This is a genomic window from Serpentinimonas sp. SSL01 (assembly GCF_056323735.1).
This window is the reverse complement of the sequence record NZ_CM150487.1, coordinates 2,297,153-2,412,495: the sequence shown is the minus strand read 5'-3', so window position 1 is coordinate 2,412,495 and position 115,343 is coordinate 2,297,153. Positions and strand designations below refer to the sequence as shown.

At 68.1% G+C, this 115,343-nt stretch carries 84 protein-coding genes and 4 pseudogenes (1 of these 88 cut by a window edge); 62 read left to right on the top strand and 26 right to left on the bottom strand.

Annotated elements, in window-relative coordinates; translation table 11 throughout:
- Positions 1–147 precede the first annotated feature (147 nt).
- Both ACVMK0_RS11275 and holA read left to right on the top strand, forming a co-directional pair.
- On the top strand, positions 148–2,295 hold the full coding sequence (locus ACVMK0_RS11275; RefSeq protein WP_476463840.1) for a CHASE2 domain-containing protein: 2,148 nt from the start codon (positions 148–150) through the stop codon (positions 2,293–2,295).
- Between the two features lie 36 nt (positions 2,296–2,331).
- Positions 2,332–3,387 (top strand): DNA polymerase III subunit delta, encoded by a 1,056-nt coding sequence (gene holA, locus ACVMK0_RS11270; protein ID WP_476463839.1) that lies wholly within the window; start codon positions 2,332–2,334, stop codon positions 3,385–3,387.
- 48 nt (positions 3,388–3,435) lie between these two features.
- Here holA and ACVMK0_RS11265 read toward each other — a convergent pair whose 3' ends face one another.
- Entirely contained in the window at positions 3,436–4,407 is a 972-nt protein-coding gene (locus ACVMK0_RS11265) for an AraC-like ligand-binding domain-containing protein (RefSeq protein WP_476464697.1), read from the bottom strand.
- Positions 4,408–4,606: 199 nt separating this feature from the next.
- Here ACVMK0_RS11265 and ACVMK0_RS11260 point away from each other — a divergent pair, with 199 nt between their 5' ends.
- From ACVMK0_RS11260 to ACVMK0_RS11230, 7 genes are all read left to right on the top strand, one after another.
- A complete protein-coding gene (locus ACVMK0_RS11260) occupies positions 4,607–5,800 on the top strand; it encodes an amino acid ABC transporter substrate-binding protein (RefSeq protein ID WP_476463838.1) in 1,194 nt (397 codons plus the stop codon).
- Between the two features lie 92 nt (positions 5,801–5,892).
- A complete protein-coding gene (locus tag ACVMK0_RS11255; RefSeq protein ID WP_476463837.1) occupies positions 5,893–6,783 on the top strand; it encodes a branched-chain amino acid ABC transporter permease in 891 nt (296 codons plus the stop codon).
- Positions 6,780–7,808, top strand: a complete 1,029-nt coding sequence (locus ACVMK0_RS11250; RefSeq protein WP_045537110.1) for a branched-chain amino acid ABC transporter permease — start codon at positions 6,780–6,782, stop codon at positions 7,806–7,808. Before ACVMK0_RS11255 ends, ACVMK0_RS11250 begins: the two co-directional genes overlap by 4 nt.
- Positions 7,801–8,598 (top strand): ABC transporter ATP-binding protein, encoded by a 798-nt coding sequence (locus ACVMK0_RS11245; protein ID WP_045537108.1) that lies wholly within the window; start codon positions 7,801–7,803, stop codon positions 8,596–8,598. Before ACVMK0_RS11250 ends, ACVMK0_RS11245 begins: the two co-directional genes overlap by 8 nt.
- Entirely contained in the window at positions 8,595–9,413 is an 819-nt protein-coding gene (locus tag ACVMK0_RS11240; protein ID WP_250960351.1) for an ABC transporter ATP-binding protein, read from the top strand. Before ACVMK0_RS11245 ends, ACVMK0_RS11240 begins: the two co-directional genes overlap by 4 nt.
- Positions 9,414–9,454: 41 nt before the next feature.
- Complete coding sequence (locus ACVMK0_RS11235) at positions 9,455–10,909, top strand: aldehyde dehydrogenase (protein ID WP_045537104.1); 1,455 nt, start codon at positions 9,455–9,457, stop codon at positions 10,907–10,909.
- An 88-nt stretch (positions 10,910–10,997) separates the two neighbouring features.
- Complete coding sequence (locus ACVMK0_RS11230; RefSeq protein WP_476463836.1) at positions 10,998–11,984, top strand: Bug family tripartite tricarboxylate transporter substrate binding protein; 987 nt, start codon at positions 10,998–11,000, stop codon at positions 11,982–11,984.
- Positions 11,985–12,045: 61 nt separating this feature from the next.
- Here the strand turns inward: ACVMK0_RS11230 and ACVMK0_RS11225 are convergent, their stop codons facing one another.
- A complete protein-coding gene (locus ACVMK0_RS11225) occupies positions 12,046–12,345 on the bottom strand; it encodes a 4a-hydroxytetrahydrobiopterin dehydratase (RefSeq protein WP_045537100.1) in 300 nt (99 codons plus the stop codon).
- 27 nt (positions 12,346–12,372) lie between these two features.
- The gene (gene glnE / locus ACVMK0_RS11220) at positions 12,373–15,225 is read right to left on the bottom strand and encodes a bifunctional [glutamate--ammonia ligase]-adenylyl-L-tyrosine phosphorylase/[glutamate--ammonia-ligase] adenylyltransferase (RefSeq protein ID WP_476463835.1); all 2,853 of its coding nucleotides are present in this window, start codon (positions 15,223–15,225) and stop codon (positions 12,373–12,375) included.
- Between the two features lie 8 nt (positions 15,226–15,233).
- Between glnE and ACVMK0_RS11215 the strand changes: the two genes are divergently transcribed.
- The 11 genes from ACVMK0_RS11215 to ACVMK0_RS11165 all read left to right on the top strand — a co-directional run bounded on the left by ACVMK0_RS11215 (position 15,234) and on the right by ACVMK0_RS11165 (position 31,387).
- Entirely contained in the window at positions 15,234–19,400 is a 4,167-nt protein-coding gene (locus ACVMK0_RS11215) for a YhdP family protein (protein WP_476463834.1), read from the top strand.
- A 12-nt stretch (positions 19,401–19,412) separates the two neighbouring features.
- Positions 19,413–20,240 carry a carbon-nitrogen hydrolase family protein gene (locus ACVMK0_RS11210; protein ID WP_476463833.1) on the top strand — a complete coding sequence of 276 codons (828 nt, stop codon included), beginning with the start codon at positions 19,413–19,415 and terminating at the stop codon, positions 20,238–20,240.
- Positions 20,228–22,333, top strand: coding sequence for a two-component system sensor histidine kinase NtrB (locus ACVMK0_RS11205; protein ID WP_231851211.1), 2,106 nt, complete (start codon positions 20,228–20,230; stop codon positions 22,331–22,333). Before ACVMK0_RS11210 ends, ACVMK0_RS11205 begins: the two co-directional genes overlap by 13 nt.
- 48 nt (positions 22,334–22,381) lie before the next feature.
- A complete protein-coding gene (locus tag ACVMK0_RS11200; protein WP_045537096.1) occupies positions 22,382–23,014 on the top strand; it encodes a response regulator transcription factor in 633 nt (210 codons plus the stop codon).
- Positions 23,015–23,062: 48 nt separating this feature from the next.
- The gene (gene mltA, locus ACVMK0_RS11195) at positions 23,063–24,418 is read left to right on the top strand and encodes a murein transglycosylase A (RefSeq protein WP_231851210.1); all 1,356 of its coding nucleotides are present in this window, start codon (positions 23,063–23,065) and stop codon (positions 24,416–24,418) included.
- Positions 24,415–25,539 (top strand): 6-phosphofructokinase, encoded by a 1,125-nt coding sequence (locus tag ACVMK0_RS11190; protein ID WP_476463832.1) that lies wholly within the window; start codon positions 24,415–24,417, stop codon positions 25,537–25,539. The genes mltA and ACVMK0_RS11190 overlap by 4 nt, the downstream gene beginning before the upstream one ends.
- Before the next feature lie 112 nt (positions 25,540–25,651).
- The gene (locus ACVMK0_RS11185) at positions 25,652–27,229 is read left to right on the top strand and encodes an ABC transporter substrate-binding protein (protein WP_476463831.1); all 1,578 of its coding nucleotides are present in this window, start codon (positions 25,652–25,654) and stop codon (positions 27,227–27,229) included.
- A 149-nt stretch (positions 27,230–27,378) separates the two neighbouring features.
- Positions 27,379–28,359, top strand: coding sequence for an ABC transporter permease (locus tag ACVMK0_RS11180; RefSeq protein WP_250960343.1), 981 nt, complete (start codon positions 27,379–27,381; stop codon positions 28,357–28,359).
- 22 nt (positions 28,360–28,381) lie between these two features.
- Positions 28,382–29,293: an ABC transporter permease gene (locus ACVMK0_RS11175; RefSeq protein ID WP_045537090.1), complete on the top strand. Its 912-nt coding sequence runs from the start codon at positions 28,382–28,384 to the stop codon at positions 29,291–29,293.
- A 13-nt stretch (positions 29,294–29,306) separates the two neighbouring features.
- A complete protein-coding gene (locus ACVMK0_RS11170) occupies positions 29,307–30,299 on the top strand; it encodes an ABC transporter ATP-binding protein (RefSeq protein ID WP_045537088.1) in 993 nt (330 codons plus the stop codon).
- Positions 30,296–31,387, top strand: a complete 1,092-nt coding sequence (locus tag ACVMK0_RS11165; protein WP_082027377.1) for an ABC transporter ATP-binding protein — start codon at positions 30,296–30,298, stop codon at positions 31,385–31,387. The genes ACVMK0_RS11170 and ACVMK0_RS11165 overlap by 4 nt, the downstream gene beginning before the upstream one ends.
- Before the next feature lie 23 nt (positions 31,388–31,410).
- On the opposite strand, the gene ACVMK0_RS11160 is transcribed toward ACVMK0_RS11165, so the two are convergent.
- The 3 genes from ACVMK0_RS11160 to tsaB are packed head-to-tail and all read right to left on the bottom strand — an operon-like array spanning position 31,411 to position 33,970.
- Complete coding sequence (locus tag ACVMK0_RS11160) at positions 31,411–32,385, bottom strand: uracil-DNA glycosylase (RefSeq protein WP_197539305.1); 975 nt, start codon at positions 32,383–32,385, stop codon at positions 31,411–31,413.
- Positions 32,382–32,951 carry a GNAT family N-acetyltransferase gene (locus ACVMK0_RS11155; protein WP_476463830.1) on the bottom strand — a complete coding sequence of 190 codons (570 nt, stop codon included), beginning with the start codon at positions 32,949–32,951 and terminating at the stop codon, positions 32,382–32,384. The genes ACVMK0_RS11160 and ACVMK0_RS11155 overlap by 4 nt, the downstream gene beginning before the upstream one ends.
- A complete protein-coding gene (tsaB, locus tag ACVMK0_RS11150) occupies positions 32,948–33,970 on the bottom strand; it encodes a tRNA (adenosine(37)-N6)-threonylcarbamoyltransferase complex dimerization subunit type 1 TsaB (protein ID WP_052468519.1) in 1,023 nt (340 codons plus the stop codon). Before tsaB ends, ACVMK0_RS11155 begins: the two co-directional genes overlap by 4 nt.
- 152 nt (positions 33,971–34,122) lie before the next feature.
- On the opposite strand from tsaB, the gene dacB reads away from it, so the two are divergent.
- The gene (dacB, locus tag ACVMK0_RS11145; protein ID WP_476463829.1) at positions 34,123–35,721 is read left to right on the top strand and encodes a D-alanyl-D-alanine carboxypeptidase/D-alanyl-D-alanine endopeptidase; all 1,599 of its coding nucleotides are present in this window, start codon (positions 34,123–34,125) and stop codon (positions 35,719–35,721) included.
- Positions 35,722–35,739: 18 nt separating this feature from the next.
- Here dacB and ACVMK0_RS11140 read toward each other — a convergent pair whose 3' ends face one another.
- Positions 35,740–36,453: a fumarylacetoacetate hydrolase family protein gene (locus ACVMK0_RS11140; RefSeq protein WP_045537084.1), complete on the bottom strand. Its 714-nt coding sequence runs from the start codon at positions 36,451–36,453 to the stop codon at positions 35,740–35,742.
- Positions 36,454–36,606: 153 nt separating this feature from the next.
- Between ACVMK0_RS11140 and ACVMK0_RS11135 the strand changes: the two genes are divergently transcribed.
- From ACVMK0_RS11135 to ACVMK0_RS11120, 4 genes are read left to right on the top strand one after another with little or no spacing between them, the layout of a single operon-like run.
- A complete protein-coding gene (locus tag ACVMK0_RS11135) occupies positions 36,607–37,977 on the top strand; it encodes a glutamate-5-semialdehyde dehydrogenase (RefSeq protein WP_045537083.1) in 1,371 nt (456 codons plus the stop codon).
- A 6-nt stretch (positions 37,978–37,983) separates the two neighbouring features.
- Positions 37,984–39,330: a coiled-coil domain-containing protein gene (locus ACVMK0_RS11130; RefSeq protein WP_476463828.1), complete on the top strand. Its 1,347-nt coding sequence runs from the start codon at positions 37,984–37,986 to the stop codon at positions 39,328–39,330.
- Between the two features lie 36 nt (positions 39,331–39,366).
- Entirely contained in the window at positions 39,367–40,569 is a 1,203-nt protein-coding gene (gene mnmA, locus ACVMK0_RS11125) for a tRNA 2-thiouridine(34) synthase MnmA (RefSeq protein ID WP_476463827.1), read from the top strand.
- Positions 40,538–42,358: a patatin-like phospholipase family protein gene (locus ACVMK0_RS11120; protein ID WP_476463826.1), complete on the top strand. Its 1,821-nt coding sequence runs from the start codon at positions 40,538–40,540 to the stop codon at positions 42,356–42,358. The genes mnmA and ACVMK0_RS11120 overlap by 32 nt, the downstream gene beginning before the upstream one ends.
- Positions 42,359–42,453: 95 nt before the next feature.
- Here ACVMK0_RS11120 and ACVMK0_RS11115 read toward each other — a convergent pair whose 3' ends face one another.
- Complete coding sequence (locus ACVMK0_RS11115; RefSeq protein ID WP_476463825.1) at positions 42,454–54,423, bottom strand: retention module-containing protein; 11,970 nt, start codon at positions 54,421–54,423, stop codon at positions 42,454–42,456.
- Between the two features lie 239 nt (positions 54,424–54,662).
- Between ACVMK0_RS11115 and ACVMK0_RS11110 the strand changes: the two are divergent.
- From ACVMK0_RS11110 to ACVMK0_RS11090, 5 genes and pseudogenes are all read left to right on the top strand, one after another.
- Positions 54,663–55,133, top strand: a pseudogene (locus ACVMK0_RS11110) (MCP four helix bundle domain-containing protein); the annotation flags it as partial.
- A 27-nt stretch (positions 55,134–55,160) separates the two neighbouring features.
- Positions 55,161–56,243, top strand: a complete 1,083-nt coding sequence (locus ACVMK0_RS11105) for a methyl-accepting chemotaxis protein (protein WP_476464696.1) — start codon at positions 55,161–55,163, stop codon at positions 56,241–56,243.
- 66 nt (positions 56,244–56,309) lie between these two features.
- Complete coding sequence (locus tag ACVMK0_RS11100; protein ID WP_476463824.1) at positions 56,310–57,212, top strand: phosphoribosylaminoimidazolesuccinocarboxamide synthase; 903 nt, start codon at positions 56,310–56,312, stop codon at positions 57,210–57,212.
- A gap of 80 nt (positions 57,213–57,292) precedes the next feature.
- A complete protein-coding gene (locus ACVMK0_RS11095) occupies positions 57,293–57,850 on the top strand; it encodes a copper chaperone PCu(A)C (protein ID WP_476463823.1) in 558 nt (185 codons plus the stop codon).
- Between the two features lie 2 nt (positions 57,851–57,852).
- Positions 57,853–57,942, top strand: a pseudogene (locus ACVMK0_RS11090) (helix-turn-helix domain-containing protein); the annotation flags it as partial.
- Here the strand turns inward: ACVMK0_RS11090 and trxA are convergent.
- On the bottom strand, positions 57,943–58,884 hold the full coding sequence (gene trxA, locus ACVMK0_RS11085; RefSeq protein WP_476463822.1) for a thioredoxin: 942 nt from the start codon (positions 58,882–58,884) through the stop codon (positions 57,943–57,945).
- Positions 58,885–59,117: 233 nt separating this feature from the next.
- Between trxA and purE the strand changes: the two genes are divergently transcribed.
- The 3 genes from purE (at position 59,118) to ACVMK0_RS11070 (ending at position 62,061) form a co-directional block, all read left to right on the top strand.
- Positions 59,118–59,621 carry a 5-(carboxyamino)imidazole ribonucleotide mutase gene (gene purE, locus ACVMK0_RS11080; RefSeq protein WP_250960329.1) on the top strand — a complete coding sequence of 168 codons (504 nt, stop codon included), beginning with the start codon at positions 59,118–59,120 and terminating at the stop codon, positions 59,619–59,621.
- Between the two features lie 185 nt (positions 59,622–59,806).
- Positions 59,807–61,018, top strand: coding sequence for a 5-(carboxyamino)imidazole ribonucleotide synthase (locus ACVMK0_RS11075; RefSeq protein ID WP_476463821.1), 1,212 nt, complete (start codon positions 59,807–59,809; stop codon positions 61,016–61,018).
- Entirely contained in the window at positions 61,015–62,061 is a 1,047-nt protein-coding gene (locus ACVMK0_RS11070) for an L-threonylcarbamoyladenylate synthase (RefSeq protein WP_476464695.1), read from the top strand. Before ACVMK0_RS11075 ends, ACVMK0_RS11070 begins: the two co-directional genes overlap by 4 nt.
- Before the next feature lie 63 nt (positions 62,062–62,124).
- Here ACVMK0_RS11070 and ACVMK0_RS11065 read toward each other — a convergent pair whose 3' ends face one another.
- Positions 62,125–63,132 carry an anti-sigma factor family protein gene (locus ACVMK0_RS11065; RefSeq protein WP_476463820.1) on the bottom strand — a complete coding sequence of 336 codons (1,008 nt, stop codon included), beginning with the start codon at positions 63,130–63,132 and terminating at the stop codon, positions 62,125–62,127.
- A 34-nt stretch (positions 63,133–63,166) separates the two neighbouring features.
- Positions 63,167–63,667, bottom strand: a complete 501-nt coding sequence (locus ACVMK0_RS11060; RefSeq protein WP_476463819.1) for an RNA polymerase sigma factor — start codon at positions 63,665–63,667, stop codon at positions 63,167–63,169.
- A 185-nt stretch (positions 63,668–63,852) separates the two neighbouring features.
- Between ACVMK0_RS11060 and ACVMK0_RS11055 the strand changes: the two genes are divergently transcribed.
- The 3 genes from ACVMK0_RS11055 (at position 63,853) to ACVMK0_RS11045 (ending at position 68,457) form a co-directional block, all read left to right on the top strand.
- Entirely contained in the window at positions 63,853–65,223 is a 1,371-nt protein-coding gene (locus ACVMK0_RS11055; RefSeq protein ID WP_476463818.1) for a S8 family serine peptidase, read from the top strand.
- Positions 65,224–65,431: 208 nt separating this feature from the next.
- Complete coding sequence (locus ACVMK0_RS11050) at positions 65,432–65,962, top strand: hypothetical protein (protein ID WP_476463817.1); 531 nt, start codon at positions 65,432–65,434, stop codon at positions 65,960–65,962.
- A 29-nt stretch (positions 65,963–65,991) separates the two neighbouring features.
- Entirely contained in the window at positions 65,992–68,457 is a 2,466-nt protein-coding gene (locus ACVMK0_RS11045; protein WP_476463816.1) for a putative bifunctional diguanylate cyclase/phosphodiesterase, read from the top strand.
- A gap of 4 nt (positions 68,458–68,461) precedes the next feature.
- On the opposite strand, the gene ACVMK0_RS11040 is transcribed toward ACVMK0_RS11045, so the two are convergent.
- The 10 genes from ACVMK0_RS11040 to ACVMK0_RS10995 all read right to left on the bottom strand — a co-directional run bounded on the left by ACVMK0_RS11040 (position 68,462) and on the right by ACVMK0_RS10995 (position 78,692).
- The gene (locus ACVMK0_RS11040) at positions 68,462–68,752 is read right to left on the bottom strand and encodes a SemiSWEET transporter (RefSeq protein ID WP_476464694.1); all 291 of its coding nucleotides are present in this window, start codon (positions 68,750–68,752) and stop codon (positions 68,462–68,464) included.
- 2 nt (positions 68,753–68,754) lie between these two features.
- Entirely contained in the window at positions 68,755–70,257 is a 1,503-nt protein-coding gene (locus ACVMK0_RS11035; protein WP_476463815.1) for a bifunctional enoyl-CoA hydratase/phosphate acetyltransferase, read from the bottom strand.
- A 39-nt stretch (positions 70,258–70,296) separates the two neighbouring features.
- Entirely contained in the window at positions 70,297–71,922 is a 1,626-nt protein-coding gene (locus ACVMK0_RS11030) for a PEP/pyruvate-binding domain-containing protein (RefSeq protein ID WP_476463814.1), read from the bottom strand.
- The gene (locus ACVMK0_RS11025; RefSeq protein ID WP_476463813.1) at positions 71,919–73,874 is read right to left on the bottom strand and encodes a DUF47 domain-containing protein; all 1,956 of its coding nucleotides are present in this window, start codon (positions 73,872–73,874) and stop codon (positions 71,919–71,921) included. Before ACVMK0_RS11025 ends, ACVMK0_RS11030 begins: the two co-directional genes overlap by 4 nt.
- A gap of 96 nt (positions 73,875–73,970) precedes the next feature.
- Entirely contained in the window at positions 73,971–74,729 is a 759-nt protein-coding gene (gene fabI, locus ACVMK0_RS11020; protein WP_476464693.1) for an enoyl-ACP reductase FabI, read from the bottom strand.
- A 96-nt stretch (positions 74,730–74,825) separates the two neighbouring features.
- Positions 74,826–76,052 carry an acetate/propionate family kinase gene (locus ACVMK0_RS11015; protein ID WP_476463812.1) on the bottom strand — a complete coding sequence of 409 codons (1,227 nt, stop codon included), beginning with the start codon at positions 76,050–76,052 and terminating at the stop codon, positions 74,826–74,828.
- A 101-nt stretch (positions 76,053–76,153) separates the two neighbouring features.
- Positions 76,154–76,417 carry a cell division topological specificity factor MinE gene (gene minE / locus ACVMK0_RS11010; protein WP_045537054.1) on the bottom strand — a complete coding sequence of 88 codons (264 nt, stop codon included), beginning with the start codon at positions 76,415–76,417 and terminating at the stop codon, positions 76,154–76,156.
- A gap of 5 nt (positions 76,418–76,422) precedes the next feature.
- A complete protein-coding gene (gene minD, locus ACVMK0_RS11005; protein ID WP_045537052.1) occupies positions 76,423–77,235 on the bottom strand; it encodes a septum site-determining protein MinD in 813 nt (270 codons plus the stop codon).
- A 27-nt stretch (positions 77,236–77,262) separates the two neighbouring features.
- Entirely contained in the window at positions 77,263–78,003 is a 741-nt protein-coding gene (gene minC, locus ACVMK0_RS11000) for a septum site-determining protein MinC (RefSeq protein ID WP_476463811.1), read from the bottom strand.
- A gap of 461 nt (positions 78,004–78,464) precedes the next feature.
- Positions 78,465–78,692, bottom strand: coding sequence for a heavy-metal-associated domain-containing protein (locus ACVMK0_RS10995; RefSeq protein WP_476463810.1), 228 nt, complete (start codon positions 78,690–78,692; stop codon positions 78,465–78,467).
- A gap of 104 nt (positions 78,693–78,796) precedes the next feature.
- Between ACVMK0_RS10995 and ACVMK0_RS10990 the strand changes: the two genes are divergently transcribed.
- The 13 genes from ACVMK0_RS10990 (at position 78,797) to ACVMK0_RS10930 (ending at position 95,432) form a co-directional block, all read left to right on the top strand.
- Positions 78,797–81,205, top strand: coding sequence for a heavy metal translocating P-type ATPase (locus ACVMK0_RS10990; protein ID WP_476464692.1), 2,409 nt, complete (start codon positions 78,797–78,799; stop codon positions 81,203–81,205).
- 64 nt (positions 81,206–81,269) lie between these two features.
- A complete protein-coding gene (locus ACVMK0_RS10985) occupies positions 81,270–82,565 on the top strand; it encodes a YbfB/YjiJ family MFS transporter (RefSeq protein WP_476463809.1) in 1,296 nt (431 codons plus the stop codon).
- A gap of 25 nt (positions 82,566–82,590) precedes the next feature.
- The gene (gene speB / locus ACVMK0_RS10980) at positions 82,591–83,532 is read left to right on the top strand and encodes an agmatinase (RefSeq protein WP_476463808.1); all 942 of its coding nucleotides are present in this window, start codon (positions 82,591–82,593) and stop codon (positions 83,530–83,532) included.
- A gap of 12 nt (positions 83,533–83,544) precedes the next feature.
- A complete protein-coding gene (locus ACVMK0_RS10975) occupies positions 83,545–84,864 on the top strand; it encodes an NAD(P)/FAD-dependent oxidoreductase (protein WP_476463807.1) in 1,320 nt (439 codons plus the stop codon).
- Positions 84,865–84,911: 47 nt separating this feature from the next.
- A complete protein-coding gene (locus ACVMK0_RS10970; protein ID WP_476463806.1) occupies positions 84,912–85,760 on the top strand; it encodes a gamma-glutamyl-gamma-aminobutyrate hydrolase family protein in 849 nt (282 codons plus the stop codon).
- 1 nt (position 85,761) lies between these two features.
- Positions 85,762–87,129 carry a glutamine synthetase family protein gene (locus ACVMK0_RS10965; RefSeq protein WP_045537039.1) on the top strand — a complete coding sequence of 456 codons (1,368 nt, stop codon included), beginning with the start codon at positions 85,762–85,764 and terminating at the stop codon, positions 87,127–87,129.
- Between the two features lie 76 nt (positions 87,130–87,205).
- Positions 87,206–88,600 carry an aspartate aminotransferase family protein gene (locus ACVMK0_RS10960; RefSeq protein WP_476463805.1) on the top strand — a complete coding sequence of 465 codons (1,395 nt, stop codon included), beginning with the start codon at positions 87,206–87,208 and terminating at the stop codon, positions 88,598–88,600.
- A gap of 135 nt (positions 88,601–88,735) precedes the next feature.
- The gene (locus ACVMK0_RS10955; protein ID WP_476463804.1) at positions 88,736–89,866 is read left to right on the top strand and encodes an extracellular solute-binding protein; all 1,131 of its coding nucleotides are present in this window, start codon (positions 88,736–88,738) and stop codon (positions 89,864–89,866) included.
- A gap of 156 nt (positions 89,867–90,022) precedes the next feature.
- Entirely contained in the window at positions 90,023–91,126 is a 1,104-nt protein-coding gene (locus ACVMK0_RS10950; protein WP_476464691.1) for an ABC transporter ATP-binding protein, read from the top strand.
- 59 nt (positions 91,127–91,185) lie between these two features.
- Positions 91,186–92,082, top strand: a complete 897-nt coding sequence (locus ACVMK0_RS10945) for an ABC transporter permease (RefSeq protein WP_476464690.1) — start codon at positions 91,186–91,188, stop codon at positions 92,080–92,082.
- Between the two features lie 19 nt (positions 92,083–92,101).
- Positions 92,102–92,944, top strand: coding sequence for an ABC transporter permease (locus ACVMK0_RS10940; RefSeq protein WP_045537030.1), 843 nt, complete (start codon positions 92,102–92,104; stop codon positions 92,942–92,944).
- A 15-nt stretch (positions 92,945–92,959) separates the two neighbouring features.
- On the top strand, positions 92,960–94,444 hold the full coding sequence (locus ACVMK0_RS10935) for an aldehyde dehydrogenase (RefSeq protein WP_476463803.1): 1,485 nt from the start codon (positions 92,960–92,962) through the stop codon (positions 94,442–94,444).
- Positions 94,445–94,538: 94 nt separating this feature from the next.
- On the top strand, positions 94,539–95,432 hold the full coding sequence (locus ACVMK0_RS10930) for a lysophospholipid acyltransferase family protein (protein ID WP_476463802.1): 894 nt from the start codon (positions 94,539–94,541) through the stop codon (positions 95,430–95,432).
- A gap of 450 nt (positions 95,433–95,882) precedes the next feature.
- On the opposite strand, the pseudogene ACVMK0_RS10925 reads toward ACVMK0_RS10930, so the two are convergent.
- Positions 95,883–96,263 (bottom strand): annotated as a pseudogene (locus tag ACVMK0_RS10925) (NYN domain-containing protein); the annotation flags it as partial.
- Positions 96,264–96,593: 330 nt separating this feature from the next.
- On the opposite strand from ACVMK0_RS10925, the gene mnmG reads away from it, so the two are divergent.
- From mnmG to ACVMK0_RS10910, 3 genes are all read left to right on the top strand, one after another.
- Complete coding sequence (gene mnmG, locus ACVMK0_RS10920; protein ID WP_476464689.1) at positions 96,594–98,597, top strand: tRNA uridine-5-carboxymethylaminomethyl(34) synthesis enzyme MnmG; 2,004 nt, start codon at positions 96,594–96,596, stop codon at positions 98,595–98,597.
- Positions 98,594–99,256, top strand: coding sequence for a 16S rRNA (guanine(527)-N(7))-methyltransferase RsmG (rsmG, locus tag ACVMK0_RS10915; protein ID WP_476463801.1), 663 nt, complete (start codon positions 98,594–98,596; stop codon positions 99,254–99,256). Before mnmG ends, rsmG begins: the two co-directional genes overlap by 4 nt.
- Before the next feature lie 278 nt (positions 99,257–99,534).
- On the top strand, positions 99,535–100,044 hold the full coding sequence (locus ACVMK0_RS10910; RefSeq protein WP_476464688.1) for a mechanosensitive ion channel family protein: 510 nt from the start codon (positions 99,535–99,537) through the stop codon (positions 100,042–100,044).
- 119 nt (positions 100,045–100,163) lie between these two features.
- On the opposite strand, the pseudogene ACVMK0_RS10905 reads toward ACVMK0_RS10910, so the two are convergent.
- Positions 100,164–100,747 (bottom strand): annotated as a pseudogene (locus ACVMK0_RS10905) (IS630 family transposase); the annotation flags it as partial.
- Positions 100,748–100,962: 215 nt separating this feature from the next.
- Here ACVMK0_RS10905 and ACVMK0_RS10900 point away from each other — a divergent pair.
- Positions 100,963–101,736 (top strand): ParA family protein, encoded by a 774-nt coding sequence (locus ACVMK0_RS10900; RefSeq protein WP_045537003.1) that lies wholly within the window; start codon positions 100,963–100,965, stop codon positions 101,734–101,736.
- Positions 101,737–101,784: 48 nt separating this feature from the next.
- Positions 101,785–102,765, top strand: a complete 981-nt coding sequence (locus tag ACVMK0_RS10895; protein ID WP_250960298.1) for a ParB/RepB/Spo0J family partition protein — start codon at positions 101,785–101,787, stop codon at positions 102,763–102,765.
- Positions 102,766–102,867: 102 nt separating this feature from the next.
- On the opposite strand, the gene ACVMK0_RS10890 is transcribed toward ACVMK0_RS10895, so the two are convergent.
- Positions 102,868–106,044 carry a putative bifunctional diguanylate cyclase/phosphodiesterase gene (locus ACVMK0_RS10890; RefSeq protein ID WP_476463800.1) on the bottom strand — a complete coding sequence of 1,059 codons (3,177 nt, stop codon included), beginning with the start codon at positions 106,042–106,044 and terminating at the stop codon, positions 102,868–102,870.
- Positions 106,041–107,456, bottom strand: coding sequence for an FAD-binding oxidoreductase (locus ACVMK0_RS10885; RefSeq protein ID WP_476463799.1), 1,416 nt, complete (start codon positions 107,454–107,456; stop codon positions 106,041–106,043). Before ACVMK0_RS10885 ends, ACVMK0_RS10890 begins: the two co-directional genes overlap by 4 nt.
- 106 nt (positions 107,457–107,562) lie before the next feature.
- Here ACVMK0_RS10885 and ACVMK0_RS10880 point away from each other — a divergent pair, with 106 nt between their 5' ends.
- The 8 genes from ACVMK0_RS10880 to ACVMK0_RS10845 all read left to right on the top strand — a co-directional run bounded on the left by ACVMK0_RS10880 (position 107,563) and on the right by ACVMK0_RS10845 (position 114,458).
- Positions 107,563–108,141 (top strand): cob(I)yrinic acid a,c-diamide adenosyltransferase, encoded by a 579-nt coding sequence (locus tag ACVMK0_RS10880; RefSeq protein WP_045536997.1) that lies wholly within the window; start codon positions 107,563–107,565, stop codon positions 108,139–108,141.
- A gap of 198 nt (positions 108,142–108,339) precedes the next feature.
- Positions 108,340–108,702 (top strand): flagellar transcriptional regulator FlhD, encoded by a 363-nt coding sequence (gene flhD / locus ACVMK0_RS10875; RefSeq protein WP_045536995.1) that lies wholly within the window; start codon positions 108,340–108,342, stop codon positions 108,700–108,702.
- A 43-nt stretch (positions 108,703–108,745) separates the two neighbouring features.
- The gene (flhC, locus tag ACVMK0_RS10870; protein ID WP_045536993.1) at positions 108,746–109,288 is read left to right on the top strand and encodes a flagellar transcriptional regulator FlhC; all 543 of its coding nucleotides are present in this window, start codon (positions 108,746–108,748) and stop codon (positions 109,286–109,288) included.
- A gap of 135 nt (positions 109,289–109,423) precedes the next feature.
- Entirely contained in the window at positions 109,424–110,455 is a 1,032-nt protein-coding gene (locus ACVMK0_RS10865; protein WP_052468508.1) for a sulfate ABC transporter substrate-binding protein, read from the top strand.
- Positions 110,456–110,575: 120 nt separating this feature from the next.
- On the top strand, positions 110,576–111,592 hold the full coding sequence (locus tag ACVMK0_RS10860; RefSeq protein WP_045538062.1) for a sulfate ABC transporter substrate-binding protein: 1,017 nt from the start codon (positions 110,576–110,578) through the stop codon (positions 111,590–111,592).
- Positions 111,593–112,471, top strand: coding sequence for a sulfate ABC transporter permease subunit CysT (cysT, locus tag ACVMK0_RS10855; RefSeq protein WP_045536991.1), 879 nt, complete (start codon positions 111,593–111,595; stop codon positions 112,469–112,471).
- Positions 112,468–113,373 carry a sulfate ABC transporter permease subunit CysW gene (gene cysW, locus ACVMK0_RS10850; RefSeq protein ID WP_250960296.1) on the top strand — a complete coding sequence of 302 codons (906 nt, stop codon included), beginning with the start codon at positions 112,468–112,470 and terminating at the stop codon, positions 113,371–113,373. Before cysT ends, cysW begins: the two co-directional genes overlap by 4 nt.
- Complete coding sequence (locus tag ACVMK0_RS10845; protein ID WP_045536987.1) at positions 113,370–114,458, top strand: sulfate/molybdate ABC transporter ATP-binding protein; 1,089 nt, start codon at positions 113,370–113,372, stop codon at positions 114,456–114,458. The genes cysW and ACVMK0_RS10845 overlap by 4 nt, the downstream gene beginning before the upstream one ends.
- Before the next feature lie 81 nt (positions 114,459–114,539).
- On the opposite strand, the gene ACVMK0_RS10840 is transcribed toward ACVMK0_RS10845, so the two are convergent.
- A protein-coding gene (locus ACVMK0_RS10840; protein ID WP_476463798.1) for a LysR family transcriptional regulator crosses the window boundary here: on the bottom strand, positions 114,540–115,343 show its 3' portion. The gene runs 81 nt beyond the window's last position; 804 of the gene's 885 nt are visible here — the last part of the coding sequence; its start codon lies beyond the right edge, outside the window; it ends in the stop codon at positions 114,540–114,542.

The following is a 115,343-nucleotide window of genomic DNA, read 5'->3' as shown; positions in this document are numbered from 1 at the left end:
GTGCTTGCAAACGGCGCTCAGAGCCAAAGCCAGCACCCACACAAAAAAACAATCCGTACACAGAACCAGCTCATTGCTTAGAATGATACATGAACGCCGGCGCTTGCGCAGGATTTCCCCTGTCACCCTATAGTGCCCCACCGCATCATGAAACACCTCTACCAGCGCGCCATGGCTTTTTGGTTGTCGCTGCTGGGGCTGGCCTTGGGCCTGCTGCTGCTGGTGAGCGATCCGCTGCTGCTGCAAACCCTGCGCTATCAGGTGTTCGACCAGTACCAGCGTTGGTCGCCCCGGGTCTATGCGCCGCAGCCGGTGCGCATCATCGACATCGACGAAGCCAGCCTGCAGCGGCTGGGGCAATGGCCTTGGCCGCGCACCCAAGTGGCTGAAATGGTGCAGCGGCTGCACGCGGCCGAGGTGGCCGCGATCGGCTTTGACGTCTTGTTCATCGAGCCCGACCGCACCTCGCCGCAGGCGCTGGCCCCCCTTTGGCCGTTGGCGCCGCAAACCCGCCAAGCCTTGCTGCAACTGCCCGACCACGACGCCGTGCTGGCGCAAAACTTGGCCGATCGCCACGTGGTGCTCGGGTTTTCGCTGCAGCGCGAGCGCGCCGCGCGCCCCAACGAACGCACCCCCGCCGTGACCGCGCGCTTCGTCTGGCTGGGTGGCGGGGCGCAGCCGCAGGCGCTGCACGGCTTTGATTCGGCCCTGGTGGCGCTGGACAAGCTGGAACGACAGGCCGCCGGCAACGGGGCCCTGACCTTCGTCCCCGATGCCGACGGCGTGGTGCGCCGGGTGCCGCTGGTGCTGCGGCTTGGCGATCAGCTCGTGCCTTCTTTGGTCACGGAAACGCTGCGCGTGGGGCTCGACGCCCGCAATGTGATGCTGCGCAGCGCCGAGCAGGGCCGGCCGGCGCTGGAGGAGGTGCGCATCGGCGACCTGACCCTGCCGACCACGGCGACCGGCGAGCTCTGGCTGCACTACACCGAGCCGGTGCCCGAGCGCTACATCCCGGCTTGGAAGCTGCTCAACGGCAGCGCCGATCCGGCGCTGCTGCAAGGCCACCTGGTGCTGGTGGGCAGTTCGGCGCAGGGCCTGATGGACTTGCGCTTCAACTCCTTGGGCCGCATCATGCCCGGCGTCGAAGCCCACGCGCAAGCGCTCGAGCAGGCGCTGGGCGGGCATTTTCTGACGCGCCCGACCTGGGCGCTGGGGCTGGAGGCGCTGCTGCAGGCCTTGGGCACCGTGCTGCTGGTGCTGCTGGCCATCTACGCCCGCGCCTTGTGGGCGGCGGCGGCGGCGGCGCTGCTGATAGGCGCCGCCTTGTGGGGCGGCTGGTGGGCCTTCAGCTCCCAGGGCTTGCTGTTCAACAGCGTGATCCCGGCGCTGGTCTGGAGCGCTGCCTTTGTGGTTGCCAGCCTTGCGCACCACTTTCGCAGCGAGCAGCAGCAGCGCTTCATCAAGCAGGCCTTTGCCCGCTATGTGTCGCCGAACCGGGTCGAATACCTGGTCGAGCACCCGCAGGACCTGAACCTGGGTGGTCAGCGCCAGACCTGCAGCTTCGTGTTTACCGATCTGGCCGGTTTTACCAGCCTGATGGAAAAAACCGACCCCGGCGAGGCGCTCGGTTTGCTCAACCACTACCTCGAGCAGATGATCGAGATTGCCTTCAAGCACCAAGGCACGCTGGACCGGATCGTGGGCGACGCGGTGGCGATCATGTTCTCGGCCCCGGTGCAGCAACCCGATCACCCGCGCCGCGCGCTGCGCTGCGCGCTCGAGATGCACGCCTTTGCCAGCCGCTACGCGAGCGAATTGCAGGCCCGCGGCATCGCCTTTGGCCATACCCGGCTGGGGGTGCACTCGGGCGAGGTGATCGTGGGCAATTTTGGCGGCAAAGCCATTTTTGATTACCGCGCCTTGGGCGACCCGGTCAATACCGCCTCGCGGCTCGAGAGCGCCAACAAGCAACTGGGCACCCGCATCTGCGTCTCGGGCCAGACGCTGGCCGACTGCCCCGACCTGCCGGCACGGCCGATCGGGCGGCTGGTGCTCAAGGGCAAGCGCCAAGATCTGGCGGTGTTCGAGCCGCTGAGCGCCGAGGTGCCCGGCCCCTACGCCCCGCTGGATGAATACCAGGCCGCCTACGCTGCGCTGGCGCAGTCGAGCGCCGAGGCGGAGCCGCTTTTTGCCGCGCTGGCGCAGCGCTACCCAGACGACCCGCTGGTGCGCCTGCACCACCAGCGCCTCAGGCTGGGCGAGAGTGGGGATCGCTTGGTGCTCGAAAGCAAATAAGGCCGTGCACGGCAGCCGCTACACTGCAGCCCTGCCATGCAAAGCTCCCCCACCCAACTGGCCGCGCACTTGCAGCGCGGCCTCAAAGCCCTCTACACCGTGCACGGCGACGAAGCGCTGCTGGTGCAAGAGGCGGCCGACGCCATCCGCGCCGCCGCGCGGGCGCAGGGCTTTGCGGAGCGCAGCGTGTGCACGGTCAGCGGCGCGCACTTCGACTGGAGCGCAGTGCTGGCCGCCGGCCGCAGCCAGAGCCTGTTTGCCGAACGCCAGCTGCTGGAGCTGCGCATCCCTTCGGGCAAACCCGGCAAGGAGGGCGCGGCGGTGCTGCAGCAACTGGCCGCCGCCGCCCCCCATCACCCCGATCTGCTCACCCTGGTGCTGCTGCCCAGGCTGGACGCCACCACCCTCAAAAGCCCCTGGTTTGCCGCGCTCGAGCAACACGGCCTGACGCTGCGCATCGATGCGGTCGAGCGCGCCCAGCTGCCGGCTTGGATCGCGCAGCGGCTGCGCCTGCAGGGGCAACACGTGCCCAGCGGCGAGGCCGGCCAGCTGTGCTTGGGTTTTCTGGCCGACCGGGTCGAGGGCAACCTGCTGGCGGCGCACCAAGAGCTGCAAAAACTCGCGCTGCTCTACCCGGCGGGCGAGCTCGGTTTTGAGCAGATCGAGCGCGCCGTGCTCGACGTGGCGCGCCACGACCCCTTCAAGCTCGCCGAGGCGGTGCTCGATGCCCAACCGCTGCGCGTGCAGCGCCTGCTCGACGGCCTGCAAGCCGACGGCAGCGCCGCCGTGCTGGTGCATTGGGCGCTGGCCGAAGACATCCGGGCGCTGTGGCGCGTGAAAAACGAGCTCGCACTAGGCAAGCCGCTGCCGCTGGCGCTGCGCGAACAGCGCGTCTGGGGCGGGCGCGAAAAGCGCTTCGAGCGCCTGCTACCCCGGCTGGGTCTGGCGCAGCTCGAACGCTGGCTGCTGGATGCGCACACCGTCGATGGCATCGTCAAGGGCCTGCGCCACCCCGACTGGCCCGCCCACCCCTGGCAGGCGCTGGAGCGGCTGGCGCAGCAGGTGGCGCAAGGGTGCGCGCTGGCGCGCTGAGCATTGGGGGCGCGGCACACGGCAGGGTACACCCGTGTCCGCACCGCATCAGTGCGCCAGCTTGGCGTTGCGGCGTTGCAGCTGGCGGTAATCGCTGGGCGACAAACCGGTGTGTTCGCGGAACACCCGGCTAAAGTGTGCGCTCTGGTTGAAGCCCCATGTCAAAGCAATCGAGGTGATGGTGCGCGCATTCAGATCTGGATTGCCCAGGTCGCGCATGCAGGCCTGCAAGCGTCGGCGCAAAATGTACAAGGCCAAGGTGCCCTCCTCCTCGCTGAAGGCATTGTGCAAATGCCGCTTGCTGCAATTGAGCGCCACCGCGATGCGCTCGATGCTCAGCTCTGGGTCGTGCAGATGCAGGCTGATGTAGTGCCGAATCCGATCCCTGAAGGCTTCCATCTGCGTGGTGCCGGTGGAGCGGCCCGCCAGCTCCAGCAAGGACAGCCGCACCAGCTCGACGATTGCCTCGCCGGCCCCGCGAGCCGCCTGCGCCCCCATGACTGGCAGCTCCTGCCAGGTGCTGCGCATGGCCTCCAGCGCCACCCGGGAAATGCCCTTTGAGCCGCCTACGTGGCGCGCCATCAGCGGCTCGAACTTGAGGCCGCGCTCCAGCAAATTCGCCTTGGGCAGCATCACGATCAGGTGCTCGACCTGCTCCGGATTGGCGACTTCGTAGCTGCCCGTGGTGTCGTAAATGGCCCAACCACCCGGGCGCACCCAAGCCTGGCGACCATGCTGCTCGACGGCGGCACTGCCTTGCCACGGCGCCACGATCTTGAGGTAACTGTTTTCGGCCGTGCGCGCCAGCTTGCTGCTGCGCATCACCCGGTGCCGGTTGGCCTCCAACTTGGTCAGCACCACCTCGCCGGCCCGGCTTGACAGCACCCGACCGTCGAAGCTTGCGTCGCCGTACAGATCCGAATCCAGGCCGCCGAAGTGGCCCGAAATCCAGTCTGCCCACGCCAACGGGCGCTCCTTGACCGGGTACAAATCGGTGCTCATCGACTGGGATGGGGTCATCATTGGCTCCAGATTGCGTGTGCGCCAAATTATCGGGCTGGCCCCTTGCTTCAGCCAGCTTTTTTGGGCTAGGGTAATCCCGCTCCTTGCTGCACGCATCGTCAAAACGCCGTGCACCGTGGTGCAAGCGCGCGCGGCAGCAAACTTCTACGATGCCCCCATTCCGCACCCGCATCCGCTTCCGCACCAGGAGACCAGCATGAATCACCCCACCCGCCGCACCGTCGTCCAAGGCAGCGCCGCCGCCTTGGGCACCTTGGCCTTTGCGCCGCCTCTGCTGGCCCAGGGGGCACCGGTGCGCATCGGCTACTCCATGTCGCGCACCGGTCCGTGGACGGTGGGCGCCCAGACCAGCCAGGAGCCCAACTACATTCTGTGGGCCGAGCAGCAAAATGCCGCCGGTGGCCTCAACGTGCAGGGCGTGCGCCGCCGGATCGAGCTGATCGGCGTCGATGACCGCAGCGACATGGAAACCGTGATCCGCACCTACGAGCGGCTGATGGGCAGCGAGCGCGTCGATCTGGTGCTGCCGCCTTGGGGCAGCAGCGCCAACTTTGCCGTCGCCCCGCTGGCCAACCGCCACGGCTACCCCTTCCTGGCCCCGACCGCACTCTCCAGACGCCTGGTCGAGCTGCGCCTGCCCTTTTTCTTTCTGACGCTGCAACAGCCCGCGGCCATGGTGGGTGCGCTGGTCGACATGTTGCGCGCCAACGGCGTGCGCAGCCTAACCTGCATCTACGTCGATGACCTGTTCGGGCTGGAGAACTTTGCCGCCTTGCGCGTGGCCTTGCAGGGCAGCGGCATCGAGATGGTGGACCACCGCAGCTACCCGCTGGGCGTGCGCGATCTGGCGCCGGTGCTGCGCACGATGAAAGGCCGCAACCCGGACGCCTTTGTCGGTTTCACCTACCCGCCGGATACCGTGCTGGCCAGCCGCCAGTCGCGCGAGATCGCCTTCAACCCGCGCTTTTTCTATGCCTCGGTCGGGACCGCGTTTCCGATGTTTCGCGAAGTCATGACCCCGACCGGCGCCGAAGGCGTGATGGGCATGGGCTCGTGGAACCGCCGCAGCAGCCCCGGGGCACAGGCCTATTTTGAGGCCCATGTGGCGCGCCACAACCGCGAGCCCGACCGCTGGGCCAGCGGACACACCTGGGCGGCGCTGGAGATTCTGAGCGCTGCCGTGGCCCGGGTCGGGCTGGATCGGCGGGCCATCCGCGATTTCGTGGCCGGCAACACGCACCGCACCATCGTCGGTGACATCCGCTTCAGCGGCAGTGAAAACGTCGGCACGCCGGGCACGGTGGGGCAGTGGCAACGCGGCGAGTTCGAGGTCGTCTGGCCGCGCGCAGTGGCCACCGCAGCCCTCAACCCGAACAAGCCCGCCTGGTAATTCCACGCCAGCCCTTTACGGCGCGGCCGCCCACCCACGGCCCGCGCCGCACGCAGGCCTGCACCCACGCACCCACGCACCCACGCACTTTCATGTCCCTTTCTACATGGATCGAGCTGATCGTCTCCGGACTCATCACCGGCGGCATCTATGCGCTCATCGCCTTGGGGCTCAACCTCCAGTACGGGCTGATGCGCATCCTCAACATCGCCCACGGCGAGTTTCTGCTGGTCGGCGCCTTCCTGACCTGGATGGTGCACACCAGTTTTGGCCTGTCGCCGCTGCTGATGTTGCCCGTGACTTTTGGCCTGCTGCTGCTGCTGGGCTGGGTGCTGCACAGGCTGTGCTTTAGGCCGCTGACGCAGACTTCGCCCAATCTGGACGTGTTCGAGGCGCGTGGCCTGATGGTCGCCTTCGGGCTGATGTTCTTGGTCAAGAGCTTCGTCACCTACGTCTGGGGTGGCGACATCCGCGGCTACGACTACCTGTCGCAACCGGTGCACCTAGGGTTTGGCCAGTTTGCCGCCAACAAGCTGCTGATCTTCGCGCTGGCGCTGCTGTTTTGCGCCGCCCTGATCGTGCTGCTGCGCCTGACGCTGCTGGGCAAAGGCGTGCGCGCGCTGATGCAGTCGCCGATGGGCGCGCAACTGGTGGGCATCGACACCAAGCGCTTGCACCCGCTGATGTTTGGCATCGGCCTGGGGCTCTCGGGCGTGGCCGGGGTGCTGATCTCGATGGCATACACCATCAGCCCGGACATGGGCCAAGCCTACACCATCACGGCCTTGATCGTCATCGCGCTGGGCGGCTTTGGCAGCATGGGCGGGGCCTTGGTCGGCGGTTTGTTGCTCGGGGTGATCGAGGCCATCGCCATGCATTTCACCAGCCCATCGCTCAAGGCGCTGCTGTCGTATCTGGTTTTCATTGGCGTGCTGGTGTTGCGCCCTGAAGGTTTGTTCACTCGCAAGGGGCGCAAGGCATGAATTCCCGTCAAACGCTGCTGCGCGATGTGCTGATCTTGTTCGCTTTCGCCGGCTGGGCCGTGGCCCTGCCTGGCTTTGCCAGCGATTTCGTGCTCTCGATGGCCCTGACCTGCCTGATGTACGTGGCGCTGTCAACCAGTTGGGCGCTGTTCTGTGGCACCACTCGCTACCTGTCGCTGGCCACGGCGGCCTTCTTCGGCGTCGGTGCCTACACCAGCGCGCTGCTGGTCGAGACTTGGCCCTGGTGGCAGGTGGTGGCGCTGGGAGCGCTGGTCGCGGCGCTGCTGGCGGTGTTCATGGGCGCGCTGGTGCTGCACCTGCGCGGCACCTACTTCGCCATCCTGACCTTTGGCATGACCGAACTCATCCGGCATACCGTCACCTTCTACGAAAGCACGGTCACCGGCACCGTCGGGCGCATGATTCTGGTGGCACCCGACAGCAAGACGGTCTACTACACGGTGCTGCTGCTGGCGGTGGCGGCGGTGGCGACCTCGATCGTGGTGCGCCGCACCCGCTTTGGCCTGGCCATGCAGGGCATCGGCTCCGACGAGCAACGGGCCCAGACCCTGGGCGTGGACACCCGGCTGGTCAAGATCGGTGGCTTTGCCCTGACCGCCGCCTTTGCCGGGGCCGTCGGGGCGGCGATGGCGGTGCGCTGGACCTACATCGACCCGACCACCGTGTTCAACCCCTTCATCGGCTTTCAAACCGTGCTGATCGCGCTCATAGGCGGCGCCATGACGCTGTGGGGGCCGCTGCTGGCAGCGATCCTGTTCAGCATCTTGGCGGAAACCCTGCGCCTGCAGGCGCCCGAGCTGTACATGATGTCGCTGGGCTTGCTGCTGATCCTGTTCGTGCTCTACCTCCCCGGCGGGCTGGCTTCGGTGCGCTGGTTCATGCTGCATGCGGCCTGGAGCGCCCTGCGCGAAGGCTGGCGCGTGCGCCGCTACAGGTGGAGCGGGCAGCAAGCGCGCGACGAAGCGCGCGCGCGCCAACGCGCCCGGGAGCGTCGTCATGTCTGAGCTGCACCCACAAAACCAGCTCCCGCCCTTGCTGGAGGCGAGCGAGATCACGGTGCGTTTTGGCGGCCTGACCGCTGTCGATGGGGTCGATGCGGTGTTTCGCGCCGGCGAACTGGTCGGCATCATCGGCCCCAACGGCGCCGGCAAGACGACCTTTTTCAACGCCATCTCGGGCGTGCTGCGCCCCACCAGCGGCAAGCTGCTGGTGGACGGACACGACCTGATCGGCCGCAACCCGCACCGCTACGCCGCGCACGGCATCGCCCGCACCTTCCAGACCCCGCGCGTGTTTGCCGACATGGCGGTGCGCGACAACGTCGAGTTCGGCTTGAAGTTCGCCGGTCGCCGACCCCGGCCATGGGTCTTCTGGGGCCCTGAGACGCGCGTGCCGTGGGCCTTGCGTACGCCTGAGAGCATCCTGGAGCTGATCGGCTTGGCGCAACTGGGCAACCTGCCCGCAGCAGCCATCACGCCTTCGCAGCAGCGCCTGCTCGAGATCGGCATGGCGCTGGCGACGCGGCCGCGGCTGCTGTTGCTCGACGAGGTTGCCGCCGGGCTGACCGAGGCCGAGCTCGAGAACATGGCGCAACTGATCCGGCGCATCCGCGACGAGCTCGATCTGAGCGTGATCTGGATCGAACACGCCGTCACCACCTTGCTGCGCCACGTCGAGCGCGTGATCGTGCTGCACCAAGGGCGCAAGATCGCCGACGCCAGCCCGGCCGAGGTGGTGCGCAACCCGGACGTGATCGAAGCCTACCTCGGTGACGAGATGGAGAGCACCGCATGATGTGGTACCGCAACACCCCCTTCACCTTGGGCGCGCAAGAGGCCGCCCGGCTGTGGGTTGATGATCTGAGTGCGGGTTATGGCAATTTTCTGGTGCTGCGCAAGCTCTGTTTAGAAGTCAAGCCCGGCCTGACCGTGATCTTGGGGCCCAACGGAGCGGGCAAGTCCACATTGCTCAAAGCCCTCAACGGCCTGATCGGGCGCAGCGGCCATGTCTGGCTCGATGACGCGGAGCTGCCCAGCCAGACGCACGAAATCGTCCGTGCCGGGGTGGCCCTGGTGCCAGAAGGTCGGCAGTTGTTTCCGCAGTTGACGGTGCGCGAGAACCTAGAACTTGGCGGCTGGCTGGTGCCCAAGGGTGAGCGCGCACGGCGCTTGGAACAGGTCTTGATCGACTTTCCCAAGCTCAAGGAGCGCGCCAGCCAACTGGCCGGCACCATGAGCGGCGGCGAGCAGCAGATGGTGGCGGTGGCGCGCGCGCTGATGAGTGCGCCGCGCTTGCTGATGCTCGACGAGCCTTCGCTTGGCCTGGCGCCGCGCATGGTCGATGAGTTGCTGCTCATCGCGCGGCGCATCGCCGACGCCGGCACCACGGTGCTGATGGTCGAGCAGAACGTGAAAAAGGCACTGGCCGTGGCCGACCGCGGCTACGTGATGGAGCGCGGCACCCTGGTCGCCAGCGGCGCCGCCAGGCTGCTGGCGCGATCGAACGTGATCCGCGAGGCCTACCTCGGTGCCGCCGCCTCCGCCACCCCACAGCCCGCAACGGCCGCCAAGGCCGCCCGATCGTCGCTGGCCAGCGAACGATCAACCTAGCCGCACCGCTTTTTTATCGCTGTTCAATCTGGAGCCCCCCTATGTCTGATTTGTCCATGCTGATCAACGGCCTGAAAGTGAGCGCCGAGCGCGGTGCCACCTTCGAGCGCCGCAACCCGCTCGACGGCACCGTGGCCACCCGGGCCCCAGCGGCCTCACCCGCCGACGCCGTGCTGGCCGTGGAGGCTGCCGCTGAAGCCTTCAGGAGCTGGAGCCAGACCGGGCCCAACGAGCGCCGCTCGCTGCTGCTCAAGGCCGCCGACGCCCTGCAAGCCAGAACCCCGGCCTTCATCGAGGCCATGGCGGCCGAGACCGGGGCCACCGGCCCGTGGGGCGGTTTCAACGTCATGTTGGCCGCCGGCATGATCCGCGAAGCCGCCGCGCTGACCACCCAGGTCGCCGGCGAGGTCATCCCCTCGGACGTACCGGGCAGCTTGGCCATGGGCATGCGCCAGCCAGCCGGGGTGGTGCTGGGCATTGCGCCCTGGAACGCGCCCGTCATCCTCGGGGTGCGCGCCATCGCCACCCCGCTGGCTTGCGGCAACACGGTGGTGCTCAAAGGCAGCGAGAACTGCCCGCGCACCCACGCCCTGATCGCCGAAGCCTTCCAAGAGGCCGGCTTTGCCCCCGGAGTCGTCAACTACCTCACCAACGCCCCCGCCGATGCCGCGGCGGTGGTCGATGCCATGATCGCGCATCCGGCGGTGCGCCGCGTCAACTTCACCGGCAGCACCCGAGTCGGCAAGATCATCGCCATCACCTGCGCGCGCCACCTCAAGCCGGTGGTGCTCGAACTCGGCGGCAAGGCGCCCCTGATCGTGCTCGATGACGCCGATATAGAGGACGCCGTCAACGCCGCCGCCTTTGGCTGCTTTGCCAACAGCGGCCAGATCTGCATGAGCACCGAGCGCTTGATCGTCGATCAGAAGGTGGCCGACGAGTTCGTGCGTCGCTTTGCCGACAAGGCCAAGGCGCTGCCGCTGGGCGACCCACGCAAGCCCGAGCCGGTGGTGCTGGGTTCGGTGATCGGCATGCACACCGTGCACCACTGCAACGAGTTGATCGACGACGCGCTGGCCAAAGGCGCCCGGCTGCTCTGCGGCGGCAAGGCCGACAGCACCCTGATGCCAGCCACCTTGCTCGACCACGTGACACCGGCCATGCGCATTTACCACGAGGAGACCTTCGGCCCGGTCAAGTGCATCGTGCGCGTCAAAGACACCCAGCAGGCCGTGGCCTGCGCCAACGACAACGAATACGGCTTGTCGGCCGCCGTCTTTGGCGCCGACCTAGCGCGCGCCTTCAATGTGGCGCGCCAGATCGACACCGGCATCTGCCACGTCAACGGCCCCACGGTGCACGACGAAGCCCAGATGCCCTTTGGCGGCGTCAAGGGCTCGGGCATGGGGCGCTTCGGCGGGCGCGCCGGCATCGCCGAGTTCACCGATTTGCGCTGGATCACGGTGCAAACGCAACCGCGGCACTACCCGTTCTGACCAGCGCCCGCTAGGCCCTCATCCGACACGCGCTGCCTTCGCTTTTTCTTTCACCCATCACACCGGCTTTGACCGCTAGGAGACAAACATGACCCAACCCCCCCGCCTTTCCCGCCGCCACGTGCTCGCCATGGGCGCCGGCCTCGCCTTGAGTGCGCCGCTGCTGCCCGCGCTGGCGCAGTCCTTCCCGACCCGGCCGCTGCGCCTGGTCGTCAACTTCGCACCGGGCAGCACACCCGATATCGTGGCGCGTGCGGTGGGGCGGCAAATTTCACAATCGCTGGGGCAGCCGGTGGTGGTCGAGAACCGCTCCGGCGGCGGCGGCATGATTGGCCTCAACGCCGTGCACACGGCTGCACCCGACGGCTATACGCTGGGGCTGATTGCCGGCAGCACCATGGTCATCGGGCCGCACCTGCTGCGCAAGACCTACGACCCGCTGCGCGAGATGGTGCCGGTGGCGGCGGCGGCGCGCTTCGAGCTGTTCTTGGTCACGCGCGCCGGCCTGCCCTTCGACGACTACGCCGGCTTGATCCGCCACATGCGCGCCAACCCGGGCCGGCTGAATTTTGGCTCACCCGGCAATGGCAGCTCGCCGCACATCGCCGCCGAGATGCTGCAGGCAGCCACCCAGACCCAAGCGGTGCACATCCCGTACCGCGGCTCGGCCGACGTCATGCAGGCCTTGCTGGCCGGCACGGTCGATTGGGCGTTTGATCCCGGCGTGGCGTTCCAGCACGTGCACGCCGGTCGCCTGCGCATGTTGGCCGTCACCGGGGAGCGGCGGGTCGAGCAGTTTGCCAACGTCGCCACGCTGCGCGAACTGGGCTTGGCCGATTTTGACGTGGGCACCTCGCATGCCTTTTGGGCTCCGCCCGGCACACCAGCGCCCATCGTCGAGCGCCTCAACCGCGAGATCAACAGCGCCCTAGCCGTGCAGAGCGTGATCGACCCGATCCGCAGCTTTGGCGCCCAACCCACGCCCTTGACGCCGGCCCAGCTTCTGGCGCTGTCGCGCACCGACAGCGAGCGTTACGGCCGGGTGGTGCGCGAGCGCAACATCACGGCGGACTAAAGCGGCGCGTGCACGCAGCGGCTGGCAAGCAGCGATGATGCGCGCTTGAGAGGGCGCCCCCTCAGTCGCCCACGCCGGGCGCCAGCGTGTCCACCCAGAGCGCGAACTCGATGTCGCGCAGGCTCAAGCCCCCCACTTCGTGGGTGGTGAAGGCGATGTCAACCCGGTTGTACACATTGGCCCACTCGGGGTGGTGGTTGCGCTGCTCGGCCGCCAACGCGACCCGGCTCATGAAGCCGAAAGCGGCGTTGAAATCGCTGAACACCAAACACCGCTCCAGCGCGTGGCGCTGCGGGTTGAAGCGCCACAGCGGCAGGCGTTCGATCTGGGCTTGCAGGGCCGCCCCTTCGAGTTTTTTCATGGTCTGCTCTGCTCCTGTGTCTAGGCGCTACCGGGTGGGCAGGGCTGCGGGGCCTACGGGGGCCGTGCAATCGACGGACCCAAACACCTGCGCCCACAGCGCGCGCACCGCCGCGCTGTGCTCGGCCACCAGCGCCGGGTCGATCTGGGTGCTGGCTTCGTCCAGCCGCGCCCGGTGCTGGCGCTGGCGCAGGGCGCGGTAGGCGCGCGCGGCCGCTTGGCCCACGCCGGCGGGCAGCAGCCCGGCGTGCTCGGCGGCGTGCAACAAGGCGATGTTGCCGCTGTTGGCGCACAGCGCCGGGTGCGCGGCGGCGTGCGCCAGCACCAGGTGCTGCACCGCAAACTCGACATCGACCATGCTGCCGGGGCTGTGCTTGATGTCGAACAACCCCGCACGCACCGGATGCGCTTGGCGCAAGCGCTCGCGCATGGCGCAGATTTCGGCCGCCAGTGCGGCGCTCGAGCGCGGCGCCGTCAGCACCGCCAGACGCACGTCCTCGAAGCGCTGCACCAGATCGGGCGGCCCGAGCACGCAGCGCGCGCGCGTGATCGCTTGGTGCTCCCAAGTCCAGGCGGTGTTGCTGCCGCGGTTTTGCTGGTAGTGCGCAAAGGCGTCGAAGCTGGTCACCAGCAGGCCCGAGTTGCCGTTGGGGCGCAGCGCGGTGTCGATCTCGTACAGATCGCCCTCGCCGGTCTTGACGGTGAGCCAGTTGATGAGCTTGCGCACCAAGGTGGCATAGACCTCGCTGGAGCGCTCGTCTGGGTCGTCGTAAACGAACACGATGTCGAGGTCGCTGCCGTAGCCCAGCTCTTTGCCGCCGAGCTTGCCGTAGCCGATGATGGCGCAGCGCGGCTCGTCGCGGTGACGCTGCTTGAGGCGCTGCCAGCACCAGCGGCCGCTCACGCGCAGCACGGCGTCGGCCAAGGCGCTCAGGTCGTCGGCCACCTGCTCGACCGTGAGCACGCCTTCCACGTCGCGCGCCAGCGTGCGAAAGACCTCGGCGTGGTGCGCGCGGCGCAGCAGGTCCAGCAGCGCCTCTTCGTCGTCGTCGCCGCCGGCGGCCAGCGCCTGACGGCGCGCCTCGAGGTCGGCCTCGAACTGCGGCGCCTCGAAGCGCTCTTGGTACAGCTGCTGCCCGGCCAAGTCGTCGATCACACCGGGATGGCGCAACAGGTAGCGCGCCGGCCACTGGGCGGCACCGAGCATGCGCAGCAGCCGCTCGTGCACCGCCGGGCGCTCTTGCAGCAGCGCCAGGTAGCTCTCGCGGCGCAGCAGCGGCTCGATCCAGTCGCACAGGCGCAGCGCCGCGCCCTCGCTCACCCGCCCTTCCTCGAGCCAAGCCCCGGTGCGCTGCAGCAGCCGCAGCAGGCGCTGGCGCGCGCTCTCGCGCAAACCCTGCACGCGCGGCGACTCGACCCACTGCGCCACCCGCAAGCCCAGCCCCGGCGGCAGTTGCGCCAGCACGGTGAGCCAATCGTGGCTCGGCGCCGCCGGCGCGTGGCCGTTGCAGCCTTTGCCGTTGCAGGGCAGCGCACCGGCCCCGAGCAGGGTGTCGAACTCTTGCGCCACCAGTTCGCGCTGGGCGTCGAGCACGCACAAAAAAGCGGCGGTGTCGGCAAAGCCTAGGGTCTGGGCAATCCAACCCAAGTCGTCGTCGCGCGTCGGCAGCAGATGGGTTTGCTGGTCGTCCAGGTACTGGATGCGGTGCTCCACCTTGCGCAGCAGTTCGTAGGCCTGCGCCAGCGCAACCGCCTTGGGCTCGGGCATCAGGCCGGCGCGCACGAGCCGCTTCAGCGCCTCCAGCGTTGCGCGGGTGCGCAGCTCGGGGAACTGGCCAGCGCGCACCACTTGCAGCAGCTGCACCGTGAACTCGATCTCGCGGATGCCGCCGCGCGAGAGCTTGACGTCGTTCAAACGGCCCGGGTTGCCCGCCGCCCGTTTGGCCGCGTGCTCCCGAATCTGCTGGTGCAGGCTGCGCAGCGCATCGAACACGCTGTAGTCGAGGTAGCGCCTGAACACAAAGGGCTGCACCAAGGCGCGCAGCGCCTGCGGGTGGTCGGTGTCCAGCACTTGCTGCGGCGCCACGACGCGGCTTTTGAGCCAGGCAAAGCGCTCCCATTCGCGCCCCTGCACCAGAAAATACTCCTCGAGCGCGTCGAGCGAGAGCGCGGGCGGGCCCGAGTTGCCGTTGGGCCGCAACGCCAGATCGACCCGAAACACCTGGCCGTGCTCGGTGTTGTCGCCTATCAGGCTGTAAATGCGCTTGACCGCCTTGGCAAAATACTCGTGGTTGCTGATGCGCCCGCGCCCGAGCGCGTTGCCGCGCGTTTCGCCGTCTTGGTCGTAGACGTAGATCAGGTCGATGTCACTCGACACGTTGAGCTCGCGCGCCCCCAGCTTGCCCATGCCCACGATCCACAACTCGGCCCGGCGCCACCCGGCCGCAGCCTTTGCATTTGCGGCGGTTGCAGAGGTTGCGGCAAGCGCTTCATCCGGGCACGTGGGCGCGCCATGGACCTCGTCGAGCTCGCTCAAAGCCACCTGCAAAGCGGTGTCGAGCGCGAGTTCGGCCAGATCGGTCATGGCCCCGGTGACCAGTGCCAGCGGGGCCTCGTGCTCCACGTCCAACACCGCGAGCCGCTCGAGCACCAAATGGCGCAGCACGCGCAGGGCCGCAGGCGTGTCCAAGCCCCCCGCTTGCAGCGCCGCCAGCGTCTGGCGCATGGCAGCGGCCGTGGGCGGCCCCGGCGGCAACAGCGCCAGCTCGGCGTGGTAGCGGCGCCGGATGCGTTGCACGAAGCGCGAGTGGGCCGCGGCTTCGAGAGCTTTTGATACAACTTGGTCCGGGCCGCCAGGGCCCAAAGTGGCGCTAACCATCATAATTTGGTGTGCTCGATAAACCCCGCTCCCCCCATCCACCGCGCTGGCTGCACTGGCAGGCCCGGCTGCTGCGTGCGCTGTTGTGGCTGCTGGTGGCGGCGTGGCTGCTGCTGGGGCTCAGTTGGGTGGCGTTGCATCAGCTCATTGTGCCAAGAGTTGACCAATGGCGTCCGGCGCTGGAGCGCATGGCCAGCGAGGCGCTGGGGGTGAAGGTCGAGATCGGGGCCCTGACGGCCAACTCCAGCGGCCCGGTGCCCAGCCTGCAACTGCGCGACGTGGTGCTGCGCGACGCCGCCGGCGCCGAAGCGCTGCGCCTGCCCAGCGTGCGCGCCGCGTTGTCGCTGCCCTCGTTGTGGCGGCTGGGCTTTGATCAGATCGTGGTCGAAGGCGCGGTGCTGGAGTTGCGCCGCAGCACCGATGGGCGCTGGCTGCTGGGCGGCATCGATCTGGGCCACCTCGAACGCACCGGCGACGAAAGCCCGCTGGCCGACTGGTTGCTGGGGCAAACCGAGCTGGCCCTGTTGCAAGGCACATTGCGCTGGCACGACCAGACCCGCCCCACGCTGCCCGTGGCCGAGTTCACGGGCATCGACCTGGTGCTGCGCAACCCCGGGCGCCAGCACCAGTTCCGGCTCGACGCCACCCCGCCCGCGCACTGGGGCCAGCGCCTGAGCGTGCGCGGCGATTTCACCCGCGCGTTCTGGCAACTGCGCCCGAGCCAGTGGCGCTATTGGCGCGGCACCCTTTATGCCGATCTGCCGTGGGTCGATTGGGCGCACATGGGGCGCTACATCGATGCACCCAACTGGCTGGGTTTGCAGGTGCAACAGGGGCAGGGAGCGGCGCGCTTGTGGCTCGATTGGCAGCGCGGCGCGCTGCGCCAGGCCAGCGCCGACCTCGGTTTGCAACGGGTGCAGCTGCAGTGGCCCGAGGTGGCGCAGCCATTCGAGTTGCAAAACCTGCAAACCCGGCTCGAGTTGCAGCACGAGGGGCTGCAAACCACTTTGAGCACCCACGGGCTGGGCTTTCGCACCGCCGACGGGCTGGTGTGGCCGGGCGGCAACGTGCGCCACCTGCACACCCGCAGCAGCGACACGGCACCGGCCGGTTTTGCGCTCCAGGCCGAGCGGCTCGATGCGCAGGTGCTGAGCCAACTGGCGCTGCACCTGCCCCTGCCCGCGCTCGCGCACCAGTGGTTGCGCGACACCGCCCCCAGCGGCTTGGTGGAGCAGATACAGATGCAATGGAGCGCCGCCCAAGCTGCGGGCGCAGGCCAAACCGCAGGCGCCGACCAGACCGGGGCCGCAGCCAGCTGGAGCGCCAGCGGCCGCCTGCGCAACGTCGGGCTGCGCGCTGGGGCTGCTCCGCCGGTGTACCGCCATGCGAAGGGCTGGGACGTGCACACGCCCGGGCGCCCCGGCATCGGCGGCGCCGACCTCGACTTCAACCTCACCTCGAGCGGCGGGCAGGCCGAGCTGCGGCTCGACAACGGGCACCTCGATCTGCCCGGCGTCTTTGCCCAACCCAGGGTGACGCTGCAGCGGCTGCAAGCCGGCCTGAGCTGGCGCGTGGTAGGCGATCAGATCACCGTCGAAGTGCCGCGCCTGCTGCTGCGCAACCCCGACCTCGAAGCCGAGCTGCAGCTGAACTGGCGCAGCGCCGACCCGGCCCTGAGCCCGGCGCGCGCGCGTTTTCCGGGGGTGATCGAGCTCGATGGCCGCATCCTGCGCGCCGACGCGGCGCAGGTGGTGCGCTACCTGCCGCTCAACGTGGGACCGGAGACCAAAGCCTGGCTGCGCAGCGCCATCGTCGCCGGGCGCATCGAGCAAGCGCTGGTGCGGGTGCGCGGCGATCTGAGGAACTTTCCCTATCAGCAGCCGGGCAGCGGCGTGTTCACGCTCGAGGCACCGTTGCATGACGTGCAACTCGACTACGCCCCGGCGCACCTGCTGCCGGCGGGCAGCCCGCCTTGGCCCACCCTGCAGGTGCCACAGGCGCGCCTGCTGATCGAGGGCACGCGCTTGCGCCTGGAACAAGCCAGCGCCCAAGTGCGCCTTTGGCCGCAGTTGCGCATCGTGCAGGCCCAAGCTGAAATCCCCGACTTCATGGCCACCGAGCCGCAACTGCGCGTAAACGGCCAATTGCGCGGCCCGGCCACCGACGCCTTGGCTTTGGTGCGCAGCTCGCCGCTGCGCCAAATGACCGAGGCCGCGCTCGACCAGGCCCAGGCCAGCGGCGCGCTCGAGCTGGGGCTGCAACTCGAGATGCCGCTCAACGACACCAACGCCACCCGCGTGCGCGGGCAGTTGCGTTTTGCGGGCAACGAGCTGCGCATCGGCCCCGAAAGCCCGACCCTGCAGGCGCTGCACGGGGTGCTGAACTTCAGCGAAAGCGGCTTCGACATCCCTGCCGCCAGCGCCCAGATGCTGGGCGGGCCGCTGCGTTTCTCGGGGCGCATGGCCACCGAGCAGGGCCAGTCGGTGCTGCGCTTGCGCGGCACCGGCCAAGCCACGGCGCTGGGCCTGTCCCAAGCCGAGCCGTGGCCTTGGCTGGCCCCGCTGGGGCGTGCCGGCAGCGGCAGCGCCACCTACCAGGCCGAACTGCGCATCGGCCCCGAGGGCACCTCGGTGCAGGTGGACTCCAACCTGCAGGGCCTGGCGCTGCAGCTGCCCGCGCCGCTGAGCAAAAGCGCCGAGGCGGCGCTGCCGCTGCGGCTGCGCATCGAGCCGCTGGCCGGTGCCCCTAGAGGGGCCACACGCGACGAATTGCAGCTCGAACTGGGCAGCAGCCCCACCCCTTGGCTCAGCCTGCACTACCAACGCGAGCACCGTGGCGCGGCCACCCGCGTGCTGCGCGGCAGCGTGGCCGTGCGCAGCGCGCGCCCGGCGCTGCCCGCCTCGGGCGTGCTGGCCGCGCTCGATCTGGGCGATTTCGACGCCGACGCTTGGGCACGCCTCTACGCTGCCCCCCAAGTGACGCCTGCGCCCACCACAGCCGCCGCTCCGGCACCAGCCGCCAGCGCGCTCAGCCTGCAAGACAGCCGCCCCTACTGGCCCACGCAGTGGCGGCTGCAAGCTGCGCGAATCACCCACTCCGGCCGCAGCTGGCACGACCTGAGCTTGAGCGGCAGCTTGGAGCGCGACACCTGGCGCGCAACGGTGGTGGCGCGCGAACTGGCCGGGCAACTCAGCTACCGAGCTGGCGGCCCCCAAGCGGCCGGCTTGGTGCACGCGCGCCTGAGCCGCCTCGACTGGCCGCGCGCCGGCGTCGAGCAGCCAGCCGAAGCGGTGCTGCAGCAGCCCAACGCCATGCCGGCCATCGACTTGGTGATCGAGCGCCTGCGCCTAGACGGGCGCGAGCTCGGGCGGCTGGAGGTGCAGGCCGCGAACCGCTTGGCCACCCAAGGGCCGCAGGCGGGCGTGTCCGAATGGCGCCTGAATGCGCTCACGCTCAACACGCCCGAAGCCACCCTCAAAGCCAGCGGCAACTGGGTCGCGCACGGGCTCGATGCCGCCGCCCGGCGCACCGCCTTGCGCCTTGAACTCGACATCCGCGACGCCGGTGCCTTGCTCACGCGCATGGGCCAGCCGCAGACCATCCGCGGCGGCCAAGGCCGCATCGAGGGCCATTTGGGTTGGCTGGGTTCGCCCTTGAACTTCGACACCCCCAGCCTGAGCGGCGAGCTGCAGCTCGACGTCGGGCGCGGCCAGTTTCTGCGCGCCGAACCCGGGGTAGCCAAGCTGATCGGGGTGCTCAGCCTGCAGGCGCTGCCGCGGCGGCTGATGCTGGATTTTCGCGACGTGTTCAGCGAAGGCTTCGCCTTCGACTTCATCCGCGGCAACGTCTCCATCGCCCAAGGCGTGGCGCGCAGCAACAACCTGCAGATGAAGGGCATCAACGCCGCCGTGCTGCTGGAGGGCAGCGCCGACACCGTGCGCGAAACCCAGGACCTGCGCGTGGTGGTGGTACCCGAGCTCAACGCCGACACCGTCTCGCTGGTGGCCACCCTCATCAACCCGATCACCGGGCTGGGCACCTTTCTGGCCCAGTTTCTGCTGCGCCAGCCGCTGCAGCAAGCGGCCACACGCGAGTTTCACATCACCGGCCCCTGGGCCGACCCCGTGGTCACACCGGTCGTGCGCCAGCCCGCTGCCGCGCGCCCAGACCTCAACTAAGCGAGCCAGAAAATGAAAGTCGCCACCTTGCAAATGGTCTCGGGCAGCCAGCTCCAGGCCAACCTCGATCAAGCCCAGGCCCTGCTGCAGCAAGCGCACGCGGCCGGCGCCGAACTGGCCGTGCTGCCCGAGTATTTTTGCTTCATGGGCCAGCGCGAGACCGACAAACTGGCGCTGGCCGAGGCGCACGGCAGCGGCCCGATCCAAGACTTTCTGGCCGCTGCGGCGCGCCAGTTTGGGTTGTGGATCGTCGGCGGCACGCTGCCGCTGCAAAGCCCGGTGCCGAATCGCGTGGCCAACGCCTGCCTGGTGTTCGACCCCAGCGGCCGGCCGGTGGCGCGCTACGACAAAATCCACCTCTTTTGCTACGACAACGGCCGCGAGCGCTACGACGAAGCGGCGGTGCTGGTGGCCGGCAACACGCCCGTGGCCTTCGAGCTGCCCGACCGCAGCGGCCAGCGCTGGCGCGTGGGCCTGAGCGTGTGCTACGACCTGCGCTTCCCCGAGCTCTACCGGCAGCTGCAGGCCGATTTGCTGCTGGTGCCCGCCGCCTTCACCCACGGCACCGGGCAGGCGCACTGGGAGCTGTTGCTGCGCGCGCGCGCGATCGAAAACCTGGCTTACGTGGCCGCCAGCGCCCAAGGCGGGCAGCACGACAACGGCCGCCAGACTTGGGGCCAAAGCATGGTCATCGACCCCTGGGGCAACGTGCTGGCGCAGCGCGCCAGCGGGCCCGGCGTGGTACTGGCTGATCTTGATTGGGCCCGGCTGCAACAGGTGCGCCAGCAGCTGCCGGCGCTGCAGCACCGGCGCTTTCACACCCCGCCGTGCCAGCCCTGAACCCGGCCCTTAACTCGGCCCTAAACCCTGCCTTGGTGCTGCGCCGGCTGTTGTGGCTGCTGGCCGGCCTGCTGCTGGCGGCCCTGTTTGCGCTGCTGGTGTTTTTGCTGCGCGAATACCAGCACGGTCAGATTCAAGAGGCGCTGGAGCGCGAGGCCGCACGCATGAGCTTGGATGTGCGCAGCGGGCTGGCACGCAGCGTGCAAGACCTGCACGCCCTGCAAAGCGTGGCCCCCAGCCCAGCCTTCTGGCCCAGCGCCGCGGCCGATCTGCTGAGCTCGCAGCGCAAACTGGTGCACCTCGAGTGGCGCGACCCAACCCACAGCGTTTTGGTGGAGCGGCTGTCGCCCTTTTGGCCGACGCTGCACGCGATGCGCCCGCGCCACGACGCCCTCATCGACGTGCGCCAGACCTGCGCGCTGGCGCGCCGCCTCGATGAAGCGGCTTATTCGAGCAGCTACTTCTGGCCACTGCCACAGGGCCGGGGCGTCGAGCTGATGGAGCTCTGCCTGCCCCTAAAGCGCAACGGTCGCCCCGACGGCTACCTGGTGGCCACTTACGCCATGGCGGGGCTGCTGGCCGAGCTCATCCCCACCGAGGCCCAGCGCGGGCGGCGCCTGTCGTGGACCGAAGCCGATGGCACCCGCTTGGTCATGGTCGGTGAGCTGGCCGAGCCGGGGCCAGCCCTGCACCGCGCCAGCCAACTGGTGGCGCTGCCGGGCGCCACGTGGGTGCTGCTGGTCGAACAAAGCGGTGGCACCGAACACCCCGCCGTTGCCGCGCTGCCGCTGGCGGTGGGGGCGCTGGCGCTGGGGTTGCTCACCCTGTTGGCGCTGCTGCTGCGCGACCTGCGCCGGCGCCAGCGCGCCGAAAGCCAATTGGCCGAGGCGCTGGCCTTTAGGCAGGCCATGGAAGATTCGCTCCTGACCGGTCTGCGCGCGCTCGACCTGAACGGTCGCCTGACCTACGTCAACCCGGCTTTTTGCCAGATGGTGGGGCGCAGCGCCGAGCAGCTCTTGGGCACCAGCATTCCGGCCCCCTACTGGCCGACCGAACAGATCGAGGAATACCGCCAGCGCCTGCAAGCGCGGCTGGCGGGCAAAAGCTCGCCACGCGAGGGCTTCGAGTCGGTGTTCATGCGCGCCGACGGCAGCCGCCTGCCGGTGCGCGTGATCGAAGCGCCGCTGGTGGACGCCCAAGGCCGCCAGACCGGCTGGATGAGCGCGATCCTGGACTTGAGCGAACAGCGGCGCAACGAAGAGCTGCTGCGCGCCTCGCAAGAGCGCTTGCAGGCCACGGCGCGGCTGGCCATGGCCGGCGAGATGGCCTCGCTCATCAGCCACGAGCTCAACCAACCCTTGGCCGCCATCGCCAGCTACGCCAGCGGCTCTTTGAACCTGCTGCCCGAGCCGAACAAGCCTGAGGTCAAGCCCGAGGCCAAACCCGAAACCGGCCCCGGAACCGTTCCCGAGCCAAACCCCGAGGCCGAGGCCGAGCCCGAGCCCACCCGCCTCGTGCGCAGCGCCTTGCAGCGCATCAGCGAGCAAGCCGAGCGCGCCGGCAAAGTCATCAAAAGCGTGGCCGACTTGGTGCGCCAGCGCGACCGCGAGCGCGTGGCGGTGTCACCGGCCGACCTGTTTCAAGGCATCTGGCCGCTGTTGCAGCTGCAGGCACGGCAGCAGCACATCGAGCTCGCGCTCGACATCGAACCCGGCTGCCCAGCGGTCTGGTGCCAGCGCACCATGATCGAACAGGTGCTGCTCAACCTGGCGCGCAACGGCATGCAAGCCATGCCAGCGGGCAACCCGCCGGCCAGCTCGGGGCTGCGCCGCCTGCGCCTGAGCGCCGGCCGGGGCCTGCATGGCCGCGGCGAGGGCGTCGAGTTTGCCGTCGCCGACCACGGACTGGGCATCAGCCAGGAGCAGGCCGAGCAGTTGTACACGCCCTTTTTCACCACCAAGCCCGAGGGCATGGGCTTGGGGCTGAGCCTGTGCCGAACCGTGATCGAACAGCACAGCGGCGCGCTGCAATACAGCGCCCAGCAGCCACGGGGCACGGTGTTTCGCTTCACCCTGCCCACGGCACCCGCTTGAGCAGCCAAACCGGCCCGCTTGGCGCACAAGGCCCTATCATCCACCCCCATGAATTACAGCGCCTCCCCGCAAGGCTGCGTCCACATCGTGGACGACGACGCCGCCGTGCGCGAAGCGCTGGGCTGGCTGCTGCGCACGCGCCGCCTGCTCAGCAGCGCCTACCCGAGCGCCGAGGCGTTCTGGGACTGCGCCCAAAGCTGGGCCGAGCCCACCGAGGCGGCCTGCCTGCTGCTGGATTTGCGCCTGCCCGGCCAGAGCGGGCTGGCCTTGTACGAGCGCCTGCCCGCCCTCGTGGGCTGCGCGGCCATGCCGGTGATTTTTCTGAGCGGCCACGCCGACGTCGCCACCGCCGTCGAGGCGGTCAAGCGCGGGGCCTTCGATTTTTGCGAAAAACCGTTTTCCGACAACGCCCTGGTGGACCGCGTCGAGCAGGCGCTGCGGCACTCGGGGCAGTTGCTGGCGCAGCGCCGCGAGGCGCAACGGCGCCAGTCGCTGGTCGGCAGCCTGACCGAACGCGAGCGCGCCGTCATGCGCCTGATCGCCGCTGGCCTGCCCAACAAGTTGGTGGCCGAGCAGTTGCACATCAGCGTGCGCACGGTCGAGGTGCACCGCGCCCACGTGTTCGACAAACTGGGGGTGCGCTCTGCCGTCGATCTGGTGCATCTGCTGCGCGATCTCTGAGGCGCCCCCTTCATCGCCCGCCACCACCCCAATCTCTTCGAGCCATCCGTGTCGCCCCCACCCCTGCTTTTGAACGCCCTGCGGCCCGCCCCGGTTTGGCCCACCCCCTCTTCGCCCACTCTCGCTTGGGCCAGCCGGCCGCAGCGCGCGCACCTGCTTCTGGCCAGCCTGCTGGCCGGCCTGCTGCTGGCCGGCTGCGCCACCCCGCCCCCCGTTGCGGATGCCCCCGCCGCTGCGCCTGCTCCCCTAGAGGCGCCGCCTGCGCCCCGGGTTGCGGTGCCCGAGCCGCCCCCCACACCCGGCGCCCGCCCGGCCAGCGGCTTTGACGAAATCTGGCCCGAGCCCGTGCTCGGCCCCGAGGCCGCCGTCTGGCAATGGGCCGAGTCGCAGCCGCTGCCGGCGCCGCTCGTGCGCGCCAACAGCCGGTGGCAGCCGGTGCGCTGGAGCGAACTGCCCGGCTGGGGCCGCGACGCCCTGCCCCAAGCCTGGAACGCCTGGCTGCGCAGCTGCGAGCGCCCGGCCCCCACCCTGGGCGCCCTGTGCCAGGAGGTGCGCCGCCTGAGCATCGCCAGCGCCAGCGCGCAGCACGAGTGGATGATGCGCCACCTGCAGCCCTTTCGCGTGCAGTCGCTCGAGGGCAACCCGCGCGGCCTGCTCACCGGCTACTACGAGCCGCTGCTGCACGCCAACCGGGTGCGCCAAGGCCCCTACCAGACCCCCTTGCACGCCGTGCCCCCCGGCCTGAGCCGGGATCGGCCCTGGTTCAGCCGCCAGCAGATGGCCACCGACCCGCAGGCGCTGGCGCAGCTGCAGGGGCGCGAAATCGTCTGGCTGGCCGATCCGCTCGATGCGCTGCTGCTGCAAATCCAGGGTTCGGGCCGGGTGCTGGTGCGCGAACCCGACGGCCGCCAGCAACTGGTGCGGCTGGCCTTTGCCGGCCACAACGGGCACCCCTACCGCAGCGTCGGGCGCTGGCTGCTGGACCGCGGCGCCATCCGCGCCGGCACCTGGGAGGCCATCCGCGCCTGGGCCGCCGCCCACCCCGAGCAGATCAACGAGATGCTGTGGAGCAACCCGCGCACGGTGTTTTTTCGCGAAGAAAGCCTGAACGAACTCGAGGCCCAGTTTGGCCCGCGCGGCGCCCAGGGCGTGGCGCTCACGCCGGGGCGCTCGATCGCCGTCGATCCGCGCAGCATCCCCTACGGCACCCCGGTCTGGCTGCACTCCAGCGGCCCCTTCATCGAGCTGCGCCGCCTCGTGCTGGCGCAAGACACCGGGGCCGCCATCGTCGGCGCGGCGCGGGCCGATTTCTTCACCGGCTGGGGCGAGCAGGCGTTCTTTCAGGCCGCCGGCATCAAACAGCCGGTGCACCTGTGGGCGCTGTGGCCGCGCAGCGCCCCATGAGCACCCGCGCCTGCCCGCAGCGCGTGGGCATCCTCACCGGCGGCGGCGACTGCCCGGGCCTCAACGCCGTCATCCGCGCCGTCACCCAGTCGCTGCTGCGCCAGTGCGGCGCCGAGGTGATCGGCATCGAAGACGGCTTTGCCGGCCTGCTGTGCGAGCCCGCGCGCACCCGCCGCCTCGACTGGGACGCGGTGAGCGGCATCTTGCTGCTCGGCGGCACCATTTTGGGCTCCAGCAACCGCGCCAACCCGCTGGCCAGCGCGCAAGCCACGGCGCTGGCGCTGGCCAATGTGCGCCGCCTCGGGCTCGATGCGCTGGTGGTGATCGGCGGCGACGGCAGCATGACGATCGCGCACGGGCTGGCGCAGCAGGGGCTGGCCATCGTCGGGGTGCCCAAAACCATCGACAACGACCTCTACGGCTGCGAGCGCAGCTTTGGTTTTGACACCGCCGTGGCCACCGTGACCGAGGCGCTGGAGCGCATCCAGACCACCGCGCACAGCCACCACCGGGTCATGATCGTCGAGACCATGGGCCGCTGGGCCGGCTGGATCGCGCTCGAATCCGGCTTGGCCGGGGCCGCCGACGCGATCTTGCTGCCCGAGCTCGATTACGACCTGCCCACTCTGGCGCGCCACTGCCAAGCGCGGCTGCAGCGCGAGCGCTACAGCGTGATCTGCATCGGCGAAGGGGCCAAGGCGCAGGGCGGCGCGCCCACGCTGCAAACCAGCCCGGCGCTGCCCGCAGACGGCCACCCCGTGCCGCGCTTGGGCGGGGTGGCGCACCAGTTGAGCGCGCAGCTGCAGCCGCTGCTGGATGCCGAGGTGCGCGCCACCGTGCTCGGCCACGTGCAGCGCGGCGGCAGCCCCACGCCTTTCGACCGCGTGCTCGCCACCCTGTACGGCAACCAAGCGGCGCAGCTGCTGCTGCAGGGCCAGTTTGGCTGCATGGTCACGCTCAGCGGCGGGCAACTGGGCCACATCGCACTGGCCGAGGTAGCCCAGCAGCAGCGCACCGTGCCAGCCGGGCACCCGCTGCTGCAAGCGGCGCAGCAGATCGGGGTCTGCTTGGGGCAGGCGGATCGAGACCGCGCCCACAGACCGCCCTTGGACCACCCCTAGACCCCCCATGAACACGATAATTTGTCGCCAAACTTACAAATTATTTCAAGCCGATGAAAAATCAGGCGGGGCAGGCGGATAATCGAATTTTTAAAAATTTTCGGAGACGTCCATGTTCAAACTGAAACTGCTGGCCCTGTCTGTTGCCTTGGCGCTGGGCGTGGCGAGTGCCGCGCACAGCAAAACCTTCCGCTGGTCCAGCGCCAGCGACATCCCCACCTGGGACATCCACGCACAAAACAACGCCTTGGGCAATGGCGTGCACGCCTCGGTCTATGAGTCGCTGGTCTATTACAACAGCCGCACCTTCCGCATCGAGCCCAAGCTGGCCACCGCCTGGACCCAAGTCAGCCCGAACCAGCTGCGCCTGACGCTGCGCCAAGGCGTGCAGTTCCACGACGGCACGCCCTTCACCGCCGAGGACGCCGTCTTTTCGCTGCAGCGCGCCATGGCGCCGACCTCCAACTTTTCCATCTTCACCCAAGGCATCGAGCGCGTGGTGCGTGTCGATGCGCGCACCATCGACATCTTCACCCGCGGCCCCAATCCGGTGCTGCTCAACCAGCTCACCGAGCTGCGCATCATGAGCCGCGCCTGGGCCGAGCGCAACCGCTCGCTCGAGCCGATGAACATCCGCACCCGCGAAGAAAACTTCGCGCACCGCAACGCCATGGGCACCGGGCCGTTTCGGCTGCGCTCCTGGCAGCCCGATCAGCGCATGGTGCTCGAGCGCAACCCCAACCACTGGGGCGGCGTCACGTCCAACGTGACCGAGATCATCTACACCCCGATCAGCTCCGACGCCACGCGCATGGCGGCCCTGCTCTCGGGCGAGGTGGACTTTGTGCTCGATCCGACGCCGCAAGACCTGCCGCGGGTGCGCGCCAACGCCGCCCTGCGCGTGCTCGACGGGGTCGAGAACCGCACCATCTTTTTGGGCATGGACCAGCACCGGCCCGAACTGGTGGGCAGCGACGTGCGCGGCCGCAACCCGCTGCAAGACCTGCGCGTGCGCCGCGCGCTCTACCAGGCCATCGACATCAACGCCATCCACCGCGTCACCATGCGCGGCTTAAGCCAAAACACCGGCGCGCTGGTGGCGCCGATGGTGGCCGGCTGGACCGAGGGCGTGCACCAGCGCCTGCCTTTCGATCAGGCCGCCGCGCAGCGCCTGCTGGCCGAGGCCGGCTTCCCCAACGGCTTTGAGGTCGATTTCGCCTGCCCCAACAACCGCTACATCAACGACGAGCAGATCTGCCAGGCCATCACCGCCATGTGGGCACGGGTCGGCATTCGGGCCCGGCTGCGCACCCTGCCCCTCACCACCTACTTCCCCATGATCCAGCGCCATGAAGCCAGCATCTACATGCTGGGCTGGGGCGTGCCGACCTTCGACGCGCTCTACAGCCTGCAGTCGCTGGTGCGCACCGTCGGCCCGGGCGGCGACGGCAACTTCAACGCCGGCCGCTTCAGCAACCCACAGCTCGATGCCATCATCGACCGCATCAAGACCGAGACCGACCCGCACATCCGCCCGCGCCTGCTCACGCAGGCGCTGCAGATGCACAACGACCACATCGCCCACATCCCGCTGCACAACCAGATCATCCCGTGGGCCATGCGCGCCAACGTGCAGATCGTGCACCGGCCCGACAACCGCATCGACTGGCGCATTCTCAACGTCAACTAAGCGGCGCGCGCTGCACCCAGACGCGTGCTAGGTGCGCTCTAGGTGCGCATTAAGTGCGCTGCTGCGGCCCCCTGCGGGCTGCAGCAGCGGCGCTTTGTTCATGGCGCACCCAGCGCGCTTTGCCCTGCTGCCGAAAGTCAGGACCCCCTATGCTCGCTTTTATTTTGCGCCGCTTGCTGCAGGCGGTATTGGTCATGGTCACCGTGGCCTTCATCGCCTTCATGCTGTTTCAGTTCGTCGGCGACCCGGTGAGCCAGATTCTGGGCCAGGACGCCACCGCCGAACAAGTGGCCGAGGTGCGCGCCGCACTCGGGCTCGACCGGCCGGTGTGGGTGCAGTTCGGGCACTTCCTGTACAACGCGGTGCAGGGCGAGTTTGGCATGAGCCTGCGCCAAGGCACCCCGGTGGCCACCTTGATCGCCGAGCGCTTCCCGGCCACGCTCGAGCTGGCGCTGGTGGCCGCCGCGCTGGCCTTGCTGGTGGGCATTCCGCTGGGCGTTTACACCGCCTTGCGCCGCGGCAGCGCCTTGTCGCAGGTGTTCATGACGCTGTCGCTGCTGGGGGTTTCGCTGCCCACCTTCCTGATCGGCATCGTGCTGATCTTGATCTTTTCGGTGCAACTGGGCTGGTTTCCCAGCTTTGGCCGCGGCGAAGTGGTGCACCTCGGCGGCTGGACCACCGGGCTGCTGACGCTGCAGGGCTGGCACCACCTCGTGCTGCCGGCGATCACGCTGGCGATCTTTCAGCTCACCCTGATCATGCGCCTGGTGCGCGCCGAAATGCTCGAGGTGCTGCGCACCGACTACATCAAGTTTGCCCGCGCCCGGGGCTTGAGCGACCGCGCGGTGCACTTTGGCCACGCGCTCAAAAACACGCTGGTGCCGGTCATGACCATCACCGGCTTGCAGCTCGGCGGCCTGATCGCCTTTGCCATCATCACCGAAACCGTGTTTCAGTGGCCCGGCATGGGGCTGCTGTTCATTCAGGCCGTGACCTTTGCCGACATCCCGGTCATGGCGGCCTATCTGTGCCTGATTGCGCTGATTTTTGTCGTCATCAACCTGATCGTCGATCTGCTGTACTTCGTCGTCGATCCGCGCCTGCGCGTCGATCACGCCAGCGGACACTGACCCCGGCTTGCACCCTCCCCCTATGAAAACCACCCTCTTCAAGTGGCTCGACAGCGACGTCGGGCACAGTTTTCGCAGCTCGCCGGCGGCGCTGTTTGCGGCTGCGATTGCCCTCGTCTGCGGCCTGGCGGCGCTGTTTGCGCCCTGGGTGGCGCCGCACAACCCCTTTGATCTGGCCACGCTCGATCTGAACAACGCCCGCCTGCCGCCGGCCTGGTACCCCGAGGGGCAGTGGACCTTTCTGCTGGGCACCGACGACCAAGGTCGCGACATCCTGTCGGCGCTGATCTACGGCGCCCGCATCTCGCTCTTTGTCGGCCTGGTCTCGGTGCTGCTGTCGGTGCTGCTGGGGGTGACGCTGGGCCTGCTGGCGGGCTACCTGGGCGGCTGGGTCGATGCCTTGCTGATGCGCCTGTGCGATGTGATGCTCTCGTTCCCGGCGATTTTGATCGCGCTGCTGATCGCCGGCATCGGCCACACCCTGTTCCCCAACGCGCACGAGGCGCTGGCTTTTGGCGTGTTGATCGCCGCCATCACGCTCACCGGCTGGGTGCAGTATGCGCGCACGGTGCGCGGCTCCACCCTGGTCGAGCGGCAAAAGGAATACGTGCAAGCGGCGCGGGTGATCGGCGTTTCGTCGCTGGCCATCATGCGCCGCCACGTGCTGCCCAACGTGCTCGGGCCGGTGCTGGTGCTGGCCACGATTCAGGTGGCCACCGCCATCATCACCGAGGCCACGCTGTCGTTTCTGGGCGTGGGCGCGCCGCCGACATCGCCCTCGCTGGGCACCCTGATCCGCATCGGCAACGACTACCTGTTCTCGGGCGAGTGGTGGATCACCATCTTCCCCGGCCTGGTGCTGGTGCTGATTGCCTTGAGCGTGAACTTGCTGGGCGACTGGTTGCGCGACGCGCTCAACCCGCGCCTGCGCTGAACCGAGGTCTGCCATGAGCCTGTTGCAAGTCCAAAATCTGGTGGTCGAGTTCCCCAGCCGCCACGGCACCCTGCGCGCCCTCGATCAGCTCTCGTTCGAGATCGCGCCCGGCGAAATCTTGGGTGTGGTGGGCGAATCGGGGGCCGGCAAATCGCTCACCGGCGCGGCCATCATCGGCCTGCTCGAGCCCCCCGGGCGCATCGCCAGCGGCCAGATCTGGCTCGAGGGCGAGCGCATCGACAACCTACCGCCGGCGCAAATGCGGCGCGTGCGCGGGCGCCGCATCGGGGCCATTTTTCAAGACCCCCTGACCTCGCTCAACCCGCTGTACTCGATCGGGCGCCAGCTGATCGAAACCATCACCACCCACTTGCCGCTGACGCACGCGCAGGCGCGCCAACGGGCCATCGAGCTGCTGCAAGAAACCGGCATCCCGGCGGCGCAAGAGCGCATCGACCACTACCCGCACCAGTTTTCGGGCGGCATGCGCCAGCGCGTGGTCATCGCCTTGGCGCTGGCGGCCGAGCCCAAGCTCATCGTCGCCGACGAACCCACCACCGCGCTCGACGTCTCGATCCAGGCGCAGATCATCAACCTGCTCAAGTCGGTGTGCAAAAAACACGGCGCCGCCGTGATGCTGATCACGCACGACATGGGCGTGATCGCCGAAACCTGCGACCGCGTGGCCGTGATGTACGCCGGGCGCATCGCCGAAATCGGGCCGGTGCGCGACGTCATCCACGCCGCCGCCCACCCCTACACCCAGGGCCTGATGAGCTGCATCCCCGACATCGAGGTCGAGCGCCAGCACCTGCACCAGATCGACGGCGCCATGCCGCGCCTCAACGCCATCCCTTCGGGCTGCGCCTTCAACCCGCGCTGCCCCCAGGTGTTGGCACGCTGCCACCACGAGCGCCCCGAACTCATGCCCGCCGTCACCACCGAGGCCGCCTGCTGGCTCACCGCCAACGCCGGCGCCACCCCTTCGTTTGAGGCCCAGCCATGAGCGACCGCCCCACCGCCACGGCCGCATTCGGCCGCCCAGAAGCTGCCCCGGGGCTGGCTGGCGGCGCCACCGCTGCAGCCACCCTGGCCGCGCCGGCCGCGCCGCTGGTGCGCGCCGTCGATCTGGCGCGCACCTTTGATGTGTCGGCGCCGTGGCTCAACCGCGTGATCGAACGCAAGCCGCGCCTGTTGCTGCACGCCGTCGATGGCGTGAGCTTCGAGATCGCACGCGGCCAAACGCTGGCGCTGGTGGGCGAATCGGGCTGTGGCAAAAGCACCGTGGCGCGCTTGCTGGTGGGCTTGTACCAGCCCAGCCGCGGCCGCTTCGAGTTTGCCGGCCAGGACGCGCACGCCGCCTACCGCAGCCGCTCTGGGCGCGCCATCCGGCGCCACATCCAGATGATTTTCCAAGACCCCTACGCCAGCCTGAACCCGCGCTGGCGCGTGGCCGACATCGTGGCCGAGCCGCTGCGCGAACACGGCCTGATCAGCGAGCGGGCGGCGCTCGAGGCCCGGGTGGGCGAGCTGCTGCAGTCGGTGGGCCTGAGCCCGCTGGATCGGGTCAAGTTTCCGCACCAGTTTTCGGGCGGACAGCGCCAGCGCATCTCGATTGCGCGCGCGCTGGCCACGCAGCCCGAGTTTCTGGTCTGCGACGAACCGACATCGGCGCTTGATGTGAGCGTGCAGGCGCAGGTGCTCAACATCATGAAAGACCTGCAGCGCCAGCAGGGCCTGACTTACCTGTTCATCAGCCACAACCTGGCGGTGGTGCGCCATGTGAGCGACCACGTGGGCGTGATGTACCTGGGCCGGCTGGTGGAGCTGGCGCCCAAGGCGCTGTTGTTTGCCCAGCCGCGCCACCCCTACACGCGCATGCTGCTCGAGGCCATCCCCAAGCTGCACCACACCGGGCACGCGCGCACGCCGGTGCAAGGCGAGGTGCCCAACCCGCTCAACCCGCCCACGGGCTGCGCCTTTCACCCGCGCTGCCCGGCGGCGAACCGGCGCTGCAGCAGCGAGCGCCCGGTGCTGCAAAGCCTGGATGGGGTGCGGGTGGCCTGCCACGCGGTGGAGGAAGGGCGGCTCTGAAGGGCCGGCTAGGCCGGGCTGGGCTAGGTTGAGGCTGCAGCCTCGAGCGCGTCGGCCGCCAGGCACAAATCGGCCCAGGCGCGCGCCTTGTCGGCTGGGCTGCGCAACAAGTAGGCCGGGTGGTAGGTGACGACCAGCGGCAGCGTCTGCGCACCGATGCGCGCTTGGTAGATGCGGCCGCGCAGCTTGCCCAGCGGCAGGGTGTGGAGCTCGTCGGGGCTCAGGCAGCCGCCCTCGGCCAGCAGAGTCTGGGCGGCAAAGCGCCCGAGTGCGAGCACGATTTTGGGCTGCAGCAGCTCGATCTGGCGCCGCAGATAGGGCGCGCAATGGGCGATTTCGTCGGCGGCCGGGTTGCGGTTCTGCGGGGGCCGGCATTTGATCACGTTGGTGATGTGCACCCGCTGCGTGCGCTGCAGCTGCAGCGCCGCCAACATGCGGTCGAGCAACTGCCCGGCGCGGCCGACAAAGGGCAGGCCCTGGCGGTCTTCTTCTTCGCCCGGCGCCTCGCCCACCAGCAGCCAGTCCGGTCGCCGGTCGCCCATGCCGGGCACGGCGCACTGGCGCTGCGCGCCCAAGGGGCAGCGCTGGCAGCTGCGGATCTGCTGCTCGAGCGCGTCCCAGTCTGGGGCGGGGGCGGGGGGTGTGGTCGCGGGTGCTGCGGCGGGGGCAGGCGCGGGTGCGGGGGCTCGCGCCGAAGGGGCGACGGCAGGGTGCGCAACGGGCACAGCGGCGGGCTCGGCGCGGTGCGCGGGCCGTGCTGGCGCGGTTTGCGGTGCAGGTGCGGGCGCGGCCTCGGTTTGGGCGCCAAACAGCCACCACGGCCGCACGCCCATTTCGGCCAGCATGGCGCTGTGGCGCGGGCTTAAGCGCGGGCGGGCCGGCTCCCGCGCGGCCGCTGCAAGCGCGGCTGCCGCCTCGGCGCTGGCAGGGGCTGCGGCCGGCGCTGGGTCGGTCACCGGATCGGGTGCTCCTGCGGACGCTTCGTAGTGCGCGCTCATGCAGCGGGCTCCAGTTGTGCCGACGTCAGGCGCAGCGGCTGCAGGCAGAGGCGCAGCTCCAGCGCGTCTTCGCGCGCGCCGCCTGCGGCCGGGTAGTAGCCCCGGCGCGTGGCCACGGACTCAAATCCAGCGCGCCGGTAGAGCGCCAGCGCGGGCTGGTTACTGGCACGCACCTCCAGCCACAGCGTCTGTGCGCCCTGGGCTTGAGCCGCAGCCACCAGCCGCTGCAGCAGCAGCCCGCCCCAACCTTGGCGCGCGCGGGCCACGGCCAAGTTGTACAAATGCACCTCGTCGAGCAGCGTCTGCGCCACGAAATAGCCCAGCAGGAGGCGGCCATCGGGCACGCGCAACGCCGGCTGCAGCGCCTCCACGGGCTGCGCCTCCACCGCCGGGGTGCCGCCGTCGCACAGCAACAGCTGCGCCTGGTGCCCGGCGTGCAGCGAGTCGTAAAACAGCTGCTCGCTCCACGGGTGCGCGTGGGCGCGGCGCTCGAGCGCGCACACCGCCTCGAGGTGCTCGGCCTGCATCTGTGCCCATTGCAGGCCCGGCGGCAAGACACCGTTCATGGCTGCCGCTGCCCCGAGAGCTTGAGCGGCAAGCGCTCAGGCTCTGAGTGAACCGTTTGGGCCATTTGCCCTGCTTGGGCAGCTTGGGCAGCTTGCTCTGCTAGGGCCTCGGTCGCGCGCTGCGCCTGCAGGGCGGCACGCTCGGCGGTGGTGAGCGCCACTTGGTCGCGCACATACAGCGGCTGCGCCTCGGCGGCGGGCACCGCCAGCCCTGCCGCCCAATGCCAACCCGCCAGCCGCAGCAGCGCGGCGGCGCTCGGCCATGCCGGCACCTGCGGCACCGCCCGCCACGCCAGCGGCAAGCGCTCGGCGTAGGTGGCCAGCGCGTTGCTCAGCAACCAGGTGGGTTCTGCCTCGGCGCCTTGCAGCCACTCCAGCGGCAGCGCCTCGGGCGCGCACAGGCGCGGGGCGCCCTGCATGCGCCAGCCAGCCAAAGCGCTGGGTGCGCCGGGCCCACCAAGTGCGTCAAATGTGTCGCAAGTGCTGGGCGCACCGGGCGTGCCGGCAAAGTCAGGCACGCTCAGCTGCGTGGCCGGCTGCCAACGCAACTCGGCCACGTAGAGCTCGCCCATGCGCGCATCCAGCGCCGCCACTAGGCGGGTCGGCCGGGGTTGATCGCCCCCCAACCCCAGCGCGCAGCCGGCGTGCCAACCCTCGTCGGCCAGCGCCAGCAAGGTGCCGATCGGCAACACCGGCACTCCCCCGGGGCGCGCCGCCAGCGCCAGCCCCTGCACCACCGCACAGGCCGTGCGCAGGCCCGTGAAGGCCCCTGGCCCTTGGCCAAAGGCGATGGCATCGAGCTCATCCAGCCGCCAACCGACCTCGTCCAGCAAACCCAGCAGACACGGAATCAGCAGCGCCGACGCTTGAGCGCCGCCCTCGCCTTGGTATTGCGCCAGCGGCTGGGCCCCAGCCGCACCCAGCGCCACGCTCAGGCGCTCGGTGCTGGTCTCGATCGCCAGCACGCGCTGCGCCGCGTAAAGCGGGCGCGGGGGCAAAGCGGGGCTGGTCGGGTTCATGGCTCTGGATTATCCTGCCAGATCCGCAACCAGGCGCTGCTAAACTGCCAGCGCGCCCATGCAGCCGGAATCTCGATGCAGGCCCAGCCGGCTCCGGTTGCTTTGGCGCCCTCAAGGCATCAATCAAGGCCTCATCCACGAGATCGTCCCCCATGTTCCTAGCGCACCCCGTTGGCACCCTGCGCCGCCCACCGGCCCCGCGCACCTCGAGCGCCCGGCACACGCTGAGCGCCTTGGCTGCCCATGCCTCCCTCGCCGGTCTGCTGCTGTGCAGCAGCATGGCGTGGGCGGCCTCGGGCCAAACCGCTGCCACGGCCCCGCCCGCAGCAGCCCGCCACACCACCCCCCTGCCGCCCGCCGTCACCAGCGCGCTGCGCGCCGCCGCGCTGCCGCCCGAGGCGCTGGCGCTGTGGATCGCCCCGGCGCAGCCCGATGCCGCGCCGTGGCTGGCGCACCAGCACACCGCGCCTTTCAACCCCGCCTCCACGCTCAAGCTGGTGACCAGTTTTGCAGCCCTCGACCTGCTCGGCCCCGGCCACCTCTGGCGCACCGAGGTCTATAGCAGCGGCGACTTGCGCGAGCGCGTGCTGCACGGCAACCTGTACCTGCGCGGCGGTGGCGACCCGGCGCTGGTGACCGAAAAACTCTGGCTGCTGCTGCGCCGGGTGCAGGCGCTGGGCATCGAGCGCATCGCGGGCGACATCGTGCTCGACCGCAGCGCCTTTGCCGAGCCCGAGATCGACCCCGCCACCTTCAACGACGAACCGCTGCGCGCCTACAACGCCGGCCCAGACGCGCTGCTGGTCAACTTTCGCGCCCAGGTGTTCGCCTTCACACCCGATGTGGTGGCAGGCGTGGCGCGCATCCGCGCCGAACCGCCGCTGGCCGGGGTGCAGGTGCCGGCCACGGTGCCGCTCAGCGCCAGCAGCCCAGCCATCGCCAGCACCGCCAGCCCCCCCCCGGCAGCCAACGCCGCCCCAGCCCAGTGCGGAGACTGGCGCGCCGCCCTGCGCGCCGATTTTTCCCACCCCTTGCAGCCGCGCTTTCACGGCAGCTACCCCGCTGCCTGCGGCGTGCGCCACTGGCCGCTGGCACACCCCGAGCCGCGCCGCATGGCCGAGCGCGCCGTGCACGCCATGTGGCTGGCCAACGGCGGCACGCTCGGGGGCCAGGTGCGCGAAGGCAGCGTGCCCGCGGGCGCCACCGAGCGCCTGGTGTTCGAATCGCCCACGCTGGCCGAGGTGGTGCGCGACGCCAACAAGTTCAGCAACAACGTCATGGCCCAGCACCTGCTGCTCGCGCTCAACCAAGCCGATGGCCCCGCCACCTTTGCGCGCTCACGCCAGCGCCTGCAGCAGTGGTGGTTGCAGCGCTTCGGCCCCGACCTGCCCCTGCCCGAAGTGGGCAACGGCTCGGGCCTGAGCCGCGACGGCCGCGCCAGCGCACTCGCCCTGGGCCGGCTGCTGCAGCAGGCCTATGCCTCACACGCCATGCCCGACCTCGTGGCCTCGCTGCCCGCCAGCGGCCTCGACGGCACACTGCGGCGCAGCCGCATGGGTGCGGGCTTGGCGCACCTGAAAACCGGCAGCCTGCGCGACGTGCAAGCCCTGGCCGGCTACGTGCACCGCGCCGACGGCCAGCGGCTGGTGTTGGTGGCCCTCGTCAACCACCCCAACGCCCACGCCGCCCGCCCGGCGCTCGATGCGCTGGTGCAGTGGGCGGCCAGCGCTGAGCGCCCGGCAAGCCGCTGAAGCCCAGCGCCAAAACCCTCAAACCTGCGGCCCGTCCACCGGCCCAATGGCCACGGCGACTTCACCCACCCCCTCAACCCAGCCGCGCAGCTGGTCACCGGGTTGCACTGGCCCCACACCCTCGGGGGTGCCGGTGTAGATCAGGTCGCCGGGCTGCAGGTGGTAAAAGCGCGACAGGTCAGCGATCAGCTCTGGGATGCTCCAGATCAGCTGCTCGGTGCTGGCCTGCTGCCGCGTCTGGCCGTTCACTTGCAGGCCGATGGCCGATGGCGCCAGCACCTGCCCCGGCAGCGGCAGCAGCTCCGAGCACACGGCGCCGTGCTCCACGTCTTTGCCCAAGTCCCAAGGGCGGCCCAGCTCGCGCGCCGCCTGCTGCAAGTCGCGCCGCGTCATGTCCAGCCCCACGCCGTAGCCGTAGATCAGCGCCGGTGCCTGCTCTGGGGTCACTTCAAAGCCGCCTTGGTGCAGCGCCACCACCAGCTCGACTTCGTAGTGGAAGTTGCGCGTGCCGGGCGGGTAGGGCAGCGTGGCGCCGCTGGGCACCAGCGTGCTGAGCGATTTGGTGAAATAAAACGGCGTTTCGCGGCTTTTGTCCACCGTAAAGCCCATTTCGGCGGCGTGCGCGGCGTAGTTTCGGCCCACGAAAAACAGCCGCTTCACGGGGAAACGCTGCGCCAAGCCGCGTACAGCCAGCGCGGCGACGGGTGGTGGGTCAAAGAGGTAGGTGCTCATGCTGGACAAGGATTGATGGGTGGAGCAAAAAGGGGGCCCAACTCAGATGCTAGCGCATGAGGGCCGACCACGAAGCCCAAACACGCAACCTAGCTGCGCCCCCAAACACGCACCCGCCCAACCAAAGCACGGCACTGATGCGAAAATCCCCCCATGGACGATCACGCTCAAGCCTACACCCCCGAACTCGTGCCCACCTTGGGCCGCCAGGCCCGCGCCGCGGCGGCGCAGATGGCCAGTGCCAGCGCGGCCACCAAGGCGGCGGCGCTGCGCGCTTTGGCTGCTTTGCTGCGCCAGCACGGCGCGCCGCTGCAAGCCGCCAACGCGCTCGACCTCGAGCGCGCGCGCGCTGCCGGGTTGGCCGAGCCGCTGCTGGACCGCTTGCGCCTGAGCGCAGCGGCGCTCGAAACCTGCGCCCAAGGCTGCGAGCAGCTGGCCGCCTTGCCCGACCTCATCGGCGAGATCAGCGGTTTGCGCCAGCAGCCCAGCGGCATCCGCGTGGGCCAGATGCGCGTGCCCATCGGCGTGTTTGGCATGATTTACGAGAGCCGGCCCAACGTCACCATCGAGGCTGCGTCGCTGGCCATCAAGAGCGGCAACGCCTGCATTTTGCGCGGCGGCTCCGAGGCCATCGCCAGCAACCGCGCGCTGGCGGCGCTGGTGCAGCAGGCGCTGGGCGCCGCCGGCCTGCCGCCCGAAGCGGTGCAGCTGGTGCCCTGCACCGACCGCGCCGCCGTGGGCCAGCTGATCGCGCTGCCGCAGTACGTGGACGTGATCATTCCGCGCGGCGGCAAGGGGCTGATCGAGCGCATCAGCGCCGAAGCCAAGGTGCCGGTGATCAAGCACCTAGATGGCAACTGCCACACCTACGTCGATGACCCTTGCGACCTCGAGCTGGCGCTGCGCGTGACCGACAACGCCAAAACCCAAAAATACAGCCCCTGCAACGCCACCGAAAGCCTGCTGGTGGCGCGCGCCGTGGCGGGCGCGTTTTTGCCGCGCATGGGCGCGGTGTTTGCCGCCAAAGGCGTGCAGATGCGCTGCTGCCCCGAGAGCTTGGCCATCTTGCAGCCGGCGCTGGGCCTAGCCACCACCGCCCCATCAGCCGCCGCAAGCCACGACCACGCTGCCCCCGCGTCAAGCGCAAATGGCAACGCGCCCACTCCGCTGCTCGTTCCCGCCACCGAGGCCGACTGGGGCACCGAATACCTCGCAGCCATCATCAGCATCAAGCTGGTGGCGGGGCTGGACGAAGCCATCGCCCACATCAACCGCTATGGCAGCCAGCACACCGACGCCATCCTCACCACCAGTCACGTGCACGCGCAGCGCTTTTTGCGCGAGGTTGACTCCAGCAGCGTGATGGTCAACACCAGCACCCGCTTTGCCGACGGCTTCGAGTACGGACTCGGGGCCGAAATCGGCATCAGCACCGACAAGTTCCACGCCCGCGGCCCGGTCGGGGTCGAGGGCCTGACCTCGCTCAAGTACGTGGTGCTGGGCCAGGGCGAAGTGCGGGGCTAAGCGCGCATGCCACGCTCCAGCCGCAGCGCACCCCGTGCGCCCGCCCCCGACCCGCGCTTTGTCGAGCAGCCCAGCCTGTTTGGCGATGACACCCAGCCCAAGCAGCCGCCCCAGCAGCCGCCCCTAGGCGCCGCAGCGGCCAACGCCACCACCCAGCCCAAAACCTCCCAGCCCAACACCGCCACCTCCCTGCTCGTGCAAGCCCCAGGCCAGCGCCAACGCTCGGCCGCCGGGCAGGCCTTTGAGCGCGAGCGCGCGCGCATCGAGCGCCTGCGGCAGCAGCTGCAAACGCTCGAAGCCGACGGCCAAGCGCACCGCACCCGCTGCGCCCAGCTGCTGGGCCCCTTGCGGCAGCAGCAAAAGCAGCTGCGCCGCGCCATGGTGCTGGCGCTCGACCCGTGGCTCGAGGGCAAACCCAAGGGCCTGAGCGCCAACCAGTTGGACACGCTGCGCCAGATCGTCTGCGCCCAGTCCGAGAGCCTGGCGCTCGAGGGCGAGGCCGACATGGCGGCTCTGCACGACCGGCGCAGCCCCCAGACCCTGGCCGAGCGCCAGCTCGAGCAAGCCAAAGCCATCCACCAAGACTTGCAGCAGGGCCTGGGCGACGCGCTCGAAACCGAGCTGCCCGAGTTCGACCCCGACAACCCCAGCGCCGCGCTGCACGCCGCCCTCGAGCACTTGCAGCAGCAATTCAAGCAGCAGCGAGACGAGCAAGAACAGCTGGCGCAGCAAAAGGCCGCCAAGCGCGCCGCCAAACAAGCGCGCCGCAAACCCAGCGCCGCCGCCGAAATGGCCGCCGCCCACCTGGCCGACGCCGACGCCACCCTGCGCCTGCTCTACCGCCAGCTGGCCAGCGCGCTGCACCCCGACCGCGCCGCCGACGCCGCCGATCAGGCGCACAAACACACGCTCATGAGCGCCGTCAACGCCGCCTACGCCAACCGCGACCTGGTGGCGCTGCTCGAGCTGCAGTGGCGCGCCGAACTGGTGGACCCCGACCACCTCGAGCGCGTGGGCGACGAGCGTCTGCGCAGCCTCACCTTGCTGCTCAAACAGCAGGCCGCCGCGCTCGAGCGCGACCGCCAAGCCTGCCAATGGCGCTTGGCCGAAGAGTTCGACTTGCTGCCCCATGAGGTGTGCAACCTCGCCAGCCTGCGGCGCGCGCTGCAAGACGAGCTCGACGATTTGCAAGCCGAGCTCGAACTCATGCAGCACGATCTGGAGCAGGTGCAGGCGCTGGCCACCCTCAAGCCTTGGCTCACCGAGCAGCGCCGCCTGTTGCGCGCCGCCGAGCGCGAGCAGCAGCAGCGCCGCGCCTTTGCCGACCTCGACGACTTTGACCCCTGGGGCTGACGGCCCCCCTTTTACTAGAGGCTGAGCGCCCCCACCATGAGCAGCAAACCCCGTGTCGTCGTCGGACTGTCGGGCGGTGTCGATTCCGCCGTCAGCGCCTGGCTGCTCAAGCAGCAGGGCCATGAGGTCATCGGCATCTTCATGAAAAACTGGGAGGATGACGACAACAGCGACGACAGCAGCGCCGGCGACAGCGCCCATTGCAGCAGCCGCCAAGACTGGATCGACGCCGCCAGCGTGGCCGACCGCATCGGCATCGAGCTCGAGCACGTCAACTTTGCCGCCGAATACCGCGAGCGCGTGTTTGCCGAGTTTTTGCGCGAGTACCAAGCCGGGCGCACGCCCAACCCCGACGTGCTGTGCAACGCCGAGATCAAGTTCAAGGCCTTTCTGGAGCACGCGCTGCGCCTCGGGGCCGAGCAGATCGCCACCGGCCACTACGCCCGCGTGCGCCTCGACGCCGCCAGCGGCCGCTACCAGCTGCTCAAGGGGCTCGATGGGCTCAAAGACCAGAGCTATTTTTTGCACCGGCTCACGCAGGCGCAGCTGGCACGCACCTGCTTTCCGGTGGGTGCGCTGCGCAAGACCGAGGTGCGCCGCATCGCCGCCGAGATCGGCCTGCCCAACGCGCGCAAAAAAGACAGCACCGGCATCTGCTTCATCGGTGAGCGCCCGTTTCGCGAATTTTTGGGCCGCTACCTGCAGCACCAGCCCGGCCCCATCCGCGCCCCCGACGGGCGCACCATCGGCCAACACGTGGGCCTGAGCTTTTACACCCTGGGCCAGCGCCAGGGGCTGGGCATCGGCGGTCTCAAGCCCAGCCGGTCCGCCCACGGCGGCGGCGAGCACGCGCCCTGGTTCGTGGCGCGCAAAGACTTGGCCCACAACACCCTGTGGGCGGTGCAGGGGCACGAGCACCCGTGGCTGCTGTCAGACGCACTGCAAGCCCAAGACGCCAGCTGGGTGAGCGGCAGCGCCCCGCCACCGGGGCCCTACGGCGCCAAAACGCGCTACCGCCAGGCCGACGCCCGGTGCCGCTTCGAGTCCGGCGCAGAGCCCGCCGCAGAGCCCGGCGCAGAGCCCGGCGCCCATTTCACCCTGCAGTTCGATCAACCCCAATGGGCCGTCACACCCGGGCAAAGCGCCGTGCTGTACGACGGCGAGGTTTGCCTCGGAGGTGGTACTATTAGCACTTTTGGAGGCAAGGATGCAAACGGACTTAAACGAACAGCGCCGTGAGCGCTTGGGGCGGTATCTGCAGGCCCATTTCGGGGCCATGGCACCCGAGGTGCTGCAGGAAGTGTGCGCGCACTTCAGCTGGGTCGAGCTCGAAGCCGGCGCGGTGCTGCTGCAGCAGGGGCAGGTGGCCGACGCCGCCTACCTGAGCCTGAGCGGGCGGCTGCGTGTTTACGTCAACGGTGCCGACGGCACCCAGCGTGCGGTGCGCGAGCTCGGGCGCGGCGAGATCATGGGCGAAATCGGCCTCTACAGCGAGGCCCCGCGCACGGCCACCGTGGTCGCGGTGCGCCACACGGTGCTGGCGCGCCTCGACAAAGCGCGCTTTTACGATCTGGTGCAGCGCCACCCACAGGCCTCGTTTGCGCTCACGCGCCAGATCATCGAGCGCTTGCAGACCCAGAGCACCAGCCGCCCCGAGGCAGCACCCGTGATGCTGTGCCTGCTGCCCATCACCGCCCATGTGCAGGCCGCCACCCTGGCCGCAGACCTGCAGCGCGCCCTAGCCAAACACGGCCGCGTGGCTTGCATCGGCGCCGCCGAGGCCCGCGCCCAAGCGCTGCACAAACACGGCGCGGCCAGCGACGCGGCCTGCGCGCTGGTGCTCGACGAGCTCGAAACCCAGCACGATTTCGTGCTCATGCTGGCCGACAGCGCCGACCAAGGCTGGAGCCGCCTGTGTACGCGCCACGCCGACGAAATCCTGCTGCTGGCCCAGGCCAGCGAACCGGCGCAAATCCACCCGATCGAACAAGCCTGCCTGATCGAATCGCTGCAGCTGGGCGCACCCAACCAAACCCTGCTGCTGCTGCACCCGGCCGAGCTCAAAAGCCCGCTCGGTATGCGGCGCTGGCTCGATCGGCGCCCGGTCAACGGCCACATCAACCTGCGCCCGGCGCTCGAGCGCGATGTGCAGCGGCTGGCGCGCATCCTCAGCCACCAAGCCACCGGGCTGGTGCTGGCCGGCGGCGGCGCGCGCGGGCTGGCGCATCTGGGCATCTGGAAAGAGCTGCAACGCCGCGGCATCGAGATCGACTGCGTGGGCGGCACCAGCATCGGCGCCATCATGGCGGCGCTGATCGCCGCCGACGGCGACGTGGACGCCACCATCAACCTGGCGCGGCGCGCGTTTCGCATCAACCCCACCGGCGACTACAACTGGCTGCCGCTGGTCTCGCTCATCCGCGGGCGCCGGGTGCGGCGTGTGGTCGATGAATCTTTCCAGCAGATCACCGGCGGCCAGGCCGACCTGGTCGATTTGTGGAAGGGTTTTTTCTGCATCGCCAGCAACTACTCGCGTGGCCAAGAGCTGCGGCTGCAGCAAGGCGACCTAAGCCAGGCCCTGCGCGCCAGCTTGGCCATACCCGGTGCGCTGCCGCCCGTGATCCGCGACGGTGAGCTGCTCTGCGACGGCGGCACCTTCAACAACTTCCCGGTCAACGTAATGCGCGAGCAGCGCGGCGTGCGCCGCGTCATCGGCGTCGACCTGAGCCCACGCAGCGCGCGCCGGCTCACCTTCGATGAAATCCCTGGCCCCTGGGCGCTGCTGCTCGACCGCCTGCGCCCACGCGCCAGCCGCCGCTACCGCCTGCCCTCGCTGGTGTCGTACCTGCTCAACGTTTCCATCCTCTACAGCGCCTCGCGCCAAGCCGAATCGCGCCGCCTGTGCGACATCTACCTCAACCCGCCCTTGCTCAAGGTCGGGCTGCTGCAGTGGAACCAGTTCGATGCCATCGTGCGCCAAGGCGAGCAACACGCGCGCGAGGTGCTGGAGCGGGAAGTACCCCTCTAGGCGTTTGAGTTTGTCCTGGCTGCCGCCACAACCCCTTGGCGCTTTTTGGGGGGCTGCTGCGTACACAGCAGCCCCCCAGTGCAGCCCCAAGGCGATCAGTCGATGCGCAGGTGCCCGTCGGTGCGCAGCTTGTTGAGGATATCGGCCTCCGAAGGCGAGCCCGACATGCCAAGCGCTTGCGCCAGTGCCGCCTGGCTGGCAAAGTTGTCGAACACGATGTTTTGCGTGGGCTCGAAGTTCGTGCCGCCATCGTGGTCAACCTGCAACACCAGCTTCGTGCCTTCGGTGCCAAAGCGCAGGTAGCTGCCCAGGTTGCTGGCGTCTTCGCCTTGCAGCAGGTCGCGCAGGTCGAGCGCGTCGCCTTGGGACGGCGTGAAGTCGGTGATCACATCGCGCGCCGGGCTGGTGGTGCTGCCTTGGTCGCCCAAGCGCCACTGGAACACATCGGCCCCGGCGCCGCCGGTGAGGGTGTCGTTGCCACTGCCGCCCAGCAGCAGGTCGTTGCCATCGCCCCCGGTGAGGGTGTCGTTGCCGCCGCCGCCATAAACCACGTCGTTGCCGCCCAAGCCATTCAAGGTGTCGTTGCCGTCGTCACCACCCACCAGTTGGGCCGCGTTGTTGGCCGTCGTGAGGTAGGTGAAGTTGGTCAAATTGACCGTCAGGTTGGCGGTGGCGGTGTCGCCGTCGGGCTGGCTGATGGTGTAGCTGAACACGTCGCGCGCGCCCTCTGGGTTGTCGCGCTGGTTCGGGGTGTAGGTGTAGGCGCCCTGTGCGTTGATGCTCAGCGTGCCGAACTGGCCCACGATAGGGGTGAAACCAGTTGCAGCAACCGGTGTGGTGCCAACCTGTGAAACCAATGCGCCCTCAAGCCCTTGCGTATCATTGGTTAGCACATTGCCAGTAGCTGCGATTCCCAAAACCCATGTTAGCCCGGGAGTCGCAACGTTTTGCGTCGTGATGGTGCGCAATAAGCGCACTGATTCTAGCGTCGCTTCTAGATCTCGTGTTGCTGTTCGGTCTTGGCCTGCAATGCGCAACCCATAATTTCCTGTGGTTGAGACGAAGAACGATGAGTTATCTGTGTCATTCGTGAAAGCTCGAGATTGCAAGACCTCATTTCCAGCCCCAACCAGCTCCACACGCACTAGATCCCCAGGTTCGAAACGGGATAGGTTGACATTGAAACGTATTTCCGCTGGGTTTGCCGGAGTAGCTGCCGCAACGTTAATTTGAATTGGTGTGCTGGTAATGAGACCACCGTCAAACTCTGGATCAATAAATCGAGAACCACTTACAGATTGTTCGATCGGTGTCGCAACCGCAACAGAAACTGGTCGTGTTGATTCGGCGCCGAGCGTCCAGCGTCCCTCTGTGGCCGTTGCGCTGTCATTGACCGCCACAGGATTAGAACCATCTCTCATGGTGACGGTCAGGGTTGAGCTTGAGACGTCTCCGTCCCGGTCACGCACGGTGTAGTTGAAGGAAATGTTGGTATCGTCGCTTACGTTGGCGTTGAGCGCCGGGGTGAAGCGGAAAGTGCCATCAGAACGCCCCACAAAGGTTCCCAGGGCGTTGGTTATCGTGGACTCGCCGGTGGTGGTGTTGATAGCCGCACCGTCCCAAATCACGGCTCCCGCGCCATCGGCACCAAATTGGGGGTTCACGCTGCCGATGATGGGTGCGGCCGCAATCGATTCAACTCTTGCGAACAAGTCAAACGATGTCGATGCATCTTCGTTGGTCCGCACTTCAGTTACCAGCGTACCATTGGCAGCTCGGAAGCCGTCAACCGTTAGCCTAAAAGTCTGCCCGGCCACGGTGAAGTCACGCACCAGCACCCCGCCAGCGATCGAAATGATGTCTCGCGAGGCCAAGGCATCACCAGTGTTGGGGGTTTCGTTGTGATTGAGTGTGATGGTCTGCGAAACGGTTTGCCCGTTCACCAAGAAATTGACCACGAGATTGACCTGCGTGAGACTGGAGCCGGTGTCAATCGTTTGGTTGTTGTGCGTAAAGGTACCCAAGCGGAATGTTCCGCTCACAGGAACACCGGCTGCGCCAACGAATTGGGTGTTATCAACGAAAGCATAGCTCGACCGCCCACCAGTTCCCCATGCAACGACATCATTCAAGGCATCTGTGTCGTTATTGGTGAATCCAAAGTTTGCTGTTGATCCGCCAACTGGGTTAACAAAACCCGCCTGCAAACCAGATACCAGCGCCGGGACGGGCTCTGATACAAATACGGTAAGCGGTGTCGCGCGGGGGGAATCGTCTTCAATGGTCACGCCCAAAGCGCCTGATCCGATTGGATTGACCCCATCTGAAATGCGCAGCCTCACATTAAATGTCACCGCATCTTCTGCGCTGGTGTTGGGGTGCTGGATTGGGCGCAGCAGCTCGACTTGGTAGCCTACGCTGGTGCCGGCGCCGCTGGCCACGGATGGGTTGCCGCCGTTGAGGGTGATGCGCAGCACGGCGTCCGCACCGGCGCTGGCGGTAAGCACGGCGCCATTGGTGCTGAGGCTCCAGGTGACGTTGGTTGCGCCCAAGGTGGCCGGCAAGCCGTCGGTTTGCAAACCCACGGTCAGCGGTGCGCTGCCGTTGCGAACAATGTTCAGGCTGCCGTTGGCGCTGGCGCTGTTGGTGCTGTCTTGTGTGCCGCTCGTGTCTGGAATGCCGTTGGGCAGGCCTTCTTCGGATACGCTGGCAGTCGCTCCACCGATGGTGGGCGCTGTGTCGTTGTCAACGATGGTGGCCATCGCGCTGTCACTCACGACCGTGCTCGAGCTGGTGAGCGTGGCACCTAGGGTGAAGGTCTCGTTGGCTTCGACGAGCGCGTCGCCCACGGTGCTGGTGCGCACCAGCACGCTGCTGCTGCCCGCTGGCAGGCCGATGGCTACGGTGTAGGTTGTCCAAGTAGTGCCGCCGTTCAGGCTGAACTCGAACACCTCGCGGTTGTAGTCGGCCGGGCTGATGGCCGGGTTGACGGCCGTGCCGTCGGCCAGCGTGAGCACCAGCGTCGAGCCGGCGGCGGCGTTGTTGACCAACACCTCGAATACGGCTGGCTGGCCTTCGGGCACGGTGATGTCGCCCGTTGCGGTGCCGGGTGCGCCCACTTGCACTGTGGGTACGTTGCCGGGGTTGACATTGACTGTGAAGTTGGCCGAGACCCAGTCCCCATCGCGGTCGGTGGCGGTGACCTGGAAGCCGAGCGCCAAATCCGGCGGGGTAATGCGGTCGATGACGTTGAAATCCTGAATGCGCACGCTGTCGTTTCTGCCCAGAACAAAGCGCACATCCACACGCGAGAACTCGGCGTCGGATTGGATCAACGCCAACTGGTTTGCCGTGCTCAAGCCCGACAGGGCCAAGGTGCCTGCATCAACCACGGTCGTGCCATCGGCCGCGTAAGCGCGCCATTCGACGGTCACTTGGTCGACGTTGCCCACTCTCACGACAGTGAACGACAAGCCGTCGGCGGGGCTGGACATGCTGGCCCGGAAGCCCTCGTTGTGGTCGAGGTTGCCGTTCTGGATGCCAAAGCCGCGGTTGTTCGGGTTCAGGTCGTCGTCGCCGCTGGCTGTGCCGGGGTTCTGCGGTGTGCCCACTCCGCCTGCGTTGCTAAACAGCAGGCCGTCGAAGGTTACGACTTTGGTCCCTGCGTTGACGGCGATGGTTTCCACCGGCCCACCAGCGCCAAACTGATCGCCGATGGCAATGGTCTGCGTCGGCTGCGGCGTGACGAGGGTGAAGGTGTAGCCGCCGCTGTCGTTCAACACCAAGGTGTAGAACACCGTGGGCGGCGAGCCGCTGCCATCGATGGTGGCGGTGAGGGTCTTGCCGTCGTCCGAGAGGGTCTCGGTGATGCCGGGCTGGTCGGGCCAGTCCGACAAGCGCAGGGCCTGCGCGGTTGCCGGGCCGTCGGCACCGAAGAGCAAGCCGTTGATGTGGCCGGTTTGACTCGTCACCTGGTTGGCCAGCGTCAGGTTGTCCACGCTGGCGATGACGGGCATGTCGTCTTCTATCGTCACGTTCAAGGTTGCGGACGAAGCCGGGTTGACCCCGTCGGTGATGCTCAGGCCTACGGTCAACGAGAGCACGTCTTCTACGCTGTTGGTGGGGTGCTGGATGGGTTGCAGCAGTGTGACCTGGTAGCCCACGGACGTGGCATTCGCCGCCACGGCGGTGTTGCCGTTGTTGAGCGTGATCTGGATGACCGGGACCGGCGTCGTCGTGCCTGAGCTGCCGATAAGCACCGCTGCGTTGGCGCCATGGCTCCAAGTGAGCGCTGTGCCGCCGAGCATGGCGGGCAGGCCAGTGAGCGTCAAGGCCACGGTCAAGGCAGCCGTGCCGTTGCCGCTGAGGGCGATGGTGCCGCTGGCGCTGGCGCTGCTGGTGCTGTCTGCTGGGGTGCCGGTGTTGTCTGCAATGCCGTTGGCCAAGCCTTCTTCGGATACGCTGGCAGCCGCGCCTGCGATGGTGGGCCTTGTGTCGTTGTCGACGATGGTGGCGGTGGCGTTGTTTGCAGCCGAGTTGACCGTGGCACCGGTGGCTGCGGTGATGGTGGCAACCACCGTTTCGTCGTCTTCGTCGAGGATGTCGGGTGTCGGGTCGGCGGTGAAGGTGACGCTGGTCTGGCCGGCCGGGATGGTGACGGTCACGGTGCGGGAGCTGGTCAAGTTCGAGGCCACATAGTCGGTGCCCTCGGTGGCTGTGCCGGCGAGGCCGATGGTGACCACGGTGTCGGTCGTCGATACCCGGTCTTGGCTCACGGTGAAGATGACGTTAGTAGTGCCGTCCTCATCCACTGTGGGCGGACTGGCGCTGATCGAGACCACGGGCGGCGTGCCGTCTTCGAACTTGAATGCGCCACTGATGTCGAGCGTTTCGCTGTCGCGGGCCGTGTCGCCGTCGCCGTCGGTGATGCTGGCGTTGGCGGTCAGCAACACGCTGCCGGGGTTCAAGCCCACCAAGCTGCCACTGGTGGCGTGGTCGATCTCGCTGTGCTGGGTCAGGGTGACTTGGCCTGCGGCCGTGACGCTGATTTCGAACACGGTGTTGGCTGGCTCGACCCCGTTGGCCAAGGTGGCGGTGGAGCCCAGCAATGCGCCACCCGAGCCGAGGAACAGCGTAATGGCCTGGCCGCCGGCAGTGAGGCCGGTAACTGCTTGGCCGATGCCGAGGGCGTAGGTGGTGGCTTGGCTGCCGCCGACGTCGGCGCCCATTTGGCTGGTGACCGTGAACCGGCTGGCGAAGTCGCCGCTGGTGCTGTCACTGTTGGCGCCAAGGGTGTCGGCGTCTTGCGTGGTGAGGACGGGTAACGGCGGAGCGTCGGCAGTCCGGGTGACGTCGATGCTCGGGCCGTCGTCGAGGATGCTGACCAAACGGCCCACATCGACCGTGGCGGTGGCGGTGTCACCGTCGCCGTCGGTGGCGGTCAGGCGCAGGCTGATGACGTTCGGATTGAGGCTGACGCTGTCGTTGGGGTTGGTGGCGTCAGCGTGCACCACGGCGCGCTGCTGATCGAAAGTGACCTCGCCAGTGGTGGCATTGACGCTCATGATGAAGACGGTTGGGCCACCGATTCCAGCCACGCCGAACACTTTTCCTGCGTCGGTGCCGGTGCCGAGCCGGATCACCACGAACGCTTCGCTGAGGGTATCGGTCAGGCCGGTGAGGGCGCCGTTCGTGGCAACCAAGTCGTAGGTCTTGCCGCCGCTCACTGCCGCACCATCGGCACCAAAGCTGACGGTGAAGCGCTGCGCCGCGCCGCTGCCGCTGGCGTTGGCGTCCATGAGGGTTTCATCGACCAGCAAGGGGTTGTTGGCCGACAGGCGGATGTTGTCGAGGTAGGCGCCCAAGGTGTCGCCGTTGAGGTTGTCGGACAAGCCGGCAAAGCTCAGCGTATGCAGGCCGGGGGTGACGACGTTAAAGACCAAGGCGATGCTGGTCCAGCCGGTGCTGCTCACCGTGGACTGGGTGGCGGTTACGCCAGAGGGCGTACTGACGGTGACAACGCCGCTGGCATCGGCGCTGATGGTGACTTGCACGCCGTTGAGGCTGACTGACATGGCGCTGTCGGCGCGGTCGGCCGGGCGCGGCTGGTAGTCGAAGGACATGCCAAAGGTGGTGCCGGGCACGTCGATCCGGGTCGAGAGCACGCTCAGGGTGCTGGGGCTGGCGCTGCCGCCAGCTAGGTTGTGCGCTTCGAGCTCGGCCTTGTTGTTGCCGTCAGAGGGCAGCGCGCCACCGACGTCGCCGCGCTGGATTTCAATGCCGGCTGCGTTGAGCGTCCAGACGATGCCGTCGTTGCCGGTGAGGGTGCGACCGCCTTCGCCAACGACGAACCAGCCGCCTTGGTTGGGTTCGTCGGTGACGAAGCCCTCGAAGGATTCGCGCAGGGCTTGGGTCGGGGAGGTGGTGATGCTCGGCACATCGTCTTTGACCGAGAGGTTAAAGGTGGCCGCGGCCGTGTCACCGTCGCGGTCGGTGGCCACGACCTGGATGGAGCCGAGGTTGAGCACCTGCTCGCCGTTGGCGAGGGCGTGGCGCAGGTTGTCCGACAGGGTGGCGGTAACGGTGACGTTGTCGCTGGTGCCGTGCGCGATGCTCGCCGGGGCGGTCAGGGTGAGGGTGAGGGCAACTTGCGTGGTGTTGACAAAGGTGGCGGTGATGGTTTGGCCATCTGTGCTGCGCGTCCAAACGAGTTCGTCGCCGGTGACAGCGTTGGTGTTGCGCACCAGTTGCGCCAAGCTGTTGGAGAAGGCAAAGCCCAGCAGGTCGTCCGAGCCGGCGGTGAAGCTCACGCTCGCTTGGACTTGTTCGAGGGTGCTGGTCGGGTTGCTGCCGCTGGCGTTGGCATTGCCCAGCGCTTCTTCGTCCAGCGCCAGCGTGATCGAGCCGCCTGCTCTCGGGTCGGTGCCGTCTTTTACCGTAATGCGGTGGCTGTCGGACTGCGTATCGCCATCGGCGTCGGTGACGCGGATGGTGAAGTTGAAGTCAACGCCGCTGGAATTGTTCAGGTTAGGGTTCGGGTCGAAGCTCCAAGTGCCGCCGCTGATGACGGTCAGGGTGCCGATGTTTTGGTTGCCCACCGTCACGGCGATGGGGCTGTCGAGGGCGTGGTCTTGGCTACCTACGCGCACCACGATCGACGAACCCGCTTGGTCGGCACCTACGGCGTTGCTCCAAGTGCCGGTGATTGGGCTGGCAGCATCCTCACGCACCCATGTCGGTCCTTCGATATCCGGGTCACGCGGAATGTCGTCGATGACGGTGATGCTCAAGGCGTTGCTCAGCGTGAGCGCGTCGCCGTCGAAGTCGGTGGCCACGATGGCCGAGGACAGGTCCAAGGTGCGCGAGTTCTCGCCGTTGCCCGAGGCATGGTCGATCGGGGCGCGCAAGGTGAAGGTGTATTGGCCATTGGCTTGCAGCACCAGCGTAAAGACGGAAGTGTTGCCTGCGCTGGCGGTGAGGGTGGTGCCGCTGACGGCGTAGGTGACGGCCACACCACCGGAAGTCAGAGTTGGCAGCCCGCCGGTGAGGGGATTGAGGGTGAATCTGAGGCCCTCGTCGGCACCTGCCTCGACTTGGCCGGAGACGCTGCCACTTTCCACCAAGCCAAGGTTTGGCCACTCTCGGTTGCCGCGCGGCAGCGCTTCTTCTTCTACCACGCCCCCTGCGGGCTTCCAGCCGTCGAGCTTGGGCACGTCGTCGGTCACGTTGAGGGTGAAGCCTCGGCTGAGCGTGAGAGCGTCGCCGTCGGCGTCGGTGGCGCGGATGACGGAGGAGAGGTCGAGCGCCAAGCTGTTCGCGCCCTGGCCGGTTGCGTGGTCGAGCTGGTCGAACAGGCGGAAGGTGTAGTTGCCGTTGGGCTGGAGTTCGAGCGTGAAGACGGTGCGCGCCGCCTGCCCGATGCCTGCCGTTGCGGTGAGCGTGTTGCCGCTGACGGCGTAGCTTAGGTCCACGCCCTTGGAGCTGAGGTCTTGGTTTGCAAGGGCCGTGAAATCGGTGCCCAAGCCAAAGCCGTTGGCACCCCGGCCGTCGGCACCGAAGCTGACCAAGGTGGCCAGCGAGCCGCTGACTTGGGCGGGACCTCGGCTCTGGCCCGGGTCGCCCGTAAAGGAGCCGTCGGCGTTGCCGTCGTTGGGCGAGGTGCCGCTGGACAAGCGCGTGTTGATGTCGTTCTCGGCCACGGTGGCGCTCACTGCGGCACCGGCCACGGCCACCGGCACATCGTCGGTGATCTGGATGCGCACCGGCACACCGCCGGGCACGGCGTCGCCGTCGCCATCGACGGCCTGGAAGGCAAAGCCGTTTTGCAGCAGGCTCACCACGTTCTCGCCCTCGCCGCCGATGAGCAGGTTGTCGAGCAAGGTGACGGTGTAGTTGCCGTTGGCGTTGACCAACAGGCTGACGGCGGCGTCGGTTGCGGCGTCCTCACCTGTGCGCACTTGGCCGTCGGCATCAAAGTAAATGGCGGTCTCGCCATTAAGCGGCACATCGACGGAGTGGGTAACTTCGCCAAGGGTCCAGCTCACGCCGGTGACGCGGCCAAAGCCGTCGGCGCCCCAGTTGACGTTGTCCACGATGCTGCCGTTGACGCTGAGCGGCTCGCGCGGTGCCTCCTCGTCGTTGCCTTGGCTCTCGGTCGCGCCCGAGACGCGCAATGCAAGCAGGTCGTCTTCGTCTAGCCGCACGGTGTCAGTGCCGTTGTTGGCATCGAGCACTGGCACGTCGTCCTCGAAGCGCACGGCGGCGCCGATGTCGATGCGCTGGCTGTCGCTGGCCACATCGCCATCGCGGTCGGTGATGGTGTCGGTGCGGGTCAGGAACAGCACGTTGGCGGGCAGGCTGAGCAGGGCGGCGCTGTTGTTGAAGGCGTTGTTGTCGGTGTCTTCGCCTACGTGGTCGAGTTCGGCGAACTGGGTCAGGGTGACTTGGCCGCTGCTGGCATCAACCGCAAGGATGAAGATGTCGGTCGTGGTGCCATTGCTGCCGATGCGGCCAAACACCACACCGCCCTCCATCGACAAGGTGATGGGCTGGCCGTTGCTGCTCAGGCCGGTGGCGCCGCTGCTGCCGATCGACAGCACGTAGTTGGGCACCACTGTCCCGGCGCCGTCAGCACCGTAGGAGTAGGTGCGGCCAAAGGCACTGGCAAAGCTGGCACTGGCGATGTCGGAAACCGCTGCGCTGGTGTTGCCAGTGACCGTGTCGATCGTCTCGGCGTCCTGCGTGGTGAGCACCGGCAGGTTGGACCGCCAAGCGACGTTGATGTTGACGTCGTTGAAATCGCGGTCGCCACCGCCCAGTAAGTCTTCCCAGTTGAGGTTGCCCGGGCTGGCGTTGTCTTGCACGTAGGCCAAGCCGCCGGGGTTGAGCGCCGCTGCATCGAAGAAGGCGTTGGCCCCGGCTCCGACCAAGGGGGCCGTGCCGCCAACCGGCACCGCCTGCCAGTTGCCGCTGCCGTCTTGCTCGAAGGTGACGGGGGTATTGGGTCCAAGTTCGGGGTTTAGGCGATCGCCGTTGGGAATGATGAAGAAGCCAACCTGATCCGGGGTGTGGCCGGTGATGGTGATTTGGGTTACGGTGAAGTCTTTGACGTTGTCCCAGATCACGACGCCGGTGGTGGGCTTGCCGTTGGCATCTTTGATGTAGTAGCCAAAGCTGTTGTCGAAGCCAGCGTCGGAGCCCTTGAGGGTGACGGTGAGGGTGAATGCACCGCTGAGGTCGATGACGTCGATCACAGGAATGTCGTCGAGCACGTTGACGTTGACCGTGACGCCGCCGGGCACGGCGTCGCCGTCGCCATCAACGGCGCTGACGGTGAAGCCGCCTTGCAGCAGTGCCTGCAGGTCTTCGCCTTGCACGCCGTGCGTTTGCGCCCGGTTGAGGGTGATGGTGTACTCGCCGGTTTCCTGCACCACGAGGGTGTAGTCGGCGTTGCTGATGGTGAAGGTGCCGGCATCGGCGTTGAAGGTGGCGGCGGTGCCGCCCACCATGACGCCGGTGACGCGGCCAAAGCCGTCGGCACCCCAGTTGACGTTGTCCACAATGGTGCCGCTGGCGCTGGCAGAGCCGCTGCCGACCGTCTCGCCCAGGCGGGCGGCGTCGGGGTTGGCTCCGACCAAGCCGTCTTCGTCCAGGGTGACGCTGTCGGTGACGCCCTCTTTGAGGATCGGCCCGTCGTCGGCGATGCTCACCAGAGCACCCACATCGACCGTAGCGGTGGCGGTGTCGCCGTCGCCGTCGGTGGCGGTCAGGCGCAGGTTGATGACGCCCGCCGCAAGGCTGACGCTGTCGTTGGGGTCGTTGGGGTTGCCATGCACCACGGCGCGCTGCTGGTCGAAGCTGACCACGCCGGTGGTGGCATTGACGCTCATGACGAAGACGGTCTGCTCGATGTTGTTTTCAGTCACGACGCCGCGCACGCTGCCGTCGGCATCCACGCTGATCAGCACGGCTTGGTCCGTGGCGGTGTCGATCAGGCCGGTAGGGGTGCCGTTGCTGGCAACCAAGTCGTAGGTCTTGCCGCCGTTGCTCGCTGCCGCACCATCGGCGCCGAAGCTGACGGTGAAGTGCACCGTGCCGGGGCCAGAGCTGCCGTCTTGATCGAACTCGCTTTCATCCACAGCCACGGCTTGGCCTTCGGTGGGCTGATCGGCCACTGTGATCACCGGGATGTCGTCGAGCACATCGACGTTGACGCGCACGCCGCCCACGATCGGGTCGCCGTCGCCATCAACGGCGCTGATGGTGAAGCCGCCTTGCAGCAACGCTTGCAGGTCTTCGCCTTGGATGCCGTGCGTTTGTGCGCGCAGCAGCTCGAATTCGTAGGTTCCGTCAGCGCCCAGCGTGAGGCGGATGGCGGCGCTTTCTGGCGTGCCCAGCGAACCGTTGGCGTTGATGAACAAGGTGGCGCTGGAATTGGGCTGAACCGCCGCGCTGCCGCCGTTCCAGCTCACGCCGGTGACGCGACCAAAGCCGTCGGCGCCCCAGTTGACGTTGTCCACGATGCTGCCGCTGGCGCTGGCTGAGCCGCTGCCAGCCGTCTCGCCCGTGCGAGCGTCGTCGGGGTTGCCGTTAGGGAGGCCGTCTTCGTCAATCTCGATCAAGTCGGCACGCGGCACCAGCCCGCCTTCGCCTTCATCCTGCACGGCCACCGGCACGTCGTCTTGCACATTGAGTTGCAGGTTGATGGTGAGGTAGCCGCCGCTGCCTGCGGTGCCGACGAGGGCGATGGGGCTCAGGGCCAGCAGCTCTTCGAGGGTGCCGGGGGTGGGGTGGTTGAGCGGGCCGACCACGGTGAGGGTGTAGTCGCCGTTGGGCTGCACGGTGAGCAGCACGGAAGGCGGGGTGGTGGCGCCGGGGGGGATGACTTGGCCGTTGGCGTCGAAGGCCAAGGTGCTGCCGCCGGGCGCGATGGCGATGAAGCCCAAACCCGGCACGCTGAAGCTGGTGAGCACGCCGCCCACGCCGGTGAGGAAGTTGCCGCTTCGCGATGCGCTCAGGCCGTCGTCGGTTTCGTCGTTGCCGTCCAGGCCCAGGGCGGATTCTTCTTCGAGTTCGAAGCTCAGGTCGATCGTGACCGGGGCCGGCTCGCCCTCGATCTCGTCGGTGGTGTCGGCGGCGCCGAGGTTGAACTGGAACGCCAGCGGCTCAACCGGCTCGGCCACGCGCAGCAGGCGCACAAAGTCGCTGCCTTCGCCCGCACCGGCGGCCACGGCACCGGCGGCGGCGGGGTCGATTTGTTCGAGCAGGTCTAGGCCTTGCTCCAAAATCTGGACAATCTCGGCCACGGTGGTGGCTTGCACGGCGGCGTCGGCGGCTTGCGGGGTGGCGTCGGTGAGGGCCACGGTTTCATCGACGCGCAGGGCCTGGTTGGGGCCCATGGCCAGGGTCTGGCCGTCGGCGAGCAGCAGCTCGACCCGGGCCCCGTTCTGGGTGCGGATGACGTCGCCGCGCTGCACGACTTCGCCCACTTGCAGGGCGCGGGAGGTGCCATCGGCTTTGACGATGACGGCGTTGCCGGTGACGGCGGTGACGGTGGCTTGGGCCATGGTAGCGCTCCTGTTGGGTATGACGATGGGCGCAGCTTAAGGCTCGAGGCAGGCTTTGCCTATTGGACTTTGGTACAGTTTTGCGGGTTTGGTGCGCAAGGCTAAACACATGCCCGTGCATCGAAGACACGGGGCGGCGGCATAATGCTTTTGAGTTGGTTCGGGCTTGGGTGGTGGGGTCCCACAGCAGCAAGCTCCTACGGCTGCACCGACACCTTTGACCTTACCGAGCTTGAAGCATGAACCTTCGCACCACACCGCAATCGCGCTCGCTGGGCCGCAAACTGGTTTTCACCATCGTTTTGCTTTTTAGCGCCTTGGCCGCCACCTCGACGGCCAGTTGGTTGATCCTGAGCCACCTCGAAAACCAGTCCGAGCGTTTGGCGCAGCGCTTCATGCCCCAAGTCGAGCGCATCTCAGACGCGCAAGTGCTGATGTTTCGCATTTCGCTCGAGGCGCGCCAAGCCATGCTGGTGACCAGCGCCGACGAGGTTCGGGCCAGCCTAGACCGCTTGGGCACCTTCAGGCAACAAAAGCTCGAGCTGCTGCAAGCCTTCGAGACCAACCTAGACGACGACCGCGGGCGCGAAATCTTTGCCCAAATCCGCATGGCCGACGCTGAGTTTTGGCGATTGGCCCAGCAGGTGGCGGGCCAAATTCAGGCCGGCAACGCAGCGGCGGCTTTTACCCTGTTGAACACCGATCTGGTGCCGGCGCGCGACCGGGTGTTGCAGCACATGGCCGAGCAGCGCGCGTGGCAGCAGCAGCTGGTCGATGAGCAACTGGCCGGCACCGACCGCATCGCCTTCAACACCAAGCTGGCGCTGGCCCTAGTCACGGCGCTGGTGTTTGCGGTGGCGGCCTACAACGCCCACACCTTCATGCTCAGCATGCGGGCCTCGTTTGCCCGGGCGCAAAAAGTCACCTTCCGCATCGCCAACGCACGCAACCACCAGGCCGAGCCCCCGGTGCAAGGCGACGAATTCGCTTCGCTCTTTGCCTCGATCGCCGACATGGAGCAGCGCCTCAGCCAAGTGGTGGCGCGCGTGCGCCAGACCTCAACCGGTGTGTCGAGCGCGGCGGCGCAGCTCGACCACACCAGCACCGATCTGCTCGCGGCCACCGATCAGCAGATCAGCGCCATCGAATCGAGCGCCGTTCACGCCCGCAGCATGGCCGCCGCCATCGAGACCAGCGCCAGCAGCGCCGACAACGTGAGCCAGCTGGCCAGCAAGGCGGCCGACATCGCCTCGGAGGGCGGGCAGGCGGTGGGCTCGGTGGTGCAAGAGATGCAGCGCATCGGCGAGGCCTCGAAGCGCATTGCCGAAATCGTGAGCGTGATCGACGGCATTGCGTTCCAGACCAACATTCTGGCGCTCAACGCCGCCGTGGAGGCGGCCCGTGCGGGCGAACAAGGGCGCGGCTTTGCCGTGGTGGCCGGTGAGGTGCGCAGCCTGGCGCAGCGCAGCACGCAGGCGGCGCGCGAAGTCAAGGCGCTGATCGAAACCTCGACCCAGCGCGTGCAGACCGGATCGGCCGCGGCCGAAAACGCCGGCCAGACCATGCAGCGCGTGGTGGATTCGGTGGCCGAGCTCTCGCGCCTGATGGGCTCGATCGCCCAAGCCACGGCGCAGCAGCGCGCCAGCGCACAGCAGCTAGACCAAGCCGTGCAAGCCCTGAACCAGACCGCCAGCATCAGCGCCGCCGTGGTGCAGCGCTCGCAGGCCACGGCCGCCGCTTTGCGCGACCAATCGCAGCGCCTCGACGAAACCATGGGCGCCTTCAACGTCCAAGGCTCGGCTGCGCGGCAGGCGGCCTAGTTTGGGGTTTTGGGGCCTGATTTGGGCACCGCAGCGCCTGCTGCGCTGGCGCTACACTCGCAAACCATGACGCAAACCCTGCACACCTCCACCCTCCAATCCCTGCCGCTGCTGGCGCGCGGCAAGGTGCGCGACAACTACGCCGTGGGCGACGACCGCATCCTGATGCTGGCCTCGGACCGCATCAGCGCCTTTGATGTGGTGATGGAGCAGCCCATCCCCGGCAAGGGCGAACTGCTCACGCGCCTGAGCCTGTTTTGGTTCGAGCACCTGAGCCGCCTGGGGCTGTGCCCCAACCACCTCACCGGCGACGACCCCGAAAGCGTGGTCAGCGCGGCCGAGCGGCCCTTGGTGCGCGGTCGCTCGATGCTGGTGCAGCGCCTGCGCCCGATCCCCGTGGAGGCGGTGGTGCGCGGCTATCTGGCCGGCAGCGGCTGGAAAGAATACCAAAGCAGCGGCCGCGTCTGCGGCGTGGCCCTGCCGCCGGGCTTGGTCAACGCCGCGCAGTTGCCCGAGCCCATTTACACCCCCGCAGCCAAGGCGGCGCAGGGCGAGCACGACGAGAACATCACCTTCGAGCAGACGGTGCAGATGATCGGCCCCGAGCTGGCCGAGCAGATTCGGCGCGTGTCGATCGGGCTGTACCGGGCGGCGGCGGCGCATGCGCTGGGCAAGGGCATCATCATCGCCGACACCAAGTTTGAGTTCGGGCTCGACGCCCAGGGCCAACTGGTGCTGATGGACGAGGTACTCACCCCCGACAGCTCGCGCTACTGGCCGCTGGAGCAGTACCGCCCCGGCGCCAACCCGCCGAGCTTTGACAAGCAGTATCTGCGCGACTGGCTCGAGACGGCGACGGTGGCCGGCCAGCCGTGGAACAAAAGCGCCCCAGCGCCCACGCTGCCGCCCGAAGTGATCGCGCAGACCGCCGCCAAGTACCGCGAAGCGCTGCAGCGGCTGCTGGGCTAGGGCGGCACAGTTAAAGAAGCACCACCATGCCGGGGCGTCGGCTCACGACTGCTCAGATTTTGAAATTCTAGGAGTACGCTATGCGAGCTTTCTTTTTGGCTTTGGCCCTGGCTGGTTTCGCCTTGGCCGGCCCGGCTGCGGCGCAAACCCCGGTGGTGACGGTGAGCGAACCGTGGGTGCGCGCCACCGTGGCGCAGCAGCAGGCCACCGGGGCCTTCATGCGCCTGAGCGCCAGCCAGAACGCGCGGCTGGTGGCGGCCAGCTCACCCGTGGCCGGCCTGACCGAAATCCACGAAATGACCGTGGTCAACGATGTCATGCGCATGCGCGCCATCGCCGGCCTCGATCTGCCGGCGGCGCAAGCGGTCGAGCTGCGGCCCGGCGGCTACCACGTGATGCTGATGCAGCTGCGCCAGCCTCTGAACGCCGGCGAGCGCGTGGCCATCACGCTGGTGTTCGAAGACGCCAACCGCCAGCGCTTCACCCAGACCATCGAGGCGCCGGTGCTGCCGCTCGGGGCAGCAGCTGCAGGCGCGCATGGGCATGGCGGGCCTGGCCACGGCGCGCATGCGGCACCGGGCGGGCACGGGCATGCTCCGGCCGCTCCGGCCGCCCCTGCCACCCCGCAGCGGCCCTAAGCAAGATCGGCTTGTTTGGACTCGATGCGCTGGTGAACATGGCCACAGCGGCCGGGCTGCAAGTCGAGCTGCGGGTGCACGAAGCGGCTTGATCAGTTGAGCGCCATGCTCAGGCGGCGGCGGTAGCGCGCCACCAGTTCGCTCTGCGGGTCGCTGGCTTGCAGCGCCTTGCCGGAGAGCTCGATGCCGCCGGCGCTCTTGCCCGCTTGCGCCGGGTCGGCTTTGGGCGCGGGCGGCGTCATCAGCTCCAGCAGCCCGATGTAGGTTTTGCGCGCCAGCTCGTTGGCCCAGCGGCGGTCGCGCTGGATGATCTCGAGCAGTTCGTCGAGCGCCGCCGGCCATTCGCCCAAGGCGATCAGCAGCCGGCTCTTGGCCATGCGGGCCTCGAAATTGCGCTTGTCGTGCGCGATCAGCTCATCGAAGCGCTCCAGCGGCCACTGGCCGCGCTCGTCGGTGCTGCAAAACAGCAGCGCGTTGAGCCAGTGCGACAACGCCTCGAAGCGCAGTTGCAGCGGAATTTGCGCCAGCGCTGGGGCCAGCGCCAGCTCGGCTTGCTCAAACTGGCCGTGGGCGATCAGGTGGCGCACGCAATCGAAGCGCAGATCGTGGTTGCCGGGCTCCTGTTGCAGGCGCTGCAGCAGCCGCGCCAGCTGTTCTTCGGCGCTCAGGTCGGTGGGCTCGGGCGCTTCGTCTTGCGGCGCGCTGTCGGGCTCGGGCAGGTGCTTGTCGAGGAAGGCGCGCAGCTGGCTCTCGGGCAGCGCCCCGGTGAAACCATCGACCGGCTGGCCGTCGATCAGCAGCACGCAGGTGGGGATGCTGCGGATGCCAAAGGCCGCCGCCAGTTGCTGCTGTTGGTCGGAGTCGATCTTCACCAGCTTGAAGCGGCCCTGGTAGGCGGCTTCAAGCTTTTCCAGCAACGGGCCGAGGGTGCGGCAAGGCCCGCACCAAGGGGCCCAAAAATCCACCAGCACCGGCACCTGCGCAGAGGCGGCGATGACTTCGGACTCGAAATTGGCAAGGGTGACGTCGATCATGGCTGGTGGCGGTGTACCGCGGGACAAAGGGGTTGGAAAAAGAATGGGGGCACTGCAAAGCCCGGCACCTGACATTGTCGCCCAAAGCGGTGGCGGCACGGCCACGCCTTAAAATCAAGCGCTTGCACCGGATGCGCCCTTCAGCGGGCTGCGCCGGCCCCTTTCAACGCCGCACCGCTGGTGCGCCCAATGGACAATCTCGGTTTAAGCCTACAGCTTCAATCGACTATTTTATGAACGCAACCGTGCAGATCGGCGTGGTCATGGGCTCCAGTTCCGACTGGGAGACGATGCGCCACGCCGTCGAGATTTTGCAGCAGCTGGGCGTGGCGCACGAGGCGCGCGTGCTGTCGGCGCACCGCATGCCCGACGACATGTTTGCCTACGCCGAAAGCGCGGCCGGGCGCGGGCTGCAGGCGATCATCGCCGGCGCCGGTGGCGCGGCGCACCTGCCGGGCATGTTGGCAGCCAAAACCACGCTGCCAGTGCTCGGGGTGCCGGTGGCGGGCAAGGCGCTGGGGGGCGTGGATTCGCTGCACAGCATCGTGCAGATGCCCAAAGGCATTCCGGTGGCCACCTTTGCCATCGGCGCCGCCGGGGCCGCCAACGCGGCGCTGTTTGCCACCGCCATGCTGGCCCTGCACGACCCAGCGCTGCTGCAGCGCCTGCAAGCCTTCCGCGCCGCCCAGACCGAGGCCGCGCGCGCCATGACGCTGCCGCCGCAGCCCAGCCCATGAGCGGCCCTGACAGCTCGAGCCGCGTGGACGGCGTTGACAGCCCCGCCAGCCCGGTCAGCGCACCTGTCGCAGCTGGCGTGGGCAGCGCTGTGCGTGGCTGCTCCCAGCCCCAGCCCCAGCCCCAGCCCCAGCCCCAGCCCCAGCCCGCACCCCAGCCGGTCCAGCCACCCCAACCGCCCCAATCATTGCCACCGCCGCTGCTGCCCGGCAGCCTAGGCCACGCTGGCCAGCCCTGCACCTTGGGCGTGCTGGGCGGGGGCCAGCTCGGGCGCATGTTCGTGCAGGCGGCCCAAAAGCTGGGCTACGCCTGCGCGGTGCTGGAGCCCGAGGACCACAGCCCCGCCGCCCAAGCCTGCCCGCAGCACATCCAAACCGATTACGCCGACCCGCTGGGCCTCGAGCAACTGGCGCAGCGCTGCGACGCCATCACCACCGAGTTCGAGAACGTGCCGGCCGAGGCGCTGCGCTGGTTGGCGCAGCGGCGCTTGGTGGCGCCATCCGCCGCCGCAGTGGCGCTGGCCCAAGACCGCATCGCCGAAAAAGCCCATTTCAGCGCCTGCGCCCAGCAAGCCGGCGTGGGCCCGGCGCCTTACGCGGTCATCGAGACCGAGGCCCAGCTGCAGGCCGCCCCCGCGGCGCTGCTGCCCGGCATCCTCAAAACCGCGCGCCTGGGCTACGATGGCAAAGGCCAGCAGCGCGTGCACACCCACGCCGAGCTGCAGGCCGCATGGCAGCGCCTGGGCGGCGTGCCGTGCGTGCTCGAGCGCCTGCTGCCCCTCAAAGCCGAGCTGTCGGTGCTGGTGGCGCGCGGCCGCGACGGCCAGGTGGTGCACTACCCGCCGCAGCGCAACCTGCACCGCAACGGCATTTTGGCGCTCACCGAGGCCTGCCCCGGCAACCTGCCCACCGTGCTGGCCGCGCGCGCCGTGTCAGCCAGCGCCCTGATCGCCGCGCAGTTGGGTTACGTGGGTGTGCTGTGCGTTGAGTTTTTTGTGATCGACGACGGCAGCGCCGAGGGCGCGCTGGTGCTCAACGAGATGGCCCCGCGCCCGCACAACAGCGGCCACTACACGCTCGACGCCTGCGACGTGTCGCAGTTCGAACTGCAGGTGCGCACCTTGGCCGGCCTGCCGCTGGTGGCGCCGCGCCAGCACAGCCCGGCGCTCATGCTCAACCTGCTGGGCGAGCTGTGGTTCGACGCCCAAGGCCAAGCGCGCAGCCCGGACTGGGCCGCCGTGCTGGCTTTGCCCGGTGCGCACCTGCACCTGTACGGCAAGCTCGAGGCGCGCCCCGGCCGCAAGATGGGGCACCTCACGCTCACCGGCAGCAGCGCGCAGCAGGTGCGCGCAACGGCGTTGGCTGCAGCAGCCCTACTGGGCATCGAGCCGTGGCCCTGACGCTGGACGCGCGCGCCCTAGCCGGCGCAACGGCTGCTGGGCTCAGTGAGCCCGTGCTGCAGCGCGCCTGCGCCCAGTTGCAGGCCGGCCGCCTGCTCGCCCTGCCCACCGAGACCGTCTATGGCCTGGCGGCCGATGCCGATGCGCCCGAGGCGGTGGCGCGCATTTACGCCGCCAAGGGCCGGCCGGCCGACCATCCCTTGATCGTGCACGTGGGCGGCAGCCAGCCCGCGCACTGGCAGCCGGCGCTGGCGCATTACACCGGCGCCTGCCCCGACTTCGCCCTGCGCCTGATGGCCGCTTGCTGGCCCGGGCCGCTGACGCTGATCCTACCGCGCCGCCCTGGTGTGGCCAGCGCCGCCGCCGGTGGCCAAGGCAGCATCGGACTGCGCTGCCCGGCGCACCCGGTGGCGCAAGCGGTGTTGCAAGCCGCCCTGCAAGTGGGCATCCGGGGCTTGGCGGCCCCGAGCGCGAACCGCTTTGGGCGTTTGAGCCCGACCCGCGCCGAGCATGTGGCGGCCGAGTTTGCCGGCCTGCTTAGCGACGACGAGCTGCTGATTTTGGATGCCGGCCCCTGCCAAGTAGGGATCGAATCGACCATCATCGACTGCAGCCGCAGCCAGCCGGTGCTGCTGCGCCCCGGCGTGCTGCCGCTCAGCACCCTCGAGGCCGCCGCCGGCCAGCCGCTGGCCGCGCGCGACGCAGCGGCCCCACGCGCCTCGGGCACCTTGAGCGCGCACTACGCGCCGCGGGCCCGGTTGCGCCTGCTGCCCGCGCCCGAGCTGCAGACCGCGCTCGACCTGCTCGGCCCCGACGCACGCCACCTGGCGATTTACAGCCGCAGCCCGCTGCGCTGTGCCAGCGCCCACGTGCTGCAAGAGCGCATGCCGCAGCAGGCCAGTGCCTGCGCGCACGAGCTGTTTGCGGTGCTGCGCGCGCTCGACCGCCCTGGCACGCGGCTGATCTGGGTCGAAACCCCGCCGGACGACCCAGCCTGGGACGGCGTGCGTGACCGGCTGCAGCGCGCGGCGGCGTCGGGTTAACGCGGAGGCGGGTTGGCGCGAAGTCGGGTTGGCGCAGCGCTGCGGCGGTTTCGCGCCACCGGCTCAGGGGCGCGGCGCCGGCCCCTGCCAGCCCGCCGTCAGGCGCGCGTTTTCTTCGTCGGCTGACAAAAACTGCACCGTGCCCAAGCCCTCGTAAAACGCCTGCAAGGCCGCTTGCTGGGCCCCGCTGGCGGTCTCGAAGGCACCCACAGGCACGGTTTCGCTGGCGGCAAATGCCACCGCCCAACCGCTGTCCGGGGTCTGGCACAGCACCGCCAGCGTTTGCGTCTGCGTCTGCGTCTGTGCGCCAGCGCTTTGGCGCAGCTCCTGCACTTCGCGGCAATGCTTCCCCGGGGCGCGCTCGAAGCTGCCCAGCACCTCGAGCGTGTCGGCGCCGATGCGCACCACCTGCGCGCTGGCCACCGCCTGCAGCGCCGTGAGCACGCGCTCGTCGTGCACCGCTGCGCCGCTCTGGGCCCAGTGCGGGCGCGGGGCCGTGGGGGCCGCTTGCGGCCAGACCCACAGCACCAGAACCACCCAGACCAGCGAGGCCAGCGCCACGCCCTGCAAGAGTCGGCCCGGCGCCCAAGCGGCGGCCCCTGCGCCCCGGCCAGCCCCGGCACTGGCGCCACCCCCTCCAGCCGCACCTCCTACGCCACCATTGGCACCGGCTCGCGCACCCCCTTGGTTGCCGCTGCCGCTTGGCCCGCCCAGCAGCGCGCCCACCCAGTGCTGCCACAGGCGCTGCCAGGGGCCGGGCTGCGCCGGGTCGGCGGCCACGGCGGGCTGCGCGGCCGCATCCGCGGCCGAGTGCGGCTTGGAGCGCTGCCCCGCCACCTGCTCCTGCGGCCAAGGCGCGTTCAGGATCGCCGCCACCAGACGCGGCGGCACCGGCTCTTCGAGCTTGGCGCGGTAGGCCGAGCGGATGGTGGCGCTCTGCTGCACCAGCGCTTGCAGGCGCTCGCGCAAGCCCGCCTCCTGCTGCAGCGCCTGCTCGACGCGCTCGTAGTCGGCCTCGTGCTCGAGCTGACCGTCCAGATAGGCCAGCAGCGCCATGGTGTCGATCGTCATCTTTTGCCGTCCTTTTAACGCCTTTTTGCGCTTTTTAGCGCCCTTTAGCGCCCAAACCCTCGGCCAGACGGGCCCTGGCCCGCGCCAAGCGGCTCATCACCGTGCCCAAGGGCAGCTCCAACACCTCGGCCGCCTCTTTGTACGACAAGCCTTCAACCGCCACCAGCATCAGCACCGCGCGCTGATCCTCGGGCAGCTCGGCCACCAGCCGACGCACGGCGCGGGCCTCGCTGCGCGCCTCCAGCAGCGAGGTGCCATCGTCGCCCATCAGCTCATCAAAACCCTCGTCCCACGAATCGGTCTGCTGGCGCTGGCGCGTGCGGTACTCGTCGAGCCAGGTGGTCTGCAAAATGCGAAACAGCCAACTGGCCAGACTGGTGCCGCTCTGGTACTGGCTCCAGCGCTCGATCGCTTTCAGGCAACCGGCCTGCACCAGATCGTCGGCCTGGTGCCCGTCGCCAGTCAGCCCATAGGCGAAGCGGCGCAGCCGCGGCAGCAGGCTGATGAGTTCGGCACGTGGATCAGAGGACGCCATACAGATCTGTTGCAAGTGACAACGCGGCCAGCCAGGATTTATTCCCAACCGGGTTACAAATTTTTTACCCCCGATGACTGCCCCTGGATTGGCGCATGGGCTAGGCGGAATCGGTGCCTTGCGCTAGAGTCTAGCTTGCAATGGCTCACATACCCCCACCCCACCCGGACGCTGCGCGCCGCCTTGTGTCCGTGCGCCTGTTTCAGAGCGCCCGCACGGGCTTGCTGGCCGTGCTGGGTTTTCTGGGGCCGCTGGCTTGGATCGCACCCGCCGGATCGCCCCCCGAGTTGGGCGGCGGTGCTCTGGTGTGGGCCGATGATGGTGACGGCGATGGCGATTCGGGCGACAGCGGTGGTGACGATGGAGGCGACGACGGCGCTTCGAGCGCAGGCAGCCAAGTAGGGGACAGCGGCAGCGCCGGGGTCGATTCTGCTCCCGCTCGCCTAACGGCTGCTTGGTTAGGCTCGGACGAGCATCTCCCCAACGAACTGCTGGCCCTCAACCCCAGCTCAGCCGCGCTGGCCTACGCCCGGCTGCAAACCGGTGTCGAAGTGATCGAAACCCGCAACCTGCGCGCTCTCAACCTGAGAGTTGTGCGGCTGCGCCTGCACGGTGTGCAAGCCCAAGCCACGCTCCAGCGCTTGGCGGCGTTCGAAGATCAAACCTTCGCGCTGCAACACCTCTACGCGGTGGCACAAGCCCCAGCAGCCGGCGCAGCGGCGGCGCGCAGCAGCGAGCCGATCGCGGCCTTCAAACAGTCGATCGGCTGGCCGGCGGCCAGCGCCAGATGCGGCCTGCGCCAGGTCATCGGCATCGTGGACACGGCCGTGCAGCTCGCCCACCCGTCGCTGCGCGGGGCGCAGATACGCAGCCAGCACAAACTCAGCCCGGGTCAGTCCTCAGTCGAAGACGACCACGGCACCGCCATTGCCGCCTTGCTGGTGGGCCAGCCCGCCGCCGGCTACACCGGACTGCTGCCGCGCGCGCGCCTGCTGGCGGCGGCCCCGTTTTACCGCTTGCCTTCGGGCCACAGCCGCGCCGACGCCTTGGGCTTGGCACAGAGCCTGGACTGGCTGGTGGGCCAAGGGGCGCAGGTGATCGGCATGAGCCTGGCGGGCCCGCGCAATGCCGTGCTCGACGCCGCCCTCGAGCGCGCCCGGGCGCGCGGGGTGGTGGTGGTGGCGGCGGCGGGCAATGGCGGGCGCGCGGCAGCGCCAGCTTTTCCGGCCGCGCATCCGGGCGCGCTGGCCGTCACGGCGCTCACGCCGGCGCAAGCGGTGTACCGGCGCGCCAGCCAAGGCGGGCACATCCGCTTTGCCCTGCCCGGCACCGATTTGCCCACCGTCGGCTCCGCCGGCACCCTGCAGCGGCGCAGCGGCACCTCTTATGCCGTCCCTTTCCTGGTGGCCATGGTGTCGCAGTCGTTGCACGAGCGCAGCCTGAGTGCCCCGCAGTGGTTCAGCGGCCAGGGCATGGCCTTGCAAGACTTGGGCGCCCCCGGCCGCGACCCGGTCTTTGGCTGGGGCCTACCGCAGATTACGCCTTTGTGCCGCTAAGCCATACGCCGCGCTCAGCAGCCGGCGCCCCAGCGCTCAATCATCAGCGCAGCGTGCCCAGTGGCAAAAATGTAATTTTTTGTACCTGGCGGAATAAGGCAGGCGGCCGCGCGTTGTCGCTCATGAAAGGGTCGCAAACCGCGAGACCGCGCATTCAAGCGCAACGGCTTGCGACCACCGCCCCCCAAACCCTTTGGATGCCCGCGCCATGTACCCGCTCCTGAAACGCCTGTGGCAACAGCTCAAGCTCGGCTCTCATCCGGCAGCCGCAACGGTTGCGCAAACGGAGCTTTCGGTGCGCTGGCGCTGCATCAACGCCGAACTCGGGCTGGCGGCTTGGGTGGCCGAGCCTGCGGACCGACTCGCCCTGCCACGCCAGCCGCGCGGCGCCAAACTGCTGCTCGCCCCCGAGGGCGGCGAGGGCCCGGCGCTCGCGCGCCTGCGGCAGCTCGCGGCCCTGCACCCGGACTGCCTGATCGTGCTGCCGCGCTGGCAGAACGAGCGCTTGGCAGCGGCCGGGGTGCCGGCCGAAGTCGCGCTGCACCTGGTGCTGCTGCGTTTGCGTGACGATGGCTGGGTGGGCGCGGCCACCCCCACATTGCTTTCTACAGCCGCCAGCCGGGCCTTGGCAGAGCGCTACGCGCTGCGCTACCGGGCTCTGACACAATCGTTGCCCGGCGCAACCACCCAAGCTCTAGAACGACCGCTTGCCACCGATCAGCGATTCGCTTGGATCTGATCGCCACCCCGACCTGATAGCCTCTCCACGTGAATCTCGCTCTTTTATCTTGGTGGCAGCGCCAGCGCCTCACCACCCGACTGGTTTTTTCGTCGGTGAGCTTGGTCTTGGCCCTGCTGCTGCTGCTCTTTGCTCTGGTGCAAGGGCTCATCAGCCAGCAGGCCGATCGGCAGTGGGCGCACGAACTGCACGCCGCTGAGCGCGTCTGGCGCAGCCTGTTGGCACAGGAGTCGAGCCGGTTGCTCGACAGCGCCGCCCTGCTGGCCTCGAACCATGAGCTGCGCCGGGCGCTGGGCCGCAAAGACCTGGACCAGATGGAGACCGCGCTGGCGCTCGAGGGCGAGCGCATCGGGGCCCAGATCACGGCCGTGCTCGACACCGATCTGCAGTTGCAGGCCACCAAACCGCTCGATGCGGTGTTTCTGCTCTGGCTCAAACACACCGCCTACCCGCAGATGGCGCGCGCGCAAAACAACCGCACCCCAGCCGATGCGGCCCGGGCCTCGCCTTGGATCGACGACCCTGACGCCCTGTCCCAATTGCTGCGCGCCGTCGCCGAACACGGCACACGCGACCGCAGCCGCTCGGTGTTGGCGCTGCTCGGTGACGCCCCGTATCAGTTCGTCGTCGCGCCGGTGCTGGATCAGGAGCACAACCGCATCCAGGGTTGGGTGCTGATGGGCTTTGCGCTATCGCAGTCTCTGGCCGACCAGATGCACACCAACCTGGACGTGCACGTGCTGCTGTTTGCCGATGCAGCGCACAACCCCAACCCGCCGACCCTGGTCTTTAGCACCTTGGCGACTCCAGCCTCTGGTTTGATGCTGGAAGCCGACGCCGCCTACGCAACGTATGTCGGCAAGCGCTACGCGCAACGGAAACTGCGCCTGCCCGCCTTGGGTGGCGAGCTGCACACGGTTTTGCTGCGCTCGGTGGCCGATGCCGAGTTGCCCTTTGTTCAATTGCAGCTGTGGCTGGGCGGGCTCAGCCTGTTGGGCTTGGCTTTGTTCGCTTGGGCCAGTGCGCGCAGCGTGCGCCGCATCACCGCGCCCTTAGCCACCTTGCAACAGGCGGCGCTGGCGCTGGAGCAAGGCCGCTTCGACGCCCCCCTGCCTCCCAGTGCCGGGTTCGATGAGGTCTCGCAACTCAGCCGCGGCTTCGACGCCATGCGCCAGAGCCTGGCCGAGCAGCAGGGCGAGATCCGGCGCCTGGCCTACCGCGATCGGCTCACCGGCTTGCCGAACCGCCAGCGTTTCGTCGAGGCGGTGGAATTGGCGCTGGGGCAGCAGCGCGCCGGCCAGCCGCCTTTGTCGGTGCTCTCGCTCAATTTAGACCGCTTCAAGCACGTCAACGAGGTCATGGGCTATGCCTTTGGCGACGAGTTGTTGCGCGCCGTCGCGCAGCGCCTGAGCGAGGCGGTGGGCAAAGGGCACCTGCTGGCACGGCTGGGTGGCGACGAGTTTGGTTTGCTGCTCACGGGCTCGTCGGCGGATCAGGCGCTGACGCAAGCGCGCCTCATTCTGGCGCAGCTGGCGGCTGGGGTGGTGCTGGGCGGCCAGCGCGTCGATGTGCGCGCCAGCGCCGGTCTGGCCGAAGGCCCGCGCGACGGCAGCGACGCCGACGCCCTGATCAACCACGCCGAAATGGCCATGCGCCAGGCCAAGCGCCGCACCGCTGGCGTGCTGTGCTTTGTGCCTGAGCACGACCGCAGCCAGGTGGCCGATCTGTCTTTGCTCGGTGCCATGCGCGACGGCATGGTGCGCGGCGAGTTGCGCCTGTACCTGCAGCCCAAGCTGCCGCTGCAAAACACACGGGCTTTGGCGGCCGAAGCGCTGTTGCGCTGGCAGCACCCCACCGAGGGCTTGATCGCCCCGGCGCGCTTCATTCCTTTTGCCGAGCAGACCGGCTTTATCTCGGAACTCACGACCTGGGTCATTGACGCCGCCGCACGGGCCTGCGCGCAATGGCAGCAACTGGGTTTTGCGTGCCCGATTGCGGTCAACGTCTCGACCCGCGACCTGCTCGACCCCGCCTTTGCCGAGCGCGTGGCGGCCTGCCTGCGGCGCCACGGCGTCGATAGCAGCCAGATCAGCCTCGAGATCACCGAAAGCGCCCTGATGGAAGACCCGGCGCGGGCCCTGGAGACGCTGCAGCAACTGGCCGCGCTGGGGCTCGAATTGGCGATCGACGACTACGGCACCGGTTATTCGTCCCTGACCTACCTCAAGCAGCTGCCGGTGCAGACGCTCAAAATCGACCAGAGCTTCATCGCCCAGATGGCCAGCGACAGCCGCGACGCCGCCATCGTGCAATCCTCGCTCGAACTGGCGCACCAACTCGGGCTGCTGGTGGTGGCCGAAGGGGTGGAGGACGCCGCCACGCTGCAGCGGCTGCAAGCCTGGGGGTGCGACTGGGCGCAGGGCTACCACATCGCCAAGCCCATGCCCTGGGAGCAGCTGGCACCTTGGTGGGCCAAGCAGCCGCAAGGCACCTGATTGCCTACTGGCCCCTGCGCTGCACCTTGCCCGGCGCACGCCCATAGCGCAGCTTCATCGCCAGAATGCTGAGCGCCAAGCTGAGCGTGACGGCGTTGGCGATGATGATCGGCCACGCACCCAGCAGCCAACCATAGACCAGCCACAGCGCCACCCCGAGCGTGAAGGCGCCGTACATGGCGAGCGAAATACCGCTCACGTCGCGCGTGCGCCAGGTGTGCCAGACCTGCGGAACGAAGCTGAGGGTGGTGAGCAGGGCCGCCAGGCTGCCAACCAGCTCACCCCATGCGGGCATGCTCACGCCCGTTGCCAGCTGGCATCGGGGTTGGAAGGGGCCGCAGGGGCCGCAGCAGCAGGCTGGGCCAAGGGGATCGCCCTGGTTGGGGCAGCTGCCTGCCGCGCGCGGTTGTGCTGCACGATCAGCAGCGCCAGCAGCGCCGAGGCCACGCGCGCGTTGGCCCCGTCGGCGCGGCTGGTGAGCGCGATCGGCACCCGCGCCCCGAGCACGATGCCCGAGCCGGTGGCCCCGGCCAAGTACTCGAGCTGCTTGGCCAGCATGTTGCCGCTCTCGAGGTCGGGCACCATCAAGATGTCGGCCTGCCCCGAAACCGGCGATTCGATGTGTTTGATCGCCGCCGCCTGCGCCGAGATGGCGTTGTCAAAAGCCAGCGGGCCGTCGAGCACGCCGCCCTTGATCTGGCCGCGGTCGGCCATTTTGCACAGCGCCGCCGCTTCGATGGTCGAGGGGATGTTGGGGTTGACGGTCTCGACCGCCGACAAGATCGCCACCCGCGGCTGCTCCACGCCCATGATGCGCGCAAAGTCGATGGCGTTTTGCACGATGTCCACTTTTTCGCTCAAAGACGGGCGGATGTTGAGCGCGGCGTCGGTGATGAGCAGCGGCTTGCTGTAGAGCGGCACGTCGAAGCGAAACACGTGCGACATGCGCCGCCCGGTGCGCAGCTCGCGCCGCTGCAGCACGGCCGCGATCAGCTCGTCGGTGTGCAGGCTGCCTTTCATCAGGGCATCGACCTCGCCCTTGGCGGCCAGATCGGCGGCCAGCTCGGCCGCGGCGTGGCTGTGCGGCACGTGCAGGATTTGGCTGTCGCCCAAGTCCAGCTCGGCCTCGCGCGCCAGCGCCAAGATGCGCTCCTTGGGGCCGATCAGCAGCGGGATCATCAGGCCGTGACGGGCGGCGTCGAGCGCGCCCGTGAGCGAGCCGACGTCGCAAGGGTGCACCACCGCGCAGCGCATCGGCTCCATGCCGTCGGCCAGCGACAGCAGCTCGCGAAACCGCGCCTGCGGGTCAAAGAGCTGGATGGTGGGGGCGTTGATCTTGGGCAGGCGCACCTTTTCGGTCGGCGCCAGCACCTTGGCCACGCCTTGCAGCACTTTCTCGTCTTTTTGGTTGGTCACGAGGCAGTCGAGCTGCACCGCTTTTTTCGCGTCGTCTTTGCTCAGCACGGTGGCGGTGACGGTGAGCGTGTCGCCGATGCGCACCGGGCGCACGAAGCGCAGCGCCTGCTCGAGGTAGATGGTGCCCGGCCCGGGGAACTGGGTGCCCAGCAGCGCCGAGATCAGGGCGCCGCTCCACATGCCGTGCCCGATCACGCCGTGAAACAGGGTGTCGTTGGCGTATTCGGGGTTCAGGTGCGCCGGGTTGGTGTCGCCCGACACGGCGGCAAAGGCCTGGATGTCTTGCAGCGTCAGGGTGCGCAGCAGGCGCGCGCTCTGGCCGATGTGCAGTTCGTCGAAGGTGAGGTTTTCACTCCATTCGCTCGAAGTCGGGGGCTGGGTCATGGGTCGGTTCCTAAAAATGAAGCGTCGGCGGTATGCACGTCAGGGGTTGTCGCGCAAGGCCTGCAGCCGGCGCTGCAGGTGCAAGTCGGGCACGTCCACCACCGCCAATGCGCCAGCATAAACGATGCCCTGGTTGCCATCCAAGGTCAGGGCCTGCCCGACCGCGTATTCGTGCGGTCCAAAGGCCACCGTCTGGCGCTGCGCGTCGAGGCGCAGATCGGCGCAGCCGACCAGACAGACCTTGCCCAGTTGGCGCGCCACCACCGCCGCGTGGGCGGTGCGCGCGCCGCGCTGGGTCAGCAGCCCCTGCACGCGCTGCAGGGCCTCGATGTCGTCGGTTTGCGCATCTGGGCGCACCAGCAACACCGGCACACCGGCGCGGGCGCGCTCGATGGCGCGCTCGTGGTCGAGCGCGATCTCGCCGCTGGCGATGCCGCTGCAGGCGCTGCTGGCGCGCGCCAGCTCCAGCGGTTGCCCGCCCTCTGCCGCCTCGGCGCCGCTGCGCGGGGCGAGTTGTTGCAGCACCAGGTCTTTGGGCTTGAGGTGCGCGGTGCGTTCGCGCGCCGTTTGGCGGTCGATCAGGCCGGCCTCGTGCAGGTCGAGGGCGATGCGCACGGCCGCGCGCGGGGTGCGCTTGCCGCTGCGCGTTTGCAGCAGGTGCAGGTGGCCGTCTTGCACCGTGAATTCGAAGTCTTGCATGTCGCTAAAGCTTTGCTCGAGCGTGCGCGCCGCGTTTTGCAGCGCCTCCCAGGCCTGCGGCAGGGTCTGCGCCAAGCTGGCGTGGCCGTGCGCGTTGCGCTGCCCGCTGACCACGTCTTCGCCTTGGGCGTTGGCCAGAAAATCGACCCATAGCGTCGGCTCGCCGCTGCTCGGGTCGCGCGTGAACCCGACCCCGGCGCCGGAGTGGGTGCCGCTGTTGCCAAACACCATGCGCTGCACGATCACGGCGGTGCCGAGCTGTTCGTCGATGCCGTGCAGTTTGCGGTAGCTTTTGGCCTTGGGCGCAAACCAGGAGCCATAGACCGCCTGCACCGCAGCGGCGAGCTGCTCGTGCGGGTCTTGCGGGAACGCCTGGCCGGCGTGGGTCTGGTACAGCGCCAGGTAGCTGCGGCACAGCGCGCGCAGGCCCTGGTAGTCGAGTTCGCGCTCGTCGCCCCCTTGCGTGGCGCGCTGCAACTCGGCCTCGAACAGCGGCGCGGGCAGGCCCGCGACCAGTTGCGCGTAGCTGGCGATCAGGCGCCGGTAGGCGTCCCAGACCATGCGCGGGTTGCCGCTTTGGCGCAGCAAGCCGGGCAGGGTGGCCTCGCACAGCCCGACGTTGAGCAAGGTCTCCATCATCCCCGGCATCGACACCGGGGCGCCGGAGCGCACCGAGACCAGCAGCGGCGCGCGCGGGTCGCCCAATTTCAAGGCGCAGGCCGCCTCCAGGGCCGGCAAACCGCTGCCCAGCAAGGGCGGCAGGCTGGCGGCCGGGTCGCGCGTGTAGTGGGTGCCCAGCACCAGCGCCGCCGGCACCGGCAAGCCCAGCTGCGCCATGCGCCAGAGGTGGTAGGCTTTGGAGCCGACCGCCTCGGGGGTCGGTGGCGCGGCTTTGCCGGCGGGCTCGGGGCCGATCAGGTGCAGGTGGCGCGGCCAAGCGGACGCAGCGGCAGCGGATTTTTTCATGTCACCACTCCGGCAGGGCCGAGCACGATGCGGCGCAACACGTAGCCGGCTTTGAGCAGGTGGTCGGTGGCAGCTTCCAGCGCCCCGGCCAGCTCGTTGCCCAAGCCAAACAGCACCGGCTGCTGCGCCAGCTCCTGCACCAGTTGCACCCGCGTCTGGCGGTAGTGCTCGTCGCACTGGCGTTCGGCGCGCAGCGTGCGCCACAGGGCCTGCAAAAAGGCTTCTTCATCGACCCGGTTCGCCTGCAGGCTCAGGTGGCGTGCGATTTCGATCGCCTTGATCTGGTCTTGGATCGCCGCCAAGGTGGTTTCGGCCAGACGCAGCAGCGCCTCGACGATGCGCGCCGGCAGCCCGCGCAAGGGCTCGGTGTGCAGCAGCATCAGCAGGTAGGCCGCCTCCTCGAGCGTGTCGGCGGCGTCGTCCATGGCGTCGAGCAGTTCGAGCAAGGGCCGCCAGCGCTCGTGGCGGCGGGTGCGCTCGCGCGCCGTGGTCAGCAGCTGGTCGGCCTGGTGCTCCCAGGCTTTGCAGCGCTGCAGCGTGCGCTCCCAGTTTTGCGGCTCGCTGCGGCCGGCTTGCGCCAGCGCCTGACACAGCTCGCTGGCCAAGGCGTGCTGCAAGGCCGCGTGTTCGGCCAGCAGGTCGAACTCGAAGCTGCGCTGGCGCATGGCGCGCGCCAGCAGCAGCCGGGCTTCGTCTTGCACCATGGCCAGCGGCAGTTGCTGGCGCAGCTTGATGCTGGCCTCGGTGAGCAGGGCCTGCAAAAACTGCCGCGCCGCCGCCTCGCCCAGCACCAAGTCGAGCCGTTCGCCGACGCGAAAGGCGTGGCTATCGACCGCCTGCATGGCTTCATAGACCAGTTGCTCGCCACCCGCCAGCAGCCAAGCCATGTGCCCGACTTCGGTCTTGGCGCAATGGCTCAAAATGTCGATGGCCAGCGCCTTGCCGACGAACAGCTGCAGGCGCTTGCGGGCCCGGTTCCAGTCGATCAGAAAGACGATGCGCGAGGCCGCCGCCTCCAGCCCCTGCAACAGCGCCGCCGGCTGGCGCACTTGCAGCGTGGCGTGGCCGAGCACGTAGGGCTGGCCCTGGTTGAGCCCATCGGCGCGCTGCGGCGCCAGCAGCTCCCAGCTGAAGCCGAGCGACTCCAGCTGCTGGCGAAAAAAATCGAAGCGCACCTGGTGCAGGTCGGAGTAGGTCAGGCGCACCGTTTTGGCGCTGACTTCGAGCACCAGCACGTGTGCGTCGTTGGTGCCGATGTCGTTTTGAATCAGCAGCTTTTTGCCGTGGCGCGTGACCGCCGTGGCCAGCCCGGGGTGACCAAACTTGAGCGGTGCGGTGCGCTGCAGGCCGCGCATAAAGGCTTGGATCTGCGGTCGGTCCTCGGGATCGATCTGCCAGGCGTGGGCGCCGTCGATGTTTTCGGTGGCGATCTGCGCCGACAGGGCGTTGAGGCGCTTGTGCAGGTCCATGACCAGCAGGTGCAGGCTGTCGCCCGCCTTGCGCTCGCCGTGGGTGAGGGCGATCAGGTCGCCAGGGTGCAGGGCTTCCTGCTCTTTGAGCCGTTCCAGAAACGCCAGCCACTGCTCGCGGCGCTGACACAGCGCGGGCTCGGGCGCGCCGCCGGACTCGCAGACCGGCTTGGCCATGGTCTGCAAATCGTCGCCGATGGCCTGCGCCAGGGTATCGAGCTGCGGCAACACCAGCAGCGCATCCTGCACAAAGGCGTTGGCGGCGAGTTCGCCCAGCCAGAGCAAGTCGGCCTGGCCGTGCTGGCGCAGCTCGGCGCTCCAGTCGGGCAGCGGGGCCTGCGGGTCGGCCGCGTGCGCCGCCGCCGACTGCAGCACCGACAGATACAGTTTGAGGCGGTCGTTGGCCAGCAGGGCGGCGGTGATCCAGGCCGACAAGAGCAAGGAATTTTGGCCCAACGTAGCGACGGCTTTTTGTTTGTCCATGGTGCAAATCTTGGCGGTAGCGCGCAGTTTGCCTTGGGTGTGTGTCAGGCTCGTGAAGCGCTGGCACTGCACCGCCGCCGGCGCCGGCGCGCGGGATCAGGCCATGTGATGCAAGCCGGCATCGACGTAGATCACGTCGCCGGTGATGCCCGAGGCCGCGCCGCCGACCAGAAACGCCACCGCGCGCCCGACTTCGGCGATGTCCACCAGCCGCCGACCGGGGGCGCGCGTCACCGCCATCTCGATCAGCTCGTCGAAGTGCGCGATGCCCGAGGAGGCGCGGGTTTTGAGCGGCCCGGGCGAGACCGCATAGACGCGGACGTCCTGCTCGCCCAGCTCTTTGGCCAGGTAGCGCACCGCCGACTCCAGCGCTGCCTTCACCGGGCCCATCAGGTTGTAGTTGTTCACCACCTTGTCGGCGCCGTAGTAGCTCATGGTCACCAGCGCGCCGCCTGGGCGCAGCAGCGGCTCGGCGTGGTGCGCCATTTCGATGAACGAGTGGCACGACACCTGCATGGCCTGCAAGAAGCCGGCTTGCGAGCAGTCGATGATGCGCCCATGCAGGTCCTCGCGCGGGGCAAAGGCGATCGAGTGGATGACGAAATCCAGGCTGCCCCAGTGCGCTTTGATCTGTGCAAACACCTGCTCCATCTGCCCCGGCTGGCTCACGTCCAGCGGCAACAGCAGCGTGGCGTCGATCTGGTCGGCCAGCGGTGCTACGAATTTTTTGGCTTTGTCGTTGAAGTAGGTGAGGGCGATCTCGGCCCCAAAGGCGCGCAGCTTGGCCGCGCAGCCAAAGGCGATGCTGTCGGCGTTGGCCACGCCCACCACCAGGCCGCGCTTGCCCTTGAGCATGTCGCCGATGCGGGTGTTTTCGTCCCAGACCTTGGGCAGGGGGTCGCGTGAGTGGGGGTCGATGAACATGGGACTGCTCCGGGATTGCCTAAAATTTCAGTCTGCCTGCCACAGCGCAAGGGCGTGTTCGGCCAGTATGCGCTCTTCGTCGGTGGGCAGCACCAGCACCGTGACGCGCGAGCCGGCGCGGCTGATCGGGCCACCGCGGCCAGCGCACGCGTGGGCGTTGGCCTGCGCGTCGAAGTCGATTCCGATCCAGCCCATGTCGGCCAACATCCGCCCGCGCAGGGCCACCGCGTTTTCACCGATGCCGCCGGTAAACACCAGCGCATCGAGCCCGCCCAGGCTGGCGCTCAAGGCGCCGATTTCGCGCTTGCAGCGCGCCACAAAGTAGTCCAGCGCCTGCGCCGCCTCGGGCTGTGCCGACTGCAGCAGCTCGCGCACGTCGTTGCTCAGGCCCGACATGCCCTTGAGCCCCGACTGCTGATACAGCAGCTCGGTCAACTGGGCCGGGCTGTAGCCTTTTTCGGTCAGCAGATAGAGCAGCACGCCGGGGTCGATCTGGCCGCAGCGCGTGCCCATGGGCAAGCCGTCGAGGGCGGTGAAGCCCATGCTCGAATCGATCGACACCCCCTGGCGCAGCGCACACATCGAGGCCCCGTTGCCCAGGTGGGCCACGATCACCCGCCCTTGGTGCAGCGCCGGCCACTGCTGCTGCAGCGCGCGCGCTATGAACTCGTAAGACAAACCGTGAAAACCGTAGCGGCGCACGCCGGCGTCGTAAAACGGGCGCGGCAGCGCAAAGGTGTCGGCCACAAAGGGGTGCTGGCGGTGAAAGGCGGTGTCGAAACACGCCACTTGCAGCGCCTGCCCAAAGGCCGCCATGGCCGAGCGGATGCCGGCCAGATTGTGCGGCTGGTGCAGCGGCGCCAGCGGCGCCAGCGCCTCGAGTTGGGCCAGCACCGGCGCGTCAATGCGCACCGGTTGGGCATAGTGCACGCCGCCGTGCACCACGCGGTGGCTCACCAGTTCCACCTTTTGCTCGGGCAGGTTTTGCTCCAGCCAGTGCAGCACGGCGGCCAGCGCCTGCTCGTGTCCGCTGCGCGTTGCATCCGCGCCGGGCAGCGTGTGCTGTTGCTTGCCGTGCGTGCTCGACTCGATGCTCAGCCGCGCCGCTGCGCCGCCTATGCCCGACACCTGCCCATGCGCCAGCGGCGCCGGCAAGCCGCCTTGCAGCGCCGAGCCAAGCGATCCTTCCGGCAAGGCGGTGAGCGAAAACTTGATCGACGACGATCCGGCGTTGAGCGTGAGCAACAGAGGCATGGCGAGCGGCGCCCAAAGGCGCAAAGAAGCGACCCGATCCAGTATAGGCAGGTAATTTGACAAAACGCGCCGCCGAATCGCGGCGCTCAGGCGCACGCTTTTTAGCGCTGTTTTTCGGGCAGCTCGATTTTCACTTCGAGCACGTCCAGGTTTTCCTGGCGCTCAAGGTTGACGCGGATGTCGCCCGGATTGACGTGCACGTACTTGCTGATGACGGCGATCAGCTCGCGCTGCAACTGCGGCAAGTAGTCGGGCTCGCTGGCGTTGCGCCCGCTGCGCTCGTGCGCCAAAATGATCTGCAGACGGTCTTTGGCGATCGACGCGGTCTGCTTTTTCTCGCCCAGGAAAAATGACAACCAGGACATGGCGCTCACCTCCCGAACAGGCGTTTGAGCAAGCTGGGCTTTTGCGCGTCCACAAAGCGCAGCGGCCGCTCCTGGCCCAAAAAGCGCTCGATCACGTCTTTGTAGGCTTCCGAGACCTCGGTGCCCTGCATGTGCACCGCCGGCAGGCCCTGGTTCGAGGCCTGCAGCACCGTTTCGCTCTCGGGGATGACGCCGATGAGCGGAATGCGCAGAATGTCCTGTATGTCTTGCAGCGACAGCATCTGCCCCTCTTGCACCCGGTTCGGGTTGTAGCGCGTGATCAGCAGGTGCTCTTTGATGGCTTCGCGGCCCTCGATGGCGCGCCGCGTTTTGCTGCTGAGCATGCCCAGAATGCGGTCCGAGTCGCGCACGCTGGAGACCTCGGGGTTGGTCACCACCAGCGCCTCGTCGGCGTAGTGCATGGCCATCAAGGCGCCGGCCTCGATCCCGGCCGGCGAGTCGCAGACGATGTAATCAAAACCCATGCCAGCCAGATCGTTGAGCACGCGCTCCACCCCCTCTTGCGACAAGGCGTCTTTGTCGCGCGTCTGGCTGGCCGCCAGCACGTACAGGCCTTCGCACTGCTTGTCTTTGATCAAGGCCTGGTTCAGATTGGCTTCCTGGTGGATGACGTTGATGAAGTCGTAGACCACGCGGCGCTCGCAACCCATGATCAGGTCGAGGTTGCGCAAGCCGACGTCAAAGTCGATGACCACGGTTTTGAAGCCCTTGAGGGCCAAGCCGGCGGCGAAGCTGGCGCTGGTGGTGGTCTTGCCCACCCCGCCTTTACCGGATGTGACGACGACTATTTTGCTCATGTGGTCATGACTTTCTATACAAATTTTTTAAGCGATGGCTTCGATCAGCAGCCGCTCGGCATCGTTGTGGCGCTGCAGCCGCACCCGCGCGGCTTTGGAGCGCACCTCTGGCGGCAGCGGCACTTCGCTGGTGCGGTAGGTGCCGGCGATGGACAACAGCTCGGCCTCGAGGCAGGTGGCAAAAATGCACGCGTTTTCGTCGCCGCGCGCGCCGGCGATGGCCTTGCCGCGCAGCGGCGCATAGATGTGGATGTGGCCATCGGCCACCACCTCGGCGCCAGGGTTGACCATGGCGGTGACGATCAGGTCGCGGCCGCGCGCATACACCTGCTGCCCCGAACGCAAGGGGCGGTCGATCAGCAGCGCGCCCACCGCAGGGCGCTCCGGGGCAGCGGTTGGGGTGGATGGGGTGGGCTCGAGTGCGCTGCTGGCTGCACTGGCTGTGAGCGCGTGCACGGCATCCAGTGCGTCGTCGGCGCGGGCCAGCCCGGCCGCCGCGGCCTGCTGGCGCACGGCCGCCGATCCACCCCGGTACGCCACAGGTTGCAAGTGGGCCGCGCGCAACAGCGCCAGCAGCGCCGACAAATCGGCAAGGGCTGGTTCGCTGTCTGACAGCGCGCTAAAGTCGAGCAACAGAGCGTCTTGGTCGAAAAATCCCGCTGCATCGCCGTAGCGCTGCTGCCAGTCTTGCATCAGACGCTGGGTGTCGGCACTGCGCAGCGCCAAAGCCAACAAGGGCCAGTGGGTGCTTTTGAGCTCGAAACTCATAGAGGGGTCAGAGGCCGCAAGGGGGGATGGTGGGGAGAGCAGGAGGGGTTCAAGGGCAAATCTTAACAGCCCGGCCAAACCGGAAGGCCAAAGCGCGGCCGGACGGCAGACGGGCCGCGACAGATGAGGCGCCGCAACGAAGCCGCGGGGGTGGCCGGTATGTGTCTCTATCTCCAATATCTTGATTTAAAGCATAGTCGTAGTAGTAGGCCCATCCCGATTCACTGAACAACTCATTATTTCTTTTGGATTCAATCTGTTGCACCCATTTTTAGGTGTGCAGAGCGGGGCTGGACAAATTCTTGCAGCGCTGCATAAGTGGCCTTGGGCGGCGCAGCCTGTGGATAAACCCCACCTTGTGCGCGAGCTATCCACAGACTTGTGCAGCGATCCTGCCCGGCACGGATCGGTAAACTTTGGTGCGCGTCGGTGCGCGCCCTTGTGCGGCGGCAGATCCTGTTTTAAACCGGGTCGGAATCGCCGGCCTCGGGCGGAACCTCGGGGTAGCCGGCGTCGTCGAGCGCGCTGGCCAGCGCACCGCGGGAGATGCTGCTGCGCACCGTCACGCGGCCGCTGCTGCGCTCGATCTGCACCTCGGCCTGCGCGTCGAGGCGGCGGATGGCTTGGCGCACCGCCTGATCGCAGTGGCCGCAGCTCATGCCCTGAACCGTGAAGTGGTGGGTGTCCATGGTAGAGTCCTTTACTGGTTAAAGTCCGTAGTATGTGAGTTTTACTGGAAGCTTGAGTGAACCCTGCCGCGCCGCCGTTTGAGAGCCAGTTCAAAATCGTGGGCATGACCTGCGCCTCTTGCGTGTCGCGGGTCGAGCGCGCCTTGGCCAAGCTGCCCGGGGTGCAGGAGGTGAGCGTCAACCTGGCCACCGAAACGGTGCGTGTGCGGGTGGCGGCGCCCGTGCAAGGTGCAGCCGATGGCGGCGGTGCACCGGCCCAGGGCGCCCCAGGCCAGGGCGCTGCAGAAATGGGTATGGGTCTGAACGTGGGCATGGGCGTAGAGGCCGACGAGGCCACGCTCTGGCAAGCGCGGCTGCACCGCGCGGTGCGCGACGCCGGTTATGAACCGGTGCCCCTGACGCAGGCCGCAGAAGCCGACCCGGCCCTAGACCGCCTGTGGGGCGTGCGGCGCGATTTTTGGCCGGTGCTGCTGGCCATGGCGCTCACGCTGCCGCTGGCGTTGCCCATGGTGGGTAAGCTCTGGGGCGAGCACTGGATGTTGGGGCCGCTGTGGCAGTTTCTGTTGGCCACGCCGGTGCAGTTCATCCTTGGGGCGCGGTTTTACCGCGCCGGTTGGCACGCCATCCGCGCCGGCAGCGGCAACATGGAGCTGTTGGTGGCCATCGGCACCACGGCTGCTTGGGGCATGAGCACCTGGTTGTGGTGGCGCGCCGAGCCTGGCAGCATGGTGCCGCTGTACTACGAGGCGGCGGCGGTGATCATCACCCTGGTGCTGCTGGGCAAATGGCTGGAGGCGCGCGCCAAGCGCCAGACCACCAGCGCCATACGCGCCCTGCAGGCCTTGCGCCCCGAGGTGGCGCACCTGCTGCCCGACGGCGTGCGGCGCGAGCAGCTGCAGGACGTGCCGGTGGCCGAATTGCTGCCGGGCGACCGGCTGCTGGTGCGCCCGGGCGAGCGCCTGCCTGCCGACGGCGTGATCGAGCAGGGGCAGACGCAGATCGACGAATCCATGCTCACCGGCGAGCCGCTGCCGGTGTTGCGGCTGGTGGGCGACACGGTCACCGGCGGCAGCCTGAATGGCGACGGCGCCATCGAGCTGCGCGTGACGGCGGTGGGCACGCAGTCGGTGTTGCAGCGCATCATCGCGCTGGTGCAAGACGCGCAAGCGGTCAAGCCGCCGGTGCAGCGCCAGGTGGACCGGGTGGCGGCGGTGTTCGTGCCGGTGGTGTTGCTGGTCGCGCTGGCCACCTTTGCGCTCTGGTGGGGCTGGCAGCAGGCGCCGTTTGAGCAGGCCCTGCTGGCGGCGGTGGCGGTGCTGGTGATCGCCTGCCCGTGCGCGCTCGGGCTGGCCACGCCGACGGCGATCATGGCCGGCACCGGGGTGGCGGCGCAGCACGGCATCTTGATCAAAGACCCGGAGGCGCTCGAAGCCGCGCGCCGTGTGGACACGGTGGCTTTCGACAAAACCGGCACCCTCACCCTAGGGCAGCCGGTGTTGCGGCACCTGTTGCCGGCTGCGGGTGTGGATGCGGCGGTGGCGCTGCAGGCGGCGGCGGCCTTGCAGCGCCACAGCGAGCACCCGCTGGCGCGCGCGGTGTTGCAGGCAGCGCAAGCTCAACTGCAGCAACTGCAGCAGCCCGAGCAGGGGGTGCCGCAAGCGCAGCAAGCACAAGATGTGGGCTTGGGCCTGGGCCTAGATAAAACTCCCCAAGGCGCTGCCGCTTTGCAAGCCAGCGCGGTGCAGGCGGTGCCGGGGCGCGGCTGCCATGGCGAGGTGCAGGGCACCATGCTGTACTTGGGCAGTTGGGACTGGCTGCAGGGGCTCGGGGCCGATTTGCGGGGCTGGCAGGAGCAGGCCGAGGCTTGGGCGGCCCAAGGCTGCAGCGTGTCGGTGCTGGCGCAGCAGCACGGGTGGCAGCCGCTGGCCTTGCTGGCGTTTGCCGACCAACCCAAACCCGGTTCGGCCCAAGCCATCGCCGAGTTGCGTGCGCTGGGTCTGCGGGTGCTGATGATTTCGGGCGACAACCAGCGCGCCGCCGAGGCCATGGCGCGCCGCCTGGGGCTAGACCCAGCGGCGGGCGAGGTGCGCGCCCAGGTGCTGCCGGGCGACAAGGCGCGGCTGGTGGCCGAACTCAAAGCCCAGGGCCGGGTGGTGGCGATGGTGGGCGACGGCGTCAACGATGCCCCGGCGCTGGCGGCGGCCGATGTCGGGCTGGCGATGAGCCACGCCCAAGGCGGCTCCGATGTGGCGCTGCACGCCGCCGGCATCACCCTGATGCGCGGCGAGCCGCTGCTGGTGGCGGCGGCGCTCGACATATCGCGCCGCACGGTAGCCAAAATCCGACAAAACCTGTTTTGGGCTTTCATCTACAACACCGTCGGCATCCCGCTGGCGGCGCTGGGCCTGCTCAGCCCGGTGCTGGCCGGGGCGGCGATGGCGCTGAGCTCGGTGAGCGTGGTGAGCAACGCCTTGCTGCTCAAGCGCTGGCGGCCGCCGGCGCGAAGTCAATAGGCAGCGCGACAATTTTGCGCGTGCACCAACGAATCGGGTGCGCGCGGGTTTAGGATCGATCCCTATGGCCGAACCCAGCGCGCGCCCTCCCACCAGCCTGTCCGCGATCCGACCCCCCTTGCCCCCTTGGTGGCGCGGGGTGCTGCTGGCGCTGTGGCTCTCGCTGGCGGCGGCGGTGGCGCTGGGCATCACGCGCTTTGCCTACGGTTTGCTGCTGCCGCCCATGCGCGCCGACCTCGGCTGGACCTACGCCTTGGCCGGGGCCATGAACACCTTCAACGCCGTCGGCTACCTCGTGGGGGCGCTCACGGCCCCGTGGCTGCTGCGCCGCTTGGGGGCTGGACCGCTGCTGCTGGCTGGGGCCTTGCTGGCCAGCGTGTTCATGGCCAGCAGCGGTTTTTTTAGCGCCAGCGCGCCGCTGCTGGCGCAGCGGCTGGCGGCGGGCGTGTTCAGCGCCTGGGTTTTTGTGGCCGGGGGCTTGTTGGCGGCGCGCCTGGGCACGGTTTGGCCGGCGCACAGCGGTTGGTTGCTGGGCTTGTATTACGGCGGCGTGGGCTGGGGCATCGTGCTGTCGGCGCTGGCGGTGCCGCCGGTGCTGGGCTGGGCCGCCAGCGTGCCGCACGGCTGGGCTTGGGCTTGGTGGGTGCTGGCGCTGGTCTGTTTGCTCACCACGGCATCGCTGTGGGGGCTGCTGCGGGCGCTGCGCCAGCTGGGGCTGGAAGTCGATGCCGCGCCCGTGTACCGTGCCGGCCCCGGCGCGCCGCCCAGCCCGGCCTTGGGTTGGGCGCTTCTGGTGCAAAGTTTTGGCTGGGCGCTGGCCTCGTACACCCTGTTCGGTCTGGGCTACATCGGCTACATGACCTTCGTCATCGCGCTGCTGCACGAGCAGGGGCACGCCACCGGGGCGATCACGCTGTTTTACACCCTGCTGGGCTTGGGGGTGGTGATTTCGGCGCGGCTGTGGGCCGCTTGGCTGGATCGTTTTCGCGGCGGGCAGGCGCTGGCGCGCCTCAGCGCCCTGCTCGGCTTGGCCACGCTGGTGCCCGCGCTCACGGCGGCTTGGCCGGCGTTGCTGGCCTCGGGGCTGTTGTTCGGGGCGGTCTTTTTGTCGGTGGTGGCCTCGACCACGGCGCTGGTGCGCCACAATTTGCCACCGGAGCAGTGGGCCGGCGGCATCAGCGCCTTCACGATCGTGTTTGCGGCCGGGCAGATCGTGGGCCCGACGGCGGTGGGCTGGATCGCCGACGGCCCGGGCGGGCTCGAGCGCGGCTTGTTCTACTCGGCGCTGGCGCTGTGGCTGGGCGCGGCGCTGGCGTGGCGCCAGCGGCCGCTGCAGAGCGCCGGCCGCCCTACACACTAAACTTTGCACACCGCAGGAGCACCCCATGGCCATCGGAGACTTTGCCTACGCCAACAACTGCAACCGCTTTTTGGGTTGCGCGCCACTGGCCGACCAGCCCTTTGCGCTGGTCGGGGTGCCTTTTGATGGCGCCGTCAGCAACCGTCCCGGGGCGCGCTTTGGCCCGCAAGCCATCCGCGCCGCCAGCCTGATGCTGTGCGATGGTGAGCACCCGCACTTCAACTGCAGCCCCGTTGGGCACGTGGGCGACGCGCTCGATCTGCGCTTGCCCAACACCGCCGCGCTGCCCCATCTGCAGGCCTGCATCGAGCAGCAGGCGCAGGCCCTCATGGGCCAGCACCGCTGCGTGTTTCTGGGCGGCGACCACTCCATCACCCTGCCGCTGCTGCGCGCCGCGCGCCGCGTATATGGCCAAGGCGCGCCGTTGGCGCTGGTGCATTTCGACGCCCATTGCGACACCTGGACCGACCACTGCGGCGAACCCTCGGGCCACGGCACCTGGACCTATGAGGCGCTGCAAGAGGGCCTCGTCAGCCCGGCGCACACGGTGCAGATCGGGCTGCGCTCCAGCGGCCAGCGCGCGGCGCGCGAGTACGTGCGCGACCAAGGCGGCCTGATCTACCCCGCCCGCGATTTGCGCGGCCTCGACGGCGCGGCTTTGCAGCCGCTGCTGCGCGAGATCCGCCAGCGCATCGGCGAGCGGCCCTGCTACCTGACGATCGATATCGACTGCCTCGACCCCGCCTTCGCGCCCGGCACCGGCACCCCCGAGCCCGGCGGCCTGAGCAGCAGCCAGGTGCTGACCGTGGTCGAAGAACTGGCCGATTTGAACTGGGTCGGCATGGACTGCGTCGAAGTGGCGCCGGCCTACGACCACGCCGAACTCACCAGCCACGCCGCCGCCACCCTGGTCTGGACCTGGCTGGCCGGGCAGGTGGCGCTGGGGCGCACCCGTGCCTGGCGTTAACGGGGTGGAGCGATGTTCAAGTCCCACCTGTTGCAATCCGACACCCTACTGAACCAGCGCAGCTACTACGAGGCGTCGGTGCAGCGCGCGCCGGCCTTGCCGCCGTTGCAGGGCCAGCAGCGCGCCGATGTGCTGGTGGTGGGCGGTGGGCTGGCGGGCTTGAGCGCGGCGCTGGAGCTGGCCGAGCGTGGGCTGCAGGTTTGTCTGCTCGAGGCGCAACGCATCGGCTGGGGGGCCAGCGGGCGCAATGGCGGCCAGGCCTTGGTGGGCTATGCCTGTGGGCAAGGGCAGCTCGAGCAGCAGCTCGGGCGCGCCGATGCGCGCCGGCTCTGGGACTGGACGCTGGAGGGCATCGAGCTCATCGGGCAGCGCATCGCGCAGCAGCGCATCGACTGCGACTGGCAGCGCGGCTACCTGACGGTGGCCGATTCGGCACGCCAGGCGCGGCGCCTGCTGGCCGAGGTCGAGCAGCAGCAGCGCGACTACGGCCTGGCGTGCGAGGTGGCCACCGGGCCCGAGGTGCGCCGCTACATCGACAGCCCGCGCTACCACGCCGCCGCCTTTGAGCCCATCAGCGGCCACCTGCACCCGCTCAAGTACACGCTGGGGTTGGCGCAGGCGGCGCAGCGCGCCGGCGTGGTGCTGCACGAGCACAGCCCCGTGCTGCGCCTGAGCCAAGGCGCCGCCGGTGTCACGGCGCACACGGCCCACGGCCAGGTGTCGGCGCGCTACGCGCTGCTGGCGGGCAACTGCCTGCTGCCCGAATACGCCCCGGCGCTGGCGCCGGCGCTGGCGCGGCGCATCATGCCGGTGGGCACTTACTTGGTGGCTACCGCCCCGGTGGCCACTGCCCTGAGCCGGCGCCTGATCCCCAGCGCCGCCGCGGTGTGCGACAACAACCTGGTGCTCGACTACTTTCGCTTCAGCGCCGAGCAGCGGCTGCTGTTTGGCGGCCGTGTCAGCTACACCACCCGCACCCCGGCGCAGCTGCAGGCCCTCATGCGCCAGCGCCTGCTGGCGGTGTTCCCCGATCTGGCGCAGGTGCCGGTCGACTACCTGTGGGGCGGCTTTGTGGATATCAGCATGAACCGGGCCCCGGATTTTGGCCGGCTGTCGCCGCAGGTTTATTATTTGCAGGGCTTCAGCGGCCACGGCGTGGTGCTGGCTGGCTTGGCCGGGCGCTTGGTGGCCGAGGCCATCGGCGGCCAAGCCGAGCGCTTCGATGTTTATGCGCGGCTCAAGCACCACCCTTTTCCCGGCGGGCCGTGGCTGCGCACGCCGCTGCTGGCGCTGGGCATGGCATGGCAGCGCTTGCGCGAGGCGCTGGGCTGAGAGGCTCAGCCTCTGCCACAATCACCGTCCAAGGCTTACCGCGCACCATGAACCCGAACCCTACTGCCTCCGCCCACTCCGCTGCGCCCGCCACCCCGCCCCTGGTCTGGCTGCCCGCCGACCACCGCCAGCTGGGCCCCAACGACATGCCCTATCTGCTGCTGGGCGACAAGTACGCGCGCGCGGTCAAGGTCGGCGCGCAGGCGCAGCCGGTGCTGTTCCCGCTGGCCGAGGCGGCGCAGGTGGGCGAATTGCTGGCGCTAGTCGATGGCGTGATGCTCACCGGCTCGCCCTCCAACGTGCACCCGGCGCACTTCGATGAAGACGTGCACGACCCCACGCTGCCGCTGGACCCCGAGCGCGACGCGCTCACGCTGGCGCTGGTGCGCGCCTGCATCGCGCAGCAGGTGCCGCTGCTGGGCATCTGCCGTGGCTTCCAAGAGATCAACGTCGCCCTAGGTGGCAGCCTGCACCAGACCGTGCACGCCGTGCCAGGGCTGATGGACCACCGCGACCCCGACGGCCTCCCGCTCGATCAGCAGTACGGCCCCAGCCACCCGGTGCGGCTGGCGGAAGGCTCGGCGCTGGCGCAGTGGGCTGGCGGCACGCAGGCCATGGTCAACTCGCTGCACGGGCAGGGCATCGGCCGCTTGGCGCCCGGTGTGCGGGCGCTGGCATGGGCCGACGATGGGCTGGTCGAGGCCATCGAGGTGCAGGGCGCGACCGAGTTTGCTTACGCGGTGCAGTGGCACCCCGAGTGGCGCTGCGAGCAAAACCCCTTTTACGCCACCACCTTTGAAGCCTTTGGCCAGGCGCTGCGGCGGCGCCAGCAGCGCCGCCTGCAAGCGCAGCTGGCCCAGTCCACAACCGGCGCACCCAGCGCAACCGGAGCATGAGATGAAAAGCAACCCACCGCAGAGCTTCAACGAACTCGAACAGTGGCTCAACCAGCGCCGCGTGACCGAAATCGAGTGCCTGGTACCCGACCTCACCGGCGTGGCGCGGGGCAAGATTTTGCCGCGCGGCAAATTCACCGAAGACCGCGGCATGCGGCTGCCGCAGGCGGTGGTGGCCATGGGCGTGACCGGCGTGTTCCCCGAGAGCGGGCCCTACTACGATGTGATCGACCCCACCGACCGCGACATGCAGCTGCGCCCCGATCCGTCCACGGTGCGCATCGTTCCCTGGGCCACCGACCCCACGGCGCAAGTCATCCACGACTGCTTCGACCACGCCGGCAAGCGCGTGCCCTTTGCCCCGCGCAGCGTGTTGCGCCACGTCTGCAACCTGTACGAGGAGATGGGCCTGTCGCCGGTGGTGGCGCCCGAGCTCGAGTTTTACCTCACGGCGCGCAACACCGACCCCAACACCCTGCTCAAGCCGCCCATCGGCCGCAGCGGCCGCGCCGAAACCTCGCGCCAGGCCTACAGCATCGACGCCGTGAACGAGTTCGACCCCTTGTTCGAGGAAATCTACGACTACTGCGACCAGATGGAGCTCAACGTCGATACCCTGATCCACGAAGTCGGGGCCGGCCAGATGGAGATCAACTTCTTCCACGGTGCCCCGCTCGACTTGGCCGACGAGGTGTTCTTTTTCAAGCGCACGGTGCGCGAGGCGGCGCTGCGCCACGACATGTACGCCACCTTCATGGCCAAACCCATCGCCGGCGAGCCCGGCAGCGCCATGCACGTGCACCAGAGCATCGTCGAGCGAGAAAGCGGGCGCAACCTCTTTAGCCAGCTCGACGGCACGCCCAGCGAGGCCTTCTACCACTACATCGGCGGCTTGCAGCGCTACATACCGGCGGCGATGGCGCTGGTGGCCCCCTATGTGAACAGTTACCGGCGCCTGTCGCGCAACACCGCCGCCCCGATCAACATCGAGTGGGGGCACGACAACCGCACCGTCGGCATCCGCTCGCCGATTGCGGTGCCGCAGTCGCGGCGGCTGGAAAACCGCGTCATCGGCGCCGACGCCAACCCCTACGTGGCGCTGGCCATGACGCTGGCTTGTGGCTACTTGGGGCTGAAAAACAAGATCGCGCCCAAGCCCGAGAAGAAGTCTGACGCCTACCTCTCGCCCTACGCGCTGCCGCGCACGCTGGGCGAGGCGCTGGACTGGCTGCGCCGCGAGAGCGATCTGCACGAGGTGCTGGGGCGCGAGTTCATCACCATCTACACCGAAATCAAAGAGCTCGAGTTCGAGGAGTTCATGAAAGTCATTTCGCCGTGGGAGCGCGAGCACCTGCTGCTGCACGTCTAAGTGGTTGGGAGGCACCGCTCACTCAAACCCGCCCAATTGCCTCCCAGCCTCTGAGCGCCCTCAATCTGGAGCCCCCATGCCCCCCACCCCGCTGACCGCCGAACTGCAAGCGCTCGATGCCGCGCACTACCTGCACCCTTTCACCGACCACCAGGCGCTGGCGGCCAAGGGCGCGCGCGTGATCACCCACGGCGAGGGCATCTACGTCTGGGACAGCGAGGGCCAGCGGCTGCTCGACGCCATGAGCGGGCTGTGGTGCGTCAACGTCGGCTACGGGCGGCGCGAGCTGGCCGACGCGGCGCACGCGCAGATGCTCAAGCTGCCCTACTACAACAGCTTTTTCCAGACCACGCACGAGCCCGCGGTGCGGCTGGCGGCGCGCTTGGCCGAGCTGGCGCCGCCGGTGGCCGGGCGTCGCTTCGAGCATGTGTTTTATTCCAGCTCCGGCTCCGAGGCCAACGACACCAACCTGCGGCTGGTGCGGCGCTACTGGGATTTGCTCGAGCAGCCGCAGCGCAAAACCGTGATCAGCCGCCGCAACGCCTACCACGGCTCCACGGTGGCGGCGGCCTCGCTCAGCGGCATGGGCGCCATGCACGCCCAGGGCGATTTGCCCATCCCCGGCATCGTGCACATCGATCAGCCGCATTTTTTGCAGCATGGCCTGGCGGGCGAGAGCGAGCACGATTTTGGCCTGCGCGCGGCGCGCTGGCTGGAAGACAAAATCCTCGAACTCGGGCCCGAGCGCGTGGCGGCCTTCATCGGCGAGCCGGTGCAGGGCGCGGGTGGCGTCATCATCCCGCCAGAAAGCTACTGGCCCGAGGTGCAGCGCATCGTCGATCGCTACGGCATCCTGTTGATTTCCGACGAGGTCATCTGCGCCTTTGGCCGCCTCGGGCACTGGTTTGCCTACGAAAAATTCGGTCTGCGCCCCGATCTGGTGACCTTTGCCAAGGGCATCACCAGCGGCTACGTGCCCTTGGGCGGCACCCTGGTGGGGCCGCGCGTGGCCCAGGTGCTGATCGAGCGCGGCGGCGAGTTCAACCACGGCTACACCTACAGCGGGCACCCGGTGGCGTGCGCGGTGGCGCTGGCCAACCTCGACCTGCTCGAGCGCGAACACCTGCCAGACCGGGTGCGGCTCGACACCGGCCCCTACCTGGCGCAGCGCCTGGCCGAGCTGGAGGCGCACCCGCTGGTGGGCCGCGTCCAGAGCTGCGGCTTCGTCGCCGCGCTCACTTTGGTGCGCGACAAGGCGCGCGGCCTGCCCTTCCCCGAGGAGCAGGCGGTGGGCATGTTGTGCCGCGCGCACTGTTTTGGGGGCGGGCTGGTCATGCGGGCGGTGGGTGATCGCATGATCATCGCCCCGCCCTTGATCACCACGCGCGCGCAGATCGACGAAATGCTGGACCTGATCGGGCGCGCGCTCGACGCCACGCTGGCGGAACTTCGCGCCAAAGGATGGTTCTGAGGTCCTTGGTTCTGAGGTCCTAGCCTTGTGGCTAAAATAGCGCTTGGCACGCGGTTTGCATAGGCTGTGCAGGCCGCAACCTGTGTGCGGCTGCCCCCATCCCTTTTTTTGCTCTTTACTTGTTGGAGTGAAACCATGTTGAAGACCTTGCTGGCGGCCGCCTTGGCGGCCTCTTTTCTGGTGGCTTGCGGACCGCGTGAGCAGCCCGCCGCAGTGGCCCCGGCCGCCCCGCCGGCCGAGCCCAAGGTGCTCAACATCTACAACTGGCCCGACTACGTCCCGCCCGGCCTGATCGAAGCCTTCGAGCAGGAAACCGGGATCGACGTCACCTACGACACCTTTGCCTCCAATGAGGTCTTGCACGCGCGCTTGGTGGCGGGCAACACCGGCTACGACATCGTGGTGCCGGGCAGCGTGTTTGCGGCGCAGCAGATCGCCGCCGGCTTCTTCCAGCCGCTGGACAAAAGCAAGATCCCGAATCTGGCCAATATGGACCCGGCCCTGATGGCCACCCTGACCAAGGCCGACCCCGAAAACCGCCACTTGGTGCCGTGGGCCTGGGGCTTTACCACCGTGGGCATCAACCGCACACGCCTCGAGCGCGCGCTGGGCAACACCCCCATGCCCGAAAACGCCTGGGAGCTGGTGTTCAACCCCAAATACACCGCGCTGGCGCAGCGCTGCGGCATCGCCTTCCTCGACGCGCCGTCTGAGGTCATCCCGCCGGCGCTGCACTTCATCGGCCGCGAAGCCTATTCCAACAACCCGGCTGACTACCAAGCCGCGCTCGAGATGCTGATGACCGTGCGTCCGCACATCCGCATCTTCACCTCGACCATGATCGACACCTTTGCCGGCGGTCAGGCTTGCGTGGTGCTGGGCTGGTCTGGCGACATCAACATCGCCGCCAACCGGGCGCGTGAAATGGGCAACACCGACGTGCTCGAAGCCCTGCTGCCCAGCACTGGCGGCCTGATCTTCATCGACACCATGGCCATCACCCGCGACGCGCGCCACCCCAACAATGCGCACACCTTCATCAACTTCTTCCTGCGGCCCGAAAACGCGGCCCGCATGGCCAACGAGATGAATTTCGCCACCGGCAACCTGGCCGCCATGCCGCTGATCAAACCCGAGATCGCCGGCAACCGCACCATCATGGTGCCCGCCGACTACATGCCGCGCATGATTCAGCCCGGCAGCCTCTCCAACGAGGCGCGTGAAGCCATGGCGACGGCCTACAATACGTTCCGTCGGGGCAACTAAAACCCCCTTGGCTACGCGCCCCAGCCGCCGCGCGCGCACCAGCGCCTGCAGCGGCTGCGGCGCTGCTACCGCCGTTGGGCCGTTGTCACCCACGCTTGTTGGGTGCGACGGCCTTCCTCATGTTTGGCTGTCTAGATCGAGACCGGGGGCTTGCGTATGTCGCTGGAGCAGGGCAAAGAAGGTTTTCTGGTGACCGAAAAAGTGGTCAAGCGCTTTGACGAGGCGCTGGCCGTCGATGAGGTCTCGCTGTCGATCGCCCAGGGCGAGATTTTTGCCCTGCTGGGCAGTTCGGGCTGTGGCAAATCGACCCTGCTGCGCATGCTGGCCGGGTTCGAGAAGCCGACTTCGGGCCGCATCCTGCTCGGCGGCCAGGACGTGGCCCAGATGCCGCCCTACGAGCGCCCGATCAACATGATGTTCCAGAGCTATGCGCTGTTTCCGCACCTAAACATCTGGGAGAACGTGGCTTTTGGCCTCAAGCGCGAGGGTTGCCCCAAAGAAGAACTCAAGCGCCGCGTGGGCGAAATGCTGGATCTGGTGCAGCTGGGCGACTACGCGCGGCGCAAGCCGCACCAGCTCTCGGGCGGGCAACAGCAGCGCGTGGCGCTGGCCCGCAGCCTGGCCAAGCGGCCCAAGCTGCTGCTGCTCGACGAACCGCTGGGGGCGCTGGACAAAAAGCTGCGCGAGCAGACCCAGTTCGAACTCGTCAACATCATCGAAAAGGTGGGCGTGACCTGCGTCATGGTCACCCACGACCAAGAAGAAGCCATGATCATGGCCCAGCGCATCGCCGTCATGAGCAAGGGCCGGGTGCTGCAAGTCGGGGCGCCGCAAGACATCTACGAATTTCCTGCCAACCGCTTCGTCGCCGACTTCATCGGCAGCGTCAATCTGTTCGACGGCCGCCTGAGCGTCGATGAGATCGACCACTGCGCGGTGCAGACCGAGATCGGTGAGATCCAGATTGGGCACGGCGTCAGCGGCTCGCTGAATATGCCGGTGGCGGTGGCGGTGCGCCCCGAAAAAATTGAAATCTCCAAAACCCGCCCGCATGGGGTGGACTGCAACCTGTTTAGCGGCCGGGTCAAGGAAATCGCCTATTTCGGCTCCTACAACACCTTTTTGGTGCAGGCCAGCAACGGCCAGAAAGTCAAAATCACCGAGCCCAACACGGCGCGCCACGACCTGTCCGACATCACCTGGGAAGACGAGGTCTTTTTCTGGTGGAGCAACCGCGCCGGCGTGGTGCTGCGCGACTGAGTGCCCCTGCCAACGCGAAACCCAGGCGAAACACCGTGGCCAAACCCCTGAAACTGTCCATGCCAGGCCGGCGCTTCGTCATCGGCGTGCCCTACGTCTGGCTGCTGATTTTCTTCTTTTTGCCTTTTTTGATATTGCTGTACATCAGCTTTGTCGATATGGGCAACGAGATTCACCCCTTCCAGCCGCTCTGGGACCCGCAGCAAGGCGTGCTGCTGCTCAAGTTCGAGAACTACTGGAGCATTTTCCGCACCGGCCCCGACGGCGCCCTGTTCCAGACCCTGTACGTCGAATCGTATGTGCGCTCGATCGCCTACGCGCTCATCACGGCGCTGCTGTGCCTGATCATCGGCTACCCCTTCGCCTACTTCATTGCCCGCAGCGCGCCCGAGATGCGCCTGATCTTGCTGATGCTGCTGATGCTGCCGTTTTGGACCTCGTTCATGCTGCGCGTCTTTGCCTGGAAGGGCATTTTGAGCGATTTTGGCGTGGTCAACCAGTTTTTGATCTTCATCGGCCTCACCGACGAGCCGCTGCGCCTGATCTACACCGATTTTTCCATGCTCATCGGCATGGTCTATGTCTATCTGCCCTTCATGGTGCTGCCGCTCTACGCCAACTTGGTGAAGATGGATTTCCGGCTGCTCGAGGCCGCCTACGACCTCGGGGCCTCGCCCTTCAAGGCCTTCTGGCTGATCACCGTGCCGCTGTCCAAGCCCGGCATCATCGCCGGCATGATGCTGGTTTTCATCCCCTCGATGGGGGAATTCGTGGTGCCTTCGCTGCTGGGCGGGGCCGACAACATCATGATCGGGCGCGTGGTCTGGGACGAGATGTTCATCGCCAACAACTGGCCCCGGGCATCGGCCTTGGCGGTGTTGATGATCCTGCTGGTGATCATTCCCATGATGCTGTATTTCCGCTACGGCATGCGCGACAGCGCCGACGGACGCTGACACCGACGGAGCCCAAACCATGAAATCGAATTGGCTGAACAAGCACCTCGGCAAAGTCTGGCTGGCGCTGGTGTTCCTGTTTTTGTACGCCCCGCTGGCGTTCATGATCCTGTTTTCGTTCAACAGCACGCGCCAGCACGCCACGTTCACCGGCTTTTCGCTGCGCTGGTACGAAGCGCTGCTGGCCGATACGCGCATCGTCGAGGGCTTTATCGTCTCCTTGCAAGTGGCCTTTGTCACCGGCTTGCTGGCGGCGGTGCTGGGCACCTTTGCTGCCTTTGTGTTGGTGCGCTACAAGCATTTTTGGGGCCGCACCGTGTTTTCGGGCATGGCGGTGGCACCCATGGTGATGCCCGAGGTCATCATCGGGCTGTCGCTGCTGCTGCTGATGGTGGGCTCGTTCAACCTGTTTGGCGGCCCCGAGCGCGGCCTGATCACGATCATCATCGGCCACACCCTGTTCGGCATGGCCTTTGCCATGGTGGTGGTGCAGTCGCGCCTGCAAGAGGTGGACCGCAGCATCGAGGAAGCGGCGATGGACTTGGGCGCACGCCCGCACCAGGTTTTTTTTCTGGTCACGCTGCCCAACATCGCGCCGGCCATTTTGGCGGCCTTTCTGCTCGCCTTCACGCTCTCGTTCGACGACGTGGTGATCACCCTGTTCCTCTCGGGCCCGGGGGTGAGCACGCTGCCACAAGTGATCTTCAACTACGCTGTGCGCGGCATCAACCCGACCATCTACGCCGCCGCCACCTTGCTGATTCTGACCGTCACCACCTTTGTCGTCACCTATGCCTTCTGGGTGCTGCACTCGACCCGCAAACGCCAGCGCGAAATGGCCGAGGCGCTGCGCGGTGCTTGATCTAGGAGACCCGCCATGACCGCTATCGACGAATCCACCCTGCGCCTCGACGGCTGCGCCTTCATCGACGGCCAGCGCGTGGGCGCGCGCGATGGTGCCACGTTCACCAAGGCCTCCCCAATCGACGGCCGCGCCCTGCCCGAGGTGGCGCGTTGTGCCAGCGCCGATGTTGACTTGGCTGTGGCGGCGGCGCGCGCGGCTTTCAACGACCGGCGCTGGGCCAGTCAGGCCCCAGCCAAGCGCAAGCGCGTGCTGCTGCGCTGGGCCGAGCTGCTGCTGCAACACGCCGACGAGCTGGCCCTGACCGAAGCGATGGATATGGGCAAGCCGCTGCAATACGCCAAGAGCGTCGATGTGGCCGGTGCCGCCAACTGCCTGCGCTGGTTCGGCGAAGCCACCGACAAGGTCTATGACCAGATCGCGCCCACGGCCGACCATGCGCTGGCGCTGATCCAGCGCGAGCCGGTGGGCGTGGTGGGCGTGATCGTGCCTTGGAATTACCCGCTGCTGATGGCGGTCTGGAAGATTGCGCCGGCGCTGGCGGCGGGCAACGCGGTGGTGCTCAAGCCCAGCGAAAAATCGCCCTTCAGCGCCCTGCGCTTGGCCGATCTGGGGCTGCAAGCCGGCCTGCCGCCGGGGGTGCTCAACGTGCTGCCGGGCTTTGGCCCCGAAGCCGGCAGCCCGCTGGCGCTGCACCCGGATGTGGACTGCATCGCCTTCACCGGCAGCACGCGAGTCGGCAAGCAGATCCACGTCATGGCCGGGCAGAGCAACCTCAAGCGCGCCTGGACCGAACTGGGCGGCAAATCGCCGTTCATCGTCTTTGACGACTGCCCCGACCTCGAGCGCGCGGTGCAGGCGGCCTTGGGCAGCGTGTTTTTCAACTGCGGCCAGAGCTGCAACGCCCCCACGCGGCTGCTGCTGCACCACGCCATCCACGCGCCCTTCATGGCGCGCGCGCTCGAGCTGCTGCCGCAGTTTCAGCCCGCGCACCCGCTGCTGCCGCAAACGGTGCAGGGGGCGCTGGTCGATGAGGCCCAAACCGCCACCGTGCTGCGCTACATCGAGGCCGGCCAGCGCGAGGGCGCGCAGCTGCTCGCCGGTGGCCAGCGCGTGCACCCGGTGGCGGGCGGCTGCTACCTGCAACCCACCATTTTCGACGGCGTGCACAACCAGATGCAGATCGCGCGCGAAGAGATCTTTGGCCCGGTGCTGGCGGTGTTGCGCTTTGGCAGCGAGGCCGAAGCGGTGCAGATCGCCAACGACAGCATCTACGGCCTGCAAGCCTCGGTCTGGAGCCGCGACCTGAACCGCGCCCACGGCGTGGCCCGGGCCTTGCGCGCCGGCACCATCCACGTCAATCAGTACGACGAAGACGACATCACCGTGCCCTTCGGCGGCTACAAGCAAAGCGGCGTGGGCCGCGACAAATCGCTGCACGCCTTGGACAAATACACCGAACTCAAAACCACTTGGCTGCGCATCGACAGCCCGGTTTGAATGGCTGCAGGCGCTTTTTTGCGTGGGCTGGCCGAATCACCCCCGCGCTTGGGTGCAGGCCCTTTCAGGCCGCGCACCGCACTCACCTCATCGCATGAACCCTGACCGCGCATCCCACCCACCGGGGCGCCCGCCCGGCCCGCTGTGGCTGCGCCTGCTGGCGCGCCTGCCGCTGCCGCTGTGGCGGCGGCTGGGGGCGCTGCTGGGGGCGTTGCTGTACCTGCTGGCCCGGCGCCGGCGCCACATCGCCCAGCGCAACCTCGAGCTTTGCTTCCCCGAGGCCACGCCGGCACAGCGGCGGCGCTGGGTATGGCAGACCTTCAGGCACTTCGGCCAGTCGGCCCTAGACCGGGTCTGGCTCTGGCACGCCAGCCCGGCGCGCATCCGCCAGCGGGTGCAGCTCATCGATCCGGCGCAGGCGCTGCAACTGCGCGGCCCGGTGGTGTTTTTTGCCCCGCACCTGAGCGGTCTCGACGCCTGCTGGACGCGCATCACGCTCGAAGTCGAGCGGCCTTGGATCACCGTCTATTCGCCGCAAAAGCGCCCTTGGATGGAGCGCTGGGTGAATCAGGGCCGGGCGCGCTTCGGGGCCCCGCTGCTGCACTCGCGCCGCGAAAACATCCGCCCGGTGCTGCGCGGCCTGCACCAGGGCGCGGCCCTGATGCTGCTGCCCGATATGGACTTGGGGCCACAAAACGCCGTGTTCGTGCCCTTCTTTGGCGTCCCGGCGGCTACGGTGACCGCCCTGTCGCGCTACGCCAGCGCCGCGCAAGCGCCGGTGGTCAGCCTGTTTTGCCGCATGACGGCGAGCGGCTACTGCCTCGAGGTCTCGCCACCGTGGCCCGATTTCCCCAGCGGCGACGACAGCGCCGACGCCCAGCGCATGAACGCCGCGCTCGAACAAGCGGTGCGCATCAGCCCGGGCCAGTACCACTGGCTGCACCGCCGCTTCAAGAGCCGGCCCGAGGGCGAGCCGGGGCTGTACTAGAGCCGGGCCCGGTGCTTGGCCCAATGTTTCACGTGGAACGTGGGCTGTGTCTATCCGGGTGCAATCAGCCCGTGCAGGTGTTTGGGCGAGTTGTCTCAGCACGGCCCTGAGCTGGCGCTTTTCAGCATCTGCTAGGCTGCGCTTGGCCACCGCTCTGCCAGTGCTCAACAAACGCCCATCGATGCCGGGTGGCAGTTGCCCCTTTGCGGGGATGGAGCGCTTTTCCTCGGCGGATAGCGCAGCAAAAGTGCTTTGGGCGATGTGGGCGCAATCGAGCTCTAGCGCCAGCGCTGGGTTGGATAGTGATGCCGCAGCTGTGCTCTGTGGCACGCTGCCGTTTGCAGCGCTGGCGAAACGCTGCACGGCGGTATCTTCCCAGTGGATTTTGCAGTCGGTCTCGGCGCACAAAAACGGGGAGGTGGCTTCTGCCGGCCCCATCGTCAGCAGGTGCACCCGAATGCCCATGCTTTGCGCAGCCAGCACACCGGGCGTCAAATCTGCATCCCCAGAAAGCAGCAGCGCGTCGGTGATCGATTTGTTCTGGGCCAGGCTGATGAGGTCTGCGATGATCAGTCCATCCACCGCCTTTTGATCCCCGACGCCGTTGCGCGTACCCAGTCGGAGCTTGACGTCGTCAACCGCTTCGATCGCTTGGTGGCTCAGGGTCTTGCCATAGGTCCCTGGGCCGTCGTAGCAATAAACCCGAAGAAAGTCGGCGTTGGTAAATTGCGCTTGCGCCTCGTTGATAAGCTCTGCGCGCAACTGCGGGTAATCGATCGTGACGCTCTCACGCCCGGTGCGTTGACGATGGGCGATGTAGGTGGACTGCACCCAAAAATAGCCCGCATCGACGAAGACGGCAAACTGACCGCTACCAGCGCAATACAGCAAGAAGGGCGCCAGGGCGCCCTTCTTAAGTAGGATGCCTTTGGGGCATCGACTTAGCGAGGCCCCTTTGGGAGGCCAAGCAGCGCTGGGATTCTATCCTAAAAAGAGCGGCGATACACGTCGGCGATACACGTCGATACACGGCCATACACAATGGCACTGCACCACATCGTTCACGTGAAACCGCCCTCACTCGTACAATCATCAGCCTGCAGCCCACGCCCGGATGGCTGGCTGCGCATGTGCAACCCCAGGCCCTAGATTGTGAGCCCCATGTGGTACCCGGAAGAATTTGATGTGATCGTGGTCGGTGGCGGGCACGCCGGCACCGAGGCCGCGCTGGCGGCGGCGCGCATGGGTTGCGCCACCTTGCTGCTCACGCACAACATCGAGACCTTGGGCCAGATGAGCTGCAACCCCAGCATCGGCGGCATCGGCAAGGGGCATCTGGTGCGCGAAGTCGATGCGCTCGGCGGTGCCATGGCGCTGGCCACCGACGCCGCCGGAATCCAGTTTCGCATCCTCAACTCCAGCAAGGGGCCGGCGGTGCGCGCCACCCGCGCCCAGGCCGACCGGCTGCTGTACAAAGCCGCGATCCGCCAGCGGCTGGAAAACCAGCCCCGTTTGCAGCTCTTTCAGCAAGCCGTGGATGACCTGCTGCTGGATGGCGACGGCAGCGGCGCGCGCGTGGCCGGCGTGGTGACGCAGACCGGCATCCGCTTTCGCGCCCGCGCCGTGGTGCTGACCGCCGGCACCTTTTTGGACGGCAAAATCCACATCGGCCTCGACAACCACCCCGGCGGCCGCGCTGGCGAGGCGCCGGCGCAGCGCCTGTCAGCACGGCTCAAAGAGCTGCAGCTGCCGCAAGGGCGGCTCAAAACCGGCACGCCGCCGCGGCTCGATGGCCGCAGCATCGACTTTGCGCGCTGCGTCGAGCAGCCCGGCGACGGCATGCCGGGCTCCGACAGCGCCGGGCGGCCGCTGCCGGTGTTCAGCTTCATGGGCCGCCCCGAGATGCACCCGCGCCAGTTGCCGTGCTGGGTCACGCACACCAACGAGCGCACGCACGCCATCATCCGCTCCGGCTTTGATCGCAGCCCCATGTACAGCGGCCAGATCGAAGGGGTGGGGCCGCGCTACTGCCCAAGCGTCGAAGACAAGGTCAAGCGCTTTGCCGACAAGGGCAGCCACCAGATCTTCCTCGAGCCCGAGGGCCTGAACACGCACGAGTTCTACCCCAACGGCATCTCCACCAGCCTGCCCTTCGACATCCAGCTCGCGCTGGTGCGCAGCATCGAGGGCTTGGAGCGCGCGCACATTTTGCGCCCCGGCTACGCCATCGAGTACGACTATTTTGACCCGCGCGCGCTGCGCAGCAGCTTCGAGACGCGCCAGATCGGCGGCCTGTTTTTTGCCGGGCAGATCAACGGCACCACCGGTTACGAGGAGGCGGCGGCGCAGGGCCTCTACGCCGGGCTCAACGCCGGCTTGCAGGTGCGCGCTCTGCAGCCGTGGTTGCCGGGGCGCGATCAGGCCTATCTGGGCGTGCTGGTCGATGACCTGGTGACCCAGGGCGTGAGCGAGCCCTACCGTATGTTCACCAGCCGCGCCGAATACCGGCTGCAACTGCGCGAAGACAACGCCGATCTGCGCCTGACCGCAATCGGGCGCGAGTTGGGTTTGGTGGACGACGCCCGCTGGAGCGCCTTCAGCCGCAAACGCGACGCGCTGGCGCGCGAGAGCGAGCGCCTAAAATCGACTTGGGTCCATCCGCGCACCCTGTCGGCGCCCGAGGCCGAGCGCGTGCTGGGCAAGGCGATCGAGCGCGAGTACCCTCTGTTCGAACTGTTGCGCCGCCCCGGTGTGGGCTACGAGGCGCTGCTGAGCCTAGAAGGCGGGCGCTGGCGGCCGTCCCCGGCCGCCGACGAGGGCGATGACCCGCGCCCCTTGGTTTCACGTGAAACCTTGGGCGCCGACTACGAGGCCGTGGTCGAGCAGCTCGAAATCGCCGCCCAGTACGCCGGCTACATCGAGCGCCAGCGCGACGAGGTCGAGCGCAGTGCCGCTTACGAAAACCTGCGCCTGCCGGCAGACTTGGACTACCACCAAGTGACGGCTTTGAGCATCGAGGTGCGGCAAAAACTCACGGCGCAGCGCCCCGAGACGCTGGGCCAAGCGGCGCGCATTTCGGGCGTCACGCCGGCGGCGATTTCGCTGTTGCTCATCCACCTCAAGCGCAGCCGCAGCCGCGACTTTGCTGCCACCGGCGCCGCATGAGCCACCCGCTCGCCGCAGGCCTGCGCGACGGCTTGGACGCCTTGCAGCTGAGCTTGAGCGCAGCGCAGCAGCAAACCCTGCTCGACTACGCCGACTGGCTGGCCAAGTGGAACCGGGTCTATAACCTGACGGCGCTGCGCCAGCCGCAGCAGCTGCTCACGCACCACCTGCTCGACAGCTTGGCGGTGTGCGTGCCGGTGCAGCGCCAGCTGAGCGCGCTCGATCTGCCGCACGCGCCACGGTTGCTCGATGTGGGCTCGGGCGGTGGCCTGCCGGGCGCGGTGCTGGCCATTGCCTGCCCGGCGCTGGCGTTGCGCTGCGTCGATGCGGTGACCAAAAAAGCGCTGTTCATCAGCCAAGTGGCGGCGGCGCTGCGCCTGCCCAATCTGCAGGGGCAGCACGCGCGCGTCGAGCACATCGTGCAGCCGCACGATCTGGTGCTGTCGCGCGCCTTCGCCTCGTTGGCCGATTTCACCCGGCTGTCGCAGGGGGCGCTGGCACCGCAGGGGCTGTGGCTGGCGCTCAAGGGCAAGGTGCCGCACGACGAAATCGCGGCGCTGCCGCCCGAAATCGAGGTGTTTCACGTGGAACCGGTGCGCGTGCCCGGCCTAGACGCCGAGCGCTGCTTGGTCTGGATGCGGCGGCGCGGCGGCGTCTGAACCCTTGGCCGCCAGCCGCGCTGTGCACAGCGCATCGATGGCATCGAACACCCGCCCAGGCACACGGTCGGCGTATGACTTGCGCTTGTTCTGGGAGATCAGGCCGCCGTTTTGCAGGGCGACCGTAATGAGCGTGCAAAGGTCGGCGTCGCGTCCGTCGTGATCCGCTTTAACCCAGATTTTCCATTAGCCACTTTGAGGGGCGAAGCTGATGGTAGGAGGGCGCGAAGCGTTGGCCCAGAGGCCGGAGAACCAGTCGCGTTTTCGACGCGGAAGGGATAGGAGCAGATGGCTCTTGTCGCTGCATTTGTCCCAAGAGCCGCCGATTTCGCCAGGACGACATCGTCGACCTTGGCGGTGGCCACGCCGGCGTCGTCGAGGATGTTTCGCTGCGCTTCGTGCAACTGCGCGACTACGATGGACGCGTGCACTTCGTGCCCAACGGCCAGATCACGGCGGTGATCAACCTGACGCGCGGCCACGCCAACGCCGTGGTCGACGTGAGCGTCGCGTACCGCGAAAACGTCGACGAGGTGATGACCCTGATGCACGACGTGGCGCGCGAGCTGCGCGCCGACCCGGCGTTCGGCTCGCACATCGCTGACGACCTGGAGATGGCTGGCGTCGACCGCTGGGCTGATTCGGCCGTCGTGATCCGCTGCCGCATCAGATGCCAGCCCGCCGCGCAGTGGACCGTGCGGCGCGAGTATCTGCGCCGCCTGAAGCTGGCCTTCGACCGCGCCGGCATCGAGATCCCCTACCCGCACCTGACGCTTTACGCCGGTTAGGACAAGCGCGGGCTCGCACCGCCGCTGCGGCTGCGGGTGGACCACGAGGCCGCGGTGAACGAGCCGCGCGCAGGCCCGCTGCCCGCCGCCGGTGCTTATTGCTCCGGCCCCAAGAAGTCTTAACCGGCGGCATATTTGACCTTGGGGTCTTGGAAGAAGCTCATTACCCGCTCGGGTGATTGCTCCAGCATGGCCATGTGCTCGTTGGCGGCTTGGCGCAGCTTGGCCTTGGTGCGCACCGGCACCCGCTTGCCCATGGCCTGCTTGAGATCCGCATTGAGCCGCTCTTCGGGGTTGAGCTCCGGGCTGTAGCTGGGCAGGTAGAACACCTCGATCTGTTCGATCCGCTCTGCCAGCCAGGCCTTGACCGGTTTGGCTAGTGATGCACCCTCAAGTTGTCCAGAATCAGAAAGACTTTCCTGCCCGTATCCTTAACCAGCGCCTGCATGAACTCGATCAGCCTATCGGCATTGAAGGCCTCATCGATGATCATCCAACGCGCCTTGCCCCGGTTGGTGACGCTGGCGATCAGGGACAGCTTCTGGCGTGTGCTGCCCACCGTGTACGCCACCGGTGTTGCACCTGCCGGGGCGTAGCTCCTGCCGCGCACGTCGGTGTTGACCAGTGCCGTCTCGTCGCCCCAGTGAATCTCGCCTCCTTCAGCCTTGGCTTGCGCTTCGATGGCCGGGTAGTGCTCATCGAGTCAAGCGACTTGCTTGCGCCGCTCATGCAACTGCTCCAGGGTTTGGTTTCTTGCGCTTTCTTTGTCTATGCCGAGTTGGAGCACAATAACCGCAGGAAGTTCACACTTTTTGGGGCCGGATCAATAGGCTTACACTCTGCTACACGGCAACGCAGCGCGCCCAGCCGCAGCCAGCCCCCAGCCGTACTCTCAATCGCTCGCCGTCCACGTTTTCCATGGCCAAAACCTTCTGTGTCGCCAACCAAAAAGGCGGTGTAGGCAAGACCACCACCGCCGTCAACTTGGCTGCGGGCCTGGCGCAGGTCGGGCAGCGGGTGTTGCTGATCGACCTGGACCCGCAAGGCAACGCCACCATGGGCTCGGGCGTGGACAAGCGCGCGCTCGAGCGCACGGTCTATGACGTGCTGCTCGGCAGCGCCGCGCTGGCGCAGGCGGTGGTGCCGGCCGGGCCCGGTTGCGGCTACCAGGTGCTGGGCGCCAACCGCGAGCTGGCCGGGGCCGAGATCGAACTGGTCGAGTTGCCGCAGCGCGAGCAGCGGCTCAAGCTGGCGCTGGCGGCGGTCGATGCCGATTACGATTTCGTGCTCATCGACTGCCCGCCGGCGCTGAGCCTGCTCACGCTCAACGGTCTGTGCGCCGCGAATGGGGTGGTGGTGCCGATGCAGTGCGAGTACTTTGCGCTCGAGGGTTTGTCGGATTTGGTCGACACCATCAAGCAGGTGCACGCCAACCTGAACCGCGAGCTCAAGCTGATCGGGCTGCTGCGCGTGATGTTCGACCCGCGCATCACCTTGCAGCAGCAGGTGAGCGAGCAGCTCAAGGCGCATTTTGGCGCCAAGGTGTTCGACAGCGTGATCCCACGCAACGTGCGCCTGGCCGAAGCCCCGAGCTACGGCCAGCCAGGCGTGGTGTTCGACCCCAGCGCCCGCGGCAGCAAAGCCTTCGTCGAGTTTGCGCACGAAATGGTGGCGCGCATCGGGCAGCTGTGAACTTCTACCAATCCATCGCCCGCTGGGCTTGACCCCTGTGCACAAACCATGTTGAGCAAAAAAACCAAAGGACTGGGCCGTGGGCTCGAGGCGCTGCTGGGGCCGCGACTCGACGAAGGCCACGAGGGCCTAGACCCGGCGCAGCGCGACCAGCCGCACCAGCTGGCGCTGATCGACCTGGTGCCCGGGACCTACCAGCCGCGCACGCGCATGGACGAAGGCGCGCTGTACGAGCTGGCCGAAAGCATCAAGGCGCAAGGGATCATGCAGCCGATCCTGGTGCGCCGGCTCGAGCAGGCCGAGGGCGAGCGCCGGCTGGCCGCTTGGCAGATGCAGCAGGGGCAGGCTGAGGCGGTGCGCGGCGCGCGCCCGGTGTACGAAATCATCGCCGGCGAGCGCCGCTTTCGGGCGGCACGGCTGGCCGGCCTAGACACCGTGCCGGTGCTGGTGCGTGATGTGCCCGACGAGGCCGCCGCCGCCATGGCGCTGATCGAAAACATCCAGCGCGAAGACCTCAACCCGCTCGAAGAAGCGCAGGGTTTGCAGCGCCTGCTGCGCGAGTTTGGCCTGACGCACGAGCAGGCCGCGCAGGCCGTGGGGCGCTCGCGCAGCGCCACCAGCAACCTGCTGCGCCTGCTCAACTTGAGCGAGCCGGTGCAGGCGCTGCTGCTGGCCGGCGACATCGAAATGGGCCACGCCCGCGCCCTGCTGGGGCTGGAGGGGGCGACGCAGATCACGGCCGCGCACCAGATCAGCGCCAAGGCGCTGTCGGTGCGCGAAGCCGAGCGGCTGGTGAAAAAGCTCTCGGCCGAGTTCCGCCTCACCCCCGTGCCACCGGCAGCTGACAAGCCGCGCGAGCTGCTGCGGCTGGAAGAAGAACTGTCGGACCGCTTTACGGCGCGGGTGGAGTTGCGGCTCAAAAACCCCAGCCGGCGCAGTGGCGGCGGTGCCGCGCAAGGCGAGTTGGCGATCGCCTTTGCCTCGCTCGACGAACTCAACGGCCTGATCGAGCGCCTGCGCGCGGCCTAAACCCCAGTCCAGCGCCCAAGCCAGCCAAGCGCTCCAAACGCCAACCCCCCCCATGCCCGTGGAGCGCCCCCCTGGCCGCGGGGGCCGACACAGCGGCCACGCTCAAGCCGCATCTGGGGCGTCTGGGGCATCCGGGGCCACGGTCTGGGCCAGCCAGCGCCTGATCAGCTCCTCGGCCGGCTCCGGGCGGCCAAACAGGTAGCCTTGCATCAGCGCCCCGGGGTGGTGCCTAAAGAGCAGCGACTGCTCCTCGGTCTCCACGCCTTCGGCCACCACCTGCAGCTTCATCAGGCTGGCCACGGCCAGCATGGCCGCCACCAGCGCGGCGTCGCTCGGGCTGTGCGGCGCGTCCTGCACGAAACTGCGGTCGATCTTGAGCTCGTGGATCGGCAGGTTCTTCAGGTACGACAGGCTCGAGTAGCCGGTGCCAAAGTCATCGATGGAAAAGCGCAGCCCCAAGCGCGCCAGCGCGGCCATGCGTTCGATCACGCGCTCCACATCGTGCAGCACCACGCTTTCGGTGAACTCCAGCATCAGGTCGCCGGCCTGCGCTTGGCTGCGCTGCAGCAGCTCCTGCAGCCGCTCGCCAAAATCGCTCTGCTGGAACTGGCGCGGGCTGATGTTGACCGAAAGCGGTAGCCGCCGCCCTTGCGCCTGCAGGCGCCCGAGCCAGCCACACACCTGTTCCAGCACCCAGCGCCCGAGCGGCTCGATCAGCCCCGACTCCTCGGCCAAGGGAACAAACAGCGCCGGGCTGAGCAGGCCGCGCTGCGGGTGTTGCCAGCGCACCAGCGCTTCGGCGCTCACGGTCTGGCCTTGGGTATCGACTTGCGGCTGCAGGTAGAGCCGCAGCTCGCCCTGCTCGATGCCGTGGCGCAATTCTTGTTCCAAGGCAAAGCGCTCCGCCGCCCACTGCCCCATGCGCTGGTCGAAGAACACGGTCTGGTTGCCGCCTGCCTCTTGGGCCTGGTGCAAGGCGGTGTCGGCGTGGCGCAAGGCTTCGCTCGGGTGCTCGGCGGCCATACCCCCAAGCAAGGTCGCGCCGACGCTCAGCGTGATGCGCAGCCGCTCGCCCCCGGCTTCGAGCGGCTGCTCCAGCATTTGGTGCCAGCGGGCGGCGCGGCGCAGCAAGCTGCTGGCGGCGGCCGGGGCCTCGTGGCCCAGGTGCGGCAGCAGCAGTGCGAACTCGTCGCCGCTCAGGTGCGCCAGCAGCTCGTCCGGGTCCAGCTGCAGGCGCAGCCGGTCGGCCAGCGCCAGCAGCACCGCGTCGCCCAGGTTGCGCCCGCGCGCGTCGTTGATGGCCTTGAAGCGGTCCACGTTCACGATCAGCAAGCCCGCCTGCTCGCCGTTGCCGGGGCGCTGGCGCAGGATCTGGGGCAGCTCGGCCAGCAGGCGCTTGCGGTTGGGCAGGCCGGTGAGCGGGTCGAACCAGGCCAGCAGCTCGACTTGTTGTTCGGCGGCGCGCTGCGCGCTCAAGTCCATCTGCACCGACACGTATTGCAGCACACGCTGCGCGGCATCGCGCAGCGGCGCGACGGACACCGCCGTGTGGTAGTGGCTGCCGTCTTTGCGCGTGTTGATGAACTCGCCCTGCCAGGTCTGGTCGCTGCGCAAGGCGTCCCACATCTGGACAAAGGTGTTGCGCGGGGTGCGCTGCGAGCCCAGCAGGCGCGGGTTGCGCCCCAGCACCTCGGCCGCGCGGTAGCCGCTGATGCGCTCGAGGGCCGGGTTCACGTATTCGATCTGGCCTTCGGCGTCGGTGACGATCACCGCCACCGGGCTTTGTTCGGTGGCTTGCGAGAGCAGCCGCAGTTGCCGTTCGGCCAGCACGCGCGCACGGATGTCGCGCGTCACGCCCAAGATCTGCGCCGGCTGGCCTTGGGCGTCGAGCAGCAGCCGGGCCGAGATTTCGACCGGCACCACCGCGCCGTTGCGGTGCCGGTGCTGCAGTTCGATCACCAGCGCCTCCGTGGTATCGCCGCTGACAAAGCGCTGCACGTGGCTGGCGATCAACTGCCGCGCCTTTGTGGCCAAGGCCGGCTCGAACAGTTGTTCGATGGTAAGCTGTTCGCGCTCTTCGGACGTGTAGCCGAGCAGGCGCTGGACCGAGGGGCTGATGTAGCTCATGCGCTGCGGCTCGAGGTCGTAGAGCCAGACCACGTCGGTGGCGTTTTCGGCCAGCAGCCGGTAGTGCGCTTCGCTGCGGCTCAGATCGGCCTGCGCCCGTTGCAAGGCGGCCATGGCCCGCCGGGCCACAGCCAGCTGGTTGCGCTGCAGCAGCAGGCGCGCGCCGCCGAGCGCCAGCAGCAGCGCCAGCAGCCCAAACAGCATAACCCCGATCAGGGTACCGCGCGCGCTGGCCAGCACGGCCGCGCGGTCGATTTCGACTTGCACCAGCCAGTCGGTTCCAGCCACCGGCTGCAGCAGCGCCAGCGCCGGGCGCCCGTGGTCGTCGTGGCCGCGCACCACCTGCCCGACTTCGATCTCGCCGCGCAGCAGGCGCTGGGCAAAAGCGAGCTCGGAGTCGAAGCCCGGCACGGGGTATGACTCTGCAGGCAGGTCGCTCCAGTACTGCACCGCGCCGTCGCGCAGCGTGAGCAGGCGCGCGCTGCCCCTAGTGTAGGGCAGTGGCCACTGCTGCAGCGCGGCGTGGAAGTGGGGTGGCGGATCGACGTGCAGCGCCACCAGCGCGAGCGGCTGGCCCGGGGGGGCGATCAGGCCGACGTAGGCCAGCCGCACCCGCCCTTGCGCGTCGCGCCACGGCCCCACGGCGGCGGCGCGGCGCTGCGCCAGCACCTGGACCAAGCCGGCGTTCAGGCTCGGGTGCGGGGCCGCGGCCTGGCCCCTGGAGTCCCAGAGCTGCGCCAGCGTGGCGTCAAAGAGCTCGATGCGCTGCACCGAAGGCGCTTCGGCGTAGTCGACCAAAAAGCGGTCCAGCAGGGCCATGCCCTCGCCGGGGACTTTGCGCTGGTGTTGCAGCCAGAGCCGCGCGAGGCTTTCGCGCTGCCGCAGGAGCTGCGCCTTCGCCAGCCGTTCCTTGTGCCAGTCGGCCAGGCGCTCGGTCTTGATGAAGGCGCTGGCGTGCATCTGGTCGGTGATGCGCTTTTGCGCCAGTTGCAAGGCGTACCAGCCGGCAGCCAGGCTGGCGCCGATGACCGCGGCGCTGATGAGCGCGATCGCCAGCCACGGCAGGCCGGTGGGCACGCCGTTGGGCAGTGGGCTTGCCGGTGGTTGCGCGGGTTGCGCCGGTTTTTCCGGCTGTGCCGGGGCTGGGTTCATGACAACACCTTGCCCGGGTTGAAGATGCCTTGCGGGTCGAGCGCCTGCTTGAGCGCGCGCATGAGCGCAATGCCCTCGGGGCCGCATTCTTGTTGCAAAAATTCGATCTTGTGCAGCCCCACGCCGTGTTCGCCGCTGCAGGTGCCGCCCAGCGCCAGCGCGCGCGCCACCAGGCGCTGGTTCAGCGCCTCGGCTTGGGCGCGCTCGGCGGCGCTGTGCGGGTCGATCAGGTAGCCGAAGTGGAAGTTGCCGTCGCCGACGTGGCCCACCAAAAAATAAGGCAGGCCGCTGGCCTCGGCGTCGGCCACCGACGCGAGCAGGCAGTCGGCCAAGCGGCTGATGGGCACGCAGGCGTCGGTGGTGATGGCGCGGCAGCCGGGCCGCGTCTGCAAGGCGGCAAAGTAGGCGTGGTGGCGCGCGTGCCACAGGCGGCTGCGCTGCTCGGGCGTGTCGGCCCAGTCAAAGGCGCTGCCTTGGTGCTCGGCGCAGATGGCTTGCACCAGCTCGGTCTGCTCGCGCACGCCAGCTGGCGAGCCGTGAAACTCCATCAGCAGCAGCGCTTCGGCGCGCAAGCCCAGCCCGGCGTAGGCGTTGACGGCGCGCACGGTGGCGGCGTCGAGCAGTTCGCAGCGCGCGATCGGTATGCCCATCTGGATGATGGCGATGGTGCTGCGCACCGCCGCCTCGAGCGTGGCAAAGGGGCACACCGCCGCCGCCACCGCTTCGGGCAGCGGGTACAGCCGCAGCGTGAGCTCGGTGATCACGCCCAGCGTGCCCTCGCTGCCCACGTACAGGCGCGTGAGGTCGTAGCCGGCGCTGGATTTGCGCGCCCGCGTGCCGGTGCGCGCCGGCACGCCGCTGGCCGGCACGACCTCGAGCGCCAACACGTTGTCGCGCATGGTGCCGTAGCGCACCGCGTTGGTGCCGCTGGCGCGGGTGGCGGCCATGCCGCCGAGGCTGGCGTCGGCACCGGGGTCGATGGGGAAGAACAGCCCCTGGTCGCGCAGCGCAGCGTTGAGCTGCATTCGGGTCACGCCCGGCTGCACGGTGGCGCACAGGTCGTCGGGGTAGATGGCGAGCACGCGGTTCATGCGGCTCAGATCGAGGCTGATGCCGCCGTGCAGCGCCAGCAACTGGCCCTCGAGCGAGGAGCCGGCGCCGTAGGGGATGAGCGGCACCTGGTGCGCGGCGCACAACTGCACCGCGGCGCAGACGTCGGCGCTCGATTCGGCATAGACCACCGCCACCGGCGGCGGCACGTCGATGTAGGCCGATTCGTCGCGCCCGTGTTGCTCGCGCACGGCCAGCGCGGTGCTGCACTGGTCGCCGAAGCACTGGCGCAGTGCCGCCAAAAACGCCGGTGAGGCGCTAAGCGGCATCGGGGGTGACGGCTGGGTTTGGCTATGGGTCATGTAAGTGCCTATTGAAAGTACTCCCACGCGCTGCTTGGATTGCAATCTTTTAGCATAATATACATTTTACTGCCACGCAAGGGGCATTTATGACAGGAGCACCAACATGGGCAACCGCCTGAGCCAGATCGCCACCCGCACCGGCGACGCCGGCACCACCGGGCTGGGCAACAACCAGCGCGTGAGCAAGAGCAGCCTGCGCATCCACGCCATGGGCGAGGTCGATGAGCTCAACTCGCAGCTCGGTCTGCTGCTGTGCGAGGCGCTGCCGCCCGAGGTGCGCGCGCTGCTCGATTCGATCCAGCACCAGCTCTTCAACCTCGGTGGCGAGCTCAGCATCCCCGGCTACGAGCTGCTCGGCAGCGCCGCCGTGCTGGAGCTCGACGAGGCGCTGGCGCATTACAACGCCCAGCTGCCGCCGCTGCAGGAGTTCATTTTGCCGGCCGGCAACCGCGCCGCCGCGCAGGCGCATGTCTGCCGCACGGTGGCGCGCCGCGCCGAGCGCCAGCTGGTGGCGCTGGGCAACGAAGAAGCCCTGCACGAGGCCCCGCGCCAGTACCTGAACCGCCTGAGCGACCTGCTGTTCGTGCTGGCGCGCGTGCTCAACCGCGCCGACGGCGGCGACGACGTGTATTGGCGCAGCACCCGGCTGCAGCGCGCCGCGCCCGAGGCGGATCAGGCCTAGGGTGGCGCTCCTGGCGCCACGCCCCCTCTGCGCCGTGTCAGCAATCCCCCTACAAGGCCCGGCGCAAACCCCGACGCACGCACCAGCCGTCTTCTGATTCAAGTAGAACTGGCCTGCTTTCACAATCCATTTCATCGCTTCAACGTTTTAGCGCCGTGCCACCGGCAGACGTTTTGAGGCCCTAACTGGAGAGTGAAAATGAACGCCACCGCCATCCCCGCCACCGCCCCGACCTCTGCCCCCGATCCGCTGCTGGAGCAAATCCGCGAAGTCAACTTCACCTACCTGATGCTGGCGCAGCAGCTGATCCGCCACGATCTGGCGGCCGCGGTGTACCGCTTGGGCGTGAGCGAGGAGTCGGCCGAGCTGATCGCGGCGCTCTCGCCGGCGCAGGTGCTCAAGCTTGCCAGCAGCAACACCTTGCTGTGCCGCATGCGCGCCGACGAGAACATGGTCTGGAGCCTGCTCACCAGCCGCCACGGCCCGCAGCGCAGCGGCAACGACACCACGCAGCAGCTGCACGCCAGCATCCTCATGGCCGGCCGGCTGGCCAACGCCTGAACCCGCTCCCCCAACGCAGCACACAGCCATTAGGAGCAGCACCATGAGCACCGCCACCAAAAGCCTGGTCAGCGAAAGCAAAGACATCGAACGCGCCGTGGCGCTGATCCATTTGGGGGCGCGCTTGCAGGTGCTCGAGAGCGAGACCGACCTGTCCTACGAAAAGCTGCTGCGCCTGTACAAAGAGGTGGCGGGTAAATCGCCCAGCAAGGGCCAACTGCCCTTTTCCACCGACTGGTTTCTGAGCTGGCAGCCCAACATCCACGCCTCGCTCTACGCCAACATCGCCGGCTACCTCGACAAAACCGTGGCCCTCGATTCGATCGAGGTGGTGATGAAGGCCTACCAGCTCTACGCCGAGCAGATGCAGATCTGCGGCATCGAGCCGCTGCTGAGCTTCACCCGCGCCTGGCGTCTGAGCAAGTTCATGGCCGCCAACATGCTGGTGCGCACCCGCTGCACCTGCTGCGGCGGACACTTCGTCACCGACCCCTACGAGAACGCGCGCTACTACGTCTGCGGACTGTGCAAACCGCCAGCGCGCGCCGGCAAGGGCCGCGCGGCTGGCGGGTTGCGCTTGGCGTGAGTGCGGGGCCTTTTTGCCCTGCCGCCGCCCATGTATTAGATGTTTTTGGCATAAAATAATTGAATTATATTCGTTTAAGTTTTTAAGACTTTCTCGCATGATCGGTCTCCCAACGATCTTTTTTGCGAGGAATCTATGCCAAACCGCCGCCATCTGTTGCACCTGCTGGGCGCCAGCACTCTCGGAACTGCCACGTTCGGCATTGCCAGCGCCAACACCCGCGCCACCCCCGCCGCGCCGCTGACGCTGCTCAACGTCTCGTACGACCCGACGCGCGAGCTCTACGCCGATTACAACCCGCTGTTTGCGCAGCGCTGGCGCGAGCGCACCGGGCAGGAGTTGCGCTTCCAGCAGTCGCACGGCGGCTCGGGGCGGCAGGCGCGCGCCATCATCGACGGCCTCGACGCCGACGTGGCCACCCTGGCGCTGGCGGCCGACATCGACGCCCTGCACAACAACGGCAACTGGGTGCCGCGCGACTGGCAGCGGCGCCTGCCGCACAACAGCACGCCCTACACCTCGACCATTATTTTTGTGGTGCGCAGCGGCAACCCGAAAAACATCCGCGACTGGGGCGACCTGGTGCGCAGCGACGTGCGCGTGATCACGCCCAACCCCAAAAGCTCGGGCGGCGCGCGCTGGAACTACCTTGCGGCTTGGGAGTTTGCCCGGCGCCAGAGCGGCAGCGCCGCCGGCGCGCGCGAGTTTGTGGCGCGCCTGTACCGCAACGTGCCGGTGCTCGACGTGGGCGCGCGCGGCTCGGCCACCAGCTTTGCCCAACGCAACCAGGGCGACGTGCTGCTGGCCTGGGAGAACGAGGCGCACCTGTTGGAAAAAGAGTTTGGCCAGCGCGTGGATTTCGTCTATCCCAGCATCAGCATTCTGGCCGAGCCGCCGGTGACGCTGGTCGATCGCAACGTGGACCGCAAAGGCAGCCGCGCCGTGGCCCAAGCCTACCTAGAGCACCTCTACAGCGAAGAAGCGCAAGACCTGATCGGGCGCCATTTCTACCGCCCGCGCTCGGCGGCGGCGCTGGCGCGCCACGCCAGCCGTTTGCCCCGCATACCGCTGTTCACCATCGACGAAGCCTTTGGCGGCTGGGCTGCGGCCACGCGCGAGCACTTTGCCGACGGTGGCGTGTTCGACCAGATTTTCACCCTGCGCTAATGCCGCCGCCTGCCCGCCTAATGCACCAGCTGCATAACAAAACAAAAACAAAGTCGTTTGTAATCTGAAGCGCCGCTGGCACACTGCGCCCTCTGCCCACCCTCGATGGAGATTTTCCCCATGACCACCCGCCGCCACCTGTTGCACCTGTTCGGTGCCGCCGCCCTCGGGCCCGCTGCGCTCGTCAGCGCCCACGCCAATCCGGTGGACACCCTGCTCAACGTCTCGTTCGACGTCTCGCGCGAGTATTTCCGCGAGATCAACGCCGCCTTCATCGCCCAGCAGCAGCAGCGCACGGGCCAGACGCTGCGCGTGAACATGTCGCACGCCGGCTCCAGCGCCCAAGCGCGCGCCGTGGCCGACGGGCTCGATGCCGACGTGGTGACCATGAACACCGTGACCGACATCGACTTTTTGGCCGAGCGCGGCGTGGTGGCGCGCGACTGGCGCCAGCGCCTGCCGCACAACGCCTCGCCCACCACCTCGACCATGCTGTTTTTGGTGCGCCGCGGCAACCCCAAGCAGATCCGCGACTGGCGCGACCTGATCCGCCCTGGGGTGCAGGTGGTGGTGGTGAACCCCAAAACCGGCGGCAACGGCCGCATGGCTTATCTGGCCGCCTGGGGCTTCGTGCGCAGCCAAGGCGGAAGCGATGCCGACGCCGCCGCCTTTGTGCGCCAGCTGTACCAAAACGTGCCGGTGCTGGCGCGCGGCGGGCGCGACGCCACGGGGGTGTTTTTGCAGCGCAACATCGGCGACGTGCTGGTGACTTTCGAATCCGAGGTGATCTCGGTCGAGAGGGAGTTCGGCGTCGGCCGGGTCGATGTGGTGCACCCGAGCACCAGTTTGCTGACCGAAAACCCGGTGGCGTTGGTCGAGCGCACCGTGAACCAGCGCGGCAGCCGGGCGCTGGCGCAAGCCTATCTGGAGTTCCTCTACAGCGACGCCGGCCAAGAGATTGCCGCCAGCAACCACTTCAGGCCGCGCAACCCCGAGGTGCTGCGGCGCCACAGCCAGCACCTGCGCCCGATCCGGTTGTTCGAGGTCGGGCAGTACTTTGGCTCGTGGGGCGAGGCGCAGCGGCAGCACTTTGCCGACGGCGGCCAGTTTGACCAGATTTTTGCTCAAAGGCGCTAAATGACGACCGCAGCCATCGACTTGCCCGCGCCCGAGGCGGCGCCGCCGCGCCGGGCCCAGCGCCGGGTGTTGCCGGGTTTTCATCTGGCGCTGGGCTACACCGTGTTTTACATGAGCCTGATCGTGCTCATCCCGCTGGCGGCCCTGATCCTCAAGACCTTGAGCATGAGCTGGGCCGATTTCTGGGACGCAGTCACCACGCCGCGCGTGCTGGCATCGTTTCGGCTCTCGTTTGGCGCGGCTTTTTTGGCGGCGGTGGTCAACGCCTTCATGGGCTTGCTGGTGGCCTGGGTGCTGGTGCGCTACAGCTTTCCGGGCAAAAAGGTGGTCGATGCGCTGGTCGATCTGCCCTTTGCCCTGCCGACGGCGGTGGCCGGCATTGCGCTCACGGCGATTTTGGCCGGCAACGGCTGGATCGGCCAATTCTTTGAGCCCTTTGGCATCCAACTCGCCTTCAACCCCACCGGGGTGGTGATCGCGCTCATCTTCGTCGGCCTGCCCTTTGTGGTGCGCACGGTGCAGCCGGTGCTGCAAGAGGCCGAAAAAGAGCTCGAAGAGGCCGCGCAGTGCCTGGGGGCGACGCGCTGGCAGATTTTTTGGCGCGTGATTTTCCCCACCATCTTGCCGGCGCTGCTCACCGGCTTTGCCATGGCTTTTGCGCGCGGCGTGGGCGAGTTTGGCTCGGTGATTTTCATCGCCGGCAACATCCCGATGGTGTCCGAGATTGCGCCGCTGGTGATCATCGGCCGCCTCGAGGCCTTTGATTACTTGGGTGCAACCGCGGTGGCCAGCGTGATGCTGCTGTTCTCGTTCATCATGCTGCTGGCCATCAACAGCTTGCAAGCGTGGCAGCGTCGCCGCGCCGGAGACGGCGCATGAACGGCCGGCGCGCTTTGCAACGCGGCGAATCGCCGTGGCTGCGCTGGTGCCTGATCGGCTTGGCGCTGGGCTTTATGCTGCTGTTTCTGGTGCTGCCGCTGCTGGCGGTGTTCACCGAGGCGCTGCGCATGGGCGTGGGCGCCTACTTCGAGGCGCTGCAAGACCCCTACGCCTGGGCCGCGATCCGGCTCACGCTGCTGGTGGCGGCGATCACCGTGCCTTTGAGCCTGGTGTTTGGCGTCGCCGCCGCGTGGGCGGTGGCCAAGTTCGAGTTCTGGGGCAAATCGTTCCTGACCACGCTCATCGACCTGCCGTTCTCGGTCTCGCCCGTGGTGGCGGGGCTGATCTATGTGCTGGTGTTTGGCGCCCAGGGCTGGTTTGGGCCGTGGCTGGATGAACGCGGCATCCAGATCATCTTTGCCGTGCCCGGCATCGTGCTGGCCACGTTGTTCATCACCTTCCCGTTCATCGCGCGCGAGCTGATTCCGCTCATGCAGGCCCAGGGCACCGAGGAAGAACAGGCGGCGCTGGTGCTGGGCGCGAGCGGCTGGCAGACCTTTTGGCGCGTGACCCTGCCCAACATCAAGTGGGGCCTGATCTACGGCGTGATTCTGTGCAACGCGCGCGCCATGGGCGAGTTTGGCGCGGTCTCGGTGGTCTCGGGCCACATCCGCGGCCTGACCAACACCATGCCCTTGCACGTGGAGGTGCTGTACAACGAATACCAGTCGGTGGCCGCCTTTGCCGTGGCCTCGCTGCTGGCGCTGCTGGCGCTGGTGACGCTGGTGATCAAGACCGTGGCCGAATGGCGCATGGAACGCGAAATGCAAACCCTGGCCGAACTGGCGCCTGAGCGCCCATCCAGCCCCCCTGCCTACACCCCAAGGACCCACGCATCATGAGCATCGCCATCCGCCAGATCAGCAAGCAGTTTGGCAGCTTTACGGCGCTGCGCGACGTCAACCTCGACATTGATTCGGGCGAATTGCTGGCGCTGCTGGGCCCCTCGGGCTGCGGCAAAACCACGCTGCTGCGCATCATCGCCGGGCTGGAGTCGCCCGACCAGGGCAGCGTGCTGTTTGCCGGCGCCGACGCCACCGACACCCATGCGCGCGAGCGCAACGTGGGCTTCGTGTTCCAGCACTACGCGCTGTTTCGCCACATGACGGTGTTCGAGAACGTGGCCTTTGGGCTGCGCGTCAAGCCGCGTGCGCTGCGCCCGAGCGAGGCCCAGATCAAAGAGCGCGTGCACGAGCTGCTCAGTCTGGTGCAGCTCGACTGGCTGGCCGAGCGTTACCCCTCGCAGCTCTCGGGCGGGCAGCGCCAGCGCATCGCCTTGGCGCGCGCGCTGGCGGTGCAGCCCAAGGTGTTGCTGCTCGACGAGCCCTTTGGCGCGCTCGATGCCAAGGTGCGCAAAGAGCTGCGGCGCTGGCTGCGGCGGCTGCACGACGAGCTGCACGTGACCAGCGTCTTCGTCACCCACGACCAAGAAGAGGCGCTGGAGGTGGCCGACCGCGTGGTGCTCATGAACCAGGGCCGCGTCGAGCAGGTGGGCACGCCGCAGCAGGTGTGGGAGCACCCGGCCAGCCCCTTCGTCTATGGCTTTTTGGGCGACGTGAACCTGTTTCACGGCCGCGCCCACGAGGGCCAGTTGCACCTCGAAGGCGTGGCCATCGACACGCCCGAGCACGCGCAGGCGCGCGACGCCAAAGCCTTTGCCTACGTGCGCCCACACGACCTCGAAGTCGAGCGCTGGCGCCCAGGGGCGGTGGGCATCGCGGCCGAGTTGCAGCGCGCGCTGGTGGTCGGGCCCATCGCCCGGCTCGAGCTTTGGCCGCTGGACGCCGAATCCCCCGACGGCCACGACCCGCTGATCGAGGCGCAAATACCGGCCGAGCGCCTGCAAGCGCTGGGACTCAAAGAGGGCGACCGGGTGCTGCTCTCGCCCAAAAAGGCGCGCGTGTTTTTGCAGCCGCAACCGGCCTGACTGGCCTCTGACCTGCCTGATGTGGGCCGGCGCGGTGCGTGAGCGGGCCGGCGCCGCTCCCCTAGCCGCTAGGTGCGGCGCTCAAGCGCCGGGTTCGAGCAGGCGGCGCAGCAGCGGGTGCGCCACCCGGCGCTCCAAGCTGAGCGCGTAGCACGGGGCCGCCACGCCTTCGCACACCCCTAGCAGCAGCGCGCCGTGGCGCTGTTGCAGCGTGTCGGCCAGCGCCAGCGCAGCCGGGAACACCCCCATGCCTTGGCCGCCAAAGGTTTCGAGCAGCGCGCTGTCTTCGAACTCGCCGGCGATGCGCGGCGTCAGGCCATGGCGCGCCAGCCACTGGTCGAGCTGCGCGCGCACGCTGGCGTGGCGCGTGGGCAGCAGCAGCGGCAGCCCCTGCAGGGAAGCCGGGAACGGGCGCTGGGCCGCCTGCAGCCACGGCGGCGCGGCAAACCAGCCGTAGGCGCTGCTGGCCAGGCGGTGGTGGTGCACCTTGAGGTGCGCGCGGCTGCTCACCGGGTGGTCGGTCAAGACCACGTCGAGCCGGTGCGTGGCCAGATCGGCCAGCAAATCGTCGATCTCGCCGTCGTGGCAGATCAGGTGCAGGTCGGGCACATCGAGCACTGGGCGCAGCAGGCGCAGCACCTCGAGCTTGGGCAGGCCGTCGGCCATGCCCACCGCCAGCCGCACCCTGGGCGCCAGCGCGGATTGGCGCAGCAGCGTGGGCAGGGCTTCGCCGAGCTCGAAAATTTGCTGCGCTTGGCGCGCCGCCAGCACCCCGGCCTCGGTCAGGGCCACGCCGCGCCCGACCGGTTTGAGCAACTGGCAACCCAACGCCTTTTCCAGCTCGCGCACCTGGGCGCTCACGGTCTGCACCGCCATATCGAGCCG

Coding starts and splice junctions, on each gene's coding strand:
- ACVMK0_RS11275 (WP_476463840.1), top strand. CDS start 148: ATGAAACACCTCTACCAGCGCGCCATGGCTTTTTGGTTGTCGCTGCTG.
- holA (WP_476463839.1), top strand. CDS start 2,332: ATGCAAAGCTCCCCCACCCAACTGGCCGCGCACTTGCAGCGCGGCCTC.
- ACVMK0_RS11265 (WP_476464697.1), bottom strand. CDS start 4,407: ATGACCCCATCCCAGTCGATGAGCACCGATTTGTACCCGGTCAAGGAG.
- ACVMK0_RS11260 (WP_476463838.1), top strand. CDS start 4,607: ATGAATCACCCCACCCGCCGCACCGTCGTCCAAGGCAGCGCCGCCGCC.
- ACVMK0_RS11255 (WP_476463837.1), top strand. CDS start 5,893: ATGTCCCTTTCTACATGGATCGAGCTGATCGTCTCCGGACTCATCACC.
- ACVMK0_RS11250 (WP_045537110.1), top strand. CDS start 6,780: ATGAATTCCCGTCAAACGCTGCTGCGCGATGTGCTGATCTTGTTCGCT.
- ACVMK0_RS11245 (WP_045537108.1), top strand. CDS start 7,801: ATGTCTGAGCTGCACCCACAAAACCAGCTCCCGCCCTTGCTGGAGGCG.
- ACVMK0_RS11240 (WP_250960351.1), top strand. CDS start 8,595: ATGATGTGGTACCGCAACACCCCCTTCACCTTGGGCGCGCAAGAGGCC.
- ACVMK0_RS11235 (WP_045537104.1), top strand. CDS start 9,455: ATGTCTGATTTGTCCATGCTGATCAACGGCCTGAAAGTGAGCGCCGAG.
- ACVMK0_RS11230 (WP_476463836.1), top strand. CDS start 10,998: ATGACCCAACCCCCCCGCCTTTCCCGCCGCCACGTGCTCGCCATGGGC.
- ACVMK0_RS11225 (WP_045537100.1), bottom strand. CDS start 12,345: ATGAAAAAACTCGAAGGGGCGGCCCTGCAAGCCCAGATCGAACGCCTG.
- glnE (WP_476463835.1), bottom strand. CDS start 15,225: ATGATGGTTAGCGCCACTTTGGGCCCTGGCGGCCCGGACCAAGTTGTA.
- ACVMK0_RS11210 (WP_476463833.1), top strand. CDS start 19,413: ATGAAAGTCGCCACCTTGCAAATGGTCTCGGGCAGCCAGCTCCAGGCC.
- ACVMK0_RS11200 (WP_045537096.1), top strand. CDS start 22,382: ATGAATTACAGCGCCTCCCCGCAAGGCTGCGTCCACATCGTGGACGAC.
- ACVMK0_RS11190 (WP_476463832.1), top strand. CDS start 24,415: ATGAGCACCCGCGCCTGCCCGCAGCGCGTGGGCATCCTCACCGGCGGC.
- ACVMK0_RS11185 (WP_476463831.1), top strand. CDS start 25,652: ATGTTCAAACTGAAACTGCTGGCCCTGTCTGTTGCCTTGGCGCTGGGC.
- ACVMK0_RS11180 (WP_250960343.1), top strand. CDS start 27,379: ATGCTCGCTTTTATTTTGCGCCGCTTGCTGCAGGCGGTATTGGTCATG.
- ACVMK0_RS11175 (WP_045537090.1), top strand. CDS start 28,382: ATGAAAACCACCCTCTTCAAGTGGCTCGACAGCGACGTCGGGCACAGT.
- ACVMK0_RS11170 (WP_045537088.1), top strand. CDS start 29,307: ATGAGCCTGTTGCAAGTCCAAAATCTGGTGGTCGAGTTCCCCAGCCGC.
- ACVMK0_RS11165 (WP_082027377.1), top strand. CDS start 30,296: ATGAGCGACCGCCCCACCGCCACGGCCGCATTCGGCCGCCCAGAAGCT.
- ACVMK0_RS11160 (WP_197539305.1), bottom strand. CDS start 32,385: ATGAGCGCGCACTACGAAGCGTCCGCAGGAGCACCCGATCCGGTGACC.
- ACVMK0_RS11155 (WP_476463830.1), bottom strand. CDS start 32,951: ATGAACGGTGTCTTGCCGCCGGGCCTGCAATGGGCACAGATGCAGGCC.
- tsaB (WP_052468519.1), bottom strand. CDS start 33,970: ATGAACCCGACCAGCCCCGCTTTGCCCCCGCGCCCGCTTTACGCGGCG.
- dacB (WP_476463829.1), top strand. CDS start 34,123: ATGTTCCTAGCGCACCCCGTTGGCACCCTGCGCCGCCCACCGGCCCCG.
- ACVMK0_RS11140 (WP_045537084.1), bottom strand. CDS start 36,453: ATGAGCACCTACCTCTTTGACCCACCACCCGTCGCCGCGCTGGCTGTA.
- ACVMK0_RS11135 (WP_045537083.1), top strand. CDS start 36,607: ATGGACGATCACGCTCAAGCCTACACCCCCGAACTCGTGCCCACCTTG.
- ACVMK0_RS11130 (WP_476463828.1), top strand. CDS start 37,984: ATGCCACGCTCCAGCCGCAGCGCACCCCGTGCGCCCGCCCCCGACCCG.
- mnmA (WP_476463827.1), top strand. CDS start 39,367: ATGAGCAGCAAACCCCGTGTCGTCGTCGGACTGTCGGGCGGTGTCGAT.
- ACVMK0_RS11120 (WP_476463826.1), top strand. CDS start 40,538: ATGCAAACGGACTTAAACGAACAGCGCCGTGAGCGCTTGGGGCGGTAT.
- ACVMK0_RS11115 (WP_476463825.1), bottom strand. CDS start 54,423: ATGGCCCAAGCCACCGTCACCGCCGTCACCGGCAACGCCGTCATCGTC.
- ACVMK0_RS11105 (WP_476464696.1), top strand. CDS start 55,161: ATGGCCGAGCAGCGCGCGTGGCAGCAGCAGCTGGTCGATGAGCAACTG.
- ACVMK0_RS11100 (WP_476463824.1), top strand. CDS start 56,310: ATGACGCAAACCCTGCACACCTCCACCCTCCAATCCCTGCCGCTGCTG.
- ACVMK0_RS11095 (WP_476463823.1), top strand. CDS start 57,293: ATGCGAGCTTTCTTTTTGGCTTTGGCCCTGGCTGGTTTCGCCTTGGCC.
- trxA (WP_476463822.1), bottom strand. CDS start 58,884: ATGATCGACGTCACCCTTGCCAATTTCGAGTCCGAAGTCATCGCCGCC.
- purE (WP_250960329.1), top strand. CDS start 59,118: ATGAACGCAACCGTGCAGATCGGCGTGGTCATGGGCTCCAGTTCCGAC.
- ACVMK0_RS11065 (WP_476463820.1), bottom strand. CDS start 63,132: ATGACGATCGACACCATGGCGCTGCTGGCCTATCTGGACGGTCAGCTC.
- ACVMK0_RS11060 (WP_476463819.1), bottom strand. CDS start 63,667: ATGGCGTCCTCTGATCCACGTGCCGAACTCATCAGCCTGCTGCCGCGG.
- ACVMK0_RS11050 (WP_476463817.1), top strand. CDS start 65,432: ATGTACCCGCTCCTGAAACGCCTGTGGCAACAGCTCAAGCTCGGCTCT.
- ACVMK0_RS11040 (WP_476464694.1), bottom strand. CDS start 68,752: ATGCCCGCATGGGGTGAGCTGGTTGGCAGCCTGGCGGCCCTGCTCACC.
- ACVMK0_RS11035 (WP_476463815.1), bottom strand. CDS start 70,257: ATGACCCAGCCCCCGACTTCGAGCGAATGGAGTGAAAACCTCACCTTC.
- ACVMK0_RS11030 (WP_476463814.1), bottom strand. CDS start 71,922: ATGAAAAAATCCGCTGCCGCTGCGTCCGCTTGGCCGCGCCACCTGCAC.
- ACVMK0_RS11025 (WP_476463813.1), bottom strand. CDS start 73,874: ATGGACAAACAAAAAGCCGTCGCTACGTTGGGCCAAAATTCCTTGCTC.
- fabI (WP_476464693.1), bottom strand. CDS start 74,729: ATGCTCAAGGGCAAGCGCGGCCTGGTGGTGGGCGTGGCCAACGCCGAC.
- ACVMK0_RS11015 (WP_476463812.1), bottom strand. CDS start 76,052: ATGCCTCTGTTGCTCACGCTCAACGCCGGATCGTCGTCGATCAAGTTT.
- minE (WP_045537054.1), bottom strand. CDS start 76,417: ATGTCCTGGTTGTCATTTTTCCTGGGCGAGAAAAAGCAGACCGCGTCG.
- minD (WP_045537052.1), bottom strand. CDS start 77,235: ATGAGCAAAATAGTCGTCGTCACATCCGGTAAAGGCGGGGTGGGCAAG.
- minC (WP_476463811.1), bottom strand. CDS start 78,003: ATGAGTTTCGAGCTCAAAAGCACCCACTGGCCCTTGTTGGCTTTGGCG.
- ACVMK0_RS10995 (WP_476463810.1), bottom strand. CDS start 78,692: ATGGACACCCACCACTTCACGGTTCAGGGCATGAGCTGCGGCCACTGC.
- ACVMK0_RS10990 (WP_476464692.1), top strand. CDS start 78,797: ATGACCTGCGCCTCTTGCGTGTCGCGGGTCGAGCGCGCCTTGGCCAAG.
- ACVMK0_RS10985 (WP_476463809.1), top strand. CDS start 81,270: ATGGCCGAACCCAGCGCGCGCCCTCCCACCAGCCTGTCCGCGATCCGA.
- speB (WP_476463808.1), top strand. CDS start 82,591: ATGGCCATCGGAGACTTTGCCTACGCCAACAACTGCAACCGCTTTTTG.
- ACVMK0_RS10975 (WP_476463807.1), top strand. CDS start 83,545: ATGTTCAAGTCCCACCTGTTGCAATCCGACACCCTACTGAACCAGCGC.
- ACVMK0_RS10970 (WP_476463806.1), top strand. CDS start 84,912: ATGAACCCGAACCCTACTGCCTCCGCCCACTCCGCTGCGCCCGCCACC.
- ACVMK0_RS10965 (WP_045537039.1), top strand. CDS start 85,762: ATGAAAAGCAACCCACCGCAGAGCTTCAACGAACTCGAACAGTGGCTC.
- ACVMK0_RS10960 (WP_476463805.1), top strand. CDS start 87,206: ATGCCCCCCACCCCGCTGACCGCCGAACTGCAAGCGCTCGATGCCGCG.
- ACVMK0_RS10955 (WP_476463804.1), top strand. CDS start 88,736: ATGTTGAAGACCTTGCTGGCGGCCGCCTTGGCGGCCTCTTTTCTGGTG.
- ACVMK0_RS10950 (WP_476464691.1), top strand. CDS start 90,023: ATGTCGCTGGAGCAGGGCAAAGAAGGTTTTCTGGTGACCGAAAAAGTG.
- ACVMK0_RS10945 (WP_476464690.1), top strand. CDS start 91,186: ATGCCAGGCCGGCGCTTCGTCATCGGCGTGCCCTACGTCTGGCTGCTG.
- ACVMK0_RS10940 (WP_045537030.1), top strand. CDS start 92,102: ATGAAATCGAATTGGCTGAACAAGCACCTCGGCAAAGTCTGGCTGGCG.
- ACVMK0_RS10935 (WP_476463803.1), top strand. CDS start 92,960: ATGACCGCTATCGACGAATCCACCCTGCGCCTCGACGGCTGCGCCTTC.
- ACVMK0_RS10930 (WP_476463802.1), top strand. CDS start 94,539: ATGAACCCTGACCGCGCATCCCACCCACCGGGGCGCCCGCCCGGCCCG.
- mnmG (WP_476464689.1), top strand. CDS start 96,594: ATGTGGTACCCGGAAGAATTTGATGTGATCGTGGTCGGTGGCGGGCAC.
- rsmG (WP_476463801.1), top strand. CDS start 98,594: ATGAGCCACCCGCTCGCCGCAGGCCTGCGCGACGGCTTGGACGCCTTG.
- ACVMK0_RS10900 (WP_045537003.1), top strand. CDS start 100,963: ATGGCCAAAACCTTCTGTGTCGCCAACCAAAAAGGCGGTGTAGGCAAG.
- ACVMK0_RS10895 (WP_250960298.1), top strand. CDS start 101,785: ATGTTGAGCAAAAAAACCAAAGGACTGGGCCGTGGGCTCGAGGCGCTG.
- ACVMK0_RS10890 (WP_476463800.1), bottom strand. CDS start 106,044: ATGAACCCAGCCCCGGCACAGCCGGAAAAACCGGCGCAACCCGCGCAA.
- ACVMK0_RS10885 (WP_476463799.1), bottom strand. CDS start 107,456: ATGACCCATAGCCAAACCCAGCCGTCACCCCCGATGCCGCTTAGCGCC.
- ACVMK0_RS10880 (WP_045536997.1), top strand. CDS start 107,563: ATGGGCAACCGCCTGAGCCAGATCGCCACCCGCACCGGCGACGCCGGC.
- flhD (WP_045536995.1), top strand. CDS start 108,340: ATGAACGCCACCGCCATCCCCGCCACCGCCCCGACCTCTGCCCCCGAT.
- flhC (WP_045536993.1), top strand. CDS start 108,746: ATGAGCACCGCCACCAAAAGCCTGGTCAGCGAAAGCAAAGACATCGAA.
- ACVMK0_RS10865 (WP_052468508.1), top strand. CDS start 109,424: ATGCCAAACCGCCGCCATCTGTTGCACCTGCTGGGCGCCAGCACTCTC.
- ACVMK0_RS10860 (WP_045538062.1), top strand. CDS start 110,576: ATGACCACCCGCCGCCACCTGTTGCACCTGTTCGGTGCCGCCGCCCTC.
- cysT (WP_045536991.1), top strand. CDS start 111,593: ATGACGACCGCAGCCATCGACTTGCCCGCGCCCGAGGCGGCGCCGCCG.
- cysW (WP_250960296.1), top strand. CDS start 112,468: ATGAACGGCCGGCGCGCTTTGCAACGCGGCGAATCGCCGTGGCTGCGC.
- ACVMK0_RS10845 (WP_045536987.1), top strand. CDS start 113,370: ATGAGCATCGCCATCCGCCAGATCAGCAAGCAGTTTGGCAGCTTTACG.